Source organism: Mesobacillus sp. LC4 (genome assembly GCF_053543455.1).
The window spans coordinates 1-115,343 of record NZ_JBGCUB010000005.1; the positions used below are offsets into that span (position 1 = coordinate 1).

Here is a 115,343-nt window from a genome sequence, read left to right on the forward strand (position 1 = left end):
AGATTGCGTTGATTCTCGTTAAAGCTGTCCGAAGTAGCCCCAGGTTCGGACAAGATTGCACTAATTTTCCACAAAGCTGTCCGAAGTAACCCCAGGTTCGGACAAGATTGCACTGATTTTCCATAAAGCTGTCCGAAATAACTCCATGTTCGGACAAGAATGCGTTGATTCTCGTTAAAGCTGTCAGAAGTAACCCTGTGTTCGGACAAGATTGCACTGATTTCCCACAAAGCTGTCCGAAGTAACCTCAGGTTCGGACAAGATTGCACTAATTTCCAACAAAGTTATCCGAAGTAACCTCAGGTTCGGAAAAGATCGCGTTGATTTTCAACAAAGGTGTCTGAAACATCACCAGGTCCGGATAAAATGGCGACAAAGCCCCTCGCCTTGTCCAAGTTAGTCTCGGTTTCGTGAATCCCCACATGAAACATTCCTCAAACTAAATCACACCCTGATCCTCTCCCCTGAACAATCCTCAGCTTGTCTCTACTTCTTGTTATATTCGGATTCGTACAAGCATATATTTGAACGAGTGTCTAAGAGGATCTTAGTTTACTGTTGGAATGACAATAGGGGAGGTTTTTCTATATATGCGTGTTTCAAATGTGACGGTCAGAAAAAGGCTGGCTCTTGTTTTGGTAATTGGTATTTTGGTGTTTTTGATCATAGATGTCCGGCTCGGCTATGTGCAGTTTATGCTGGGAGATTTCTTGACAGGTAAAGCAAAGGATTCATGGAGCAGGAACGTTCCCTTTGAACCGCAGCGGGGGGAGATAACGGACAGGAATGGAGTGGCGCTGGCGACTAATATCAGTGCGCCTACTGTCTACGTCGTGCCGCGCCAAGTAAAGGATCCTGAAGCTGCTGCAGAAATATTGGCGAAAGCCTTGAATATGTCTAAAGAAAAGGCCTATCAACATATCACGAAAAGAGCAATGATTGAGAGAATTCCCGAGGGAAGGAAAATATCCCACGAGAAGGCTAAGGAAATAAGGGCATTAGATATCAAGGGTGTGTACATTGGTGAGGATTCAAAGCGACATTATCCTTATGGAAGCTATCTTTCCCATGTGTTAGGGTTTGCGGGAATCGATAATCAAGGTTTGATGGGGCTCGAACTCTATTATGATAAAGAATTGAAAGGGGAAAAGGGATCGGTCCAGTTTTATGCGGATGCTAAACAGCAGCGGATGAACAATATGGCGGATGACTATGAACCTCCTGTGGACGGGCTTGATTTAAAGCTGACAATCGACAGCAGGGTACAGACCATCGTTGAGAGGGAACTGGATATTGCCCAGGCCAAATACAATCCTGATGGTATCATTGCCATTGCCATGAATCCGAATAATGGGGAAATCCTGGCAATGTCAAGCAGGCCGGATTTCGACCCGGCTAACTTCCGTAATGTGGCACCTGAAGTGTATAACCGTAACTTGCCGATCTGGAGCACCTATGAGCCGGGGTCCACTTTTAAAATTGTGACCCTCGCAGCGGCACTCCAGGAGGGGAAGGTCGATCTTGAAAAAGATCATTTCCATGACTCTGGCTCTGTTGAAGTGGCCGGTGCGAGAATTCGCTGCTGGAAAAAGGGTGGACACGGAAGCCAGTCCTTCCTTGAAGTGGTCGAGAATTCCTGCAACCCAGGTTTCGTTGAACTCGGTGACAGACTAGGAAAAGAAAAACTTTTTAAATATGTGAAAGACTTCGGATTTGGTGAGAAGACAGGCATTGACCTTCAGGGAGAAGGAAAAGGAATCTTGTTCAATCTGGACAGAGTCGGTCCGATTGAACAAGCAACCACCGCTTTCGGTCAGGGTGTTTCTGTCACGCCGATCCAGCAGGTTGCTGCGGTTTCAGCAGCAGTGAATGGTGGAATACTTTATACACCATATATTGCTAAGGAATTGATAGACCCTGTTACTGGTGAAGTCGTGATGAAGAAATCACCACAAGCAAAAAGAAGGGTGATTTCTGAGGAAACTTCTAAAGAAATAAGGCATGCCCTTGAGAGTGTAGTAGCTAAAGGTTCAGGAAAAAATGCTTATGTTGACTCTTACAGGGTTGGCGGCAAGACCGGTACTGCCCAGAAGGCGAAGGATGGCCGCTACCTCGAGAATAACCATATCGTTTCCTTCATAGGTTTTGCCCCTGCAGATGACCCGCAAATTGTTATTTATGTGGCGGTAGATAACCCGAAAGGTACAGTACAGTTTGGTGGGGTTGTGGCAGCACCTATTGTTGGGGATATCATGGAAGACAGCCTGCGTGCGATGGAGGTTCCCCCTCGGAAAGATCAGATTGAAAAAGAATTGACATGGCTTGATACACCAATGGTGGAAGTCCCTGACCTGATTGGCTTATCCAAACAGGAACTCCGGGAGCAATTGATCAACTTCAAATTAGATATTGCCGGCGATGGAGAGAAAGTTGTGAAACAGCTTCCTTCACCAGGAGTGAAAATCAAGGAAGGTTCAACCATCAGGGTTTATATGAACGATTAACGAAGATGCTTAAAAAAGAAAGCTTAGGTGTTCAGGCGGCGGCAGGATAATATCCGCCGCCTGTTTTAGGCTGTTGGCCGATGCTTTTACTATGTATGTAAAAAGGGCTTGTTCTTTTTATCTCCACAATGGCTAATTTCAGCCTAATCATGTAAAATAAGAGTCGCCATGTTGTTTGAGAGGATTTGATATTTATGAAATTACACGAATTGATTGGTTACTTGCACCCATTCGTGGATTACAAGGGAGAAAATCCCGAAATTACTTCAATTGAAAATGATAACCGCAGAGTGACTCCCGGGAGTTTATTCATATGCATAAAAGGTTATACAGTTGATGGTCATGATTTCGCAGGCTCAGCTGTGAAAAATGGAGCAGCAGCCGTTTTGGCCGAAAGGGAACTGCCTGTGAATGTCCCTGTAATAGTTGTTAAGGATACGGTAAGGGCTATGGCAGTACTTGCTGATGCATTTTACGGTCAGCCTAGCCAGAAGCTCCATATGGTTGGAATTACAGGTACAAACGGAAAAACCACGACCAGCCTTATTATTGAACAGATTTTCAAGGATGCAGGGCAAAAGACCGGACTGATTGGAACAATGTACACAAAGATCGGTGAGCAAATCTTTGAAGTGAAGAATACAACGCCCGAGAGCCTGACCCTTCAAAAAACGTTCAAGAGAATGGTTGATGAACAGGTTGATACAGCTGTGATGGAGGTATCCTCGCATGCGTTGGTATATGGCCGTGTCCATGGGACAGATTACAATGTTGCAGTTTTCACGAACCTGACGCAGGACCACTTGGATTACCACAAGACAATGGAAGAATACAGGAAAGCGAAAGGGCTTCTGTTTTCGCAGCTCGGAAATGCATTCGACCATGGAAATCCGAAATTTGCCGTACTGAATTCAGATGATCCGGCGAGTGAGGAATACGCCATGCTGACAACTGCCCATATCTTAACTTACGGCATTGATAACCATGCTGATTTGCAGGCAATCAACATTGCGATGACAGCTAGCGGGACATCATTTGATTTGGTCAGTCCTTTTGGCGTAAAAAAGGTAAACATCCAGTTGATCGGCAAGTTCAGCATCTATAATGTACTTGCCAGCATAGGTGCAGCCCTTGTTTCTGGCTTGCCTTTAGATGATATCATCGCCTCTGTAGAAAGCGTTAAAGGTGTTTCTGGAAGGTTTGAATTAGTCGATGCAGGCCAGGATTTCTCAGTCATTGTTGACTACGCCCATACTCCGGACAGCCTCGAGAATGTCCTGAAGACAGTACAGCAGTTTGCCCAGAATAGGATTTTTTGTGTAGTTGGCTGCGGTGGCGACCGTGACCGTACAAAACGTCCGCTGATGGCTAAAATCGCTTGTGAATATTCTACTGATGCTATCTTTACCTCAGATAACCCAAGAAGTGAGGATCCGGCAGAAATCATCAAGGATATGGAAGATGGGGTAAAAGGAGAAGTTTATTCTTCGATTATCGACAGGAAGGAAGCAATCCAGCATGCCGTGAAAATGGCGAAGTCGGGAGATGTCATCCTGATTGCTGGAAAGGGTCATGAAACATACCAGCAAATTGGTGACAGGACCTTTGACTTTGATGACCGGATTGTGGCACGCGAGGCGATAGAGGAGAGGTAATATGCTGACATACCAGGATGTTTCAAGTCTGTTTTCAAGAGCAACTGGAATAAGGGATGAGAATATACGCTTTCACGCTGTAAGCAGTCTAGCTGGCGAGAAACAGTCTAAAGGGCTTTTTGTCCCGCTATCGACTGATTCCGGTACTTTGCAGGAAGCGATATCGAATGGTGCAGTGGCAGCTGTCTGGCCTGAGGGCGAGAAGGTGCCTGCCTACGCACCAAACCACTTCCCGATTTTTTACACACTAGATAATTTGAAAGGCTTAGAGATAATCATGAACTTATACTATAACTACTTAACACAGAACGAAGACATAAAGGAAAGAACTAAATTCATTTTCCATAACAAAGCACTTCTTAATGAAGTTGATGAAACATATGATATAGCTGTGATGGCTGAAAACATCAATAGTCTTGGCGGCAATCTGAATAAGGCAGGTGAGGAATAGAATGCTGGAGCAAGTTATCTTTTTCACAATATTAATGGGTTTCCTAATCACAGTCCTGCTTTCTCCAGTGTTTATTCCTTTTTTGAGAAGGCTTAAATTCGGTCAGAGCATCAGAGAAGAAGGGCCGAAATCGCATCAGAAAAAAACAGGCACGCCAACGATGGGCGGAGTCATGATCTTGATTTCAATCACAATCACGACACTTGTGATGACAGGAAAGTTCTCACAGCCATCAGTGGAAACATATCTATTGTTATTTGTTACTTTGGGATTTGGCTTGCTTGGCTTTATGGATGACTTCATCAAGGTTGTCATGAAGCGGAACCTTGGCTTGACCTCAAAACAAAAGCTTATGGGCCAGATTATTATTTCCGTCATTTTTTATTTCATATTCAAGCAGAGTGAATTCTCAACAGAAATCAGCATTCCTTTAACGGATATCTCTTTTGATCTAGGGTGGGGTTATGCCCTTTTCATTATTTTCTGGATGGTCGGGTTTTCAAATGCTGTTAACCTGACGGACGGGCTTGACGGGCTGGTTTCCGGTACGGCTGCCATTGCATTTGGTGCATTTGCTGTACTTGCCTGGAGCCAATCTCAATATGAATTATCGATTTTTTCGGTCGCAGTCGTGGGGGCTGTTTTAGGATTCCTTGTATTTAATGCCCATCCAGCGAAAGTGTTCATGGGAGACACAGGTTCGCTCGCTCTTGGAGGTGCGATCGCAACTGTGGCTATCCTTGCGAAGCTTGAAATCATCCTGATTATCATTGGTGGTATTTTTGTAATTGAAACATTATCTGTGATCCTGCAGGTTATTTCATTCAAAACGACCGGCAAAAGGATTTTCAGGATGAGTCCTCTTCACCATCACTATGAGTTGATTGGCTGGTCAGAATGGCGAGTTGTCGTCACATTCTGGACTGTCGGCTTGCTGTTTGCGATCCTAGGAATTTATATTGAGGTGTGGATCTAATGAAAAATATCAAAACATATCAACATAAAAAAATACTTGTACTTGGCCTTGCCAAGAGTGGAGTCAGCGCCGCGGCTCTACTACATAAATTAGGTGCATTCGTGACGGTCAATGACAGCAAGCCTCTCGATGAAAACCCAGAAGCACAAGGATTGCTTGAGCAGGGAATCAAGGTTGTTTGTGGAAGCCACCCAATCGAATTGATGGACGAAGGTTTTGAACTGGTCGTTAAGAATCCGGGGATTCCGTACTTTAATCCTATGATTGAAAAAGCGATTGAAAAGGAAATCCCGATTATTACTGAGGTGGAATTGGCTTACCAGATTTCTGAAGCACCACTTGTAGGTATAACAGGTACTAACGGAAAAACGACAACGACCACTCTCATTTTCGAAATGCTCGAGGCAGGGGATAAGCATCCATTGATTGCAGGAAATATCGGTACGGTTGCATCAGGTGTAGCACAGGAAGCAACTTCAGAAAACACCATCGTGATTGAACTGTCTTCTTTTCAATTGATGGGGATCGACCAGTTTAAACCTCGGATTGCCATCATTACAAACCTGTATGATGCACACCTTGATTATCATGGGACGAGGAAAGAGTATATTGGAGCTAAGGCTCTTATCACAAAGAACCAGACAGAGGAAGACTTCCTGATTGTCAATGCGGATCAGGAAGAAGTCATGGAAATTGCCCGGAATTCAAGAGCGCAGATTGTTCCTTTTTCAACGAAAAAGGTCCTGGAAAGCGGTGCTTATGTGATGGATGGCTGGGTTTGCTTTAACGGGGAGAAGATTATAGAAACGAAGGACATCGTTTTGCCCGGCAAACATAATCTGGAGAATATTTTATCGGCCGTAGCCGCGACACTTCTTTCAGGCGCGGACAAAGATGCTATCCAGAAAGTGCTTACCACCTTTGCTGGTGTTCGTCATAGGCTCCAGTATGTCGATACGATCGATGAGCGAAAATTTTATAATGACTCAAAGGCAACCAATATTTTAGCGACTGAGAATGCGCTTGCGGCTTTCGAAGCTCCAATAGTTTTGCTGGCCGGCGGTCTTGACAGAGGCAATGCATTTGATGAGCTCATTCCAGCTCTGAAAAATGTGAAGACACTGATTACTTTTGGTGAAACAGCTGAAAAAGTTGGACAGGCTGGACGGGATGCAGGAATAAAAACGATTTTAAGGGCCGATAATGTGGAAAAGGCCGTGCCCGTTGCATTTGAACATTCAGAACCGGGTGATGTCATCCTGCTTTCTCCTGCTTGCGCAAGCTGGGATCAGTACAAAACTTTTGAGGTCAGAGGAGACATGTTTATCGAGGCCGTGCATAAGCTTAAGTAAGGGCTTGTCTTGAACAACATGACTCAGGTTGCTTGGCCTCATTGCAGGCTGGATGGGAAGCGGCATATGAGCCCTAAATCATACAGCCGAGGTGTATTGCTTTGCCAACGAAAAAAACGACTCCAGACATATTCCTGTTAATAGTAACTTTTACGCTTTTGGCAGTGGGTTTGATTATGGTCTACAGTGCCAGTGCTGTCTGGGCGGACTATAAGTTTAATGATTCTTTCTTTTTTGCCAAGCGGCAAATGCTGTTTGCTGGCGTTGGGATCATCGCTATGTTCTTTATCATGAATATAGATTACTGGACATGGAGGACTTGGGCAAAGGTCATATTGATTATTTGTTTTGTCCTTCTGATCCTTGTGTTGATTCCTGGAATTGGCAATGTGCGGAATGGGTCGAGGAGCTGGATTGGAGTCGGAGCCTTCTCTGTACAGCCATCAGAGTTCATGAAAATCGCGATGATTGCCTTCCTGGCGAAGTTTTTATCGGAGAACCAGAAGGCGATCACATCATTCAAGCAAGGACTTTTTCCTTCTTTAGGGCTTGTTTTTCTCGCGTTTGGATTGATCATGCTGCAGCCGGATTTAGGTACAGGAACAGTAATGGTGGGGACTTCCGTGGTCATGATTTTTATTTCAGGTGCCAGGATCAGTCATTTTGTCGGTCTTGGGCTGTTGGGGGTAGCGGGTTTTGTCGGACTGATCATTTCCGCTCCGTACCGGATGAAGCGGATTACTTCGTTCCTGGACCCATGGCAGGACCCGCTCGGAAGTGGCTTCCAAATGATTCAATCGCTTTATGCGATCGGACCAGGTGGATTGTTCGGCCTGGGTCTTGGACAGAGCAGGCAAAAATTCTTTTACCTGCCTGAGCCGCAAACGGATTTTATCTTTGCGATTCTTGCTGAGGAACTAGGGTTCATTGGCGGTTCATTGATTCTTTTATTATTCTCGCTCCTGCTTTGGAGGGGAATAAGGATTGCCCTGGGAGCTCCCGATTTATTCGGAACCTTTCTTGCGACAGGGATTATCGCAATGATTGCCATCCAGGTGATGATTAACATCGGAGTTGTAACCGGTCTTATGCCTGTTACTGGAATCACTCTCCCGTTCCTCAGTTACGGCGGTTCATCCCTGACTTTGATGCTAATGGCCGTCGGAGTGCTGCTGAATATAAGTCGCCATTCTAGATATTAAATATTACAAAAACAAAAGACCCTGCCAAACAGGGTCTTTTGTTTTTGATGACTTTTCCGTTTGTGAGTTTTGATTTGAAAAGGAGTCAGAAATTCAGACAGGTTCTATGAATATGTTAGGAATATGGCTGCCTTCATGCTATATTACATTTAAATAACAATATCCTTAAAAACTGTTCTTAAGTTTAGAATATAGTAGAATAGGGTAAAACCGGGGAGTGCCTTTTTTTATGGGCTCCTTACACAAACGTCGGGCCATCCAGGTGTGTGGGTTGGATAGGTGATAGACGTGATAAAAAAAAGAGATAAGTTGCTGAGGTGTGGAAAATGAAGATTGCAGTTAGCGGCGGCGGCACAGGTGGACATATTTATCCTGCGCTGGCACTAATAAGAGAAATTCAAAAAAGTGATGAAAATGTCGAGTTTCTTTACATAGGGACAGAAAAAGGCCTTGAAAGCAAACTTGTGCCGCGGGAGAACATCCCTTTTAAATCCATACATATCACAGGGTTCAAACGAAAGATTTCATTTGAGAATGTAAAAACGGTCCTTAGATTCCTAAAAGGAGTCCGAGACAGCAAAAAAATGCTCAAGGAATTCAAACCAGATGTGGTCATTGGTACTGGTGGCTATGTTTGCGGGCCAGTGGTCTATGCAGCTGCGAAAATGGGCATACCAACAATTGTCCATGAACAAAACAGCGTTCCTGGTTTGACGAATAAGTTCCTGAGCCGTTATGTTGATAAGATTGCGATTTGCTTCGAGGAAGCAAGGCAATTTTTCCCTGAGCAAAAAGTGGTGTTGACTGGTAACCCCAGGGCCTCCGAGGTATTGGGGCAGGATGGAGTGAAAGGAAGATTGTCTGCAGGCCTGAAACTCAAAATCCCAACTGTTCTCGTTTTTGGCGGAAGCAGGGGAGCAAGACCAATTAATGAAGCAGTCGTAAAAAGTCTGGCAGAATTAAGCGGCAAACCATACCAGGTTTTATATGTTACGGGAGATGTCCATTTTGAAGATGTCCGTAAGGAAGTTGAACTTGTCGGTAATCCTGACAATGTCATTATCAAACCATTTATTCACAATATGCCAGAGGTATTATCCGGCGTGGATTTAACCGTAGCTAGGGCAGGGGCGACTACACTGGCTGAACTGACTTCATTGGGTATTCCAAGCATATTGATTCCAAGCCCATATGTTACCGACAACCATCAAGAAAAAAACGCCCGGGCACTAAGTGAGAATGGAGCAGCTAAGCTGCTGCTCGAGAAAGATCTTACAGGACCTAAACTGGTGGAAAGCATTGATCAGATTTTGGGTCGTGATGAGAAGTTGGCAGAAATGAAGAAGGCCGCAAAAAAATTGGGTATCCCTGACGCTGCACAGAGGCTGTATCGTCTGATGGAGGAATTGGCGAATAAGTAGCCTATAGGCATGCACCTGCATAAAATGTTTAAAATGCTGTATCGTGAAAGGAAGGTAATTATGAAGGATCTAGCTAGCAAACTTAGAGAAATGAGCATCGGTTCCGTTAAAGAAAATGAACCGCTCGCAAACCACACATCGATGAAAATAGGCGGACCTGCTGACATACTTGTTGAACCTTCATCAATAGAAAATCTAAGAAAAGCGGTTGAGGTTGTTAAGGATTCGGATGTTAATTGGACCGTAATCGGCAGAGGATCGAATCTGCTCGTTTCAGATAAAGGCATTGAAGGTGTTGTGATTAAACTGGGTTCCGGTCTGGATGATTTGGAGATTGACGGAACAAGAGTGACGGCTGGCGGAGGCCTTTCACTGGTCAACTTTGCCATCACCATTAGCCGAAAAGGGCTTTCAGGACTGGAATTCGCAGGCGGAATTCCTGGGTCGATCGGTGGTGCAGTTTACATGAACGCAGGAGCTCATGGGTCGGATATTTCACAAATTCTTGAGAAAGCCTATGTGCTTTTTGAGGATGGCTCACTTCAATGGCTATCTAATGATGAAATGGAATTTTCATATCGCACATCGGTACTCCAGAAGGAGAGACCTGGGATTGTCGTAGGAGCTATATTCCAGCTTAAAGAAGGCAATAAGGATGAAATTGTCGCGGAGCTTCAAAAGAACAAGGATTACCGAAAAGAAACCCAGCCATATAATTTTCCAAGCTGTGGCAGCGTATTCCGAAATCCCCTGCCAAATTATGCTGGTAATTTAATTGAGAAGTCTGGCTTAAAGGGCCATCAAATCGGCGGAGCGCAAATATCTGAGCTTCATGCCAACTTCATTGTGAACAAAGGAAATGCAAAGGCAGAGGATGTACTCGGTCTGATCCAGCATGTAAAAGATACAGTCCTTGATTTACATGGTGTGAAAATGGAGACAGAGGTAGAAATTATCGGTCGGAAATAGCAGGAAAGAGGTTCAAGCTGTCAATTTCTGTGATATAATAATTCATTAGATTAGGATGCTTACCGAATAGATACGGCATGGCCAAAATTCTCATGCCGTTGACTGTTTTTTTATTACTGTGCTGCTGTACATACCAAAAATATTTTCATGGGCAGCTCCTGATCTGACAGAATTTTATTACCAGGGCTTTATCCTGCTAGAAGCAACAATTGGGAGTTTTCTTTAGGAAATGGGTTCAGCCGATAAAGAGGGGATTGAAATGGACAAGAGGAAAATCGTCTCAATTGAAGACCGGATTCCAAAGTTAAAACATCAAAGGCGCAAGAAAGCCAATCGTAGGCTTATCATGCTTCTCGCTATGTTTTTCGTGTTAATAGCTGGTGTTATTTATTTTCAATCACCGCTTAGCAAGGTGAAGGACATTACTGTTTCGGGAAATGAATCCTATTCATATGAATATATCGTTGAAAAAAGCGGGCTCAGCTTTGACTCAAATGTGTGGAAAATCAGCAAGGCTGAAATCAAGGAGAAACTCGAATCAATCCAGGAGATCAAGGAAGCTGATGTGAAAATCAAGCTGCCTAATACGGTTAACATCGAGCTTAAAGAGTATAGCAGATTAGCCTACATCTCAAAGGGGAAGAATTTTTATCCGGTCCTTGAAAATGGAAACATCCTTGGTGAGAAACAAATGGATGAAATCCCTGTCAACGCGCCCATTTTAATTGGGTTTAAGGAAGGGAAGGTCCTGGATGAGATGCTAGCTTCATTAGAGGAACTTCCTGATGTTGTCATGAATTCCATCTCTGAAATCCACTCACAGCCAATAAAAACGGACCAATATCTCATTAAGCTGTATATGAATGATGGTTTTGAAGTGAATGCTACGCTCAGGACTTTTTCTGATAAAATGTCACATTACCCATCAATTGTCAGCCAGCTTGACCCTTCTAAGAAGGGTGTAATCGACCTTGAGGTTGGATCTTATTTTAAAGCATATGAAGCAGAGGAAGCTGAGGAAGTTGAAATTGAAAAAGAAAGTGAACAGTAACCGTGTCATTCTTTCGATTGTTTTCCTGGTGCTAGGCTTCATGGTCGCTTTTTCATTTCGTGTCACGCAAGATGAGAGCGACAAAAGTCAAGGGCTAACGGACAGGCAGTGGGAGAAGCACTTAAGTCTGAGGAACGATTTAATTCAACAGGAAGAAAAAAATCGTGAGCTTCAGAAAGAGTTGAATGCCAAGCAGGAAAAGGTAAGGGAAATTGAAGCCAGTCTTTCCAAAGAAGCGCAGGTTTTCTTTAACATGGCTGAGGACGCAGAAAAATACCGTATGTATCTTGGAAAGGTAAAGGTCAGCGGCAAAGGTGTAAAAGTAACTCTAGCTGATGGAGAGTACGATCCTGATGAAAAGAATATCAATAATTATCTTGTCCACGAGCATCATGTATTCAAGGTGATCAATGAACTGTACATTTCAGGAGCAGCAGCTATTGCTGTGAATGGTCAGCGCATCTCACACAATTCTTATATATTGTGTACAGGCCCTGTTATTACGGTTGATGGCTACCAGCATCCTGCCCCCTTTGAAATTACTGCTATTGGCGACCCCGATGTTCTTTCCTCCGCTCTTAATATTACCGGTGGGGTAAAAGATCAGCTTGTGAATGACCAAATCGTCTTTTCCTTGGAGCAAAAGGAAGACATCAAGATCGATCCAATCTTGGGCAAATGATGATTATTTTTCATTTCCGAATGCATGATTGAAGGAAACGGAAAGTGAATGATCAGGCCATTATAATGGAATAAACAGTGTAGGATCTGCACTGGTTTTTTAGAAAGCAAGGTGAAGACATTGGGCCGACCTAAGAATTTCAGCTTCAGCATCATAGCTGCAATCATTGGTTTAATGGTCGCCATTCAGTTTCAAACCGTTAAGGAACCGGAAGTCAGGGATACCCGTGACACTTGGCAGCTTCGAGAAGATTTAATGAAGGAGAAGGAGTTACAGTCCAAGCTGCTTCTCGAAATCAGGTCGAATGAAGAAAAACTTGCTAAGTATGAAACTGAGAGGCAGCAAAGCAAGGAAGAAGTACTTCGTGAAACACTCGCTGAACTAAAGGAAGAAGCAGGACTTACAGAGGTCAAAGGCCCAGGGATCAAACTCTCGATTGAACCTGCTTTCAGCCTTATTGTCGAAGGGGACAACCCGCCATCCGTTTCACCGGACATGCTCAAAAGGCTGTTGAATGAATTGAACATTTACGGAGCCAAGCATGTATCAGTTGATGGCGAAAGGGTCATTAATACAACGGTCATCCGTGATATTAACAGGGTGACAAAAATCAATGGCCATTCCTTGAATCGTTTTCCGATAGAAGTGAATGTGATTACGGAAAATGGTGATGCAGCGGAAAAGCTATATAATCGAATGAAAGTATCCACGGTTGCCGAGGACTTCTTCATTGATAACCTGGAAGTCAAGGTTAACAGGCCTGTTGGCGATTTGGTTGTACCTGGATACCAGGATACAATCAGGATCCGATATATGGAATCCGCTAAAACTGAAAAAGGGGGAGGCAACGGGTAATGTGGCTTCCAATCATGGGTTTGGTCATCGGTGTCATCATAGGGCTGTTGACCGACATCCGAATTCCGGAAGAGTATTCCAATTATTTATCTATCGCGATCCTTGCTGCCCTCGATACTTTGTTTGGCGGGATCCGCGCCCAGCTGCAAAATATTTATGATGAAAAAGTTTTCGTTTCTGGTTTCTTTTTTAATATAGTATTAGCAGCAAGTTTAGCTTTTCTAGGTGTCCATCTTGGTGTAGACTTGTACTTAGCAGCAGTTTTTGCCTTTGGGGTAAGGCTGTTCCAGAACATAGCCGTCATCAGGAGAATAATATTGACAAAATGGTCAACGACAAGTGAAAAGTAGAAAAAAAAATGATATTTTAAAAGGGAAATATTTAATTGTGACGAATAAAGTAATGTAATTAAAAAATGAAACGCAATTAAGTAGGGCAAGGAATTGTTGTTCAAACATTAGGAATTGTTGAAGGAGGTGCCACAGAATGAACAGCAATGATATATATGTCAGTCTTGACATCGGTACATCCAGTGTGAAGGTAATCATTGGGGAAATGGTCAATGACACTTTAAATATAATTGGTGTTGGCAATGTAAAGTCCGAAGGGTTAAGAAAGGGCTCTATTGTTGATATAGATGAAACCGTTCATTCTATTAAAAGGGCAATTGAACAAGCTGAGAGAATGATAGGTTTAAAGATTAACCAGGTGATCGTAGGTGTCACTGGCAATCATGTTTCCCTATTGCCTTGTCATGGCGTGGTTGCAGTTTCCAGCGACAATCGCGAGATCACAAATGAGGACGTAGCGAGAGTCATTGATGCTGCACAGGTGGTATCGATCCCGCCTGAGCGAGAGATAATAGACGTGATTCCAAAGCAATTTATCGTGGACGGTCTTGATGAGATCAATGATCCAAGAGGCATGATCGGTGTTAGGCTTGAAATGGAAGGTACGATCATTACAGGGTCAAAGACTATCTTACATAATACTCTTCGTTGTGTTGAGCGTGCGGGACTTGAAATCGTGGATATCGGCCTTCAGCCTTTAGCCGCGGGTGCATTTGCACTCTCAAAGGATGAAAAGAATATGGGTGTCGCTATGATTGATATCGGAGGCGGTTCTTCTACAGTCGCTGTCTTTGAGAATGGACACTTAAGAGGTACATCTGTCATTCCGGTTGGAGGAGACCATATCACTAAGGACTTATCAATCGGTTTGCGAACCACAACTGAAGAAGCGGATAAATTGAAATTGAAGCATGGACATGCCTTTTATGACCATGCATCAGAAGAAGAATTATTCGAGGTTTCAATTATTGGCAGTGACCAGCAGCAGCAGTTCAATCAGCTGGAAGTAGCCGATATCATCGAGGCAAGAATGGAAGAGATCTTCTCCCTTGTCCAGGATGAGTTGAAACAGATGAACATAAGGGACTTGCCAGGCGGTTTTGTCCTAACAGGTGGAACAGCAAATATGCAAGGAGTTTTGGAACTTGCCCAGGATATTTTTCAAAGCCGGGTAAGAATTGCGATTCCGGATTATATTGGTGTAAGGGAACCCCAGTACACGACAGCGGTCGGATTAATCCAATTTGCATATAAGAACGCGAAATTAAAAGGAAAGAAAATGGAAGCAGCTTTTAGTGAAATCGAACCGAAGGAAAAGAGAGTTCAAAAACAGCCGCATCCAAAATCGAAGCCTGAGAAACAGCCTGAAGAAAAAGTCACCTCAAGAATGAAGAAATTTCTTGGCTACTTTTTTGAATAATCAGAGCTAACAGGAAATCGGCGAATTAGGAGGATTTGTCATGTTGGAATTTGATACGAATTTAGATTCACTTGCTACTATAAAAGTTATCGGTGTTGGCGGCGGCGGAAATAATGCGGTTAACCGAATGATCGAACACGGCGTACAAGGTGTGGAATTCATCGCGGTCAACACAGACGCACAGGCGCTTAACCTGTCCAAAGCTGAAATCAGAATGCAAATCGGCGCGAAATTGACGCGTGGACTTGGTGCAGGAGCTAATCCTGAAGTAGGGAAGAAGGCTGCAGAAGAAAGCAAAGAGCAGATTGAAGAAGTGCTGAAAGGTGCGGATATGGTATTCGTGACTGCCGGCATGGGCGGAGGAACTGGTACAGGTGCAGCTCCTGTAATCGCTCAAATTGCTAAAGACCTTGGTGCTTTGACTGTGGGTGTTGTTACACGTCCATTCACTTTCGAAGGCCGCAAGCGTGCTGGACAAGCCGGCGGCGGAATTTCGTCAATGAAGGAAGCAGTAGATACGCTGATCGTCATTCCGAATGATCGTTTGCTTGAGATCGTTGATAAGAGCACTCCGATGCTTGAAGCCTTCCGTGAAGCGGATAACGTTCTTCGCCAGGGTGTTCAGGGGATTTCTGACTTGATCGCTACACCAGGACTGATCAACCTAGACTTTGCTGATGTGAAGACAATCATGTCAAACAAAGGATCCGCTTTGATGGGTATTGGTGTTGCATCAGGTGAAAATCGTGCTACTGAAGCAGCCAAAAAGGCGATTTCATCTCCATTGCTTGAAACATCTCTTGACGGAGCACAGGGTGTCCTTATGAACATAACAGGCGGAACGAATTTGAGCCTTTATGAAGTTCAGGAAGCTGCTGATATTGTCGCTTCTGCTTCAGATCAGGATGTGAACATGATCTTTGGTTCCGTTATCAACGAAAACCTGAAAGATGAAATCATTGTTACGGTCATTGCGACTGGCTTCAATGAGGAAGTCATCCAGCCTAAGCCAACAAGACCTGGTTTTGGGGGGCAGCAAAAACCAGGAATGGGTGCAATCAAGCGTGAACAGCCAAAACGTGAAGAAATTCAGCAGGAAGCACCAAGAAGCAATCAGGCACCACAGGGTGACGATGCTCTTGATATTCCTACATTCCTGCGCAATCGCAACAGAAGACGATAAATTTTACTTTATAGGGCATAGCCGAACCGGCTATGCCCTTTTTATGTTGTCCAATAAACTATTAAACAAAATTCTTCGTGGCTGTCTGAGAAAAACATTGGCCTCCTATTAAACCAGCTTCATTTTTATCTTTGGAAGAAAAATCTGAAAATTGACAAAATCCGAAGGTAAAAGTGAAAATCTCTGTTGTTTTGTTGCCAGAATGTGACACACTTCATAGGCCAATGACGATATACTTTTCCGTAACGGAATGATAGAGCAAAAGCAAACCGTATAGGAAGTGCGCTTGTGCGGTGATCGCTTGGACCCAGTTTGTTTTTTTGTTACCATCAGCAGTTTAAAAGGGTCAGCACTTTAAAAATCGAATGTTTGCACCCTTTGCAGTGAACGGAATATTGGAATCTCGCTCAGCGCACCGGGCTTTTCTTAGGAGGATGAGAGGTGAAGGTCTATCTGGATGTCATCTGGGCTTTGAATCTATTATTTGATGCATTCCTTCTATACCTGACCGCCATTATCCTGAAAAGACAGGTTAAGATTTGGCGATTGGCTTTGGGAGGGGCTATTGGTTCATTGCTCATTATATTAAGTATTACTCCGTTTCATGCTGCTGCGGGTCACCCGGTAGGTAAGCTGATCTTTTCAATCATGATGGTCCTGGCAGTCTTTGGATATAAAAGATTCCGTTTCTTCATTAAGTCGCTCATGACCTTTTATGTAACGACCTTTCTGTTGGGGGGAACTTTGACAGGGGTGCATTACTTTATCCAATTTGATATGGACCTGGCATCGAATGTAGCCATGAATCATATTAAAGGGTTTGGCGATCCAATCAGCTGGTTGTTTGTATTGCTCGGCTTCCCGCTCGCCTGGCATTTTTCGAAGAGAAATATTGAACAATTCGAAATGACCAAGATTCAGTATGAATCACTGGCAGATGTGGAGGTGAGGTTCATGGAGATGGATTTCAGCGTAAAAGGGCTAATCGACAGTGGCAACCAACTTTATGATCCTATTTCCAAAATGCCGGTCATGATTTTATCCATTGCAAATTGTTTGGATCATATGCCGAGTGAAATCAAAAGGATTGCGGAAAATCCCGACAGCGTGTTAACAGGAGATGGAAATTTTTCGCCTCAGCTGGAAAATCGAATGAGAATTATACCATGTAAGGTTGTCGGACAAGAACATCAATTAATCATTGCCTTTCAACCAGACAACATTAAGATCACGACAAACGAAAGTACTTTTATTGCTAAGAAGGGATTGATATCTTTTAGTGCTCAAGAATTATCGGCTGATGGCAGTTTCCAATGCATTATTCACCCTAAGATGCTGGCAGGAATGTCAAAGACAGAGCAGGGTGTGAAGGTAAGTTAATATTACTATACTCAGAAATACATAATTTAGAAGGAGGACAATCAATGAAAAATTTGCGGCTTCGGATATCCTATTACTGGTATAAATTATTAATGAAACTAGGCTTGAAAACAGATGAAATATATTATATCGGCGGTAGCGAAGCGTTGCCACCTCCTTTAACGAAAGAAGAAGAAGAAGTGCTGTTGAATAAACTTCCAAATGGGGATAAAGCAGCGAGGTCGATCTTGATTGAAAGGAATCTGAGACTAGTAGTCTACATCGCGCGCAAATTCGAAAACACAGGCATCAATATTGAAGATTTAATCAGTATTGGAACCATCGGTTTGATTAAAGCGGTGAATACCTTTAACCCTGAGAAGAAAATCAAGCTGGCAACCTATGCTTCCAGATGTATTGAAAATGAGATCCTCATGTATCTGCGAAGGAATAATAAACTTCGCTCAGAAGTTTCCTTTGATGAGCCCCTGAATATTGACTGGGATGGAAATGAACTTCTTTTGTCCGATGTTCTTGGAACAGATGATGATATAATCACAAAGGACCTTGAGTCCAATGTAGATAAAAAACTGCTGGTTAAAGCGCTGCAACAGCTTTCCGACCGTGAAAAGCAAATCATGGAATTGCGTTTTGGACTTGGCAGCGGCGAGGAGAAGACACAGAAGGATGTGGCGGATATGCTGGGTATTTCACAGTCCTATATTTCACGTCTTGAAAAGAGAATCATCAAACGTTTACGTAAAGAATTCAATAAAATGGTATAGCAGAAAAATTTTCAAGAAAATATTTTTCTTCTTGATAACCGTGATAAATCAGCGGTTAACTGGAGTATTCTTCCTGAATCCAATCCAGGCTTCCGGTAAATAGTGCATATTTTTCCTTCTTGCGGAGATACTGATTTTTGACAGCAGCTCCTGTGAGGAGGGAAAAGATTGACACGAAACAAAGTTGAAATTTGCGGTGTTGATACATCAAAGCTTCCCGTTCTAAAAAACGAGGAAATGAGAAAATTGTTCAGAGAAATGCAAAGCGGTGACATCACAGCAAGAGAGAAACTTGTGAATGGGAACCTGAGGCTTGTTTTAAGTGTAATCCAGCGTTTTAATAACCGGGGCGAGTTTGTTGACGACCTATTCCAGGTCGGATGTATTGGCCTTATGAAATCCATCGATAATTTCGATCTCGGACAAAATGTTAAGTTTTCCACCTATGCCGTCCCGATGATCATTGGCGAAATTAGACGCTATTTAAGAGACAATAATCCAATAAGAGTTTCCCGTTCATTAAGGGATATAGCTTACAAGGCTCTCCAAGTACGAGAAAAGCTGATGAGTGAAGCATCAAGGGAGCCGACTGCAGAGGAAATTGCCAAGGTACTTGAAGTGCCACACGAAGAAATCGTTTTCGCCCTCGATGCCATCCAGGATCCCGTCTCCTTGTTCGAGCCGATTTATAATGACGGCGGTGATCCAATCTATGTGATGGACCAGCTAAGTGATGAACGAAATAAGGATACGAACTGGATAGAGGAAATTGCCCTGAAAGAAGGGATGAGACGCTTGAATGAGCGTGAAAAATTGATCTTAAGGAAGAGGTTCTTCCAAGGTAAGACGCAAATGGAGGTTGCTGATGAGATCGGCATCTCACAAGCCCAGGTGTCCCGCCTCGAAAAAGCGGCGATCAAACAAATGAATAAGAATATTCAAAGTTAAGCTGCCTATTTGGGCAGCTTTTTCATTTTTACGGGGTACAATCCTAACCATGGCACTTACGTTGAAAGAGGGAATGACTGAAGAAATCATACATCTGTTTCCCCATCATATAATTTATAAAAGGGCTAACACCTACCAAAGTGAAATCCGGAGGGATCTGTATGGTTAAGGTAACAGAATTTCAAGTTAAAGATGTCGTGAATGTTTCGGATGGCAAAAGGCTTGGCAATATAGAGGATTTTGAGATCAATTTGAATACGGGTAAAATTGAAGCGGTTGTCATTGGAAGTTCCGGTAAGGTGCTTGGATTCTTCGGTAAGGAAGATGAAGTTGTCATTCCCTGGAGGAATATCCTGAAAATAGGTGAGGACGTCATCTTGGTCCGGTACAAAGACAGCGGGGAGTATCTGCAGCATAATGAAAGTGATGAGTAAGGCCGTCATACTGTTGTACTGCGGCTTGTATATGATAAACTAGACAAAAAACAGGTGAGGTATAAAGCCATGGAGCCATTCAGCTTAAAAAGTCAGGAATACTTTGTGATAAAAGAATGGATGGAATTTTTTCCTGGACTTGAAGTGGGGTTCACAACAAAAAATGGCGGTGTAAGTAATCAGGATGCTTTCACCGGTCTGAATTTCGGTTTTCATGTTGGAGACGAACAGAATGCGGTTTGCGAAAATCGTCGCCTGCTGGCCGATCAAATCGCATTCCCTCTCTCCGGCTGGGTTGGAGCAGAACAAACTCATGACATCCATATTGCCAGGGTCGAAAAATTGGATCAAGGAAGAGGTTCAACGAACTATGATTCTTCTTTTGCAGAAACGGATGGTTTTTTGACAAACGAGCAAGGAATCCTCTTGACACTTTGTTACGCAGACTGCGTACCTCTTTATTTTATTGAACCAGAGACCAGGCTGATTGGAGTCGCTCATGCTGGATGGAAGGGTACGGTGCATGGCATCGCAGCCGAGATGATCAGCAAATTTCAGCAAAATGGAGCAAAAACGGAAAATATTTCTGCCGTAATTGGCCCATCAATATGCAAAAAATGTTATATTGTTGATGAGAGAGTCATCAATTTAGTGAAAAATATACTAGATGGTGTCGATAAATTACCATATAATCAAGTTAGTGAAGGTCAATATTCTCTCGATTTAAAGGAATTGAACCGACAGGTCCTGTTAAAAGCAGGCGTAGCAGACGGGAATATACAGGTTACCGATTATTGCACAAGCTGCCATAGCGAGCATTTCTATTCGCATAGACGGGACAAGGGAAATGCTGGCCGCATGTTGGCGTATATCGGCTGGAAGGAGGATAGCCATCCATAATGAACGTAAAAGGAAATCTGGAGGTTATCCAGAGTCAAATAGCAGATGCCTGTAAGGGTGTGGGCCGCAGCCCTGACGAGGTGAAAATCATCGCCGTGACGAAATATGTTTCTCCTGAAAGGGCACAAGAAGCGATCAACGCCGGTGTAATCCATCTCGGTGAAAACAGGGATGAGGGATTGCTCCAAAAAATCAGCCAATTGCAGGACAAGCCTGTTTGGCATTTTATCGGGTCATTGCAAACAAGAAAAGTAAAGAACATCGTCGAACATGTTACATATATTCACTCGCTGGACAGGCTCTCGCTGGCAAAGGAAATCAATAAGCGTGCCCATTCAAGGGTGAAATGCCTGATTCAGGTCAATGCCTCTGGAGAAGAGAGCAAGCATGGATTGAGGCCGGATGATGTTACTGGTTTTGTTCAAGAATTAGAACAGTATCAAAATATTGAAGTAAGCGGATTGATGACAATGGCTCCATACACTGAAGACGAGCAGGTCATCAGGGATTGCTTTAGGACGTTGAAAAAGCTCCAAGTTGAAATACAAGCGCTGCAGCTGGAAAATGCACCATGTAATGAGTTGTCAATGGGGATGTCAAATGATTTTAAAATAGCGGTTGGAGAAGGTTCCACTATGGTGCGAATTGGCACAGCCTTAGTAGGCAATGAATCGGAGGTGCAATAATATGAGCTTAAAATCAAAAATCAAGACATTTTTTTTCCTGGAAGATGAATATGACTATAATGATGAGGAAATGCTCGAGGAAGAAGCTGAACCCTTCAAGCCCAATAAACAGCCTGTCCAGCAAAAGCAGAATGTGGTAAGCCTGCAGAGTGTGCAAAAATCATCCAAGGTAATCCTGATGGAGCCTAGGATGTATGCGGAAGCACAGGATATTGCCGATCATTTGAAAAATCGGCGGGCAGTCGTTGTGAACCTTCAACGTATTGAACAGGATCAGGCAAGGCGAATCGTTGATTTCCTCAGTGGAACAGTTTATGCGATCAGCGGTGATATCCAGCGGATCGGCATGAATATCTTTTTATGTACCCCGGATAATGTGGAAGTAACAGGGAATATTTCTGAACTGATGCAGGAGCGGGATTACCAAGAGTCGAGGTGGTAGATTAGATGGATTTAGTAATAGGCATAATAGCACAATTAGTCAGTCTTTATCAGTGGGCCCTGATTATTTATATTTTCATGTCATGGTTCCCTAATGCAAGGGAAACGGCAATCGGACAATTTTTAGCACGTATTTGCGAACCATTCCTGGAGCCTTTCCGCAGGATTGTTCCCTCAATCGGTATGATTGATATTTCGCCAATCGTTGCGTTCCTTGTATTGCGCTTTGCTGTCTCAGGCTTATATCAGCTGGCTGCATGGTTTTAATTAGGATAATTCTTATCTTGCAGGGTCTGAATCAGACCCTGTTTGTTTTTATAACAAAGCAACAAAAAGGAGTACTGTAATGAGTATCTACCAGCATTTCCGTCCAGAGGAACGGGAATTTATTGACCAGGTGATTAACTGGAAAGAATATGTTGAGCAAAATTATGCTCCGAAACTGACTGATTTTCTTGATCCGCGTGAACAGCAGATCCTGGCCACAGTCATTGGGAAGCATCATGATGTAAAATGGGAGCTGTTCGGCGGCGCTCCGGGGACCGAAAGAAAGCGGGCATTTCTTTTTCCAGAGTACCTGGAAGCTAAAGATGAGGATTTCCAGGTGAAGCTATTTGGGATCAATTATGCAAAGAAGTTTGTGAATATTGAACACCGTCAAGTCTTAGGCAGCCTGATGTCACTCGGTTTGAAACGTGGAAAATTTGGAGATATCCTCATTGAAGGAGACGATGTGCAGTTCTTCGCAGCTGAGGAAGTCGCCGATTATATCCGCTTACAGTTAGAATCGATTGGCAGAGCCTCGATTGCCTTGTCCGAGCTCCCGCTTGAAAAGGCAGTGGGAATTGCTGAGGAATGGAGTGAAATGACCACCACTGTATCCTCGATGAGACTTGATACTGTCATGTCCGCTCTATTTAATCTATCAAGGCAAAAATCTCAGCTGCTCATCCAGCACGGCCAGGTAAAGGTCAATTGGACAGGTATTGAAAATACGGCATTTGAATGCGGTGAAGGGGATGTCATCTCCGCACGAGGATATGGGCGTGCAAAAATTATCACAATTGAAGGAAAAACAAAAAAAGATAAATACCGAGTTATTGCCGGGAGAAAAAAATAATTATATAGTATAGAAGAAGGATTTTTAGTTTATTTGTCGAATCATAGCTTTAAGTACATAAAGGATTATAACTTAATGGGAGGTGGCGTCATGCCTTTAACGCCGTTAGATATACACAACAAAGAATTTAATAAGGGATTTCGCGGGTATGATGAAGATGAAGTAAATGAGTTTCTTGACAATGTGATCAAGGACTATGAACTACTTATCCGAGAGAAAAAAGAGCTTGAAGAAAAGCTGAATGAAATGAATTCAAGGCTTGGCCATTTTACAAATATAGAAGAAACATTGAATAAATCAATTGTGATCGCACAGGAAGCTGGCGAAGAAGTCCGCCGCAACGCACAAAAGGAAGCTAAGCTGATCATCAAAGAAGCAGAAAAGAACGCTGACAGGATCATTAACGAATCGTTATCCAAAGCACGTAAAATCGCTTTGGAAATCGAAGAGTTAAAGAAGCAATCTAAAGTATTCAGGACAAGATTCAAAATGCTGATCGAAGCACAGCTTGATATGCTGAATACAGATGATTGGGATCACCTTCTTGAATATGAATTGGATTCAACAGAATTAAAAGCGACAGCCAGAGAAGAAGAAGACTCACTGGCTTGACGCAGGCACGCTGTTTCGCATATAATTTCATAACAAAGTGCAATAGATGAAAGAAACGATGACAGGGACAGTATGGCGTTCCAGATGCTTGTTTTAGCGAAATGGGGAAGGTGGAAGCCCATTACAAGAGGATTGCCAGAAAATCACCCGATAGTTCCGAACTGAACATCCAGGAAGGATCAGTAAGTGCAGGCGTGACATTCGCGTTAAGAATGCTAAGAGGACAGGATGATCATGTCATGTCTATTTAGGGTGGTACCGCGGGAATATAAACCTTCTCGTCCCTTTTCAGGGATGAGGAGGTTTTTTTATTTTCCCAAATCGTTTTCTTTCTTGGTTGCAATGGTAAAAATAGGAGGATCAATAGAATGGAGTACAAAGACACTTTGCTCATGCCGAAGACCGAGTTTCCAATGCGCGGAAACCTTCCGAACAGGGAACCTGAAATCCAGGCAAAATGGGAAGAAATGAATATTTATCAAAAGGTTCAAAAACACACGGCAGATCGTCCGCTGTTCATCCTACATGATGGACCTCCGTACGCAAACGGTGATATCCATATGGGTCACGCTCTGAATAAAATCCTCAAAGATTTTATCGTTCGTTATAAATCAATGAGCGGTTTTTGCTCGCCATATGTACCTGGCTGGGACACTCATGGATTGCCGATCGAGCAAGCTTTGACGAACAAAGGTGTAAAACGCAAGGAAATGACAGTCGCAGAGTTCAGGAAGCTATGTGAAGAGTATGCTTACCAGCAAATCGACAATCAGCGTGAGCAGTTCAAACGTTTGGGTGTTCGCGGTGACTGGGAAAACCCTTATATCACTTTGAAGCCAGAATATGAAGCACAACAAATCAAGGTATTCGGCGATATGGCGAAAAAGGGATACATCTATAAAGGCAAAAAGCCTGTTTACTGGTCGCCATCAAGTGAATCTGCCCTTGCTGAAGCTGAAATCGAGTATCAGGATAAGCGTTCTGCTTCCATCTACGTTGGCTTCCCTGTAAAAGACGGCAAGGGAGTTCTCGACCAGGATGTTGAAATCGTCATCTGGACGACGACTCCATGGACGATCCCAGCAAATCTTGGCATCTCCGTACATCCTGAATTGACATATGTTGTAGTAGAAGCTGACGGAAGGAAATTCCTTGTAGCTGAAGAATTGCTTGAGGCTGTTACGAATGAAATCGGCTGGGAAAATTCTTCGATCGTTAAGAAAGTTGCTGGTAAGGAGCTTGAAGGAGTTCTCGCGAAGCATCCATTGTACGGTCGCGATTCCCTTGTCATGCTAGGTGACCATGTAACGACCGATGCTGGTACAGGGTGTGTCCATACTGCCCCTGGACACGGTGAAGATGACTTCCATGTTGGCCAGAGGTATGGACTTGAAGTTTTATGCCCTGTCGATGACAAAGGAGTTATGACAGCTGAAGGTTTTGAAGGTTTATTCTATGATCAGGCAAACAAGCCAATCACAGAAAAGCTAGAAGAAGCCGGTGCCTTGCTAAAGCTAAGCTTTATCACTCACTCCTATCCGCATGACTGGAGAACAAAGAAACCTGTTATCTTCCGTGCAACAGCACAGTGGTTCGCGTCCATCAAGGATTTCCGCGGTGAATTGCTAAAAGCGGTTGAAGAAACAAAATGGGTTCCAGCATGGGGCGAAACTAGACTATTCAATATGGTCCGTGACCGTGGTGACTGGTGTATTTCCCGTCAGCGTGCATGGGGCGTTCCAATTCCTGTATTCTACGCTGAGAACGGCCAGGAAATCATCACGGATGAAACAATCGAACATGTTTCTAACCTTTTCCGTGAGCATGGATCAAATATCTGGTTTGAAAAGGAAGCGAAGGAATTGCTTCCTGAAGGCTTCAGTCATCCTGGCAGCCCTAATGGCCAGTTTACAAAAGAAACAGACATCATGGACGTTTGGTTCGACTCAGGTTCATCTCACCAGGCAGTGCTTGTAGAGCGTGATGATCTTCAGCGCCCGGCAGACCTTTATTTGGAAGGATCTGACCAATATCGAGGCTGGTTCAACTCTTCATTATCAACAGGAGTTGCTGTAACAGGGAAAGCTCCTTACAAAGGCGTACTGAGTCATGGTTTCGCACTTGATGGCGAAGGCCGCAAGATGAGTAAATCAATCGGTAACGTTGTCGTCCCTGCAAAGGTCATGAACCAGTTGGGTGCAGATATCCTCCGTCTATGGGTTGCTTCCGTCGATTATCAATCAGATGTACGTGTTTCTGATGCGATCCTTAAGCAGGTTGCTGAAGTTTACCGTAAAATCCGCAACACGTTCAGGTTCTTGCTTGGTAATCTTTCTGATTTCAATCCTGAAACAGATGCAGTTCCATTCGAACAGCTGCGTGAAGTTGACCAGTTCATGCTTGTGAAGCTGAACAAATTGATCAAATATGTTCGCAATGCATATGACAATTACGAATTTGCAGGTGTCTACCATGCGGTCAACAACTTCTGTACGCTTGACTTAAGTGCGTTCTATCTTGATTTTGCAAAGGATGTCCTTTACATCGAAGCAGCCAATCATTCTGATCGCCGCGCAATCCAGACCGTATTGCACGAGAGCCTGCTTGCGCTGGTTAAGCTCACTGCACCGATCCTTTCTCACACAGCTGATGAGGTGTGGGGATTCATTCCTTCAGCTAAAGGAGACAGCGTCCAGCTGACAGATATGCCTGAAGCGAAAGAAATTGAAAATGCAGAAGCGCTTGAAAATAAATGGAATGCGTTCATGAAGCTCCGTGATGATGTCCTTAAGGCACTTGAAGAAGCGAGAAACTCAAAAGTTATCGGCAAATCGCTGACAGCAAAGGTATCTCTATATGTCAATGACAGCACAAAAGAGCTTCTGGATTCTATCTCTGAAAACTTAAGCCAGCTATTCATTGTATCAGGCTTCGAAGTGGCTGGAAGCTACGACCAGGCTCCTGACAACGCAATCAAGCTTGAAAATACTGCGATTGTAGTTACAAAGGCTGAAGGTGAAACGTGTGAAAGATGTTGGGTCGTTACACCAGAGGTCGGAAAAGTCGAAGAGCATCCAACACTTTGTGAGCGATGTGCAACTGTAGTCAAAGAGAATTACTAATACGCTAAAATGAGACTCCGGGTTTATGCCCGGAGTTTTTTCTATGCTTGGGAAATCCTGCAGTACATGTAAAAAGTTTAACTGAGTCAGTAAAATGTTACGGGAAATAATAGCTGTAAACAGGAACGGGGGCAGATATATGCAAAGTAATCTCGATTACATTTACAATGAGCTCCGCGAAACAAGAACAGAATTGTTAACGTACCTGAATTACGGACAGAGAGACGAAAGAATTTTACATTATATCAAAGATGAGCTTCGCGATATCGAAGCAGCACTGGAAAAGATGGAAAATGGTGAGTATGGAAAATGTGAAATATCCGGTGAGTATTTGCCATATGAATTTTTACAGTCAATTCCTACCGCAAAATCTGCTGTCGAATTGGACGATATGGAGCAATACTACCGAAAACCGATTTATTCATAAGTTTTGAACAGTTCTTTCGGAAGAATTATTCTGATGCTGCAGTAGCTGGAAAAAATCAATAAAAATTTCCAAGTCGCCAATAAAAATGTAAAATCGCCAATAAAAAATATTTTACCCCAATAAACCAATTGGACAGATCGTTTTCATGATCCAAATCAGCCAATATGAATAGAAATTTCTTTGTTCATGGGGTTTTACCACTTTCAATGTCAGTAAATCTGTCGTTTTGATCTTTTATGTGCTAAAATGCAAAGGTAATGAATTGCTGTGGATGTGGAGGTTACCTTTGTGTTTTATTACATAATTGCACTGTTTGTTATCTTGCTTGACCAGGTTACAAAATGGCTGATTGTCAAAAACATGGAGCTTGGGGAGAGCATAAAGGTCATAGAGAATATCTTTTATATCACTTCGCACCGTAACCGTGGTGCTGCGTGGGGAATCCTGCAAGGTCAAATGTGGTTCTTCTATGTCATCACTGTGATAGTTATTATTGGCCTTGTCATTTATATTCAAAAAGCAGCTAAAGGCAAGCTGCTGCTTGGTGTTTCGCTTGGTTTTATGCTGGGCGGGGCGATTGGGAATTTTATCGACAGGGTATACCGAAAAGAAGTGGTGGATTTCATCAACACCTATATTTTTGGATACGATTTCCCGATCTTCAATATCGCGGATTCTGCGCTGGTAGTTGGTGTAGGATTATTGATGATTGACATGATCAGGGAAGAGAGAGAGGCGAAAAGAAAAGCTTATGGAGAAAATGGAACACATCATCAGTGAGGAACAGGCTGGTGACAGAATAGATAAAGTTATTTCGACACTCGACGCAGATTGGTCGAGGAGTCAGGTCCAGCAATGGATCAAGGATGGGAACGTTCTTGTTAATGGTGCACAAATCAAAACGAATTATAAATGCGGTTTGAATGACAAGCTTGAAATCAGCATCCCGGATCCTGAAGTATTGGATGTCATTCCTGAGGAAATGGATCTTGAGATTTTTTATGAGGATGCAGATGTCCTTGTTGTGAACAAGCCTAAGGGTATGGTCGTCCATCCCGCACCTGGACATATGTCTGGGACACTAGTTAACGGGCTTATGGCTCATTGCAAAGACTTATCAGGCATAAATGGCATACTTCGCCCTGGAATCGTCCATAGGATTGATAAGGATACTTCCGGACTCCTGATGGTGGCAAAGAATGATATGGCTCATGAAAGCCTGGTAAACCAGCTTGTAGCCAAAAGTGTTACTCGAAAATACAAGGCGCTCGTCCATGGAAATATCCAGCACGACCATGGTACGATCGATGCTCCGCTTGGGCGCGATCAAAAAGACCGCCAGAGCATGACAGTAGTCGATAATGGCAAGCATGCCGTCACACATTTTAATGTTCTTGAAAGGTTCAAGGACTTTACCTTTGTTGAGTGCCAGCTTGAAACTGGCAGGACGCACCAAATTCGTGTTCATATGAAATACATTGGTTATCCTTTGGCAGGAGATCCCAAATATGGCCCGAAAAAGACGCTCGATCTTGGTGGACAGGCTTTGCATGCCGGACTGCTTGGTTTCGATCATCCAAGGACAGGTGAGTATCTGGAGTTTGAAGCTCCGCTGCCTGAGTACTTTGTCATGCTTTTAAACGATTTAAGAGAAAACCGTTGACAAAGTTCAACATCTATTTTAAGATGACTATAGTTTAATAAGTCCTTTAAAGACAGTCCCGTGAGGCTGAGAAGGAAACGGATTTGCAACAGGCATTCAATGTGTCCTGCTGCATGCTAACACCACACGTTTACCCTCTTGCCTAATAACAGACAAGAGGGTTTTTTGCGAGTATTATTCCGTTTTCAATCGTAAATAGAGAAGGAGTGAAAACAAATGGCAGAAAAAGCAGTTGTGCTTGACAACCAGGGAATCCGCAGGGCCCTGACGAGGATTGCCCATGAAATCATTGAAAGAAACAAGGGAATCGAAGACAGCGTGCTTGTTGGAATCCGCACCAGAGGGATTTATATCGCGAAAAGGCTGGCCGAAAGAATCCGTGAGATTGAAGGTGCGGAAATCGCGGTAGGTGAGCTCGACATCACATTATATCGCGACGATTTGACGAAGAAGACGAATGACCAGGAGCCTGAAGTAAAAGGTTCGGATATACCGGTCGACATTTCAAATAAAAAAGTGATCCTGGTGGATGATGTTCTGTATACTGGCAGGACAGTCCGCGCAGGTATGGATGCTTTGATTGATATCGGCCGCCCAGCGACCATACAGCTTGCTGTGCTGGTCGACAGGGGACACAGGGAGCTGCCGATCAGAGCAGATTTTGTAGGCAAGAACATCCCGACATCAAGCTCGGAAAGAATCGTCGTCGAACTCCAGGAAGTAGATGAAGAAGAACGCGTAAGCATTTTTGAAAAATAAATAGAGCCCTTTTAAATGCAGTCCAGAGAGGCTGAAAAGGGGGAACGCATGGCTGATGGCTTTGTGCGGGTTTTTTTAACCCATACCCTCTTTGTATCTACTGGCAAAGAGGGTTTTTTTGTACAAAAAAGAAAGGGGAATAAACATGAACAAACCAATCCTAGATATTAAAGACGTACCATCACCATTCCAATGGTTCACACTTAGCATTCAGCACTTATTCGCCATGTTTGGCGCTACAATCCTTGTACCGTATCTGGTGGGCTTAAGCCCGGCAATCGCTTTGATTTCCAGCGGCCTTGGAACGATCGCCTTCCTGATCATCACAAAATTCCAGGTTCCAGCTTATCTTGGTTCATCCTTCGCTTTCATCGCACCAGTCATCGCCGCTAAAGCAGGCGGGGGGCCAGGTGCGGCCATGGTTGGAACCTTCCTGGCAGGACTTGTATATGGAATTGTCGCCCTGATCATTAAAAAGGCAGGCTACCGCTGGATCATGCGCTTGCTGCCACCAGTCGTAGTCGGTCCAGTCATCATTGTCATCGGCCTCTCACTAGCTGGCACAGCGGTCAGCATGGCAATGAATGTCCCAGGCACTACTGAGTACAGCTTGATTCACTTCTCGGCAGCTTTAGTAACGCTGGCAGCTACAATCGTCTTCTCGATTTACGGAAAGGGCATGCTCAGCATGGTCCCAATCCTAGCTGGAATCATTGTGGGGTATTTATACTCAATGGCAATAGGCATCGTGGATTTCAGCGGGGTAAAAGAGGCAGATTTATTCGAAATGCCAGACTTCATCTTCCCATTCGTACATTACAATGTAAGTATCAACTTGGAAATCGTCATGCTGATGGTTCCGGTAGCAATCGTTACATTATCAGAGCATATTGGCCACCAGCTTGTACTGAGTAAGGTTGTTGGAAGGGATTATATTAAAGAACCAGGTCTTCACCGCTCCATCCTTGGTGATGGAATGGCAACAATGATTTCAGGCTTGATCGGCGGACCGCCAAAGACAACCTATGGTGAAAATATCGGTGTCCTTGCGATCACTAGAGTATACAGCGTGTATGTCCTGCTTGGAGCAGCCATCATCGCAACAGTATTTGGATTCATCGGTAAAATCACAGCCCTGATCAGCTCAATCCCAACTCCGGTCATGGGTGGAGTATCCATCCTGCTCTTCGGGATCATCGCTTCATCAGGTTTGAGAATGCTGGTGGACAGCAAAATCGATTTTGGCAACACGCGCAACCTGGTCGTCTCATCGGTCATCCTTGTAATCGGGATTGGCGGAGCATTCATTAAGCTGAATGAGAACTTCGAAATTCATGGAATGGCTTTAGCCGCATTAATTGGTGTCATCCTTAACCTTGTACTTCCTGGTCGTCCAGAACCAGAAGAAGACATGTTTGAAACAGAAACTGAAAAAAAAACTGAGCAAAAGAACGATGTAGCATAGTACCACCTTTTAATAAAGTCCTGAGAGGCTTAAAAGGGTGTTATGAGCGAACCGGCTTATTTAAGATGCATGCAAACCCTATCAAACAGGGTTTATGCCGGCTCGCTCATGATTAAGCACCCTGTTGATCAGAAAACAGGGTGCTTTTTTTCTTGAAAAAAAGGAGGGGAAATGGACATGAAATGGGATTTACTGACAACATCTCAGCTTAGTACAAAAGAGATACAGGATATCATTCTGTCAGCTAGTGAATTTTCCAGCGGGAAAACCTGGCAGCCTGTTAAAAAGGTGTTCATCAGCAATTTATTTTATGAACCAAGCACAAGGACAAAATCCAGCTTTGAGGTGGCTGAACGTAAGCTGGGACTCGAGGTGATTCCCTTTGAGGTCCAGACATCAAGCGTCTTAAAAGGCGAAACCTTGTATGACACCGTTAAAACACTTGAAGCAATCGGCACCGACGCAGTCGTGATCAGACATAATGCAGATAATTACTTCTCTGAACTCGAAAATGGGATTTCGATTCCCATCATCAATGCCGGCGATGGCAGAGGCCATCATCCAACACAATCCTTGCTAGATTTGATGACAATCCAGCAAGAGTACGGAAGCTTTACAGGGCTTACAGTCACAATTATCGGAGATATCCTACATAGCCGTGTTGCAAGGTCTAATGCAGACGCCCTTGTAAGGCTGGGGGCAAAGGTGGTTTTTTCAGGACCTGAAGAGTGGGTGGACCAAAACAAGCTTCCCCACGGCTGTTCTTATTTGTCAGTAGACGAGGCGATCCAGTTGGCGGATGTGGTGATGTTGCTGAGAGTCCAGCATGAACGGCATGACGGCAAGCTGATATTTGATAAGAATGAATATCACCGAAACTATGGTTTGACAATTGAAAGAGAAAAGATGATGAAAAAAGGCAGCATCATTCTTCATCCGGCACCAGTCAATCGCGGAGTCGAAATCGCAGATGAATTAGTTGAAAGTCCGAAATCACGGATTTTTAAACAAATGGAAAATGGCGTGTACATCAGGATGGCAGTGTTAAAAAGGGCACTTGAAAATAGGAATGGGGGAATGAAGAATGACAATGTTGATCAAAAATGGCAGATTGCTTACTGAAGCAGGATTTGAAGTGAAAGATATTTTAATAGAGGACGGAAAAATTACGAAGATACAAACTGGTTTATCGACTGAAGCCGATCAAATCATTGATGCTGAAGGCAAGCTTATTGCACCGGGATTTGTAGACCTGCATGTCCACCTTCGTGAACCAGGTGGTGAAAAGAAAGAAACGATTGCAACTGGTACACTGGCGGCTGCAAGAGGAGGATTCACAACTGTTGCTGCCATGCCGAATACGAGACCAGTTCCTGATTCAAAAGAACAGATGGAATGGCTACAGGAAAAAATAAAACAAACAGCTTCCACAAGAGTTTTGCCTTATGCATCGATCACAGTCAGGGAGCTTGGCCAGGAGCTGACGGATTTCGCTGGATTAAAAGAAGCTGGAGCTTTCGCGCTGACAGATGACGGTGTGGGTGTCCAATCTGCAGGAATGATGCTCGAGGCAATGAAAAGGGCGGCAAAGCTTGATATGGCAATAGTTGCACATTGCGAAGAGAATACATTGATCAATAAGGGCTCACTCCATGAAGGAAAAAAAGCCGCTGAACTGGGAATCAACGGAATCCCGTCAGTTTGCGAATCTGTACATATAGCAAGGGATATTTTACTCGCCGAAGAGGCAGGCTGCCACTACCACGTCTGCCATATCAGCACGAAAGAATCGGTCAGGGCAGTCCGGGATGCAAAGAGATATGGCATAAAGGTTACGGCAGAGGTAACACCGCATCATCTGCTTTTAAATGAAGATGACATTACCGGGAATGATGCCAACTATAAAATGAATCCTCCGCTCCGTAGCAAGGCTGACCAGGAGGCCTTGATCCAAGGGCTGCTGGACGGGACGATCGATTTTATCGCCACCGACCACGCCCCGCATACAATCGAGGAGAAAGCAGAAGGAATTCAACTTGCTCCTTTTGGGATTGTCGGACTAGAAACAGCATTTCCTCTCCTGTATACACATATGGTCAAAACAAATGTCATTACCTTAGAACAGTTGATTGAATTTTTGACTGTCAAACCCGCGAAAGCATTCGGATTGCCTTATGGTGAGCTGAAGGCTGGGGCACCAGCGGATATTGTATTGATTGATCTTGATGAAGAAAAAGAAATCAATGCAGATGAATTCTTATCAAAAGGGAAAAATACACCATTCGCAGGCTGGAGCTGCCAAGGGTGGCCTGTACTTACGATTGCTGAAGGAAAAATAGTCTGGGAAAAGGGAGTTGTGACCGCATGAAAAAGCAGTTGATTTTGGAAGATGGCACGGTATTTGTTGGAGAAGGCTTTGGCAGTGAAACAGCGACGGCAGGAGAAGTGGTATTCAATACAGGAATGACTGGCTACCAGGAAATTTTGTCAGATCCATCATACTGCGGACAAATTGTGACACTGACATACCCGCTAATCGGTAACTACGGCATCAATCGAGATGATTTTGAATCAATCAACCCTGCAGTCCAGGGTCTCGTCGTAAGGGAGAATGCTGACTTTCCATCAAATTGGCGCTCTGAACTTCCTCTGGATGCTTACCTAAAAATGAAAAACATACCTGGCATAGCCGGGATTGATACTAGAAAGTTGACGAAGATCATTCGCCAGCATGGGACATTGAAAGGTTCCATCTGCGGAATGGATCATGACCCTGATGAAGTCATTGCCACATTAAAGAGCAGAAGCCTGCCGAATGATCAGGTAAAGCAAGTATCAACGAAAACAGCTTATCCGAGTCCTGGCCGCGGACACAGGGTGGTCCTGGTTGACTTCGGCCTGAAGCATGGGATATTGCGAGAGCTGAATGATCGTAATTGTGATGTGGTTGTCGTCCCTTATAATACGACTGCCGACGAAATACTCAGCCTTAGCCCTGATGGCATCATGCTGTCAAATGGACCTGGGGACCCGAAGGATGTTCCAGAAGCAATACAAATGATCAAAAGCTTGCTGGGGAAGGTTCCAATGTTCGGAATTTGTCTCGGACATCAGTTGTTTGCACTAGCATGCGGAGCAGATACAGAAAAGATGAAATTCGGTCATCGCGGTTCGAACCATCCTGTAAAGGATTTACGAACAGGGAAGGTAGCACTGACGTCCCAAAACCATGGATATACCGTTAAAGAAGACTCTGTAACAGGAACAGAGCTTGAGGTTACACATATAGCTTTGAATGACGGGACGATCGAGGGGCTTGCCCATAAGACAGCGGCAGCATTCACAGTCCAATATCACCCTGAAGCATCACCAGGACCGGAGGATGCGAACGGATTATTCAACCAATTCATCGAGCTAGTTGAAGCAGAAAAAAAGGAGGCTGTCACATATGCCAAAGCGTAAAGATGTTAACAGTATTTTAGTTATAGGATCTGGCCCGATTATCATCGGCCAGGCGGCAGAATTCGATTATGCAGGAACGCAGGCATGCATCGCATTGCGTGAAGAAGGTTATAAGGTAATCCTCGTCAACTCGAATCCCGCTACAATCATGACGGACACGGAAATCGCAGATGTTGTATACATAGAGCCTCTTACTCTTGAATTTGTGGCAAGGATCATTCGCAAAGAGCGCCCGGATGCCATCCTGCCGACACTTGGAGGTCAAACAGGATTAAACCTGGCTGTGGAACTAGCGAAAGCAGGAGTGTTGGAAGAATGCAATGTGGAAATTCTCGGGACGAAACTTGATGCAATCAACCAGGCAGAAGACAGGGAACTTTTCAGAAGCCTGATGAACGAGCTCGGACAGCCCGTCCCTGACAGCGACATCATCCACAACCTTGATGAAGCCTACACCTTTGTGGAGAGAGTCGGATATCCAGTGATCGTCCGCCCTGCTTTTACGATGGGAGGAACTGGCGGCGGAATTTGCAGCAATGAAAAAGAATTGATTGAAATCGTGACAAGTGGTATTAAAAACAGCCCAGTAGGACAATGCCTGCTTGAAAAAAGCATTGCCGGTTTCAAGGAAATCGAATATGAAGTCATGCGTGACAGCAATGACAATGCCATTGTTGTCTGCAATATGGAAAATTTCGATCCAGTCGGTGTCCATACAGGAGATTCCATTGTCGTCGCACCAAGTCAGACATTGAGTGACCGCGAGTATCAGCTTCTGAGGAATGCCAGCTTGAAAATCATCAGGGCCCTTAAAATCGAAGGCGGCTGCAATGTCCAGCTGGCACTTGATCCAGACAGCTTTAACTATTATGTCATCGAAGTGAATCCGCGGGTCAGCCGATCCTCTGCCCTTGCATCGAAGGCAACGGGCTATCCAATTGCCAAGCTTGCAGCGAAAATTGCGGTAGGATTGACACTTGATGAAATGCTGAACCCAGTTACGGGGAAAACTTATGCCTGCTTTGAGCCTGCGCTTGATTATGTGGTAACCAAAATCCCGCGCTGGCCCTTTGATAAATTCGAATCTGCGAACCGCACACTTGGAACTCAGATGAAAGCAACTGGTGAAGTAATGGCAATAGGGCGCACTTTCGAAGAGTCATTGTTAAAAGCCATCCGATCTCTAGAAGCCGATGTGATCCACCTTTCTCTGAATAATAAAAATGAAATCACGGATGAATTACTTGAAAAGAGAATTCGCAAGGCTGGAGACGAAAGACTTTTCTACATTGCAGAGGCAATCAGAAGAAGCGTTTCGATTGAAACGATCCACAACTGGAGCAAAATAGATTTATTCTTCCTTCATAAATTAGAGAGATTGATAGCTTTTGAGCAAGAGATCGCTGAGAAGAAGTTTGACCTGGAAACAGCCAAATCAGCAAAGCGCAAAGGATTTGCCGACAAAGTCATCGCCGATCTGTGGAATGTGGAAGAAAAGGAAGTATACCAGTGGCGGCTTGAGAATAGCCTGACTCCGGTATTTAAAATGGTCGATACATGTGCCGCTGAGTTCGAATCAGAAACTCCATACTTTTATAGCACATATGAAGAAGAAAATGAATCAGTAGTGACAGAAAGAAAAAGCGTCATCGTACTTGGGTCCGGACCAATCAGGATTGGGCAGGGAATCGAATTCGATTACGCAACCGTCCATTCCGTCAAAGCCATCAAGGAAGCGGGTTACGAGGCCATCATCGTCAATAACAATCCTGAAACGGTCTCTACCGATTTCAGCATCTCGGATAAACTGTACTTTGAACCATTAACCATCGAGGATGTCATGAACATTATCAATCTTGAAAAACCGGTTGGAGCGGTCGTTCAATTCGGCGGGCAAACTGCGATAAACCTAGCTTCAAAGCTTGTTGACAGGGGAGTTGAAATTCTCGGAACAAGCCTAGAGGACCTGGATCGAGCAGAGGACCGCGACAAGTTTGAGCATGCACTATCCGACCTACAAATCCCTCTTCCAAAGGGAAGCACAGCGAAATCAGTGGAAGAAGCAGCGTTGATTGCATCGGAAATTGGCTACCCAGTCCTTGTAAGACCATCCTATGTACTCGGCGGCAGGGCAATGGAGATTGTCTATAAGGAAGAAGAGCTCTTGCACTATATGAAGAACGCAGTGAAAGTCAATCCGGAATATCCTGTGCTGATCGATCGTTATCTGACTGGAAAAGAAGTGGAGGTCGATGCAATTTCCGATGGTGAGAACGTATTGATACCGGGAATCATGGAGCATATCGAAAGAGCAGGTGTCCACTCGGGTGATTCAATCGGTGTGTATCCGCCTCAAAGCCTAAGTGAGGAAGTAAAACAAAAGCTTGTAAACTATACGATTGATCTGGCTAGAGGATTGAACATTGTCGGGCTGCTGAATATACAATATGTCATTGCGAATGAGGAAGTCTATGTGCTTGAAGTCAACCCTCGCTCCAGCCGTACGGTACCATTCCTGAGCAAAATCACGAATGTTCCGATGGCGAAGATTGCTACCAAGGTCATTCTTGGCCAGAGCCTGCCAGAACAAGGCTACGAAACAGGACTTGTTCCAGAGCAGCATGGAGTTTTTGTGAAGGTACCAGTATTCTCGTTTGAAAAATTACGCAGGGTGGACATCACCCTCGGACCGGAAATGAAGTCTACCGGGGAAGTTATGGGCAAAGATACAACTCTGGAGAAAGCTCTGTACAAAGGAATGGTTGCAGCTGGGATGAAGTTCAAGGAGTTTGGCACAGTACTCCTCACAGTAGCAGATAAGGATAAAGAAGAAGCTCTGGCACTGGCGAAGAGATTCTCGAACATTGGCTATCAACTGATGGCGACAGAAGGGACAGCCAAACATCTTGAGAATGCCGGCATTAAGGTAAAGACAGTCGGAAAAATCGGTGCTGACGGACCGAACTTGATTGATGTGATCCGCAAGGGTGAGGCACAGATGGTCATCAATACGCTGACAAAAGGCAAGCAGCCAGAACGTGATGGATTCAGGATCCGCCGCGAATCTGTAGAAAATGGTGTACCATGCCTGACATCACTGGATACAGCAAAAGCGATTTTAAGAGTCATTGAATCTATGACATTTTCAGCAGATGCCCTAAAGCCGATGGAGCCAGCCGGAGAAGGTGTTCTCATATGATCAGGCAGGAAAACTGCAAAATAGTGAGCAATAGGCAGATTGCCAAAGACATCTTTGAACTGGTTCTTGAAGGTGAGCTTTCTGCTGAAATGAAACAGGCCGGACAATTCGTCCATGTAAAGGTGGCAGATGGATTTGACCCGCTTTTGCGCAGGCCGATCAGTATCGCTTCAATCAATGAGGGTTCATACACGATAATTTACCGCAGGCAGGGAAAAGGAACTTCCCTGCTAGCCGGTAAGACAAAAGGAGCGACAGTTGATGTACTAGGACCCTTAGGCAATGGTTTCCCAGTAGAGGAAGCGAAACAGGGACAGACAGCTATCCTCGTCGGCGGTGGTGTTGGTGTTCCTCCGATGTATGAGCTGGCTAAGCAGCTGGCCCGAAGAGGAGTGAACGTTGTAACCATTATCGGATTCCAATCAGCTCAAGATGTTTTTTATGAAAAAGAGCTGGCTGAATTCGGGGAAGTCTATGTGGCCACTGTAGATGGATCATATGGCAGGAAAGGGTTTGTTACGAATGTTCTTGATGTACTATGTCTCGAGGCAGACTTTCTCTTTGCATGCGGTCCAACACCAATGTTGAGGGCACTTGAAAATAGAAATGATGCACGAAAAACCTATCTGTCACTTGAAGAGCGAATGGGATGCGGTATCGGTGCTTGCTTTGCATGTGTTTGCCATACAAAGGATGATCCACATGGATTTTCCTATAAAAAGGTCTGCAGTGATGGGCCAGTTTTTCAAGCAGGGGAGGTTGTCATATGAGTTCGCTATCAATCCAGCTGCCAGGGTTAAACCTGAAAAATCCAGTTATGCCAGCTTCAGGCTGCTTTGGCTTCGGCAGAGAGTTCGGCCAACTGTACGACTTGAGTCTCTTAGGGGCAATCATGGTAAAAGCTACGACCCCGGAACCGAGATTTGGAAATCCGACTCCGAGGGTTGCCGAGACACCAGGTGGAATGCTTAACGCCATCGGCTTGCAGAATCCGGGTCTCGAGAAGGTCTTCAATGAAGAATTGCCTTGGCTCGAGCAGTTTGATGTGCCGATCATTGCGAACATCGCTGGTTCAACAGAGGATGATTATGTAAAGGTAGCAGAACAATTATCCAAAGCTCCGAATGTCCATGCACTTGAATTGAACATTTCCTGTCCAAATGTCAAGACTGGCGGGATCGCATTCGGTACGGATCCTGATATGGCGAAGGCGCTGACCAGAAAGGTAAAAGAAGTGTCTGAAGTGCCTGTATATGTGAAGCTTTCTCCGAATGTATCCGATATTGTCAAGATCGCTAGGGCTGTTGAGGATGGAGGAGCGGACGGGATCACCATGATCAACACTTTGCTGGGCATGAGAATTGACCTGGCAACAGCTCAGCCAATCCTTGCGAATAAGACCGGTGGCTTGTCAGGGCCTTCCGTGAAGCCAGTTGCCATCAGGATGATCTATGAAGTCAGCCAGCACGTCTCCATACCGATCATCGGAATGGGAGGAATACAGTCAGCGGAAGATGTCATTGAGTTTTTCCTTGCCGGTGCCAGTGCGACAGCGGTCGGAACCCATAATTTCGTCGATCCTTTTGTATGCCCCAAAATCATTGAAGAATTGCCTGAATGGCTTGCCAAGCTTGGGGCAGACCACATTACAGAACTTACGGGAAGGAGCTGGAAGAAGAATGAAAGACTCGCTTATTATCGCCCTTGATTTCCCGAACAAGTCAAAGGTGCTTGAGTTCCTTGAACCATTTGAAAATGAACAGCTTTTTGTGAAGGTTGGAATGGAGCTTTTTTATGGTGAGGGGCCGTCAATCATTGAGGAGTTAAAGAAGCAGAATCATAAAATCTTCCTTGACCTGAAACTCCACGACATCCCTAATACTGTAAAAAGTGCTATGAAGGTGCTCGCAGGTTTGGGGTGCGACTTAGTCAATGTCCATGCCGCAGGGGGTTCGGAAATGATGGCAGCAGCAATCGAAGGACTTGATGCAGGCACTCATCCAGGCCTTAAGCGTCCAGCTTGCATTGCAGTCACTCAACTGACAAGTACTTCAGAAATCCAGGTCAATTCCGAACAGCTCATCAGGGTGTCGTTACAAGAGTCGGTTATGAATTATGCGACATTAGCTAAAAAGTCCGGTCTAGATGGAGTTGTCTGTTCCCCTCATGAAGCAAGGCTCATTCACAGCCAATTGGGTACAGAATTCTTGACCGTCACACCGGGTATCCGCCCGGTGGACAGCAGCTCGCAGGACCAGAAGCGTACAGCAACTCCTGAGTTTGCAAGAGAACAAGGTATCTCGGCGATCGTTGTTGGCAGACCGATTACCCGTGCTGCAAATACACTTGAAAGCTATCTGAAGATTAAAAATGAATGGAAGGGTGTTTACCAATGAAAAGAGAAATAGCAGAAGCATTGCTGGAAATCGAAGCCGTTAGCCTTCAGCCTGACAATCCATTCACATGGTCTTCGGGAATGAAGTCACCGATCTACTGTGATAACAGACTCACGCTCTCTTATCCAGCTATCCGCAGAAAGGTAGCTGAAGGATTGAAAAGCTTGATTGTTGAGTATTTTCCGGATGCTGAGATGATCGCGGGAACGGCTACAGCCGGAATACCTCATGCTGCCTGGGTCAGCGAACTTCTTGATTTGCCGATGAGCTATGTTCGCTCTAAAGCAAAAGGGCACGGAAAAGGGAATCAAATCGAAGGTAAGGTGACGCAAGGACAAAAGGTCGTGGTTGTTGAAGATTTAATTTCAACCGGAGGCAGTGTTATTGAAGCAGTTGAGGCATTGCGAGAAGCAGGCTGTGAAGTACTTGGTGTTGTTTCGATTTTTACATATGGATTGGAAAAAGGTGCTCAACAGCTTAAGAGCGCGAAAATTACCGCTTATTCTTTAACTGATTTTACTACACTGGCAACTATAGCGGAGGAAAAAGGGTTGATCACCAGAGAAAACCAAAAAAGTTTGGTTCAGTGGCAGAAGAACCCTCTAGAATGGCTATCAGTAAAAAGCTAAACTTAAACGCGGAAAACTAAAATAATGTTTTTGTTTGCGTACCTTTTTAAGAGGGTACGCTTTTTGCATGGCGATGAATAGATTATAAGATCTTATTCTTTTGTTTCAGCAATCAGTTGGCACAATAACCAATTAATGTGTTTCAATAGAAGTAGATGAGCAGTTGTAACAGTACGACCAGTAGAGGGGATGGTATAAGAATGGACGAAATCTTTCAATTACTGAAAAACATTGATACTAGTCTCCACTATTATATCGATGAGTTCGGAGCGGCGATTTACATTATGCTGTTCTTAATCGTTTATTGTAAAACTGGTTTTGTGATCCTGACATTTTTGCCAGGCGATTCAATGGTCTTCGCCAGCGGTACCCTTGCTGCTACGGGAGACTTGAATTTCCAAACCTTGTTCATGCTCTTTGCAGCCGCAACTTTTTTAGGTGACAGCCAGAATTTTTTCATCGGCAAAAAGCTAGGGAAGTTAAACTCCGAAAATCATTATCTAAACCGCTTAACCTCAGATAAATCGATCGGCAAGGCGAGAGATTTCCTTTCTGATTATGGAAGGGTGGCCATTACCGCCTCAAGATTTGTTCCGCTTATGAGAACCTCTGTCCCATTTGTTTCAGGATATACTGGATATGAATATAGAACATTCTTAAGCTATAACATTATAGGGGGATTCATCTGGACAGCACTCTGGCTGACGGCAGGATTCATCCTTGGGAATATCTCATGGGTAGTGGAAAATTTATTCCTTACGTTAATGATTGTCTCTTCAACTGCATTCATTCCAGCTATCATAGGCTTTGTAAAACAATATAAAAAGAAAAAAGAGGCTATTGCCTGAGCATTGCCAGCAAAAACAAAACCCGCCGGTTGGTAAAATTCCAGGCGGGTTACTTATGCTTACTTTTTCAATTGTAGAATCAGGTCTTCATCGGGAGTGACGTAAACAGTCTGTTGCTGTTCGTAAATGACAAATCCAGGCTTTGCTCCCGCTGGTTTCTTCACATGGCGCACTTTGGTGAAATCGACTGGGACAGAGCTTGAATTTCGTGCTTTGCTGAAATACGCTGCAATCTGCGCTGCCTCGAGAATGGCTTCTTCTGATGGCTCTTTGCTTCGGATAACCACATGTGACCCAGGAATGTCCTTTGTGTGAAGCCATATTTCATCCCGGCCAGCCACCTTGTTTGTTAAATAATCATTCTGCTTATTATTTTTTCCGACGAGTATTTCTGTATCATCAGAGGATTGGTATTTTTCAAGCAGCGGCTTTACGTTTTGCTTATTTTTATTGCCTTTTTTCTGCCGGGCACGGATATATCCACCCTCAATCAATTCTTCCCTGATCTCTTCAATATCCTTTGGCGAAGCCGCCTCCACCTGCTGCAGTAGAGAATCGAAATAGGAGACCTCAGCTTTTGCTATTTCGATTTGTTCTTTGACTATATTCACAGAGTTCTTTGCCTTTTGATATTTAGTGAAGTATCTTTGGGCATTTTCCGACGGTGTTTTCCGCGGCTCAAGCGGTATAGTGATTGAAGCTCCGTTTTCATCATAATAATTTACAACGGTTATTTCTTTCATGCCTTTTTTGGCCATAAAGATGTTGGCGGTCAGCAGCTCTCCATATAATTGATACTCCTCAGCCTTTTTCGCATCCTCAAGTGTCATCTCGAGCTTTTTAATCTTCTTTTCATTTTTCTCTTTTTCATTAGCAATCAGCCGCTCAAGGTCATTACCCTGCTGCTTGACCCGGTCTCGTTCTGCCTTGCCAAAATAAAAGCGATCGAGCAGGCTGCTCAGAGAATCAAAGGATTTTGCTTCTCCCTTCAAGTGCTCAAGCGGAATCAGGTAAAAAGCCTCTTTATTGCTGCCATTGGTAATGGAAGGCTTGTAATGATGTTCCTTTAGCTCATTCATCACTGAAAGGAAGGCACTTGGAATCGTCGTTCGGTTGGCAAGGCCTGCTTTAAAGACGATTTCCCTCGCCAGTACAGGCGACACTCCAGCAAAATGAGCAACTAGCTGCTTATCGATTTTGCCTGCATTAAAATCAATCATCCTTAAAACATCTTCTTCCTCTGCCTCGAAAGGATTCATTTTCTCTTGTTGAGGAGGCAAGACATACTCTTGCCCTGGCATGATGGCCCTGTGCGTATTTACAGCAAATGAAACGTGCTTGATGCTGTCGAGAATCATGTTCCGGTTTTTATCGATGAGGATGATGTTGCTGTGGCGTCCCATGATTTCAACAATCAATTGTTTATAGGATATATCACCGATCTCATTTCGGCCTTTTACTTCAAAAATGATCATCCGGTCAAGACCGGCTTGTTTGATATCCTCAATATAGAAGCCTTCAAGATGTTTGCGCAGGAGCATGCAGAACATTGGCGGTTCATTAGGGTTATCATATTGCTCGTTAGTAATTTGGACTCGTGCGTAGCTTGGGTGAGCAGACAGCAAAAGCTTATGGTTAACTCCGTTTGCCCTCACAGCCAGGATGATCTCATTCTTATAAGGTTGGTGAATTTTATTGATACGTCCCCCTTTTAGAAGAGAGGAAAGTTCGTTAGTGATGGCTCTTGTAAACAATCCGTCAAATGACATAAGTAATACATCCTTTACTATTTATCTGAAACCTTGTCGGGGCTGACCAAGGCGCTTCCGCTTTTATATTGTCCAGCTGCGGCTCCTAACTCCTCGAGACGTTTCGGTCCTGCCAATGAAGTCAAAGAGCGACTTCACTGTCAGGCCCTCCAACGCTTGTCGGAGTTGGGCAGTCGCCTCCGCTTTTCTATTCTATTAAACATCTTATCATTTTTTTGGACAGGGCTGAATAAGCTTTCTTTAGAGTAGGACAAACAAGGAGGAAGTGTGATGGCCCCATGAAGTTCCATGAGATGAATGAAAATGAAATAGCTAGTGCCTTAAGAACAGATTTTACAGAAGGATTGGAAGAAAAGGAAGTAAAACGCAGACGTGAACAGCATGGATATAATGCATTGGCCGAGGGGGAGAAACAATCGGCCCTGTTATTATTCTTCAGCCAGTTCAAGGATTTCATGGTCCTGGTGCTTCTTGCAGCGACGTTGATTTCAGGCTTGCTCGGTGAAATTGTCGATGCGATTGCCATCATAGCCATTGTTCTTGTAAATGGTATCCTGGGATTTTTCCAGGAAAGGAAGGCAGAAAAATCACTTGATGCCCTCAAAGAGCTTTCTGCTCCTCAAGTCCATGCTTTGCGGGATGGTGAGTGGACAAAGATTCCTTCAAAGGAAGTCGTGCCTGGCGACATCCTTAAATTCACAAGTGGGGACAGGATTGGTGCGGATATCCGCTTGATCGAGTCCAGAAGTCTGGAAATTGAAGAATCAGCCTTAACTGGCGAGTCTGTACCGGTGCAAAAAAACACAAGTCCTTTGAGGATTCCAAATCCGGGACTGGGTGATATGGAAAATATGGCGTTCATGGGCACAATGATCACTAGGGGAAGTGGGACTGGTGTGGTTGTGGCTACAGGAATGAAGACCGCAATGGGCCAGATTGCTGACCTGCTGCAAACAGCTGAAGCCCAGGAAACACCACTTCAGCGCAGGCTAGAACAATTAGGGAAAATCCTGATTACGGCCGCACTATTCTTGACCTTATTGGTTGTAGGAATTGGTGTGCTCCAAGGGCATGACCTTTATACGATGTTCCTGGCTGGTGTCAGTTTGGCAGTTGCTGCCATTCCTGAAGGACTGCCGGCAATCGTTACTGTTGCGCTTTCACTTGGTGTCCAGAGAATGATCAGGAAGAATGCCATCGTCAGGAAGCTTCCTGCAGTGGAGACACTGGGATGCGCCTCTGTCATATGTTCTGACAAAACGGGTACGATGACACAAAACAAAATGACCGTGACCCATCTGTGGAGCGGGAATAAAACCTGGACTGTCGATGGAGTCGGGTACTCGCCGACAGGATTGTTCTTCCACAGAGAAAAAAGCATTGACCCGCACAGTGAAAAATCACTGCAGCAGCTGCTGACATTTGGCATGCTCTGTAATCACGCGGAAATGGTGGATAAAGATGGTGAGTACACAATTGACGGTGACCCTACTGAAGGAGCGCTCCTGGTTGCCGCAATGAAAGCAGGTTACAGGAGGGAAAGCCTGCTGGAACAGTTTGAAATTGTGAATGAGTTCCCTTTCGATTCTCAGCGTAAAATGATGAGTATGATCGTGAAGGATAAAATGGGCCGGAAATTTGCCGTTGTAAAAGGTGCTCCGGATGTCCTGATTGGATTAAGTGATTCGATTCTTTGGGATGAAAGACAACAGGTTCTGACAAAGGACTTGACTGCTAAAGTCCAGGGAGCTATTGATGAGCTGGCCGGCAATGCATTAAGGACAATTGCAATTGCCTTCAAGCCAATTCCACAAAACAATGTAGTCCTTCATGAAAATGAAGCAGAAAAGGACCTTGTTTTCATAGGATTACAGGGGATGATCGACCCACCGCGGCCTGAAGTGAAAACAGCTGTAAAAGAATGCCGCGATGCAGGGATAAAAACAGTGATGATTACTGGTGACCATGTCATCACCGCGAAGGCGATTGCTAGACAGTTAGGTATATTGACCAAAGATAGCAAAGTTCTCGAAGGCAAGGCATTATCAGAGATGTCTGTATCCGAACTCGAGGATATCGTCGATGATGTCTCGGTTTTTGCGAGGGTTTCGCCTGAGCATAAGCTTAAAATCGTCAAGGCATTGCAAAATAGAGGTCACATCGTAGCCATGACAGGTGATGGCGTTAATGATGCGCCAGCCATAAAAGCTGCGGATATAGGAGTCGCGATGGGGATAACGGGTACAGATGTAGCCAAAGAAGCCTCTTCACTCGTACTCCTGGATGATAACTTCGCCACTATTAAAGCAGCCATTAAAGAAGGCCGGAATATCTATGAAAATATCAGGAAATTCATCAGGTACCTTTTGGCTTCCAATGTGGGAGAGATCTTGGTCATGCTGTTCGCGATGATCCTTGGCTTGCCGCTCCCGTTAGTGCCGATTCAAATTCTCTGGGTGAACCTTGTAACGGATGGACTGCCGGCGATGGCATTGGGGCTCGATCAGCCGGAGGAGAATGTGATGAAACGTGCACCGCGCCATCCAAAGGAAGGCGTATTTGCCCGCGGATTAGGCTGGAAAGTGGTCTCAAGAGGTTTCCTGATCGGGTTAGTGACATTATTTGCGTTCATGATTGTGTATAACAGAGATCCAGATAACCTGGTATATGCTCAGACGATTGCGTTTACTACACTCGTTATGGCACAGCTGATCCACGTATTCGACTGTCGGAGCGAAAAATCGATCTTCGCACGCAACCCATTTGAAAACAAATATTTAGTTTGGGCTGTCATTTCATCATTGGTCATGGTCCTTGCAGTAATCTATTCACCAGTATTACAGCCTATATTCCATACTGTCCCAATACTGGCGATTGATTGGTTATTAATCATTGGCTTATCGGCAGTTCCTACATTTTTGCTTGCAGGAACATTTTTTGCAAGAAAAACAAAGAGAAATATGATATAATCCGTTAGGTAATAGAGAAGGCTCTATTGCCTTTCTTTTTTTTACCTAGACTCTTTCAAAGTTTTTCTCATCCAATGCGGAGTTAATTTTATGAATTTTGATATGTTCCTGGAATCCGATAATATAAGGAAAAGGAGCAGAGTCGATCATCATGGATTTAGAGATTACATAAACAACAAGCCTGTTCCACGGGTTTACAGGAAAACTCGACTTTTTTTGAAAGAATGGATGTGTCTGAAAATGGTCGTCAGTATGACTGGTTTTGGAAGGAGCAGGGCTGAATCAGAGCGGTTCAGTGTCACAGTCGAGGTAAAAACGGTCAATCATCGTTTCTGTGAATTTCATATTCGCATGCCAAGGCAGCTCCTGAAAACAGAAGAAAAAATAAAAAAGAAACTCGGCGAACACATAAAAAGAGGGAGAGTCGAAGTATTTGTAACTTTGGAGGGCGAAGGCATAGTAAGTCGAAGAGTACATATTGACTGGGAAGCCCTGGACGACTTAGTCCATCACATAACTGAAATCAAGAACAGGTACAGCATAACTGGGGATATTGAGCTCAGGGATATTGTCAGCAGGGAAGAAATTCTCCGAATTGAGGATACAGAAGCTGAAAACGAAGAACTTGAACTTCTCGTCCTTTCTGCCGTCGAGGATGCAGGCAAACAGCTGCTTCAAATGCGCAAGCTTGAAGGGGCAGCTCTTGAAAAGGATATATTGCAGCATATCCTGCAGCTAAAAGAAAACATTTCAAGCGTAAGCAAGCTTGCACCGGATGTCATCTTGCAGTACCGGGACAGACTTCGTAAGAAAATGGCTGAATTGATGGAAAACCAGGCAGATGAGGACAGGATTCTTACTGAGGTTGCCTTTTTTGCCGATAAAGCTGATATCAGTGAAGAAATTGCCAGGCTAGAAAGCCATGTCAGTCAATTCAAGGAAATATTGAAGGGTGAAGAGCCTCTAGGCCGGAAACTTGACTTCCTGCTTCAGGAAATGAATCGAGAGGTCAACACGATCGGCTCCAAAGCAAACGATTCTCGAATCGCCAGGGAAGTTGTCGAGATGAAAAGTCTCCTTGAAAAGGTTAAGGAACAAGTACAAAATATAGAGTAGCGTTTAGAAAGGGTCTTGAAAGGCCAAAATAAATAACTGATGATTGGGGGACCATCATGGCAATTAAGCTTATAAATATAGGCTTCGGCAACATTGTTTCAGCTAACAGGATCATATCGATCGTAAGTCCTGAATCAGCTCCTATAAAACGGATCATCCAGGACGCTCGTGACCGTGGATCATTAATAGATGCGACATATGGAAGAAGGACGAGGGCTGTCATCGTCATGGACAGCGACCATGTCATTCTCTCCGCGGTTCAGCCAGAAACGGTGGCACACCGCCTGAATGACCGTGATGATATTATCGATGAAGGGTAGGACTTTTTAATGCAGGAAAAAGGATTGTTAATTGTTCTTTCAGGTCCATCAGGAGTTGGCAAAGGAACGGTCCGGAAAGAATTATTCTCCCAGCACGATACAGCATTTGAATATTCTGTGTCTGCAACAACAAGGCTGCCGCGTGAAGGGGAGCAAAACGGAGTGGATTATTTCTTCAAGACAAGGGAAGAGTTTGAAGAGATGATCAGACAGGATCAGTTGCTGGAGTATGCTGAGTTTGTTGGCAATTACTATGGAACACCTGTGGAGTACGTTCGCCAAACCCTCGATGCGGGAAGGGATGTTTTCCTGGAAATTGAAGTTCAGGGAGCAAGCCAGGTAAGGAGGAAGTTTCCTGAGGGGCTATTCATCTTCCTTGCACCGCCAAGCCTTTCAGAGCTTGAAAACCGGATCGTGACACGAGGCACAGAAACGGAAGAAATCATCAAAGGCCGAATGAAAGCTGCAAGAGAAGAGCTGGAAATGATGGAATTATATGATTATGTTGTTGAAAACGACCATGTTGAAAACGCAGCAGGCCGAGTTAAGTCAATCGTCGTTGCGGAGCACTGCCGCAGGGAACGAGTTCAACATCGCTATAAAAAAATGCTGGAGGTAGAATAAATGCTTAATCCTTCTATTGACTCTTTAATGACAAAAATTGATTCAAAATATTCATTGGTATCGGTTGCTGCTAAGCGCGCACGCAGCATGCAGGTCCATATGGATGCTAAATTAGATAAGTATGTTTCCCACAAGTTTGTTGGCAAGGCGCTCGAAGAAATCAACGCAGAAAAGCTTCATTTCAAGACAGCCGGAAGCCATGAAGAGTTAAATATCAACGAATAATACCGCGATAACAACCTATTTATTGGGTTGTTATTTTTTTGTTTAAGTCTTTAAAGGGCTAGCTATCTTGTCTATTTCATGCTTAATCTGTGAAAAAATGTTATAGTTCAATCATAATGATAGTTTGTTGTAAAATGGGGGTTCTCTGACATGCTGAACGGTAAAAAAATTCTATTGTGCGTGACCGGTGGGATCGCTGTGTATAAGGGTGCTGCGCTGACGAGCAAGTTGACTCAGGCAGGCGCTGAAGTGAAGGTGATTATAAGTGATTCTGCAGCAAAATTCGTTACTCCGCTCACTTTTCAGGCATTGTCCAGAAGTGAAGTTTATACAGATACATTCGATGAGAAAAATCCGGAAAATATAGCTCATATTCATTTAGCTGATTGGGCTGACTTGATTATCGTTGCCCCGGCAACGGCCAATATCATCGGCAAGCTTGCAAATGGGATTGCTGACAATATGATTTCCACTACACTTCTGGCCGCTACCGCACCAGTTTGGGTGGCTCCAGCGATGAATGTACATATGTACCAGCATCCTGCAGTCCAGAAAAACATGGAGATTTTAAAGAGCTTTGGTTATGAATTCATCGAACCTGGAGAAGGGTATTTGGCATGTGGATACACAGGTAAGGGCCGTCTTGAAGAACCTGAGACCATCGTTGAACTGGCCAGCCAATTTTTCACCCAAAAGGCCGGCGAGCTAGCTGGTAAAACGGTCTTGATTACTGCAGGCCCTACAAGAGAAAAAATCGATCCTGTCCGATTCCTCACGAACCATTCCACTGGCAAGATGGGGTACGCACTCGCAGGGGAAGCTGTGAAGATGGGGGCACGAGTGATCCTTGTTTCGGGACCGGTCAATCTGGAACCTCCAAAGGGAGCACAATTGTTCAAAGTAGAAAGTGCAGAGGAAATGTACCAGTCCGCCCTTGAACATTTTGATGAAGCAGATGTCATGATTGGTACAGCAGCGGTCGCAGATTACCGTCCGAAATATATATTTGAAGAGAAAATGAAGAAAAAAGAAGGCGATCAGGCTCTCGAACTTGAAAGGACGAAGGATATCCTGTTCGAGCTTGGACAAAGGAAAACGGGTCAGGTGATTGTAGGCTTCGCAGCCGAAACCAATGATGTTGATAATCATGCTAAGGGCAAGCTTTCCAGGAAAAATGCAGATATGATTGTGGCGAATAACGTCAAGCAGGAAGGGGCCGGCTTTGGCGCTGATACGAATATTGTTACTATTTTTAAAAAAGATGGCACAAATATCAATTTGCCTTTGATGTCCAAGTCGGAGGTAGCCCGCAATATCCTTGCTGAAGTTGTCCAGTGTTTTAATAAGGATGAAAGCTTATGAACATAGCAAGCGTCATTGTCGATGTGCCTGCAAAGCAAACGGACAAAACCTTTGACTATAAAATACCTGAAAAGTTCCAGGATGTGATCAAGCCAGGGACAAGGGTCATCGTACCGTTTGGTCCAAGAAAAATCCAGGGGTTTGTCAGGGAACTGAAGGACGAGTCCAGCTTTTCAAAACTACGGTCAATAATTGAACCACTTGATTTGACACCAGTACTGAATGAAGAACTTCTCGAGCTGGGGGACTGGCTGACTGAACATACATTAAGCTATAAAATCTCCTCTTACCAGGCAATGCTTCCGGCTGCATTGAAGGCTAAATATGAAAAGAAGATCGTCCTTGCAAAAGGTGCTGAAGTCACCGACCTTCCTTGGGATTTAAAAGAGTTATTCGCAGGGAATAGTGAAGTCAAATGGGAGGATGCTGTTTCCAGAGGGCTAGTCCAGCAACTGCAAAAGGAAGCAGCATCTGGCAGAGTTGATGTAGTATATCAGGTGAAGGACAGAGTGAGAAAAAAAAAGCTCAAGCATGTTGCCCCGAAAGTTGATCCAGACCAGCTGGCAGAGGCAAGGGATAAACTTTCCCCTCAAGCCTCGGGACAGCAAGCTGTCCTTGATTTCTTCCTGGAACACCCGGAGCCTGTCGAACAAAGGCTGATTCTTTCCACTCTAGGAGTCTCACAGGCATCAATAAATTCACTCGTTAAGAAAGACATACTGAAGGTTGAAGAGCTAGAGGTATATAGAGATCCTTATTCAGAGCGGGAATTTGAACGGAAAATGGCTCTCGAACTGACAACTGAGCAGGAACAAGCCATTGCTCCAATCCTCTCATCCATTGAGAATGAACGGCACGAAGTCTTTCTTTTATATGGTGTCACAGGCAGCGGCAAGACTGAAATCTACCTGCAGTCTATCCAGGAAGTACTTGGAAAAGGGAAAGAAGCGATTGTGCTCGTACCGGAAATCTCATTGACACCGCAAATGGTCACCCGCTTCAAGGAACGGTTCGGTGATCTAGTGGCGGTCATGCATAGCGGCCTGTCTGCAGGAGAGAAATATGATGAATGGCGGAAAATTCAGCGCAAGGAAGTAAAAGTGGTGGTAGGAGCCAGGTCAGCGATTTTTGCTCCATTTGAAAATATCGGCATCATCATTATCGATGAAGAACATGAAACGAGCTACAAGCAGGAAGAGAACCCAAGATACCATGCAAGGGACGTGGCGATCCAGCGTGCTAAAACGAATGCTTGTCCGGTTGTCCTCGGCAGTGCTACACCTTCGCTTGAATCATTTGCCAGGGCACAAAAAGGACGTTATACTTTGCTCTCATTGCCAAAGCGGATGAACAATCAGGCGCTGCCAACGGTTGAAATTGTCGATATGCGAGAGGAACTGCGAACAGGAAACCGTTCGATGTTTTCGGTTAACCTTTTTGAAAAGATAAAAGACAGGCTTGAAAAAAAAGAGCAGACTGTTCTGTTTTTAAATAAACGCGGTCACTCCTCGTTTGTAATGTGCCGTGATTGCGGATATGTGATGAACTGTCCGCATTGCGATATCACCCTGACATACCACCGTTATAATGAACAGATGAAATGCCATTATTGCGGATATGAAGACAGGGTGCCGACCATTTGTCCCGAATGCAATAGTGAGCATATACGTTATTTCGGGACAGGGACGCAGAAGGTTGAGGAAGAATTGTTAAAACTGATTCCTGAAGCAAGGATCATAAGAATGGATGTCGATACAACGGGCAGGAAAGGGGCGCATGAAAAGCTGTTGACTGCTTTCCAGGAAGGTCAGGCGGACATTTTACTAGGAACGCAAATGATCGCGAAAGGGCTGGATTTCCCAAATATCACGCTAGTAGGGGTCCTGTCAGCTGACACCATGTTGAATCTGCCAGATTTCCGTTCTTCGGAAAAAACTTTCCAGCTTTTGACGCAGGTCAGTGGTAGGGCAGGAAGGCACAAGCTTCCTGGAGAGGTTGTGATCCAGACCTATACTCCGGAACATTATAGTGTCGAGCTTGCCGGCACGCAGGACTATGACCGCTTTTATCAGCAGGAGATGCTGATCCGCAAGGTCCACCAGTACCCGCCATTTTACTACCTTTCCCTGGTAACAGTAAGCCATGAAGAATTGATGAAGGTTGTATCGGTTACTGAGAAGATAGCGAAGTACATTTCATCCAGGCTGACAAAGGAAGCAGTCGTATTGGGGCCTGTAGCGTCTCCAATCCCGCGGATCAACGATAGATATCGATACCAATGTCTGATAAAATACAAAAAGGAACCAGAACTTAAAAATGCTCTCAAATCAATACTCGATCATTATCAGCAGGAAATGGGAACAGGGAAGTTGCAGATTTCCGTTGACCTTAACCCTTATATTCTGATGTAATGATCATTTTCAGGAATCATGGTTTGAGGAAGCCTTGTGAAATTTTGCTAAACTAGCCATCAGGAAAGTTTACGAAAAAAGATGATTGAACAAGCTAATACTACTATTTAAATGGATTTATTGGAGGATTTATTTTGGCAGTAAGAAAAATAGTAACTTACCCAGCGGACATCTTGGAGAAAGAATGCGACCAGGTCACCGTTTTCGATAAAAAACTGGCGAAGCTGCTGGATGACATGTATGATACAATGATTGAATTTGATGGCGTCGGTTTGGCCGCCCCTCAAATAGACTTAAAGATGCAAATTGCCATCGTCGATATCGATGATGAGCACGGAACGATCGAATTGATCAATCCAGAAATTCTCGAAACTAAAGGGGAACAGACTGGTCCAGAAGGATGTTTAAGCTTCCCGGGATTATATGGAGAGGTCACACGCCCGAATTATGTGAAGGTCAAGGCTCAAAATCGCAAAGGAAAGAGCTTTGAATTAGAAGCAGAGGAGTTCTTGGCAAGAGCGATCCTTCATGAAGTAGATCATTTGCACGGAGTGTTATTTACCACAAAGGTTTCAAAATATATTGACGAAGCCGAGTTAGAGGAGTTGAACCAGGAATGACAAGAATCGTATTTATGGGAACTCCGGACTTTTCTGTACCGGTTTTAAGAAGATTGGTTGATGAGGGCTATGATGTCATCGGAGTAGTCACCCAGCCTGATCGTCCGGTTGGCAGAAAACGGGTACTGACTCCGCCGCCTGTAAAAGCAGAAGCGATCAAGCATAATATCCCGGTTTATCAGCCGGAAAAGATCCGCCAGCAGGATGAGCTGGATAAAATCCTGGCTCTCGAACCAGATTTAATCGTTACCGCTGCTTTTGGTCAAATTTTACCAAATCAGCTTCTAGAGGCACCGAAGTATGGCTGTATCAATGTCCATGCTTCCCTTCTTCCAGAGCTGCGCGGTGGGGCACCAATCCACTATGCAATCATTGAAGGAAAAGAGAAGACGGGAATCACGATTATGTATATGGTTGAAAAATTGGACGCTGGTGATATCCTGACACAAGTCGAAGTGCCAATTACCGAAACGGATACCGTTGGGACATTGCATTATAAAATGAGCTCAGCTGGTGCGGACCTTTTATCAGAAACGATTCCTAAGCTGTTAAAAGGGGAAATCACTCCTGTTCCACAAAACGATGAAGATGCTACATTCGCATGGAATATCAAGCGCGAACAGGAAAAAATCGACTGGAACAGAAGCGGAGTGGAAATTTATGACCATATCCGCGGTATGAATCCGTGGCCGGTAGCCTATACGACAATGGATGGAACAGTAATGAAGGTATGGGGTGCCAGTAAGGCAAACTATACGGGTAGTGAGCCGCCTGGTACAATGGTCAAGATTGAGGAAGATGGTTTTGTTGTCGCGACTGCTGATGATACGGCAATAAAAATTACAGAGCTTCAGCCAGCAGGCAAGAAAAAGATGGATGCCAAGCAATTCTTGCTGGGTGCAGGGGCTAACTTACAGCCAGGCGTAAAGTTAGGAGACATCCATGAGTAAAAAGAAGAATGTCAGGGATACTGCATTGCAGCTTCTCGAAACAATAGAAAAGAACCAGGCATACAGCAATCTGCTCTTAAATAATGCGATTGAAAAAAATGAAATCAACCCAATTGACGTGGGCTTGCTCACAGAATTGGTCTATGGTACGCTCCAGCGGAAAATGACCATCGATTTTTACCTTAAGCCATTTATTGAGAAAAACAAGAAGCTTCAAAGCTGGGTTGTCAATCTGCTGCGCATGACACTGTACCAGATGGTGTATTTGGATAAGATACCTGAAAGAGCGGCTATTTATGAAGCAGTTGAAATTGCGAAGCGCAGGGGGCATAAAGGTATTGCGAGTCTTGTGAATGGTGTGCTGAGAAGCATACAAAGAAACGGATTGCCTTCACTAGATGCAATCGCGGATCCTGCCGAAAGAATATCGATTGAGACGAGCCACCCTTTATGGCTTGTAAGAAGATGGGTAAATCAATTTGGTTTGGAAAAGACCAGGGAAATGTGTGAAGTGAACTTAACAGCACCTCTACAGACTGGCAGGGTCAATTTGACGAGGATTTCACGGGATGAGTGCCTTGACCTTCTTGATGAAGAAGGGTTTGAAGTAGAACCAAGCCCGATTCTCCCAGAAGCGATCAAATGCCTGAGAGGCAATCTGGCTTCATCCAAAGCGTTCAAATATGGTTTGTTAACCATTCAGGATGAGAGTTCCATGCTGGTTGCCCACGCGCTGGGCATTAAAGAAGAAGAAGTGATTCTTGATGCATGTGCAGCACCAGGAGGGAAAACTACTCATATCGCTGAGAAGCTGGCCAATAGCGGCAAAGTGATCTCACTCGATCTCCATGAGCACAAGGTCAAGTTAATCTCGGAAAATGCTGAGCGTCTTGGTCTTAAAAATATCGAAGCTCAAAAAATGGACAGCCGTCAGGCTGCGGCTCAATTTGAAAAAGAATCGATTGACCGGGTATTGCTGGATGCTCCATGCTCTGGCTTAGGTGTTATGAGACGAAAGCCGGATATGAAGTATACTAAGCAAGAACAGGATCTATCACAGCTGCAAACCATTCAGCTAAGCCTGCTCGAATCTGTTGCCCCGCTTTTAAAAGCGGGAGGGACACTTGTATATAGTACGTGCACGGTTGACACTGCAGAAAACCAGGAAGTTGTGCAAGAATTTTTACGCGCGCATCCCGAATTCGAAGGAGATACAACTTTTTCAGAAAGAATGCCTGAGACAATCAAACCATTGATCGATGGGTTTGATGTGCAGATTCTTCCGCAGGACTTTGGTTCTGATGGGTTTTATATTGCTTGTTTAAGAAAGAAGGTGGAATAACATGGAACAAGAAAAAACAACCAGAAATGCAACAACAGAAGATACAGCGAAAAAGTCCATTTATTCACTTCAGCTTGATGAATTGAAGGATTGGCTGAAGGAACAAGGAGAAAAGCCATTCAGGGCAGAACAGGTCTTTGACTGGCTCTACAAAAAGAGAGTGGTTTCATTCGAAGATATGTCCAATCTCTCCAAGGGTCTAAGGGACAAGCTGGAGGAGCATTTCGTATTGACAACACTCGATACAATTATTCAGCAGACCTCACAAGATGGAACGATCAAGTTCTTATTTGAAATGCATGATGGCAAGTCCATTGAAACCGTACTTATGAGACATGAGTATGGAAACTCTGTTTGTGTAACTACACAGGTAGGCTGCAGGATTGGCTGTACTTTTTGTGCTTCAACACTTGGCGGTCTAAAAAGGAACCTGGAAGCAGGAGAAATTGTCGCTCAGGTCGTAAAAGTACAACAGGCACTTGATGAGACGGATGAGAGAGTAAGTTCAATCGTCATCATGGGAATCGGCGAACCTTTCGATAATTATGACAATATGCTTTCATTCCTTAAAATCATGAACCATGATAAAGCCATGAATATTGGTGCACGTCATATTACCGTTTCCACAAGCGGGATCATTCCCAAGATCTATCAATTCGCAGATGAAAATATGCAAATCAACTTTGCGATTTCTCTGCACGCTCCGAATAGCGAACTGCGCAGCAGGCTGATGCCGATCAACCGTGCATATAAGCTTCCTGACTTGATGGATTCAGTCCGCTATTATGTGAACAAAACAGGACGGCGAATCAGCTTTGAGTATGGTCTTTTTGGCGGTGTGAATGACCAGGTTGAGCACGCTGAAGAGCTCGCACAGCTGGTTAAAGGATTGAAGTGCCATATCAATTTGATTCCGGTCAACTATGTACCTGAACGTGATTACGTAAGGACACCAAAGAGCCAGATCTTCAAGTTTGAACGTACTCTTCGCGACCGTGGAGTGAATGTGACAATCAGAAGAGAACAAGGGCATGACATTGAAGCAGCTTGCGGACAACTTCGGGCGAAAGAAAGAAAAGAAGAGACGAGGTGACAAGATGAAGGCTGTTTTCATGACAGACAGGGGAAAAGTCCGCCTGCATAATGAAGACAATGGCGGCATATTTGTTAACTCTCACGGTCAGCGCCTTGCCATCGTAGCAGATGGCATGGGCGGCCACCGTGCGGGTGATGTTGCCAGTGACATGACAACCAAGCATCTGAGGGATTTATGGGAAAGCTCAACAAAGATACATACAGCAGAAGAAGCAGAAAAATGGATGGAAGAAGCAGTTTTACAAGTCAATAAAGATATTTTCGAGCATTCCATGAAAAACACAGAATGTGAAGGTATGGGAACAACCATCGTGGCGGCAATTTGTACAAATCTTTTCGCGACCATTGTAAATATAGGTGACAGCCGTTGTTACTTGTTGAACGAAACAGGTTTCAAGCAGTTGACGGAGGATCATTCTCTTGTAAACGAGCTGGTTCGATCCGGACAGATTTCAAGGGAAGATGCAGAGCATCATCCAAGGAAAAATGTTCTTTTAAGGGCGCTCGGTACTGAAGAGTCAGTCGAGATGGATGTGAAAACAATTATCTTTGAAGAGGAAGATGCCTTGCTGCTTTGCTCGGATGGCCTTTCCAATAAAGTAGGGCAGGAAGAAATGGAGAGCATCGTTACAAACAAAGAAATGACACTTGAAGATAAAGCGGCTGAATTTATCAAAAGGGCAAACGAGTACGGCGGCGAAGATAATATAACTCTTGCTATCGTCGAATATCAGGAATTCAACGAGGGCAGGTGAAGAATATGATTATCGGAAAAAGAATCAGCGGGCGTTATAAAATCAAGGACATGATTGGCGGCGGAGGCATGGCGAATGTCTACCTTGCTCATGACATGATTCTCGATAGGGATGTAGCGGTCAAGATGCTTCGTCTCGATTTTGCCAATGATGATGAGTTCATCCGCAGGTTCCATAGAGAAGCACAATCTGCAACCAGTCTTGCACACCCTAATATCGTCAGTATATATGATGTCGGGGAAGAGGACGGGCTATACTATATTGTGATGGAATATGTCGATGGTCAGACTTTGAAGCAGTACATACAGCAGCATGCGCCAGTGCCGGTTGAAGAAGCCCTGGACATCATGAAGCAGCTTACTTCAGCAATCTCACATGCCCATCAAAATCATATTGTCCACCGGGATATCAAGCCGCATAATATCCTGATCGACAGCAACGGTACCGTGAAAATTACCGATTTCGGTATAGCGATGGCTTTGAGCGCGACCAGTATCACGCAAACGAATTCGGTACTCGGGTCTGTTCATTATCTATCTCCTGAACAAGCAAGAGGTGGCATGGCAAATAAGAAATCAGATATCTATTCGATTGGGATTGTCATGTTCGAATTGCTTACAGGAAGACTTCCGTTTTCGGGTGAATCAGCCGTATCAATTGCCTTGAAGCATTTACAGTCCGAGACTCCATCTTTAAAGAGATGGAATCCACAAATTCCTCAAAGCGTTGAAAATGTGGTTCTTAAGGCAACTGCGAAGGACCCTTTCCATCGATATGATACTGTGGATGAAATGGAAGAGGACTTGCGTACGGCACTTGATGCCAAACGTTTGAATGAAGGGAAGTTCGCCATACCAGAAGATGATGAAGCAACAAAGGCAATACCAATTATCACAAATGATCGTCCTTATCATCATCTTGACGAGACGATTGTACGTAAAGATGCTCCGGGTTCGATCGATGCTCAACAGGCAAAGCCGGAGAAAAAGAAGAAAAAGAAATGGCCAATTATACTGACGGTATTATTCTTATTGATTTTGACTGCGGGAACCTTGATGGTAACGATAGGACCCGATATATTTGGTCCTAAGGAAAAGGAAGTACCAGATGTAAGTGGCATGGAAGTAGAAGACGCTGTCGCTGAACTGATGTCTGAAGGCTTTGTCGTTGGAGATCGCAAGGAAATCAGCGATGATGAAGTAGAAGAGGGAAATGTAATCCGCACCAATCCGAAAGCCGGAAAGATGATCAAAGAAGGCAATAAAATCGACTTGTACATCAGTACAGGAAAAGAAACAATGGAGTTGTCGGATTATAGGGGCAGGAATTACGATGATGTCTACAGGCTGCTGGAAGGTAAGGGCTTCAAGGATATTAAAAAAACCGAAGAGCATGACGATAGTGAACCGGGTACCATCCTTGATCAAAATCCATCTGGTGGTGAATCCGTCATTCCTGAGGATACAACTTTGGAATTCAAAGTCAGCAAGGGACCAGAATTGGTCACATTGCGTGATTTAAAAGGATACAACCAAAGCAACCTCGACGTATATGCTGAAAACACTGGCCTTGTCATTGAAAGTACTGAGGAGGCTTATCATGATACAATTCAAGCAGGATCGGTCATTTCCCAAAAACCTGAACCAGGTACTGAGTTGAAACCAGGCAGTAAGGTAAGTGTTGTCATTTCTAAGGGACCTGAGCCATTACCTCCTAAAGAAAAAACAATTGAAATTACCATACCATATCAGCCGGAAGAAGAAGGAGTATCTCAGGAAGTAAAGATCTATATTAGTGACATGAATCGTGAAGAATCTGTTCCTGCAGAGACCTTTAAAATAACTGAGGATACAACCCGTAAACTCACTTTTATGATAGCACCAGGCCAAGAGGCTTATTATCGAGTGACGGTTGACGATGTACCTTATACAGAGGATGGAGTTCCTTATCCAGAAGACTAACAGACAGGGAGTGTTGCTATGCCTGAGGGCAAAATTATAAAGGCGCTGAGCGGTTTTTATTATGTTGCAAATGAAGATGGGGTTGTCCAATGTCGCGGCCGCGGCGTTTTTCGCAAAAACAAGGTAACACCGCTGGTAGGTGACGAAGTCGTTTTTCAGGCTGAGAATGATACGGAAGGGTATATCCTTGAAGTCAAAAGCCGCAAGAATGAATTGGTACGCCCGCCGATTGCGAATGTAGACCAAGCCATCCTTGTTTTTTCAGCTGTAGAACCCGATTTCAGTACAGCTCTGCTCGACAGGTTTTTGGTACTTGTTGAATATAACCAAATCGAGCCACTCATCTGCATCACAAAAATGGATTTAACAAATGAAGAGCAAAAGTCCCGGTTGGAGGAATACGCTAAGGACTATCGGAATGCAGGATATGAGGTTATTTTTACTTCCTCTGAAACTTCAGAGGGCCTGGAAAAACTAAAACCCCATATCGAGGGCAAGATATCTGTTTTTGCCGGGCAATCCGGAGTGGGAAAATCATCTCTGCTAAATGCAATCCGTCCGGACCTGGAGTTGAAAACCGATGATATATCCTCCCATCTGGGCAGGGGGAAGCATACGACAAGGCATGTTGAGCTTATTACCATCAATAATGGACTAGTAGCGGACACTCCCGGTTTCAGTTCTCTGGAATTCACAGAGATTGAAGCGGAGGAACTGAATTCATGCTTCCCGGACATCGCTGAGATCAGTGAGGATTGCAAATTCCGGGGTTGCCTTCATATGGCTGAGCCTAAATGTGCTGTCAAAGCAGCAGTAGAGTCAGGTTCATTGCCAGAATACAGGTATTCGCATTACAAGGACTTCTTGTTAGAAATCAAAGATAGAAAGCCGAGGTACTGAAACATGGTGAAAATTGCACCTTCAATTTTATCAGCCGACTTTGCCCGCCTGGGGGAAGAAATCAAGGATGTCGAACGAGGTGGAGCTGATTATATTCATGTGGATGTAATGGATGGGCATTTCGTGCCGAATATAACGATAGGTCCTCTGATTGTTGAAGCAATCAGGCCTGTAACAAAGCTGCCGCTTGATGTCCACCTGATGATCGAGAATCCGGACCAGTATATCGAAGCTTTCGCAAAGGCAGGAGCGGATTATATTACTGTTCATGTGGAAGCCAGCAGGCATCTTCACAGGACGGTTCAACTGATTAAATCTACAGGTGTTAAAGCGGGAGTTGTCCTGAATCCGGCAACGCCCGTGGACAGCCTGAAGCATATCATCGAGGATGTAGACATGGTGCTGCTTATGTCCGTGAACCCTGGATTTGGCGGCCAGAAATTCATTTCCTCCGTACTGCCGAAAATCAAGCAGGTGAAAGAACTTGCAGACGCACTGAATCCTGATCTCGAGATTGAAGTCGATGGCGGCGTGAACGAAGAAACAGCCAAGCTTTGTGTAGAAGCAGGAGCAAATGTACTTGTAGCCGGTTCAGCAGTCTTTAATAAGGAAGACAGAGGAGCTGCTATCGCAAGCTTAAGATAGTATTAAAGCCAGCCGTCACATGCGGCTGGCTTTATTTAGCTTATTGTTTTAAAAGAGAATGTTTTTAACTGGAAAAAAGGAGCTTGTTTTCATGATTATAAACTTAGTAGCAGGAGGACCGGCAAACCTGATACCAGACTTTCATTCATATGACGAAAGAAATGTAATCTGGATTGGGATTGATCGGGGTGTATCCTATTTATTGAAGGCGGGCATCAAACCATCAGCCGCTTTTGGCGATTTTGACTCCGTGTCAGAAGCCGAATTGTCAGAGATTGAAGAAGCAGTTATGGACGTGAATAAATTCAAGCCTGAAAAAGATGAGACAGATATGGAACTAGCTTTAAACTGGGCTCTTGAGCAGAAACCAGAAACTATAAAGGTATTTGGCGCAACCGGTGGAAGGTTGGATCATTTGATGGCAAACATCCAGCTTCTGGTCAAGCCTCTTCAAGATGGTTCTTCTATTCATATCGAAATGATTGATACAAAAAATATTTTATATGTTAAAGGGCCAGGCACCTACTCCGTGAGCAAGATGGATGAATTTAAATATATTTCCTTCCTCCCTGTAACACCAGCAGTCTCTGGACTGACGCTAGAAAATTTTAAATACCCATTAAATGACTGTCATATTCCAATGGGGTCGACACTATGTATTAGTAATGAACTTATTAGAGGTCATGGTAATTTTTCATTTTCTGAAGGCATATTATTAGTTGTAAGGAGCAAGGATTGAAAGGTCTTCTAGAAGCTCTATTCATGAATTGAATTCACGTACTTCCATGAAAGGAGCAATTTTTGCATACCGGCGAATATACTGTACGGATGCAGAAAGAAGACTGGTTTTCGAGAGATGGTGAGGAGGGACGGTATGAGATTCTATACAATCAAACTGCCTAAATTTTTAGGGGGCCTCGTACGGGCGATGTTAGGTGCATTTAAAAAGGAATAGAAGCGATAAAAGAGTAAAATAAGAGAGAATACGAAAACTCCCTTGGCACCCTGAAAATGGGGTGCTATTATTTTTGCCCCCATTGGGAAGAATGAGAATGGAGACGGACCAAATAGTCACACAAAAATAAAAAAGGCACCCTCATGGATGCCGTGCAGCTTCCTGCCGGCTGCAGGAGCCAGGCAGAACATCTGCGACTTTTTTAATTAAACGCGCTCAACTTTACCTGATCTTAGAGCTCTTGCAGATACCCAAACACGCTTAGGCTTACCGTCTACAAGAATACGTACTTTTTGAAGGTTAGCACCCCATGTACGCTTGTTAGCGTTCATTGCGTGAGAGCGTGCGTTACCAGAACGAGTTGATTTACCAGTTACTACACATTTACGTGGCATATGATTTCCCTCCTAACTGACAAAAGCTGATACTATTGTTTTGCTGCAATTATTTGCATATCGTCAGAATTGCGAATAAATAGGATAACCTTTTCTCTGACATACTTTAATAATTTATCATAGAAGTTTCCCATTTGCAATAGTTCTGGCGAAAGCTATAAAGAAAAAAACCTTGACATATAGTTGAGATTCTTGCTGAATAATAAAGGGAAGCGCAGAATAACTTTAAAAATTGATTGGCTTATAGTAAAATAACTGTAGCATAATGCTATTTTTCCAAAGGGGGAACGAATCATGTCCATCGAGCTAAAAACGAAGTACGGACAAATTGATATATCAAATGACGTCATTGCAACGATCGCGGGCGGCGCAGCAGTCGATTGCTATGGTATTGTCGGGATGGCTTCAAAGAACCAGATCAAGGACGGATTGACAGATATTTTGCGCAGGGAGAATTTCACTCGCGGAGTAATCGTTCGCCAGGAAAACGAAGAAGTACATATTGATATGTATATTATTGTGAGCTATGGGACGAAAATTTCCGAGGTTGCCCACAATGTCCAGTCAAAGGTAAAGTACACTCTTGATAAAACTGTAGGGCTGGCAGTTGACTCGGTCAATATTTACGTTCAGGGAGTTCGTGTAACGAACCCGTAAGAGGAGGAAAGATTTGTGTCTATTAATGTTCTAGACGGAAAACGTTTTGCGGAGATGGTGATTCAGGGTGCCAATCATTTGGCGGCCAATGCTAAGTATGTCGATGCACTGAACGTCTTCCCTGTTCCTGATGGTGATACGGGAACGAATATGAATTTATCCATGACTTCCGGTGCTAAGGAAGTAAAGAACAATGTACAGGAACATATCGGAAAGGTTGGTTCTGCGCTTGCCAAAGGCTTGCTTATGGGAGCGAGAGGTAACTCTGGGGTTATCCTTTCCCAACTATTCCGTGGTTTTGCAAAAGCGATCGAAAACAAGCCGACTGTGAACTCTGTAGAGTTTGCCGCTGCGTTGAACGCAGGTGTTGAAACAGCTTATAAGGCTGTCATGAAACCTGTGGAAGGCACGATTTTAACGGTGGCCAAGGATGCTGCAAGGCATGCTGTGGCTGTTGCCAATAACCATGATAGCCTTATTGGCTTGATGGAAGAAGTGCTGAAAGAAGCGAAGGCATCATTAAACCGCACACCAGACTTACTGCCTGTCCTGAAGGAAGTAGGAGTAGTGGACAGTGGCGGCCAGGGTCTTGTATTCGTTTATGAAGGCTTCCTTGCAGAATTGAAGGGTGAAAAGCTTCCTGATTCCCCATCTGCAATGCCGAACATGAATGAGCTTGTCAGCGCTGAGCATCATAAGAGCGTCCAGAGCCACATGAATACAGAGGATATCGAATTCGGCTATTGTACTGAATTCATGGTCAGGCTTGAAGGAAAAGAAGCATTCTTAGAGGAAAATTTCCGCCAGGACTTGAGTAAATACGGCGATTCTCTTCTTGTCATTTCCGATGACGAGGTTGTAAAGGTACATATCCACTCAGAGCAGCCTGGTGAGGTTCTGTCTTATGGACAAAAATATGGAAACCTCATTAATATGAAAATTGAAAACATGCGCCAGCAGCACACGGATATTGTCGGTGAACCATCTACTCCGCTTCGAACACAGGCAAATGAGCCGAAAAAGGAAAAGCGTGAGTACGGAATCGTCGCTGTCTCAATGGGTTCCGGAATTGCTGAGCTATTCCGCAGCATCGGTGCTAACGCCGTGATCGAAGGCGGACAGACGATGAATCCAAGCACAGAGGATATCATTAAAGCAATCAAAGAAGTGAACGCTCGCAAGGTCATCATCCTGCCGAACAATAAAAATATCATCATGGCGGCAGAGCAGGCTGCTGAGGTAGCGGAGGAAGAAGTGGTAGTCATCCCTTCAAAAACTGTTCCTCAGGGAATGACGGCATTGCTTTCATTTAACCCATCAGCAGAACCTGGTGAAAATAAAGAAGCGATGACAGAAGCTATGCAGCATGTGAAAACAGGCCAGCTGACATATGCAGTCCGCGACACAAGTATTGACGGACTTGAAATTTCAACTGGAGATTTCATGGGCATATCCGATGGCAAGATTGTCCTGAAGGATCAGGATAAAGTCAAGGCAGCGAAGGACCTATTGGAACAGATGCTTGACGAAGATTCAGAAATCCTGACAATCCTGAAGGGTGAAGACGCTTCTGATGAGGATGTCGAATCCATTGTTGAGTTTGTTGAAAGCAATTATGGCGATGTAGAAGTTGAAGTGCATAATGGAGAACAGCCATTATACGCCTTCATCTTTGCGATCGAATAAAGAAACCAAAGCATAAGATTCTCCGGCTGGACAAATAAAATTGTGATATGGTACTAAGAAATAGAAGGGGACTCCCCTTCTATTTCGTTTTGTTTTAAAGGTATTTTTATTTGAGTCCGCTATATTATGTGAGAAAATAAACATAGTGAAAACTGCATTGCCCGAAATGTCTTGCGCAGTCGAAAACGGTAAAAGCAGAGGTTCTGCATTGCCCGAAAACAGTTTGCACAAGCAAAAACGGTAAAAGCAGAGCCCCTGTATTGCCCGAAAAAGAGCTGGGCAGGCAAAAAGGGGTGTAGAAGAACTTCAGAAACAGCGTGAGGAGGGGGAGCGGCAACACCGGTTGGCCGGGAGCTGGAGGCCAGAATATTTCGGTATACCGCTTGATATTCATGAATGTACAATTAAAACAACCAGTAACAGCAGTTAAAGGAATCGGTAATGAAATGGCGGATACCCTGGCAGACATGCGCATCAGGACTGTCGGTGACTTGCTGGAATACTTCCCATACCGTTATGAGGATTATCGCCTTAAGGATCTTGCAGAAGTTAAACATGACGAGAGAGTCACGGTAGAAGGAGTGGTTCACAGCGAACCTTCCGTTGTGTATTATGGCCGTAAAAAGAACCGTTTGACAGTGAGGCTTTTAGTTGGCCGTTATTTGATCATTGCAACATTCTTTAACCAGCCCTATCTAAAACAGAAAATAAATGTCGGGGAAACCATCTCAGTTACCGGGAAGTGGGATCAGCACAGACAGACGATCACCGCCACTCAAATGGCAGTAGGGGAGCATGCAAAGAGCCAGGATTTCGAACCTGTCTATGCTGTAAAAGGGAAAATGACCGTGAAAACGATCAGAAGGCTGATCAAGCAGGCATTCTCCCAATTCGGACACGAAATCGAAGAAATCTTGCCGTTGGAGCTTCTTCAGAAGTATAAGCTGCTGAACCGAAGGGATGCTCTAAGGATCATGCATCTCCCGTCAGGTTCTGAAGAGATGAAGCAGGCAAGAAGAAGATTTGTTTATGAGGAATTTCTTTTATTCCAGCTTAAAATGCAATCCTTGAGAAAACTTGAACGGGAACAGAGCCCAGGAATTGCGATTTCATATGAATTGGACAAGCTAAAAGCATTCATCTCAGGCCTGCCCTTTCCGCTAACAGGGGCGCAGAAACGGGTGGTAAATGAAATTCTTGGGGACATGAAGTCGCCTTATCGCATGAATCGCCTCCTTCAGGGAGATGTAGGCTCGGGTAAAACAGTCGTTGCAGCGATTGCACTTTATGCCTCTAAGACTGCCGGTTATCAAGGGGCATTAATGGTTCCGACCGAAATTTTGGCCGAACAGCACTCGCAGTCATTGGCGCAAATGCTTGAACCTTTCGGGATTTCAGTTGCCCTTCTGACAAGCTCTGTCAAAGGCAAGCGGCGAAGAGAAATGCTTGATCAGCTAAAGCTCGGTGAAATTGATGTTTTGATAGGGACACATGCTTTGATCCAGGATGAAGTGGATTTTCACAACCTGGGACTGGTGATTACAGATGAACAGCATCGTTTCGGTGTTGAGCAGAGACGAGTGCTGAGGGAAAAAGGGGAAAATCCTGATGTCCTGTTCATGACTGCGACTCCAATACCACGGACTCTTGCCATTACCGTTTTTGGTGAAATGGATGTCTCTGTCATCGATGAAATGCCAGCAGGCCGAAAAACGATTGAAACGTATTGGGCGAAACATGAAATGCTTGAGCGAGTGCTTGCCTTCATGGAAAAAGAGCTGGCGAAAGGAAGACAGGCCTATGTGATTTGCCCTCTTATCGAAGAGTCTGATAAGTTGGACGTCCAGAACGCAATTGATGTGCACAGCACATTGAGCTTTTATTTTAAGGACCGTTACAAAGTCGGACTGATGCATGGACGCCTTCATTCTGATGAGAAAGACCAAGTCATGAAATCATTCAGTGAAAATGAGGTCCAGGTCCTTGTTTCGACCACAGTAGTCGAGGTTGGGGTGAATGTACCGAATGCGACGGTCATGCTGATTTATGACGCCGAGCGATTTGGTCTGGCACAGCTCCACCAATTAAGAGGCAGGGTTGGGCGTGGCAGTGACCAATCGTACTGTATTTTGCTTGCGGACCCTAAAAGTGAAGTCGGGAAAGAGCGTATGAAAATAATGTCCGAAACAAATGACGGATTTGTTCTTAGTGAAAAAGATTTAGAGCTGCGGGGACCAGGAGACTTCTTTGGAAAAAAACAAAGCGGCCTGCCGGAATTCAAGGTGGCAGATATGGTCCATGATTACCGTGCGTTAGAAACAGCGAGGAATGATGCTGCTTTGCTTGTTCAATCAGAAGCTTTCTGGCAAGGCGGAAAATATAGATTATTACGGGAGTATCTGGAGGAAACAGGTGCTCTTGCCAATGAGAAACTGGATTGACCCTTAGTGAATCTATTGACTATTGAAAGATTCATAGAATGGACGAAAGCAGATTCAGTTGTGAGTCTGCTTTTGTTTTGCGGTGAATGCGAACGAGCTAGCTATATAATGGAGCTCAATATGGTGGACGCCGCTCTAATATTTTCTTCTTGCAATCTTTTTTTATTATATATATACTACTATTAGTACCTAGTCTTAATAGCTCGGGCGGTGTTAAGTAATGAAACGCAACAAAAGAGAACGTCAGTCCATGTTGACTGTGACGATAAAAGAAAATCCATTCATTACGGATGAGGAATTGGCCGAAAAGTTTTCCGTAAGTATCCAGACAATTAGGCTGGATAGATTGGAATTATCAATTCCTGAATTAAGGGAAAGAATTAAAAACGTGGCAGAAAAACGTTTTGAAGATGAAGTCCGTTCACTGCCGCTGGAAGAAGTAATTGGAGAAATTATCGATATCGAACTTGACCAGAGTGCTATATCAATTCTCGATATAAAAAGAGAACATGTATTCAAACGGAATAAAATCGCCAGGGGGCATCATTTATTTGCCCAGGCTAACTCACTGGCCGTTGCTGTTATAAATGATGAGCTTGCTTTAACAGCTAAAGCGAATATCCAATTCACAAGGTCGGTAAAAGAAGGTGAACGGGTAATCGCCAAAGCAAGAGTTAAGAAGATCGATAGTGAAAATGGACGGACACTTGTAGAAGTGGTCAGTTTTGTGAACAGTGAAAGTGTTTTCAAAGGTGACTTTGAGATGTATCGTTCTAAAAATGATAAGTAAGGGATGAAAAGCGATGAGGCTAGCAGTAGATGCGATGGGCGGAGACAATGCACCAAGAGAAATCGTCCTCGGAGCAATGAAAGCAATCGAAAAATATAATGACATACATATCGTCCTTGTAGGCGACGAAAAAAAAATCAGGGAGCACCTTACAAATGAAGAGAGAATTGAAATTCTTCATACTGAAGAAGTGATTCTTGCTACGGATGAGCCAGTCAGGGCAGTGCGCCGTAAGAAAACAGCTTCCATGGTCCTTGCAGCCCAGCAAGTTGCTGACGGCAAGGTGGATGCCTGTATTTCCGCTGGCAACACAGGAGCTTTGATGGCTGCCGGGTTGTTCGTGGTTGGAAGAATTGAAGGGATTGAAAGACCTGCGCTTGCGCCGACTCTACCTACAATTGGCGGAGAAGGCTTCGTGCTTCTGGATGTCGGAGCCAATGCTGATGCGAAGCCTGAACACCTTGTCCAATATGCAATCATGGGCTCGATCTACAGCGAGAAGGCAAGAGGAATCGCGAATCCGCGTGTGGGCTTGCTGAATATCGGAACAGAGGAAAAAAAAGGCAACGAGCTTGTCAGGAACACTTTTGAATTATTGAAGGACGCAGATATTAACTTCATCGGTAATGTTGAATCCAGGGACCTTCTCGAAGGAGCAGCAGATGTTGTTGTCGCAGACGGTTTTACAGGTAATATGGTCCTGAAAACCATTGAAGGAACTGCAATGTCGGTGTTTAAAATGCTTAAATCTGCTTTGACTTCAAGCTTTAAAAGTAAGATGGCTGCAGCTGTTCTGAAGCCGGATCTGACAGTGCTGAAGAATAAAATGGATTACACGGAATATGGCGGTGCTGGACTTTTTGGCCTCAAGGCTCCGGTAATCAAAGCTCATGGCTCTTCTGATGCGAATGCAGTTTTTAATTCGATCCGTCAGGCGAGGGAAATGGTCGAGAAGGATGTATCGGGAACGATCAAATCAGCCATTGAATAAATTAAAAGTATAGGCAATGTTATAAAAAACGAGTTAAAGGGGAATCTTTCATGGGGAAAATCGCGTTTTTGTTTCCTGGACAGGGATCGCAGACAGTAGGGATGGGACAGGCCCTTGCAAATGCAGAACAATCAGTCTCAGAAACTTTTAAAAAAGCGGACGAGGTCCTGGGGGAAAGCTTAAGCACCCTGATTTTTGAAGGGCCGCAAGAAAAGCTTACGCTTACGACGAATGCTCAGCCTGCTCTTTTGACAACTAGTATTGCGATCTTGAATTATTTCAGCCAGTTTGGGATCAAGCCGGACTATACTGCCGGCCATAGTCTGGGTGAATATTCTGCATTAGTCGCTTCAGAAGCTATTTCGTTTGAAGATGCTGTGTATGCAGTCCGGAAACGTGGTGAGCTCATGGAGGAAGCTGTGCCAAATGGAGAAGGAACAATGGCGGCTGTTCTGGGCATGGATCGCCAAAAGCTCATCGATGTGACCGAAACTGTAACCGCTGGCGGAAATCCTGTTCAGTTGGCCAACTTGAATTGTCCTGGCCAAATCGTGATTTCTGGTTCGAAGCTTGGAGTGGAAGAAGCCTCTGTAAAAGCAAAGGAAGCTGGAGCCAAACGGGTCATACCTCTGGATGTCAGTGGTCCATTCCACTCATCACTGATGAAGCCGGCTGCTGAAAAATTTGAATCGATACTGGAAAACATAGAAATAAAAAATGCGGTTGTCCCGGTAATCGGAAATGTTACTGCCGAACCGATGACACATGCTTCTGAATTCAAGAAAAGGCTGGTGGAACAGCTCTACTCACCGGTACTATGGGAGGATTCAGTCGCTAAAATGCTTGAACTAGGTGTCGATACTTTTATAGAAATCGGTCCTGGAAAGGTCTTGTCTGGGCTTGTTAAGAAAGTAGACCGCTCTGCAAAGACGTTCGCAATCAATGATGCAGAAACTTGTGCAGCAGTTGTTGCTGCCCTGAAGGAGGAGAAGGAATGAGTCTGGAAGGTAAAGTGGCTCTTGTAACTGGGGCTTCACGTGGAATTGGAAGAGAAATTGCATTAGAACTTGCCAGGGAAGGCGCGTCCGTTGCTGTCAATTATGCAGGCAGTGAAGCAAAGGCCCTTGAAGTGGTTGATGAAATCAAGGCGATGGGACGAGATGCATTTGCCATCCAGGCAGATGTCTCCAACTCAGAATCTGTAAATGATATGGCCAAGGAAACGATCGAGCGCTTCGGCAAGATTGATATTCTTGTTAACAATGCAGGTATAACTAAAGACAACCTGTTGATGAGGATGAAAGAGTCTGAATGGGATGATGTCATCAACATTAACTTAAAAGGTGTCTTTCTGTGTACGAAAGCAGTCACAAGACAAATGATGAAACAGAGAAGCGGAAGGATAATTAATATCTCCTCCATCGTCGGTGTAAGCGGAAATCCTGGGCAGGCTAACTATGTTGCTGCAAAATCAGGTGTGATCGGGCTTACAAAAACATCTGCGAAGGAACTATCCTCAAGGGGCATCACCGTGAACGCAGTGGCTCCAGGCTTCATCACGACAGACATGACGGATAAGCTAAATGAGGAAGTTAAAACGGAAATGCTGAAGCAGATTCCGCTAGCGCGGTTCGGGGAGCCAAAAGACATTGCAAGAACAGTCGTCTTCCTGGCCTCCGAAGACAGCGCCTATATGACAGGTCAAACCCTGCACATAGACGGCGGCATGGTGATGTAGAAATTAAAAAATCATTACAACCATTTATTATTTAAATAAAATCAACTATAATGGCTTGAGGGGAGGTGAACAAGCATGGCAGACGTTTTAGAACGCGTAACAAAAATTATTGTTGACCGTTTGGGAGTAGATGAATCTCAAGTAACTTTAGAAGCATCTTTTAAAGATGATCTTGGTGCTGATTCCCTTGATGTTGTTGAATTGGTAATGGAATTAGAAGACGAGTTCGACATGGAAATTTCTGATGATGATGCTGAAAAAATCGGTACAGTTGGTGACGCTGTTAACTACATAAATAGCCAAAAGTAATTGTTCGATTTACTGAGAAGCTCCGTTTTTATAAACGGGGCTTTCTTCTGTAAAAAAGTCCTAAAATCTATGCTCCTAATGTTATTTGGGATGTAACTCAGCGACGAAAAAAGTAATCTGCTGGAATAGACCAAGTTTTTTTGCTTTATTGGCGTTATTTTTTGTAAACTGTTAGTAGTCTGTTTTGTTTTGCAATGACACGATCAACGAAATCTGCAAATCATTTAATAACAGCTTTAAATTATGAGCAAGGTGGAATAAATCATGCGCAACAATGGAAGAGAAAGAGAAAAAAAGAATACTCGCGCAAAGGAGCAGAAATTCAAAGAATTCCAGGACAAAATTGGTATTCATTTTGATAGTGAGAAGCTTTTAAAACAGGCATTTACACATTCATCCTATGTGAATGAGCATCGGAGAAAGCCTCATGAAGATAATGAGAGGCTGGAGTTTCTTGGTGACGCTGTTTTGGAACTGACTGTATCCCGATTCTTATATAAGAAATACCCGATGATGAGTGAAGGAGAACTTACAAAGCTGCGCGCGGCTGTCGTTTGTGAACCATCACTTGTAGCTTTTGCCAACGAACTTTCCTTTGGTGAACTTGTTTTGCTTGGCAAGGGAGAAGAAATGACTGGTGGAAGAACAAGGCCTGCCCTGTTGGCAGATGTATTCGAGGCGTTCATCGGTGCCTTATACCTGGATAAAGGAATTGAAACAGTCACTACATTCCTAGAGGAAATCGTGTTTCCGAAAATCAATGACGGTGCTTTTTCTCATGTGATGGATTTTAAGAGCCAGCTTCAGGAACTTGTACAGCGGGACGGTGCGGGCTCGCTTGAATATCGGATCATGAAGGAAATTGGCCCAGCGCACAGCCGTGAATTCGAATCCAGAGTTTTCTTGAATGGGCAAGAATTAGGGACAGGCACTGGACGCTCGAAAAAGGAAGCCGAGCAACATGCTGCCCAGATGGCCCTTGAAAAATTGAAGTCCCATATGGAAGCGAATATGGAAATGGGCGATAAATAGAACAATTCATACAAAAGAAGATGCATCTAAAACTCAAAATTGTCCAGCCCAGCGCCTAGTCCCTCGAGTCGCTTGTCTAGCTGCGGCTCCTAACTCCTCGAGACGTTTCGGTCCTGCCAATGAAGTCAAAGAGCGACTTCACTGTCAAGCCCTCCAACGCTTGTCGGAGTTGGGCAGTCGCCTCCGCTTTTCGAATTGTCTAGTTTCGCCTCCTAGAAACTCCGAAACTTCAACTCCGCCGGCAGAAGCAAAAAGCGCTTCTTTGTCGGAGTTTCCAGTTTCTGCGTTTCTGGGCAGTCGGCTATACTTTTCGATTTCGGTCAGCCCAATGAAGTCAAAGAACGACTTCACTGGTCGGCCCTCCAGCGCTTGTCGGGGCTGGACAAGGCGCTTGCGCTTTTCGAATGTCAACTTAGAGAAATAGTTTAACTGGAAAGGGAGAGCCATATTGTTTTTAAAACGATTAGATGTGGTCGGCTTTAAATCGTTTGCGGAAAGGATTTCAGTAGAATTCGTTCCAGGTGTGACTGCTGTCGTGGGTCCAAATGGTAGCGGGAAAAGCAATATTACTGACTCCATCCGCTGGGTTCTGGGGGAACAATCAGCCAAGTCGCTCCGTGGTGCAAAAATGGAAGATATCATTTTTGCCGGAAGTGATTCGCGGAAGCCGCTGAATTTCGCAGAAGTAACGTTGACCCTTGATAACGAAGATCAATCACTGCCGCTGGATTACAATGAAGTGAGTGTAACCCGACGTGTCTACCGTTCAGGAGACAGTGAATATTTGATCAACAAACAGAATTGCCGACTTAAGGATATTGTTGATTTGTTCATGGATTCAGGACTGGGCCGTGAAGCTTTCTCAATAATTAGCCAGGGCAGGGTTGAGGAAATCCTCAACAGCAAACCTGAGGACCGCAGAACGATTTTTGAAGAGGCTGCTGGTGTCCTGAAATACAAATCCCGAAAGAAAAAAGCAGAAAGCAAGCTTTTTGAAACGCAAGAGAATTTAAATCGGGTAACGGACATCATCCATGAATTAGAAGGCCAGGTAGAGCCGTTAAAAATCCAGGCTGCAATTGCAAAGGATTACCTGCAGCAAAAGGAAGAACTAGAACAGATTGAAGTAGCGTTGACTGCCTATGAAATCGAAGAACTGCATGGGCGATGGGAACAGCTTTCCAGGCAGCTTGAACAGCATAAGGAAAATGAAATCAAACAGTCTGCTGGCCTTCAGAAGAAAGAAGCTGAAATTGAAAAAATGAGGGACCAGCTTGCCGCGCTGGACGAATCAGTCAGTGATTTGCAGAATGTGCTTTTGTATGCAAGTGAGGAGCTAGAAAAGCTTGAAGGCAGAAGAGAAGTACTCAAGGAAAGAAAGAAGAATGCATCACAAAACAAAGGGCAGCTAGAAAAGAATATTGAGGAGCTGACATCTTCGATTGAGCAGCTGGAAAACCAGAAGGCTGAGTACGAACAATCTGTTTCTGTATTAGCTGGCGAAGCTGCCGCATTCCAGAAAGAGCTTCAGCAGAAGCAGGAGCAGTTAAAGTTATACAGTGAAGATGTCGAGCATAAAATCGATTCTATCAAAAGCGATTACATCGAGGTGCTGAACGAACAGGCTGGTGCCAAAAATGAAAAAATCTATATTGAACAACAGCTGCAACAGCAAGCAGCCAAAGGATTCAGGCTGGATAATGACAACGATCGTTTTGTCTCAGTTCGGGATGAAATCAATGAGAGGAAAGCGGAAATAGAGAAAAAGGTCGCCTCTACCCAGCAGGAATTGGAGGAGCAGGCTAGAATCTTTTTTGAAGAACAGAAGAAGCTTGAATCCTTACGGAATAATTACGAGAAGCAAGAGAAAACATTGTATCAGGCCTATCAGTACTTGCAGCAAGCTAAATCAAAGAAAGAAATGCTCGAAGAAATGGAAGAGGATTATTCAGGCTTTTTCCAAGGTGTAAAAGAAGTACTGAAGGCGAGGGACACCCGTCTGCAAGGAATAGAGGGTGCGATAGCTGAACTCATCCAAGTTCCTAAGCAATATGAAACGGCAGTGGAAACCGCTCTCGGCGGTGCGATGCAGCATATTGTTGTCCAAAATGAAGAGAATGCGAGAGCAGCAATCCAGTTCCTGAAGCAAAAATCATTTGGCCGAGCTACCTTCCTGCCAATGAGCATCATTAAAGGGAAATATCTGGCTTCCTCACAGCTTGCGCTTCTTTCAGGCAACAGTGCGTATATCGGCACTGCTGCTGAATTGATTCAATTCGATCAAAAGTATGCTGAAGTCGTAAAGAACTTGCTTGGCAATGTAGTAATCGCTCGAGATTTAAAGGGTGCCAATGAAATTGCCAAAATGCTGCAATACCGCAGCAGGATCGTTACACTTGATGGCGATGTGGTCAATCCAGGCGGGTCGATGACTGGGGGAGCAGTGAAGCAAAAATCGAGTTCTCTCCTTAGCCGGAAGGGAGAACTAGAGGACTTAACGAACAAGCTTGCTGATATGGAAGAAAAGACCAGCTCTCTTGAATCGAAGGTCAGATCATTAAAGGCAGAAACACAAGCAAGTGAAGCAAGGCTTGAAGAACTGCGGAAAGCAGGGGAAGAGCTTCGCTTCAAACAGCAGGGCTTAAAAGGTGACCTGCGGGAAGTAGAATTGGAACAGAAAAATATAAATGAACGGTTATCTGTATACGATTCTGAGAAGACACAGCTTGATACCGATAAAGTAAAGCTAGAATCTAGATTGGTTGAACTCGACGGCCTACTGGCTAAGTATCGTGAAAATCTTTTGCAATTCGATAAAGAAATAGAACGCCTGACCGAGCTGAAGAACTCGAATTCTACCTCCAAAGATACACTAGTATCTGAGATCAGTGATTTAAAGATCAGCTTGGCTTCCAAGAAAGAACAGCTTTCCCATGTGAAGGAAAAGCTTGATTCTGCCGTTAACCAGGCAGAGGACCAATCACGGAAATTGGATATTTTAAAAGAGGATCTATCTCTTCTTTCGTCTGAAATGACCGATAGTTCTTCTGGTGAAACGCAATTGGAAGAAGCGGCAAGAAGAAAGCTGCAGGACAAGAATGAAACGCTTAAGCTGATTTCTTCACGCAGGAATGAGCGTATGGAGCTTCAAAATAAGCTCGAGGACCAGGAGCTGGAATCGAAGGAGTTAAGGCGTATTCTAAAGGGCATCAATGAAGTTCTCAGGGACGAAGAAGTGAAGCTGAACAGACTTGACGTTGAACTGGATAATAAGCTTGCCCACCTTCGCGAGGAATATTTGCTTTCATATGAAGCGGCAAAGGAACAATATCCTTTGACCATCCCGGCAGATGAGGCGAGAAGAAAAGTTAAGCTGATCAAAATGTCGATTGAGGAACTGGGAACGGTGAACCTTGGTTCTATTGAAGAATACGAGCGTGTCTCAGAGCGCTATGAATTTCTTTTGGAGCAGAAAAATGATCTGCAGGAAGCCAAGGATACTTTATTCCTTGTTATCGAGGAAATGGACCATGAGATGAAAAAGCGGTTTGAACAGACATTCACCGCGATCCGTTCACACTTCGAGTCCGTGTTCCAGGCATTGTTTGGTGGCGGCAGAGCGGACCTGAGGCTTACTCAGCCTGATGATCTCCTGAATACTGGGGTTGAAATTGTCGCTCAGCCACCTGGAAAGAAACTGCAAAACCTTGGTCTATTATCTGGCGGTGAGCGCGCGTTGACGGCGATTGCACTATTGTTCTCCATCCTGAAAGTCCGTCCAGTACCATTCTGTATCCTGGATGAAGTGGAAGCTGCATTGGATGAAGCCAATGTTTACCGTTTCGCTCAATACCTGAAGAAATACCGTGAAGAAACACAGTTTATTGTGATCACTCACCGCAAAGGTACAATGGAAGAAGCGGACGTCCTTTATGGTGTGACCATGCAGGAATCTGGAGTCTCCAAGCTGGTATCCGTCCGGCTAGAAGATTCAAATGAACTGGTGAAAGCATAATAAAAACGTTCCCGCTCTAGAGAGATGGGCTGCACCTGTTCATTTCCTAAAGCGGAACGGGGACTTATTGAATTAATGTAGGAAGGCGATGGAACCATGAGTTTTTTTAAGAAACTAAAAGAAAAGTTTACGACACAAACTGAAAGTGTCACAGAGAAATTCAAAGATGGTTTGACGAAAACAAGGGATAATTTTTCCAATAAAGTGAATGACCTTGTATCGCGCTATCGTAAAGTTGATGAAGAATTTTTCGAAGAGCTGGAAGAAATTTTGATCCAGGCAGACGTTGGCTTCGAAACGGTAATGGAATTAATCGAAGAGCTGAAAAAAGAGGTCAAACGCCGCAATATCCAGGATACAAAAGAAGTCCAGTCTGTCATCTCCGAGAAGCTCGTTGATATTTATGAGGCCGGATCTGATGATGACTCTTTCGAGCTGAACATCCAGCAAGACGAGTTGACCGTCATTTTGTTCGTTGGAGTCAATGGTGTCGGCAAGACAACAACTATCGGCAAACTGGCCCATAAGTTCAAGTCAGAAGGGAAAAATGTCTTGCTTGCTGCAGGAGATACCTTCCGTGCAGGTGCAATCGAACAACTAGAAGTCTGGGGAGAGCGCGTTGGTGTCGACGTCATCAAGCAGGCTGAAGGTTCTGATCCGGCAGCTGTCATGTATGATGCCGTCCAGTCGGCGAAGTCAAGAAAAGCGGATATCCTGATTTGTGATACTGCCGGCAGATTGCAAAATAAGGTAAACCTTATGAAAGAACTTGAAAAGGTCAAGCGTGTCATTGAACGGGAAGTGCCGGGAGCTCCTCATGAAGTATTGCTAGTGCTTGATGCCACTACTGGCCAGAACGCCTTGATCCAGGCTAAAACTTTTAAAGAAGCGACTGACGTAAGCGGCATCGTCCTTACTAAGCTAGATGGAACAGCAAAGGGCGGTATTGTTCTTGCCATCCGCAATGAGCTGAACATTCCGGTTAAATTTGTGGGCCTTGGTGAAAAAATGGATGACCTGCAGGAATTTGATGCTGAAAGGTATGTATATGGCCTTTTCGCAGACGTGGTCGATAAAGAGGAAACTGAAGAGGAATCGTGATTTACCAACAAATCGCTGTAAAGAACTTTTCTTGACAGGGAAGATGATCGTGTGTAAACTCTTAATGTAAAGGTATTTCACTTAACATGGGGGAATCGAAATGCTTGAGAAAACGAACCGGATGAACTATTTGTATGACTTTTATCAGGCATTGCTGACTCCAAAACAAAGCAGTTATATGGCTCTGTACTATCTTGATGACTATTCGCTCGGAGAGATTGCTGAAGAGTATGATGTTAGCCGGCAGGCTGTATACGACAACATCAAACGCACGGAAGCGATGCTCGAGGAGTATGAAGAAAAGTTGTTGTTGTTCGGAAAATTCCAGAAAAGAAGTGAGCTTATTTCAAAGTTGAAAGAGCGTATCGGGGATGGAGAGAACGATCACGATTTGCATGAAATGATAGCCGAGCTTGAGAAATTAGACTAGGGAGGCGCATGATATGGCATTTGAAGGATTGGCCGACCGACTGCAAAATACGATGCAAAAGATCCGTGGAAAAGGCAAGGTCTCCGAAGCGGATGTAAAAGAAATGATGCGAGAGGTCCGTCTGGCGCTTCTAGAGGCTGACGTTAACTTTAAAGTTGTTAAAGACTTCGTCAAGAAAGTCACTGAAAGGGCAGTTGGCCAGGAGGTTGTAAAAAGCCTGACACCGGGCCAGCAGGTCATTAAAGTCGTTAAAGAAGAACTTACCGAGCTGATGGGCGGAGAGCAAAGCAAGATCGCTGCCGCAAATCGTCCTCCGACTGTCATCATGATGGTCGGTCTTCAAGGTGCTGGTAAAACGACCACCACCGGTAAGCTTGCAAATCTCCTTCGCAAAAAATACAATCGAAAACCGTTGCTTGTAGCGGCGGATATCTATCGTCCAGCTGCCATCAAGCAGCTCGAGACACTCGGCAAGCAATTGAGCATGCCAGTATTCTCGCTGGGAGACCAGGTAAGCCCTGTTGAAATTGCTAAGCAGGCGATTGCCAAGGCGAAGGAAGACCATAATGACTATGTCCTCATCGATACTGCAGGTCGTCTCCATGTGGATGAAAACCTGATGGACGAGCTGAAGCAGATCAAAGAGCTTTCCAAGCCAGACGAGATTTTCCTTGTTGTCGATGCGATGACAGGTCAGGATGCCGTGAATGTCGCACAAAGCTTCAATGAACAGCTTGGCTTGACTGGTGTTGTCCTGACAAAGCTTGACGGTGATACACGTGGCGGTGCAGCCCTATCCATCCGTGCTGTTACCAATACTCCGATCAAATTCGTCGGTCTTGGTGAAAAGCTTGATGCCCTGGAAGCATTCCACCCTGAAAGGATGGCGTCCAGGATCCTGGGTATGGGAGACGTTCTTACCCTGATCGAGAAGGCGCAGGCAAACGTCGATGAAGAAAAGGCGAAAGAGCTTGAGAAAAAAATGCGTACTGCATCCTTTACTCTCGATGACTTCCTGGATCAGCTTGGCCAGGTGAAAAAGATGGGGCCATTGGATGAAATCCTGAAAATGATGCCTGGCGCGAACAAAATCAAGGGCATGAACAATCTTCAAATCGACGAAAAGCAAATCTCGCATGTCGAGGCGATCATCCAGTCAATGACCGCCCATGAAAAAACTCATCCTGAAGTCATCAACGCCAACAGGCGGAAACGGATCGCAAAGGGTAGCGGTACCTCCATCCAGGAAGTAAACCGCCTGCTCAAGCAGTTCGAAGATATGAAAAAGATGATGAAACAGATGACGAACATGCAGCAAAAAGGCAAGAAAAAAGGCGGTTTCAAACTGCCATTCAATCCGTTTTAACTTGTAAATTAAGGTATTTTCAGTCTGTAAAGAAAAAACACTTTACAAGCTGTTTTCTATTTGGTATTATTCTATCTTGTGTGAAACTATTCGGAGGTGCTTATTTAAAATGGCAGTAAAAATTCGTTTAAAGCGTATGGGAGCTAAAAAGTCTCCTTTCTATCGTATTGTAGTAGCTGATTCTCGTTCACCACGTGACGGCCGTTTCATCGAGTCTGTAGGAACTTACAACCCAGTTGCTCAACCAGCAAAGGTTGAACTTAACGAAGAGTTAGTTCTTAAGTGGTTGAATGACGGTGCAAAACCATCTGATACAGTGCGTAACTTGTTCTCTAAGCAAGGTATCATGGAAAAATTCCACAACTCAAAGCTTAGCAAGTAATTGTGGACACGCCCATGAAAGAATTAATTGAGACGATCGTGAAGCCACTTGTTGATTTTCCTGAAGATGTCCATGTAAATGAACATGAAGAGGATCAGCGCGTTACCTATAAGCTTTCCGTCAACAAAAGTGATATGGGCAAAGTTATTGGTAAGCAGGGACGCGTTGCAAAGGCGATTCGAACAGTAGTCTATGCAGCAGGTTCATCACAGCAAAAGAAGATTTTCTTGGAAATCGTCGAATGACAATCATCTGCTCAAGCAGAAGATAGATAACTCTATAAATGATTGTTCTGAATGGGAGGGGTAACCCTCCTTTTTTCTATTTGTAGAAATTAAGGTATAATAGGTACTTGATATATATTTATGATCAATAGTTTAATTATTATTTTTCATCAGCTTGGCTTTAAGGGGGAAATGCTTTGAAGGTACTGCAAACAATCATAGTCAAACAGGTACTGACGGAAGAGAGCAAGGAGAAAATCCACCAAAAATACCACTCCAGAAAGCTTCAGCTGCAGAAGGAATGCGATCAACTGAGATTTGAACTGAAGAAGCTAGAAAAATCAAAGAAGTTTTCGCCTGAAACATTGAAAAAGCATTTTGAACAAGAAATAAAAGTTCATAAAGAAAAAATCAAGCTTCTGGATTTTCAAATAGAACAACTACATATTCTTCCGCTTGGGAGTGAAATTAAAGAAACGGAGCTGCAAGGAATTGTCGACGTTAGTGTTGGCGATCAATGGGATGAGTTTCTTTCAGGAAAGACTATTATTGTGAAAGATGGCATCGTGGCCGAAATACGCGAGAGGTGATTGAGAAATGGAAAAGTATTTTAATGTCGGAAAGATAGTAAATACGCATGGCATCCGCGGCGAAGTTAGAGTGATTTCAAGGACCGACTTTCCAGAGGAACGCTATAAGATAGGGAATACATTATTTTTATTCATGCCAGGTTCAAAGGAACCGGAGGAATTGATAGTGAAAAGCCACAGAGTCCATAAGAATTTTAACCTATTGACATTTGAAGGGTTCGACAATGTCAATCAGGTAGAAAGAATGAGGGATGGCATCCTTAAGGTTCCAGAAACTCAGCGCGGGCATCTAGAGGAAGGCGAGTTTTATTTCCAGGATATCATCGGCTGCAGCATGTTTACAACAGAAGGTGAGGAACTCGGCAAGGTCATCGAAATCTTGACTCCGGGTGCCAATGATGTCTGGGTTGTAAAGGGAAGCAATGGCAAGGAACTCCTGATCCCATATATTGAGGACATCGTGAAAAAAGTGGACGTCAAGGAGAAGGTTATTGAAATTGAGCCGATGGAAGGGCTTCTTTCATGATGAATATCGATGTCCTTTCTATTTTTCCAGAAATGTTTCAGGGCGTATTTGGTCATTCCATCCTGAAAAAAGCTGCTGAAAAAGGAGCGGCACAGTACAATGTTGTCAATTTCAGGGACTTTGCTGATAACAAACATCAGACAGTCGACGACTATCCATATGGCGGCGGTGCTGGCATGGTGTTGAAACCTCAGCCGATTTTCGATGCTGTGACGGATTTGAAAGAGCGAGCAAAAAGCACTTCCCCGAGGGTGATCCTCATGTGCCCTCAGGGTGAACGATATACACAGAAGAAAGCGGAAGAGCTGGCAAAGGAAGAGCATTTGATTTTTATCTGCGGCCATTATGAAGGATATGATGAGCGAATACGGGAGCATGTCATCACCGATGAGATATCCATCGGAGATTATGTCCTGACCGGAGGAGAGCTTGGAGCGATGGTTGTCATCGACAGTGTCGTGCGTCTGCTTCCGGGAGTCCTTGGCAGTGAAGAGTCCCATATCCAGGATTCCTTCAGCACTGGTCTGCTGGAGCACCCTCATTATACAAGACCGGCAGACTTCCGTGGATTGAAGGTCCCGGACGTTCTGGTCTCTGGCAACCATAAGCTGATTGATGAGTGGCGAATGAAAGAAAGCTTAAGAAGAACACTCCAGAGAAGGCCAGACCTTCTTGACGAGGCAGAGCTGACAGAGCAGCAAAAAAAGTGGATTGATGAACTAAGAAAAATGAATGAATAATATTGCAGACAGGTCCGGTTTATGTTAAGATACTTCTTGTGGCTAAAAGCAAACGTGCTATATGCCACTTATAACAATGTTCCGCTGCAATGAAAGTGTGCAAGAGCATTCGTGGGAGGAGTTGAATACGATGCAACAATTAATCGAAGAAATCACAAAAGCACAACTTCGCACTGATCTTCCATCTTTCCGTCCTGGTGACACAGTACGTGTACACGTTAAGGTTGTTGAAGGAACTCGCGAACGTATCCAGTTGTTTGAAGGTGTAGTGATTAAGCGTCGTGGCGGTGGAATCAGCGAAACTTTTACAGTACGTAAAGTTTCTTACGGAGTAGGCGTTGAGCGTACTTTCCCTGTTCACACACCAAAAATTGCGAAGCTTGAAGTTATCCGCCGCGGTAAAGTCCGCCGTGCGAAACTTTACTACCTACGTAACCTGCGTGGTAAGAAAGCTCGTATTAAAGAAATTCGATAAGAATGAATGTCAAAAAGGAGCTTGCCTAGCCAAGCTCCTTTTTCATTCAGATTCTTTTCCAAATATGAGTGTGTAACTATTATTAAATTTATTTAAAAAATCATCGCCCATCGTGTTTATCTTGTCTGACTTATGTAAAATAAAGTTATGTACTCAAACAACATTTATTTTGGAATGGTGGGAAAAGAATGGCCGAGAAAAAGAAGAATGAACTATGGGAATGGACGAAGGCACTTCTGATTGCTGTCGTGCTGGCAGCAGTGATTCGATACTTTTTATTTGCTCCGATCGTGGTGGACGGTTTATCCATGATGCCCACACTCCATGATCAGGACAGGATGATCGTGAATAAGCTTAGCTATAAGGCTGGGGAGCCAAAGAGATTCGATATCATTGTCTTTCATGCACCCGAGAACAAAGATTACATAAAAAGAGTAATCGGCCTTCCAGGCGATAAGATAGAATATAAAAATGATACGCTATATGTCAATGGAAAAGCATATGAAGAACCGTACTTGGAAGAATATAAAAAACAGGTAATTGATGGGCCGCTGACGGATCCATTCACACTGGAAGAGAAGATTGGCAGGGAAACTGTTCCTGAAGGCCATCTTTTCGTTATGGGCGATAATCGCCGTTTCAGCAAGGATAGCCGACACATTGGCACTGTGCCATTTGATGAGGTGCTCGGCAAGACGAGCATCATCTATTGGCCAATTGAGGATATTCGCACAATAGACTAGGAAAGCACTCCAACACGCATACGGGAGATTGCATAACAGATAGGAGGTGGCTGCTTTGACGATCCAATGGTTTCCAGGCCATATGGCAAAGGCTCGCAGAGAGGTCACGGAAAAATTAAAGCTTGTGGATGTCATCTATGAATTGGTGGACGCACGGATACCCTATTCGTCCAGGAACCCAATGATTGACGAAATCATCCAGCACAAACCGAGAATTGTATTGCTGAATAAAGCTGATATGGCAGATAAATCCGTGACCGAACAATGGCTTCGCTACTACCGTGAAAAAGGGATCACTGCGCTGGCGATCAATTCTCAAGCTGGTACCGGCTTAAAGCAAATAGTCCAGGAATCAAAGGTTCTTTTAAAAGACAAATTTGACCGCCTTAAATCAAAAGGAGTCAAGCCGAGAGCAATCAGGGCAATGATTGTCGGAATCCCGAACGCTGGGAAATCGACTTTGATCAACAGGCTTGCCGGCAAGAATATCGCCCAGACCGGGAACAGGCCTGGTGTGACTAAGTCGCAGCAATGGATCAAAGTTGGCAAAGAATTAGAACTCCTCGATACACCGGGAATCCTTTGGCCGAAGTTTGAGGACCAGCAAGTAGGAACAAAGCTTGCAGTTACAGGGGCAATCAAAGATACGATCCTCAATCTTCAAGATCTGGCTGTATATGCTTTGAGATTCTTGGAAAAGCATTATCCAGAACGGCTGCAGGAGAGATACAAGCTTTCCGAACTCCCAGAGGAGATTGTAGAGCTATTTGATCAAATCGGCGATTTCCGCGGCTGCAGAATGCATGGTGGATACGTAGACTATGATAAAGTCGCAGAGCTTGTAATTAGGGAGATTCGGACTGAAAAGCTAGGTCCGCTATCTTTTGAACGTCCAGAGGATTTAGCATCCCTGGATGAAATAGAAGGCGACACACAAAAATAAAGGTCCTGAGCTCAGGGCCTTTATTTTTGATTTCAAATGCCGATACATAATAAAGAAGTATTTTAGGAGAAAATCGATGGAAAAATACACAATTAGTGAAATTGAACAGCAGCTTTTCGGGAAAGAGGAAGTAGACAAAGAAATTTTGAAAGTCTTTAAAAAAGACATCCGCAAAGGCGTGCAAAAACTCGTTTTGAAATGGGAAAGGAAGGAAGCACAAAAAAAACTAGTCCATGAGCAATTCGTGAACATGACTTCCTTTGAAAAGAAATGCCGGTCTGAAGGTTTCCAGAATATAGCGGGGATAGATGAAGCTGGCCGAGGTCCGCTTGCTGGTCCGGTTGTGGCAGCAGCCGTCATTCTGCCGGAGAACTTTTATCTTCCAGGTCTAAATGATTCTAAAAAACTGACAGAATCAAAAAGGGATGAATATTTTGAGATTATCATGGCAGAAGCCGTTGGTGTTGGAGTCGGAATAATCAGTGCTGCGGAAATAGATGAAATAAATATTCTTCAGGCCAGCAAAAAAGCGATGCTTACTGCTGTTAACGAATTAGGAATCACACCCGACTATCTTCTGATAGATGCCGTCAAGCTGGACACACCTTATCCGTTTGAAGCGCTGATCAAAGGGGATTCCAGAAGCATCTCCATCGCGGCAGCTTCCATTATTGCCAAGGTGACGAGGGATAGGCTGATGAAAGAACATAGTTTGGAATATCCCCAATATGGATTCGGGGCAAATATGGGGTATGGAACTCCTGAACACTTGAAGGCCCTTAGAGAGCAGGGTGTGACAGAGCATCACAGGAAGACTTTCGCTCCGGTAAGAGAGAGTATTGAGTAGAACTGGTAAAGCAGGTGAACCATGGAAACAGGAGCGTTGCAGGGTTTATTTAACCAAAAAACCACACAGCAAATAAAAACAGCTGAATTTAGGCCAGGACAAATCATCAACGGCAAGATCATAAAGCTGTACCCTGAGCAAGTAGCTGAAGTGCAAATCGGCAATCAGAAAATGATTGCTCAATTAGAGGCGCCGTTGTCAGCAAATGAGCGCTATTGGTTCCAGGTGCAGCCTGGAGAAGGAAAAGTCCATTTAAAGGTGGTTGGCAAAGGTGCTGAGGATAAAGGGCAGCCGGCGAGCCTCGCCAAAATACTTGGGGAATTTTCTATGCAGCCTACAAAGGAAAACATGGATCTGGTTCGCTTTTTTATCAAAGAGCAGCTTCCGGTCAACCGTGAACTGCTAAAGCTTGCATCAGAGTGGTTAAGTATGGTAGATTCCCGCAGCGCTGGTCAGGATGCTTTAAAAATGATATTGACTAGAGGCATTCCGGTTACACAGGCAGCGTTTGAGGCACTCTATACTGCCACAAAAGAACCATCTTTGCTCCTGTTGATGGAAAAGCTTGAAAAGGCATTAGATCCGGTATCAGATTCCGCTGTAGGGATAAGCCTTAAAAAACTATTGAATGAGATGATCCCAGCCAATAAAACAGCTGCTTCTGAAACCGCGCTGAATCATCTGGCATCGATGTGGCTTAAGAGGGACGGAAAGGAAAGTCAGGCGGCATTGGAGCTGCTTAAACAGTTTGGCGCAATACCACCAAAAAACAGCGAGAGCATCCTTTTGCAACAGATGTTTGCTAGGCTGTTGCACTACAGTACAACCGGAGAAGAAATGCCTGAAGGGCTGAATTCTGTCAAAAATATCATAACACTTGTAGATAATGGTGATTTTGCTGCGGCCAGGCAGATGATCACAAGCTTGATTCCTGCAAAGCCACTAGCTGCTAATGAGCTGATAGAGTCACTTAAATTTCTAGTCAACCGACCACCAGCCAAAGAAGCGGACGTGCAGCAGGGACTGCATGCATTCAAACAGTTAATGTCAGTGACGGGTGATGGCGAGTCCCTTTCCGGCCTTCTCGCGGGGAAGGAAACGTGGCGACAGGCTGGTATGGACCTTTTAAAAGCTGTGAGTCAGCATCAGTTATCAGGCCTGCAGGCGCAGCTTTTATCAGAAGCAGTGGTAAAGGCAGAACAGCCGGCTCCGCTGCAAGAAACCGGTGCTACATTGCTCACTGATGCAAAAATAAAAAGATTCCTATCAGCTCTTGGACTGTCTTACGAACACCAGCTAGGCGAAGTATTAAAAGATGGTGAGATTGGCAAGGCACCAGTTACGGAGTCAGTGAAATCTATGGTGCTGCGCCTATTGAACGAGAATCCGCCTCCAGCTGTCAAAGAAGCTTCGGAGCTGCTTTTGAACAAACTCACCGGGTTCCAGCTCCTCTCGCAGGAAGCAGGCCCGATTCAGCAGCTTGTTGTGCAGATTCCATTTGTACTAGGTGGAAAAACGAATGAACTTACGATGCAATGGAGCGGGAAGAAAACCGAGGATGGAAAGATTGACGCTGATTTTTGCCGAGTACTCTTTTACCTTAAACTTGAACATCTAAATGATCTAATCGTTGATATGCAAGTTCAGAATCGTATTCTGAGCGTCCAGATTTTCAACGAAAATACGGTTCTGAAAAAAATGGCTGAGCAATTGACGCCAGTGTTGAAATCAAAATTAGCTGAAATCAATTATCAGCTGTCTTCCGTTCACTTCCATCTCCCCGGACAATCCCAGTCTGGGAAGAACCAGCGCGTCCTGTCAGATCTATATAGCCAAAAAGAATATAGCGGAGTGGATATCAAAATATGAAACCACCAAAGCATACAAGGAAATCAGCAGTTGCCCTGGGGTATAATGCGGGAAGTATGGACGCTCCTAAAGTGATGGCAAAGGGAAAAGGTCTTTTGGCTGAACAAATCATTGAAAAAGCCAAGGATCATGATATTCCCATCCAGGAAGACCCATCACTTGTTGAAGTGTTGAGCCAGCTTGAACTGAATGAACGGATACCAGAGGAACTATATCAAGCAGTAGCCGAAGTATTTTCCTTTGTCTACCATTTGGATCAACAAGCAGGAAGACAAAAATAATATTTTCACAAACCCAATTTGATATAGTTTTTTTTAGTGTAACTTTCATAGAAAAAGCCGGGGAATGCAGTCGTCCCGGCTTTTTGTGTGGGTGGGTATTTATATCGATATTTTTTTGCAATATTTAAAATGGGGAAATATTTAAATCATAATGGTAGACAATCAATATTTCATTATATAAAATGAAAGCGCAGTCTATTTTTTAAAAATTTAAATGAATTATATTTTCTACTTAGGAAAGTGTATTTTCAGGGTTCTGGAGATACGGGTTTTCCTAATAGATAGGAGGATGGGAAATGAATGTCCATGAGTATCAAGGAAAAGAAATCCTCAGAAAATATGGGGTAAAAGTACCGAATGGGAAGGTTGCTTTTACAGTTGATGAAGCTGTTGAAGCAGCTAAAGAGCTTGGGTCATCGGTAGTTGTTGTAAAAGCTCAAATCCATGCTGGCGGAAGGGGTAAAGCCGGCGGTGTCAAGGTTGCTAAGAACCTTGATGAAGTACGTACATATGCTTCTGAGATCTTAGGCAAGACACTGGTCACTCACCAGACTGGTCCAGAAGGCAAGGAAGTAAAACGCCTGTTGATTGAGGAAGGCTGTGACATCAAGAAGGAGTACTATGTAGGCCTTGTGCTTGACCGTGCTACTTCACGCGTTGTTCTTATGGCTTCTGAAGAAGGCGGAACGGAAATTGAAGAAGTTGCGGAAGCGACTCCTGAAAAAATCTTCAAAGAAGAAATCGATCCTGTAGTTGGTCTTATGCCATACCAGGCTCGCCGTATCGCATTCAATATCAACATCCCTAAGGAACTGGTCAACCAGGCTGTAAAGTTCATGATGGGCTTATATAACGCTTATGTCGAAAAGGATTGTTCAATCGCTGAAATCAACCCATTGGTTGTGACTGGTGACGGACAGGTAATGGCACTTGACGCTAAATTGAACTTCGATTCAAACGCGCTATACCGCCAGAAGGATATCCTTGAGTACCGCGACCTTGAAGAAGAAGATCCAAAGGAAATCGAAGCATCGAAGTATGACCTCAGCTATATTTCTCTAGATGGAAACATCGGCTGCATGGTTAACGGTGCAGGTCTTGCGATGGCAACTATGGACATCGTTAAGCATTACGGCGGAGACCCTGCAAACTTCCTTGATGTTGGGGGCGGCGCAACTGCTGAGAAAGTAACGGAAGCATTCAAAATCATCCTTTCAGATCCAAACGTAAAAGGAATCTTTGTTAATATCTTCGGCGGCATCATGAAGTGTGATGTAATCGCTACTGGTGTAGTGGAAGCTGCCAAGCAGGTTGGACTTGAAGTTCCGCTTGTTGTTCGCCTTGAAGGTACGAACGTTGATCTTGGAAAACAGATTCTTAATGAGTCTGGCTTGAATATCATTGCTGCTGAATCAATGGCAGACGGCGCTGAAAAAATCGTTTCATTAGTTAAGTAGGATCGAAAGGAGAGAATTTGACGTGAGCGTATTCATTAATAAAGATACAAAGGTCATTGTTCAAGGGATTACGGGTTCTACTGCCCTTTTCCACACAAAACAAATGCTTGAATATGGTACAAAAATTGTTGGAGGAACATCTCCAGGCAAAGGCGGTACAGAAGTTGAAGGCGTGCCTGTATTCAATACTGTACAAGAAGCTGTTGAAGCAACAGGTGCTAATGCGTCTGTAATCTACGTGCCGGCTCCATTCGCGGCAGATGCGATTGTGGAAGCTGTTGATGCAGAGCTTGATTTGGCAATCTGTATCACTGAGCATATCCCTGTGTTGGATATGGTAAAGGTGAAGCGTTACATGGAAGGCAGGAAGACTCGCCTTGTAGGACCTAACTGCCCGGGTGTCATCACTCCTGAAGAGTGCAAGATTGGAATCATGCCTGGATATATCCATACAAAAGGCCATGTCGGCGTTGTATCACGTTCTGGAACGTTGACTTATGAAGCAGTACACCAATTAACACAAGCTGGAATCGGCCAGTCTACTGCTGTAGGGATTGGCGGAGACCCAGTTAACGGAACAAACTTCATCGATGTCCTGAAGGCATTCAATGAAGATCCGGAAACGTATGCGGTCATCATGATCGGTGAAATCGGCGGAACGGCTGAGGAAGAAGCAGCTGAGTGGGTTAAGGCAAACATGACGAAACCTGTTGTCGGCTTCATCGGCGGAAGAACTGCACCTCCTGGAAAGCGCATGGGCCACGCTGGTGCGATCATTTCAGGCGGTAAGGGTACAGCAGATGAAAAGATCCGCGTAATGAACGAGTGCGGCATCCAGGTTGCTGAAACTCCATCCGTAATGGGTGAAACGCTAATCAAGGTTTTGAAGGAACAAGACCTGTACGATCAGTGCAAAACACACTAAAATATTCAATCAGACAGTCCCTCTTGAAAGAGGGGCTGTTTATTAATCCCAGGGGGAAGTATATGGATGGATTGAAAAAGAAACTAATCCAGCTTGTCCATAGCAAAAATGCGAGTTGGAAAGCTATTTATACTGCACTTAAAGCAAGTACGGCATTAACTGAACCAGAAACTGCATTGTATTCCTCTATTAATCCTCGGGTGCAGCAACTCATCAGAGACCATCAATTTATTCCCATCGACAAACTTCTCAACGACTATGCCTCTAAGAATATTCATTTGATCACTTTTTTTGATGACAATTATCCAATCGAGCTTAAGACAATCTATCAGCCTCCCTGGATTCTCTTTGCCAAAGGAGATATATCTCTGTTAAGGAACACAAAGAACCTTGCAGTTGTTGGTTCCAGGAATGCCTCATCATACGGCATAAAGGCGATTGACTATTTATTTCCTTCATTAATAGAGAAGAATGTACAAATTGTAAGTGGGCTAGCAAAAGGCATCGATGCCCATGCCCATAAAGCAGCCATCAAGTTGGGCGGGAAAACAATTGGTGTCATTGCTGGCGGGTTTAACAATCTCTATCCTAAGGAAAATATGAAATTGGCAGAGTACATGATGGAAAAACATCTCGTATTATCAGAGTATCCACCAGCGACTATGCCGGCAAAGTGGCAATTTCCGATGCGAAACAGGATTATCAGCGGTCTTTCACAGGGTACACTCGTCATAGAAGCGAAAAAAAAGAGCGGTTCATTGATCACGGCAGATTTTGCATTGAATGAAGGCAGGGATGTATTTGCCGTCCCCGGCAGTATATTGACTCCTGATTCCGATGGAGTCCATTATTTAATCCAGCAAGGAGCGAAACTAATCAAAAGTTCCGAGGATATTTTAGAGGAACTTGGTATGTAATGTGAAATAATCGTATAAAATGCTTAGAAAAAGTTAAAAAAGTTTCGGAAATATACTTTTTTACTAAGATATTTTTATATCTGAATGAAAAATACATCAAAAAGGTTGAAATAATTTTCAATCTGTTATACATTTTGCATCAGGTATTTTAAAATTTATTAATGACTTGAAATCGTTTACTTTAAAGGTTAATTTGACAATATTAAGGTATGTTGATAATAATGAATGTAATTTTATACCTCTAAGGAGGACAATTGGATGTCAGATTTTTTAGTCATCGTTGAATCGCCTGCAAAGGCTAAAACGATTGAGCGTTACCTTGGAAAAAAATATAAAGTGAAAGCCTCTATGGGGCATTTGATAGATTTGCCTAAGAGTCAGATGGGAATTGATACGAAGAATAATTTTAACCCTAAGTACATCACCATCAGGGGTAAAGGGCCTGTACTTAAGGAATTGAAAACGGCTGCTAAAAAGGCAAAGAAAGTCTATCTCGCGGCTGACCCCGACAGAGAAGGGGAAGCGATTGCCTGGCATCTTGCGAAAAGTCTTGATGTGGATGTCCATTCAGATTGCAGGGTTGTATTCAATGAGATAACAAAGGATGCTATCAAGGAATCTTTCAAACACCCCCGCGCGATCAATATGGATCTCGTAGATGCCCAGCAGGCACGCCGTGCTCTGGACAGACTAGTAGGTTACAATATCAGTCCGCTACTGTGGAAGAAGGTCAAGAAGGGGCTGAGTGCAGGGCGAGTACAATCAGTTGCTTTAAGGATGATCATTGATCGTGAAAAGGAAATCGCTGCATTTGTTCCAGAAGAATATTGGACAATCGGTGCTGAATTCTTGAAAGGAAAAAGTGCATTTGAAGCTTCTTTTTACGGAATTGGCAAAGAAAAAGCTGAGTTGAAGTCTGAAGAAGATGTTAAAAACATCCTTAAGCAGGTGAAGGGAAATAAATTCACTGTTGCGTCAGTGACGAAGAAAGAACGCAGGCGCAACCCTGCACCGCCTTTCATTACTTCTTCCTTGCAACAGGAAGCAGCCCGAAAGCTCAACTTCAGAGCCAAAAAAACGATGATGCTTGCCCAACAGCTTTATGAAGGGATCGATCTTGGGAAAGAAGGCACAGTCGGTTTAATTACGTATATGAGAACCGACTCTACCAGAATCTCTGAAGTGGCACAAGGGGAAGCAAAAGAATACATCACAAATGAGTATGGAGAAAAATTCATCCAGACAGAGGCCAGGAAAGAGAAGAAACAGTCCAATGCTCAAGATGCTCATGAAGCAATCCGGCCTACCAGTACAATGAAGGTTCCTGAAACGATAAAGGAATTTCTCTCAAGGGATCAATACAGGCTATATAAACTCATTTGGGAACGCTTCGTCGCTAGCCAGATGGCTCCAGCAATCATGGATACAATGAGTGTGGATTTGAAAAACGGAGAGGTTACTTTCCGGGCAACAGGTTCAAAGGTCAAGTTCCCAGGGTTCATGAAGGTTTATGTAGAAGGTTCGGATGACCAGGTGGAAGAAAAGGATAAGTTCCTTCCTGACTTGAAGGAAGGTGACGAGGTCACGAAGAAAGACATCGAACCGAAGCAGCACTTTACACAGCCCCCTCCAAGATATACAGAAGCGAGGCTTGTCAGGACGCTGGAGGAGATGGGGATTGGCCGCCCATCAACATATGCGCCAACCTTGGATACAATCCAAAAGAGAGGATATGTATCTCTTGATAATAAGCGTTTTGTGCCTACAGAGCTGGGAGAAGTAATCCATGAGCTGATGATCGAATTCTTCCCGGAAATCCTTGACCTCGAGTTCACTGCGAAGATGGAGCAGAACCTAGATAATATTGAGGACGGAAAAATTAATTGGGTCAAAGTCATTGACGAATTTTACCGAGACTTTGAGAAGAATCTTGAAGTAGCGGAAAAGGAAATGCAAGAAATCGAAATCAAGGACGAACCTGCCGGAGAAGATTGTGATCAATGCGGTTCACCTATGGTCTTTAAGATGGGCCGGTACGGCAAATTCATGGCCTGCAGCAATTTTCCTGAATGCCGAAACACGAAGGCGATCGTTAAGGAAATTGGTGTCAAATGTCCTAAGTGTGAAGAAGGCAATATCATTGAGCGCAAAAGTAAGAAACGCCGGATATTCTACGGATGCGACCGTTTCCCTGAGTGTGACTTCTTATCATGGGATAAACCGCTTGCACGTAAATGCCCTAAATGCGAAAATATGCTAGTAGAAAAGAAGCTCAAAAAGGGTGTTCAGGTTCAGTGTACGGAATGCGACTATAAAGAGGAACCACAAAGCTAGAGTGAGCCCTTGGCTCACTCTTTATGTTTGTAAAGTTGTTGACGGGCTGACCAAGGCGCTTCCGCTTTTCTTTGTCCAGCTCCAGCGCCTAGCCCCTCGAGTCGCTTGTCCAGTGTCGCCTCCTAGAAACTCCGAAACTTCAACTCCGTCGGCAGAAGCAAAAAGCGCTTCTTTGTCGGAGTCTCCAGTTTCTGCGTTTCTTGGCAGTCGGCTATACTTTTCAATTTCGGTCCGGCCAATGAAGTCAAAGAACGACTTCACTGGTCGGCCCTCCAGCGCTTGTCGGGGCTGATCAAGGCGCTTCCGCTTTTCTTTTTTGAAACTTTTTTCTTTCTTTTTCGTAAAGGAAAGTGCAAAATGATACAGGAATCAGGGTAAAGTAAGTAAGGTTGAGTATATAATAGAAGCTTTATGTCAAGGCAGATGTTATAATTATTCTTTTGAAAAGGTCACCTGCTTAAATTTTCCTTGTTAAACAGGCGGAAATTAGTTTAGGAAAAGCATACAATTAATTTTTAATAACTACTGGAGGAAATAGATATGTCTGAAGCTACTGTAAATGTCATTGGTGCCGGTTTGGCCGGAAGCGAGGCTGCTTGGCAGCTTGCTGAAAGAGGCATCAAAGTGAACTTATACGAGATGAGGCCGGTTAAACAGACCCCTGCACATCATACTGATAAATTTGCTGAGCTGGTTTGCAGCAATTCATTGCGAGCTAATACATTAACTAATGCAGTTGGAGTCTTAAAGGAAGAAATGAGAAACTTGAATTCTGTCATCATTGGGGCAGCAGACGCATGTGCTGTACCGGCAGGCGGAGCTTTGGCAGTAGACCGACACGAGTTTGCGGCACAAGTTACCAGCCGGGTGAAGGAACATCCAAATGTGACAGTATTTAACGAAGAAATGACAGAGATTCCACAGGGACCGACCATCATTGCTACTGGGCCTTTGACAAGCCAGGCTCTATCGCAGCAATTAAAAGACCTGACAGGGGAAGAGTATCTTTATTTTTATGATGCCGCTGCACCGATCATCGAGAAGGATAGTATCGACATGGAAAAGGTTTACCTGAAATCCCGATACGACAAAGGGGAAGCAGCATACCTGAATTGCCCGATGACGGAGGAAGAATTTGATCGCTTTTATGAAGCGTTGATTTCTGCAGAAACTGTTCCGCTTAAGGAATTTGAAAAAGAAATCTTTTTTGAAGGCTGCATGCCAATTGAGGTCATGGGCCAAAGAGGAAGGAAGACGATGCTTTTTGGACCGATGAAGCCCGTTGGACTTGAGGATCCGAGAACAGGAAAGCGCCCTTATGCTGTAGTCCAACTTCGTCAGGATGATGCTGCTGGGACACTTTATAATATTGTAGGCTTCCAGACTCACCTTAAATGGGGCCCGCAGAAGGAAGTCATTCAACTGATTCCTGGTCTGGAAAACGCTGAAATCGTCCGATATGGTGTTATGCATCGTAATACTTTCATCAACTCGCCTAAGGTATTAAAGGCAACATATCAATTCAAGAATAGAGAAGACTTATTCTTCGCAGGACAAATGACTGGGGTAGAAGGCTATGTAGAGTCAGCAGCAAGCGGTCTTATTGCAGGCATCAATGCTGCGCGTTTAGTAAAAGGCGAAGAGCCGGTTGAGTTTCCACATGAAACTGCAATGGGCAGCATGGCCAGATATATTACAACAACTAATGCGAAGAACTTCCAGCCGATGAATGCAAACTTCGGGCTTTTCCCTGATCTTCCAGAGAAAATAAAAGCTAAGCAAGAACGCAATGAGAAGCATGCTTCCAGAGCATTGGAAACAATTCAGAAATTTGTGAAAAATTTGTAATTTCTATTGCTAGGGCTATATAAATATGATACTATTTAGTAGCCCTTGTGAGGTGACAGGATGGAAGCAAATGTGAACAATTCTTTAAACTTATTTATAGAATATTTACAAATTGAGAAAAATTACTCACAATATACAATTGAACATTATCAACATGATATTAGGGAATTTTTTTTGTTCATGTCTGAACAAGGCCTGAATAGTCTGGATGAAGTTGAGTATGCTGACACAAGAATATACCTCACGAAATTATTCGACCATCAGCTTTCCAGAAAGTCAGTCGCCCGCAGGATTTCATGTATGCGCAGCTTTTACAAATTCCTGCTCCGTGAAAAAATGGTAGGTGATAATCCGTTTTCCCTCGTATCCATCCCGAAACTGGAAAAGCGGCTGCCAGATTTTTTTTATGAAGAGGAGCTTTCTCAGCTGTTTAAAGCATGTGAAACCGAAAGTCCAATCGGAAAGAGGAACAAAGCCCTTTTAGAATTGCTTTATGCTACAGGAATCCGTGTTGGTGAGTGCTGTAAAATCACGCTGAAGGATATAGATTTATCTCTATCGACAGTTTTAATCCATGGAAAAAGGAAAAAGGATCGATATGTGCCCTTCGGAAGTTTTGCACAGGATGCAATTGAAGACTACATAAAAAATGGAAGACCAGATCTTCTGAAGACGAAAGAAGATCATGGCCATTTATTCTTAAATTTCCGTGGCGGTCCACTCACTGACAGAGGGATCAGGGAAATCCTGAATAAATTAATCGAAAAGTCTGCCCTGACTGGAAAGATCCATCCTCATAAACTGCGCCATACCTTTGCCACGCATATGATGAGCAATGGAGCTGATATGAGGACTGTCCAGGAGCTCATGGGGCATGCTTTCCTGTCTTCAACTCAAGTATATACTCACGTTACGAAAGAGCACTTGCGCAATATTTATATGTCACATCATCCGAGGGCTTAAGCCAAAAGGAGGACGAAGGAATGTCAGAATTCCATGCCACAACGATATTTGCTGTTCAACATAAAGGCCAGTGCGCTATGTCAGGTGATGGCCAGGTAACTTTTGGGAATGCTGTAGTGATGAAACACACAGCTAAGAAGGTACGAAAGTTGTTTAATGGTAAAGTAATCGCAGGATTCGCTGGTTCTGTCGCAGATGCTTTCACGTTATTTGAGATGTTTGAAGGCAAGCTTGAAGAATATAACGGGAATCTCCAAAGAGCGGCGGTCGAACTTGCAAAGCAATGGAGAAGTGATAAAGTTCTTAGAAAGCTTGAAGCGATGCTGATTGTGCTGAATGAGACTGATATGCTTCTTGTTTCCGGAACAGGTGAAGTGATTGAGCCAGATGATGGCATTCTTGCGATAGGTTCTGGAGGGAATTATGCTTTGTCTGCAGGCCGCGCATTGAAGCAATATGCTGGAGAACATCTAACAGCAAAGGAAATTGCAAAGTCTTCATTGGAAATTGCTGCTGACATTTGTGTTTACACAAACCACAATATTATCGTGGAAGAACTGTAACGGAAAAGGAGTGTTGAGTGTGAAACAAACGACAAATTTAACTCCAAGGCAGATCGTGGAAAAGCTGGATCAGTATATAATCGGTCAAAAGGATGCTAAAAAAGCTGTGGCAGTTGCTCTTAGGAATAGATACCGCCGCGGATTGCTGGCTGAAAATATCCGTGATGAAATCATCCCAAAGAATATCCTGATGATCGGACCTACTGGCGTAGGTAAAACTGAGATTGCCAGAAGAATGGCTAAATTAGTAGGGGCCCCTTTCGTCAAGGTCGAGGCGACCAAGTTCACTGAAGTGGGTTATGTTGGCCGTGATGTCGAGTCAATGGTGCGGGATCTTGTTGAAACCTCAATCAGGCTTGTAAAAGAGGAAAAAATGGAGCGTGTTAAAGAACCGGCAGAGGAAAATGCAAACCGCCGACTTGTCGAACTCCTGGTTCCTTCAGCTAAAAAATCCGTCAATTACAAAAATCCTTTGGAAATGTTGTTCGGCGGAAGTCAACAGCAACCCGAACAAGAAAATAACAACTCAGAAGATTTAGGGTTATTCGAAAAGCGAAAAAAGATCAAGCAAAAGCTTGATCAAGGAGAGCTTGAGGATGAGCTGGTAACCGTGGAAGTCGAGGAGCAAGCCCCATCCATGTTTGATATGCTCCAGGGCTCCGGAATGGAACAGATGGGAATGAATATGCAGGATGCTTTGAGTGGCTTGGTGCCTAAGAAGCGAAAGAAACGAAAGCTTCCTGTTCGTGAGGCAAGGAAGGTATTAATCAATGAAGAGGCCCAAAAGCTGATTGATATGGATGAGGTAACTCAGGAAGCTACCTATCGTGCTGAGCAGGCAGGCATCATTTTCATTGATGAAATCGATAAGATTGCCAGCAAGAACTCCGGAGGATCAAGCGCGGATGTGTCGCGTGAGGGTGTTCAAAGAGACATACTCCCAGTGGTAGAAGGATCAACAGTAAACACGAAATACGGCCCTGTAAAAACAGACCATATTTTATTCGTCGCTGCTGGGGCATTCCATATGGCGAAGCCTTCAGATCTGATACCTGAATTGCAAGGGCGGTTCCCTATCAGGGTAGAGCTTACTAAGCTGACCGTTGAGGACTTTTACAGGATCCTTGTTGAACCTTATAATGCACTAACAAAGCAATATGAAGCTTTATTGGAAACAGAAGGTATACAAATTGAATTTTCTGACGATGCTATTCGTAAGATAGCTGAAGTCGCTTATGACGTGAATCAGAATACAGATAATATTGGTGCTAGAAGGCTGCAGACGATTCTTGAGAAGCTTCTGGAAGACCTAAGCTTCGAAGCTCCAGATATCAACCTGGAGAAGGTAGCGATCACACCGCAGTATGTAGAAGAAAAGCTTGGCGCTATCTCAAGAAACAAAGATTTAAGCCAGTTCATATTATAATGGTTTGTCGTTTTAATGCATACTCAATAGGGTAGACAAATAAAGGCTGCCAATTGTGCAGAAGTATTGAAACTAGCCAGAAATTAAAATAAATGTAATTGTGTTTGAAGCAAATAGGAGGAAGAAACAATGGACTTACTATCAAAAACTAGAAAAATTAATGCCCTGCTCCAAAAAGCTGCCGGTAAACCGGTAAACTTCAAAGAAATGTCAGAGACTCTAAGTGAAGTAATCGAAGCGAACATCTTTGTTGTCAGCCGCAGAGGAAAGTTATTAGGCGTAGGAATCAATCAGCAAATTGAAAACGAGCGTATGGTAAAAATGCTCGAAGATCGCCAATTCCCTGAAGAGTATACAAAAAATCTTTTCAATATCCAGGAGACATCACCGAATCTGGATGTTGATAGTGAATACACAGCATTCCCTGTTGAAAACAAAGAACTATTCAAAAATGGATTAACAACAATCGTGCCGATCATCGGTGGCGGTGAGCGTCTAGGAACATTGATCCTAGCCCGTCTTGAGGAACAATTCCATGACGATGACCTCATTCTTGCAGAATATGGTGCAACCGTTGTAGGTATGGAAATCCTTCGTGAGAAGGCAGAAGAGATTGAAGATGAAGCACGCAGCAAAGCAGTAGTGCAAATGGCAATCAGTTCCCTTTCATATAGTGAGCTTGAAGCAATCGAGCACATCTTTGAAGAACTTAATGGAAAAGAAGGTTTGCTTGTTGCTTCTAAAATAGCTGACAGAGTCGGAATCACTCGTTCCGTTATCGTTAACGCACTGCGCAAGCTCGAAAGCGCTGGCGTAATCGAGTCCCGTTCCCTAGGAATGAAAGGAACATATATCAAAGTATTAAACGACAAGTTCCTATTTGAACTTGAAAAACTTAAAAGTAACTAATGAAGAAAAAATCCGCTGGTCTTCAGCGGATTTTTTTATTGGTTTCTACCAAGTGAATTGTCGGAAATGGACGTAAAATGTAATGCCCGAATAATAAGTTTTCAATCCCGCAATGTTACAAATACATTGCGGGATTTTTACACCACTCTATAAAAACCTATTTTAAAAACAAATTTTAGAAAGTAAATTATGGAAGTAGAATCTCAAAGAGTAGGTAATTTGACCTTATTGCCATTCAAAAGCTGTTGGATTTGTCTATCGTAATTCCTATCTTTTTTAAAGTACTTTACAAAAAAATGGAGCCATTTATAAAAAATATAAATAAAAGTAAACCAGTAGGTCTTTTATACCATTTTAAAAAATGAGCACTATGCATGATAAAAATTAACCGAAAGTACATAGACAGATTATTTCAGATTCTTTACAATTAGGAATATAATGACGAAATTCAGCAAGGAATTACAAAATTCAGCAAAATAATTGAGAGTGGCAATTGCGAGGTGCATAAATTGAAGTTGTTTTCAAACACAGTATCAACGCTTGAGAATGCATTGAACTATTCTTCTGCGAAGCAAAAAGTCATTTCGCAGAATATCGCGAATGTTGATACGCCGAATTATAAAGCAAAGGATGTTTCCTTTAAGGCAGTGTTCCAGGAAGTGACGGGACAATCCTTTCAAGCGAAAAGATCAGATGCCCGTCATTACGATTTCAGCAGCAGGGCAAGCTCCTTTCCTGGAGTTGTTAATAAGCCGAACGTGAATTATAACGAAAATGGGAACAGTGTTGATATGGATAAAGAGATGGCCGACCTGGCCACTAACCAAATTTACTATAATGCGCTGACTGAGAGGATTAATGGGAAATTCAACTCTCTCCAAACAGTCATTAGGGGAGGTAAGTAAGAATGACTATGTTTCATAGCATGAACACCACAGCCTCAGCATTGACTGCTCAGCGCCTTAGGATGGATGTCATCTCTTCCAATATGGCTAATGTAGATTCGACAAGAGGAGTGAATGGCGAGCCATACCGCAGGAAAATGGTCGTCCTTGAACCTAAGGAAGGAAATTTTTCTTCATTCCTGAATAAAGCAATGGGCAAAACGGAAGCAGCAGGGGCAGGAAATGGAGTTAAAGTAACAAGGATAATAGAAGATAGAGAAAATCCGCTTAAGATGGTTTATGACCCTGAGCATCCCGATGCGAATCAGGAGGGATATGTTGCTTACCCAAATGTTGATCCTCTAAGGGAAATGGTGGATCTGATAAGCGCAACTCGTTCTTATGAAGCTAATGTCACAGTTTTTAACGCTTCCAAGGGCATGATGATGAAGGCTCTTGAGATCGGAAAATAAGGAGATAACTAAATGAATTCAGCTGGGATTAATTCTGTTAGCCAAATGGTCAGACCATTTGAAACAAAAGTGTCTACTCCCACACCTACACCATACGAAGCACAAAAAAGTTTTTCGTCCGTACTTAAGCAATCTATTGAAAATTTAAATAAAGCACAGCTTCAGTCAGATGCAATGACAGAAAAACTGGCTCGTGGGGAAAATGTCGACCTCCATCAGGTAATGATTGCAAGCCAAAAGGCGAGCATCACATTGCAAGCTACAATGGAAGTCAGGAATAAAGTGGTTGAAGCTTACCAGGAAATGATGAGAATGCAAGTTTAATAAATTGGCTAAAAACTAAGATTAGATCGGTTATTAGCTGTATAAAAAGAAGAGACTTAATAACCGGGGGATTGAAATGAAAGAAACCGTTCAAAAGTATATACATACAATGAAGGATTTCTGGCAAGGGCGTACCAGAAAGCAAAAAATCAGTCTTGGTGCGTCTATTTTCTTTGTATTAACAGTTGCCATCCTTACAGCGTTTTTTACAACGAGGACATCCCTTGTGCCGCTTTACAGCAATCTTTCACCTGCCGAAACAGGGAGTATTAAAGAAAGCCTTGATGCCAGGGGCATAAAATCTGAGATCTCCGATGGGGGCAAAACAATCCTCGTTCCTGAAGAACAGGTTGATAGCTTGAAAGTAGAACTGGCAGCCGAGGGAATCCCGAAGTCAGGGAGTATTGATTATTCTTTTTTTAGTCAGAATGCCGGCATGGGCATGACAGATAATGAGTTCCTAGTTCTGAAACTCGAAGCGATGCAGTCGGAATTAGCGAATCTAATGAAAGGCATCGACGGAGTCAATGATGCCAATGTCATGATTAACCTGCCTGAAAAGGGCATCTTTGTAAGCGATAATCAGCAGCCAGCATCGGCTTCCATTGTGCTTAATACAAGTCCAGGATATCAATTCAAGGAAGAACAGATTACTGCACTTTACCACCTTGTATCAAAAAGCGTTCCGAACCTCCCTACAGATAATATCGTCATCATGAATCAGTTTTTTGAGTATTTTGATTTAAAAAATGAAAAAAATTCCAGTGGCGCCTCTTTCGCTTCGCAGCATGAGATTAAACAGGAGATTGAAAGAGATGTCCAAAGGCAAGTTCAAAATATGCTTGGCACCCTTATGGGCCATGATAAAGTAGTCGTTTCAGTAACCGCCGATATAGACTTTACCCAGGAAAACAGAGAAGAAAACATCGTTGAGCCTGTAGATCAGGAAAATATGGAAGGAATCGCAATCAGCGCCCAACGAATTACAGAGACTTTCACAGGCAACGCAGATCAGGCTGGAGGGATTCCGGAAGGAGGAAATCCGGGTGAGACGACCGGGTCTCAATACCTGGAAGGTGCAACTGGGAATGGCGATTATGAAAGAGTCGAAGAAACGATAAACAATGAGGTAAGCAGAATCCGCAAGGAAATTACCGAAAGCCCATATAAGGTGCGCGACCTCGGAATCCAGGTGATGGTGGAACCACCGACACCAGATGACGAAAATTCGCTCCCTCAAGAAAGGGTAGAAGACATTACAAGAATTCTGAGTACAATTGTCAGGACTACCATTGATAAGGATGCTCTAGGTACGGAGCTGACAGATGAGTTAATTGAAGATAAGGTCGTTGTTTCAGTTCAGCCATTCAATGGCAAGGTCACTTTCGATAACCAGGTTGAAGAAAAGCTGCCATGGTGGGTATACCTTGTTGGAGGATTATTGCTCGCGGCCATTATCGTCCTGCTGCTTCTGTTTATGAGATCGAAAAAGAATGTTGTGGAAGAAGAGTATGTTATGGAAGAAAAGTTTGAGCAAGTTCGTGTTCCTGATGTGAACAAAGAATTTGAGACAGAGGGCACGATGAAGAAAAAGCAACTGGAAAAAATGGCGAAAGAAAAGCCTGAGGATTTCGCGAAATTATTGCGAACTTGGATTTCTGAGGATTAGGAGGAGGATCAATGGTGAGGAAAGACCAAAAAGAATTGACTGGAAAACAGAAGGCTGCAATCCTCCTGATCTCACTTGGACCAGATGTTTCTGCTTCGGTTTACAAGCATTTAAGTGAAGAAGAAATCGAGAAACTCACACTTGAGATTTCTGGTGTGAAGAAGGTTGACTCGATGGCTAAGGAAGAAATTCTCGAAGAGTTCCACAGTATTGCATTGGCGCAGGATTATATCACGCAAGGCGGAATCGGATACGCGAAAACCGTTTTGGAAAAAGCTCTGGGAATTGACCAGGCTGCGGTGATCATTAATAGATTGACCTCTTCGCTTCAAGTAAGGCCATTTGATTTTGCGCGAAAAGCGGATGCAGGACAAATACTCAATTTCATACAAAATGAGCATCCGCAAACGATTGCTCTTATTCTTTCTTATTTAGACTCGGCACAAGCCGGCCAGATTCTGTCTGAACTGCCGCAGGAAGTCCAGGCTGATATTGCCCGCCGTATTGCGGTGATGGACAGTACGTCACCGGAAATAATCAATGAGGTGGAACAGATTCTTGAAAGAAAGCTGTCAGCCACTGTTACACAAGACTATACGCAAACTGGCGGAATTGAGGCTGTTGTTGATGTATTGAACGGGGTAGACCGGGCAACCGAGCGGACAATTCTCGATGCACTGGAAATCCAGGACCCTGAACTTGCCGAGGAAATCAAAAAGCGTATGTTCGTGTTCGAAGATATCGTAACACTGGATAACCGTGCAATCCAGCGAGTAATCAGAGATTGTGAAAACGAAGATCTCATGCTTGCTCTTAAAGTATCAAGTGATGAAGTGAAAGAGATTGTCTTTAAGAATATGTCTAAGCGTATGGTAGAAACCTTCCAGGATGAAATGGAATTCATGGGTCCTGTAAGGCTGCGGGATGTTGAAGAAGCACAATCCAGGATCGTCGCGATCATCAGACGTCTGGAAGAAGCTGGTGAAATCGTCATCGCCCGTGGCGGAGGAGATGATATTATTGTCTAGACTTATCAAATCTCAAAATACCAGTACAGTGTCTGCAGAGAAAAAGGTCATCTCCATCCGGGTGCTGGAAGCAACGAATCAACAAGATGTTCCACAAGTCTTCACTCATACAGAAGATGAGAGAAGGAGAATCCTTGATGGTGCTGCATTAGAATCAGACCGTATTGTCTCCAAGGCCATGGAAGAAGCGGAGCAGATCCGTCAACAAATTCATCAGAAAATGCAAGAATGGGAGCAGCAAAGATCTCTATTAGCCGAGGAATCCAGGCAAATTGGTTATGAGCAAGGCTATCAAGAAGGGAAAAACCAGGGTTATGCAGACTACCGTCAAACAATCCTGTTTGCTCAGGAAACGGTGCAAGCAGCCAAACGGGATTATCAGAATCATATAGACTCATCCGAAAAGGTCATTCTTGATCTGGGTGTGAAAATTGCTGGGAAAATACTTGGGGAGAAGCTGGCTGCAGAAGAAGGTTTCTTCCCACTTGTGAAACGTGCCTTGAAAAACTCGAGAGATTATAAGGATATTCAGCTGCATGTACATCCAAAACACTACCAGGAACTGATTGCTCAAAAAGAAGAACTGATTGCCATCTTTCCAAAGGATATTGCTTTCTATATCTACCCGGATGATGAACTGGAGGAGACCGCTTGTATCATCGAGTCGGAAAATGGCAGGATTGATGCAAGTGTAGACAGCCAATTGGAGGAAATCAAAATTAAGCTGTTTGAATTGTTGGAGAGTGAACAATCGTGAAGGCCAAGGATTTAATGGAGCATGTCGATTTTTTGGATAGTTTTAAACGTTACGGACGTGTTAAAAGAGTTGTTGGCTTGATGATTGAATCCCAGGGTCCCGAAAGTTCAATCGGTGATGTGTGCTTCATCCATGTAGGAACGAAGAAAAAACGCAGGATCCAGGCGGAGGTTGTCGGTTTTAAAGATGAAAATGTCATCTTGATGCCGTATACATCCATTCATGATATATCACCAGGCAGTCTAGTGGAAACGACGATGAAGCCGCTTGAAATCAAAGCGGGACCAGGTCTCATCGGGAAAGTTGTTGATTCTCTGGGGGTTCCGCTCGACCAATCCAGTTTGCCGAAAGGACTGGCAGCTGTTCCTACAGAACAAGATCCCCCCAACCCTTTGAGCAGGCCGCCAATCTCAGAACCAATCGAAGTTGGAGTCAGGATGATTGACAGCCTGCTCACAGTTGGCAGCGGACAGCGTGTTGGGATCTTTGCTGGAAGTGGTGTCGGGAAGAGTACCTTGCTGGGAATGATTGCACGGAATACTACAGCAGACCTGAATGTCATCGGACTGATTGGTGAACGAGGCAGGGAGGTCAGGGAATTCATTGAACGTGATTTAGGGCCAGAAGGGTTGAAGCGCTCCATAGTGGTTGTCGCAACTTCTGATCAGCCTGCGTTGATGCGAATCAAAGGGGCCTATACAGCAACAGCCATTGCCGAGTACTTTCGGGATAAAGGGTTGAATGTGATGCTGATGATGGATTCTGTTACACGGGTAGCGATGGCCCAGCGTGAAGTGGGACTGGCAGTTGGTGAACCTCCAACCACGAAAGGCTACACTCCTTCCGTGTTCGCCATTCTTTCAAGGCTTCTCGAAAGGACAGGGACCAATGAGTTTGGTTCGATAACAGGCTTTTACACCGTGCTGGTGGATGGAGATGACATGAATGAGCCAATTGCCGACACGGTGCGGGGAATCCTTGATGGACACTTTGTATTGGACAGGGACTTAGCGAATAAAGGCCAATACCCAGCAGTGAACGTTTTAAAAAGCATCAGCCGAATCATGAACAATATCGTCTCCGATGAACATGTGAAAGCAGCAGAAAGATTGAGGGAGTTATTAAGTACTTATATCAATGCTGAGGATTTAATTAATATCGGTGCTTATAAAAAAGGCACATCAGCAGAAATAGATGAAGCGATTTTGCGATACCCTCAAATCCAGAACTTTTTAAAACAAGGGACCAATGAAAGAGTCTCAATCAATGAAAGTGTCCAGGCTTTATTGCAGTTAGTAAGGAAAGGTTGATGGTTCAATGCGTTATCAATATAAGTTTGATAAAATCCTTTCACTCAAGACGAGGGAAGTAGATGAAGCTCAAGTCGTTTACCAGGATTCAGTCAAAAAATTCGAAGAAGCTGCTGACAGGCTCTATCATCTGCTGAAGAAAAAAGAGGATCTTGAGAGTTTCCAATCAGTCCGGCTGCTGGATGGGCTGCCAGTCCAGGAAATACGACACCATCAACAATTTATCGGAAATCTTGAAAAATCGATTGATCACTATCAAAAAGTCGTTATGAACGCGAGAAACATCATGAATTTTCAGCAAGTGAAGCTGATGGAAAAAAATCAGGAAGTAAAGAAGTACGAAAAAATTAAAGAGAAAGACCATCTTCAATTTCTTGCAGCTGAAAAATATGCTGAAAACAGGATGATGGACGAAGTCTCAATTCAGCAATATATGAACCGGGAAATTAGGTGATGAAATGGCACAGAAAGTGGAGGAAAAGGAAAGTCAGGAAGGTAATAAGTTTCATGCGTTTTTGATGGTTGTGGCAATACCAAGCTTGTTTGCTGTCGTTATTGCACTGGTTGCCCTTTCAATCCTGGGAATCAATATTTTTGAAACAGCGAAGGACCTAGGTGGTAAAGTACCTTTCATCTCTCAGTATGTGCAGGAAGAAAACAAGCCATCCACTGAGGAATTTGAAAAGAATATCATCAGCCTTGAAGCGGAAATCAAAGACCGGGAAGCAAAAATGGAACAACTGCAGTCGAAAATCGACAGCAAGGATACGCAGTTAAAACGAGTGGAACTGGAAAAAGCACAGCTGCAGGCACAAATCGAAGAGTTGACCGCAATCCAGGAAGAAAATAAGCGAGCGTTCCGGGAAATTGTCAAGACCTATGAAACTATGTCAGCTAAAAGCGCTGCACCGATCATTTCCAATATGGAAACGGGGGAAGCGGTAAAGATTCTAACCAATATCAAGCCAGAATCACTCGCTGCCATCATGGAAAAGCTCCCAGCTGATGAAGCGGCGAAGTATACAGAATTGTTGACAAACGAAACGAGCGGAAACTAGCTTCAAAGGACTTGGGAGGAGGTGAGAAAATGGAAATAGGAGCACTTGGATCTGTTAATGCCTTCACACAGGGAAAGCAGAAAGTGTCCGGAAACTCAGGATCTGAAGGGGATTTTGCCGGATTTATGTCGACAGCTTTATCTGGTAAAACGAATCCAGCACTTGCAGCTGAAACTGGTAAAGATGGAGAAAAGCTAGAGGGTCTTAAAGAGCTAACGGAAATGATTAACGTAACAGACCTCGTAGAATTGGAAGAAGGAATGAAGCTTCTGGATTTATTGACTTCTGACTCTGGGAATCTATTAAGTAAGGCGCTATCACAATTAGGGATCAATGAAGAAGATTTGAGGCTTTTTATCCAAAAGTGGTCCACTAATGAAGAGGGAATGAACATTGCATCTGACGAAGAGCTGCTTACATCTTTATCGCTGATTCTATCAGGGATCGCCAGTCAGACTGCGGATGAATTATTGGGGAAGTTAGATAAGAGTGATGTACAAGCCTTAAAGGCATTAAAGCTATTTGAATTAATGAGCAGATATGCTGATGGCCAGTCATCTACAACCCCCGATTCTTTGAAGGAATCGCTGAAAAATCTTGGTGAGTCTCTAAAGGGCCTTTTAGAACCAAATCATAACAATGCCCATACCGATTATTTACACAAACGTTTTACCCAGTTAGCAAGGGAACTAAACCTTGTTTCGAAAAATATGTTTACTGAAGTTACTAGTTTCGTAGACCAAAACTCCGGTTTAAAGACGGAGGGGGCAGCAGGTACACTTGGTTTTCTGCCACAAATGACAAAGGCTGAACAGCTGGTATTAACGATGAGCAGCCCAGAAAGGCCAGTTTCAGCAGAGCAACTTATGAAGCAATTTGAGTCGATTCTGTCTAAATCGCAGTTCATGAATAACGGTGGAACACAAAAATTATTCATTAAATTATTCCCTGAGCATCTTGGCAGCATCAGAATTGAGCTTTTACAACGGGATCAAACGATGATGGCGAGAATCATTACTTCCACTGGTACAGCCAAAGAAACACTAGAATCACAAATCAATGGACTCAAGCAGGCATTTGCAGCGCAGAACCTTTCGGTGGATAGAATTGAGGTGACTCAGCAGCAGCAAGAACGATTCCTTAGTAAGGATTCAGAGCAGCAGCAGAGACAGCCAGACAGAGGTCAGCAAGAAAAGAAGGAAGAAAAGAGGGATTTTAATCTCTCCTTTGAAGAGGCACTGCTAAATACTGAAGTTTAGGAGATAGACAATGGTGAATTCGATAAATTCTACTTATCTGCTGTCCAATCTTCAAAAGGACAGGAAAGCTGGTTCGGATATTCTTGGCAAAGATGATTTTTTAAAGATCCTGATGACCCAGCTGCAGAACCAGGATCCTTTGAACCCAATGCAGGATAAAGATTTTATAGCTCAAATGGCCACGTTTTCAACTCTAGAGCAAATCACGAATATGGGAAAGTCAATTGACCGATTTGTTCAGGCTGAACAGCAGAATAAAATGATATCCTACAGCCAGTTCGTGGGCAAGGATGTAACCTGGCACAAGATCGAAAGTGCCAATGGTGAGGAGACGGTTAAACAAGGAAATGGAAAAGTAGCTTCAGTCCAGTTCAAGGAAGATACTGTTTCCTTTGTACTAGAGGACGGCACGATTCTGGAACCAGCCAATATTTCTCAGATCAATGAGTTATCAAGCGAGAATCACATGCTGCAGGCGAGCATGTTAATTGGGAAGACGGTTACCTATCTAGATGGAAATCAGCAAGAGAGATCAGCAAATGTCCTTTCAGTTTCATTCAAGAACGGGAAAACATCCTATTTGCTGGATGATGAGAATGGCACAAGCATCATTTCTTCACAGATCACCAAAATTCAATAACACAAGGAAGTGATGTAATGGATAAAACAAATTTTCGTCCAATTCATTCACTGCCTGTTAACAGGAATCACCCAAAACCTGTGAAAGCCAATCCATTAACACAAACACCTTTTTCTATTCAATTGCAGGATGCAATACAATCAAAGAATGGACTGACAATAAGCAAGCATGCAACTGAACGGCTCGAGCAGAGGGGAATCAATATATCCCAGGAACGCTGGAACAGGATTGAGGAAAAAGTTAGTCAGGCGAAGGCCAAGGGCGTGAGTGATTCGCTCGTTCTGCTGAATGACGCAGCGCTGATTGTCAGTGCGAAAAATAACACAGTCATTACAGCGATGGGCAGGCAGGAAGCAGCGGAACAAATATTCACCAATATCAACGGAACGATTGTAATGGAAAATTAAAATGAAAAGGCTGGACCTTCACGGAGGCCTGGGCTGTGGACCGATTGAAGCAGCCCCCAAATCGAAAGGAGTTTTTAAATAATGCTTCGTTCAATGTACTCAGGAATCAGTGGAATGAAAAACTTCCAAACAAAACTTGATGTAATCGGCAACAATATTGCCAATGTAAATACTTACGGTTTCAAAAAGGGCCGTGTTACTTTTAAAGACACAATGAATCAAACCATTTCCGGCGCAAGTGCTGCAACAGAGAACAAGGGCGGAAAAAACCCAATGCAGGTAGGGCTCGGCTCAACGATCGCCAGCATCGACTTGATCGATACACAATCCAGCTTACAGACTACTGGACGCGCACTTGACCTTGCGATTTCAGGAGATGGCTATTTCGTTGTAAAACAAGGCCAATCGCAAATGTATACGCGTGCCGGAAACTTCTATTTGGATGATAACGGGACACTCGTTAATGGTGAGGGGTTGAAAGTGCAATCCTATAATGAAATTGGTCAGTTGGAAGATATCACTGTCAATGTAAATGCAATGTTGCCTGCTAAACAGACAACTGAGCTAGTGATGAAGGGGAACCTCCCGAAGGATGCTAAGGGCAATTCAGAATTACTTCAGCAAATCAAGGTAGTGGACGATTTAGGAATTGAGCACGTAATTGATTTAAAAATCTCTCCTGTTGACGCATCTGCAGGATCTTGGAATTTATCTTTTATAGATAGGTCGATCACTGTGGACCCTAACAATCCAAATGCCAATGTTGTTAATCAACCAATTACAATTCCAGACTATAATCCTGCCAACCCACCTGCAGATCTGTCCATCACATTAAAGGTGAATGACGGCAATAATGGAGTCAGGAACCTGACTGTACAAATGCCAGTTAAGGATTTGACAAAAGAAGGCGGCAGTATGGACGCCAACGCTTACCCTGATGGCAATACCCAAGGCGCACTTGAAAGCTTCAACATTGGCTCGACTGGTGAAATCAACGGTGTCTTCTCAAACGGATTAGTCTTGACTCTTGGTCAATTGGCACTTGCTAAATTCAGCAATCCATCGGGACTTTCCAAGGTGGGGAATAACACATTCCAGGAATCAGTCAACTCTGGAACCGCAAATATCAATGTTGCTGGAGAAGGAAGGGGATCGATTGCGGCAGGAGCCCTTGAAATGTCCAATGTAGACCTTTCAGAGGAGTTTACCGAAATGATCACGGCTCAGCGTGGTTTCCAGGCTAATACCAGAATCATTACAACATCTGATGAAATCCTCCAAGAGCTCGTAAACTTAAAACGATAGACTAGGAGAGGAGCAGGGCTGAAAGGGTCATCCTTTTAGCCCCTGTGAATGAATGTGATTAAAGTAACGAAATTAAACGGCAAAACATTTAGGATTAATTCATTATTTATCGAAGTAGTGGAAGCTTTTCCGGATACAACGATTACTTTAACCAATGGACGAAAGTATGTCGTAAGGGAAAGCGAAGATGAAGTGAGCAAATTAATCCAGGAATTTTATCAGAGTGTCGGCCTTCTTGGAGGGCGAATGGTGGAGGAACTGAATCATGAAGAATAATAAGCTAGTAATGATTATGTCGGTCATGCTGGTAGCCATTTTACTCGTAGGGACTATAGCAGTTGTAGCAGTTATGCAACTTACGGCAAAAGATGGTGAAAAAGAGCCAAGCATCGATGAGGTGCTCGAGGCTTCCGTAGACATTCCCGAGGTCACGACGAATCTTGCATCAAATGATTTTATTAAAATATCTTTTAAAATTGAAACAGATGGCAAAAAAGCTAAAGAAGAGTTGGAAAAGAGAGATTTCCAGGTGAAAAACCTGATTATTTATGAACTATCCGAGAAAAAGGCAGAAGAGCTGCAAGGCAAGGAAGGCAAGATGAACCTTGAAGAAACCCTGAAAGCGAAGATAAATGGCCTGATGCTTGACGGAAAGGTCGAAAAGGTCTACATAACAGGTTCTCTCCTCCAATAACAGATGACTGAAACGAACGCAACCATATGGAGGTGAGGAGCATGTCGGGAGAGGTACTATCGCAAAGCGAAATTGATGCTTTGTTATCAGCATTATCAACAGGTGAAATGGATGCGGATGAATTAAAAAAGGAACAAGTAGAGAAAAGGGTGAAAGTTTATGATTTTAGAAGAGCTTTGCGTTTCTCAAAAGATCAAATCCGCAGCCTTACCCGGATTCATGAGAACTTTGCCAGGTTATTGACTACTTTTTTCTCCGCCCAGCTAAGGACATATGTCAATATTACTGTCGCATCAGCAGATCAAATCCCTTATGAGGAATTCATCCGGTCCATTCCGAAGATGACAATCTTGAATGTCTTTGATGTAGAGCCACTTGAGGGAAGGATCCTGATGGAGGTAAACCCCAACATTGCGTATGCGATGATGGACAGGCTGCTTGGCGGAAAAGGAGCAAGCCATAATAAAGTCGATAGCTTGACTGAAATCGAAACCAGGATCATGTCCAATATGTTTGAGAAAGCTTTTGAGAATTTCAGGGAGGCATGGAGTTCGATTTCGGATATCGATCCTCAGCTATCAGAGTTTGAGATCAATCCACAATTTTTGCAGATGGTTTCGCCGAATGAAACCGTCGTGGTGATTTCATTGAACACAACGATCGGGGAAGCAAGCGGAATGATCAATATATGCATACCGCATGTCGTACTGGAACCGATCATCCCTAAATTGTCAGTGAAATATTGGATGCAGTCCGATAAGAAACAAAGCTTGCCAATTGAAAATTCAGTACTGCAGAGTGAGATTCAAAAGGCTGATGTTTCAATTACAGCCGAAATAGGGTCGTCTGAAATCTCGATTCAGGACTTCCTGATGCTCGATATCGGTGATGTAATTGAATTGAACCAGCAAATTGATCAACCTTTACTGATAAAAGTCGGAGAGATCCCTAAATTTGTAGGACAGCCAGGGAAAATGAACAAAAAATTTGCCATTCAAGTGTTTGATACATTTAAGGGGGGAGACGATGATGGTGAGCGATGACATGTTATCTCAAGATGAAATTGATGCGCTTCTCAGAGGAACACCAGATGAAGCAGAAGAAACAGGAAGTACGATTGACGTAGATGACTATTTTTCTTTTATGGAAAGGGATGCCCTTGGCGAAATCGGAAATATTTCGTTCGGCAGTTCAGCAACAGCACTATCAACTTTGTTGAACCAGAAGGTGGAAATAAATACTCCTACTGTTACCGTTGTGCATAAGACCAAACTGGAAGACGAATTCCCGGATCCTTATGTGGCCGTTCAGGTGCATTATACTGAAGGGTTCATCGGCAGCAATATGCTTGTCATCCAGCAAAACGATGCAGCGATTATCGCTGATTTAATGCTGGGGGGAGATGGATTGAACCCTAGAGAATTACTTGATGAGATTCAACTGAGTGCTGTACAGGAGGCTATGAACCAGATGATGGGTTCAGCGGCCACCTCGATGTCGACTGTTTTTAGCAAGAGGGTCGATATTTCTCCTCCTAATATCAATTTGCTGAATGTAGCTGAGGGAGAAGGAACAGAGTCGATACCTGAAGATGATATTTTAGTAAAAGTATCATTCTCATTAAAAATTGGCAGTTTAATTGATTCCAATATCATGCAGCTCCTGCCTGTAACTTTCGCGAAAAGTCTGGTAGATGAATTATTGAATCCTGGAGGTTCTGAAGCAGCCCAGCCTTCTATGGAAATGCCGCAGACTCCACCAGCAAGTCAAGCAAAAGTAGAGCATAGCAATGGATTCGATCAGGTACAGCAGCAAAATGCGGCTCAACATCAGTCGTTTCAACAGCCAGAATACCAGCACCAGCAGGAAGCGGCTTACTATCAGCCTCCAACACCACAACACCAGGGGTATGGCTATCAGCCTCAGCCTGTACCATCAGCACCTCAGCATCTGGGCAATGTGATGGCAGGCAGCACTCAGCCTACGGTTCAGCCAGCTGTGTTTTCCAGTTTTGAAACAGCTCAGCCACAGCAGGCAGAAACAAAGAACCTGAATATGCTTCTTGATATCCCGCTGCAGGTGACGGTGGAACTCGGCAGGACGAAACGTTCAGTGAAAGATATCCTTGAACTGGGATCTGGTTCTATCATCGAACTGGACAAACTCGCTGGAGAACCAGTCGATATCCTGGTTAACAACCGACTGATTGCTCAGGGAGAAGTTGTAGTTATTGATGAGAATTTTGGTGTCCGTGTTACGGATATCATCAGCCAGAGCGACCGTATTAAAAAATTAAAATAATCTTCAGGGGGAATTCCAATGGCGAACAAGATTTTAGTCGTAGACGATGCGGCTTTCATGAGAATGATGATTAAGGATATTTTGACAAAGAACGGCTTTGAGGTCGTCGCAGAAGCAGCAGATGGTGCACAGGCACTTGAAAAATACAAAGAATTCCAGCCTGACCTTGTCACAATGGATATTACCATGCCAGAAATGGATGGGATTACATCATTAAAGGAAATTAAAAAAATCAATCCAAACGCAAAGGTCATCATGTGTTCAGCGATGGGCCAGCAAGCGATGGTCATCGATGCAATCCAGGCAGGCGCTAAAGATTTCATCGTAAAACCGTTCCAGGCAGACCGCGTTATTGAAGCGATTTCCAAGACACTAGGTTAGTGAACTTTATCATTTAGAGGGTGCGGCAATTGTTAAGAATAATCCGAACTGCCTCGACAATTCTTTTCTTATTAGCTGCTCTGTTAAGTCCAATTGGCTTGGCGAGCGCAGAGCAGCTAAATAAAAGCGTGCAGGATTGTATGAAAAAACCTGAATCGTGTGATGATGGACAGGCAGATAAGACAACAAAGCAATCAGACGATACAAAATCCCAGGTAGGGGTCGGTTTTCTTGATTTTCTCAGAATGATCCTTGCTACAGCCTTTGTGGCTGCGTTAATATACTTTCTCCTAAAATTCATCAATAAGAAGAGCATCATGTATAAAAGCTCGCAGCTTGTTGAGAATCTCGGAGGCACCAGCCTTGGCGCCAACAGATCAGTCCAGATCGTCAAAGCAGGCAATAAACTGCTCATAGTAGGTGTGGGAGAAAATATACAGCTATTAAAAGAAATTGATGACCCAGAAGAGTACAGCCAAGTCATCCAGGAATATAACAATAAAATGGAACAGCTTGTGCAGCCAAGCGATATTGTGACAAGGTTGCTTAAAAGAGCGAAAAAAGATGGCGGCAATCAGCGTTCAGAGTTTTCCGCATTGCTGAAGAATCAGTTGAATGATATGGCGAGCGGAAGAAAGAAAATGCTTGAGGAGATACAAAAGAAAGGGTCAGAAAAAGATGAATGAGTTTATGGAGTTTTTCAACAGCAGTGCTCCTGAGAGTGTTTCGACATCCGTGAAGCTGATGCTCCTGCTGACTGTACTTTCTATTGCGCCAGGCATCTTGATTTTAATGACAAGTTTTACAAGGATCATCATCGTTCTTTCCTTTGTCAGAACGGCGCTTGCAACACAGCAGATGCCACCTAACCAGGTGTTGGTCGGGCTTGCGATGTTCCTATCATTCTTCATCATGGCACCAACTTTCCATGAAGTGAATGAACAAGCTCTGACGCCTTTATTTAATGAAGAAATCAATTTGGAGCAAGCGTATGACAGGGCATCAATCCCTTTCAAGGAATTCATGAGTGCGCATACGAGGCAGAAGGATTTAGCGTTATTTCTTGAATATTCCAAGGCTGACACACCTGAATCTGTTCAGGATATTCCTTTGACAGCTCTTGTTCCGGCATTTGCAATCAGTGAAATCAAAACTGCATTCCAAATCGGGTTCATGATTTTCATTCCCTTTCTGGTCATCGATATGGTCGTGGCTAGTGTCCTGATGTCGATGGGGATGATGATGCTTCCGCCAGTCATGATTTCACTGCCATTTAAGATCTTGCTTTTTGTCATGGTCGATGGATGGTATTTAGTCGTGAAATCCTTATTACAAAGTTTTTAAGCAGGTGAATGAAAATGACATCAGAAGGTGTTATCTCGATAGCAGAACGAGGAATTTATACAGTTTTAATGATTTCTGGGCCTTTGTTGATTCTAGCGCTGGTCGTTGGTTTGATTGTCAGTATTTTTCAGGCTACTACACAAATCCAGGAACAGACACTGGCATTCGTTCCGAAGATTGTGGCCGTCCTGGTTGGAGTGATTTTCTTCGGTCCATGGATGCTAAGTTATATGCTGAGCTATGCAACGGAGATTTTTTCGAATCTTACAAGGTTTGTAGGCTGATGGGATGCTAGATTTCATTCCTTCGTTTCCGGCTTTCCTGCTGATTTTTGTAAGGGTGACGTCCTTTTTCTTGATGATGCCTTTATTTTCATATCGGACGATTCCCGCCACACATAAAGTAGGGCTTGGATTCATGCTTTCCATCATCATGTTTACCGCAATAGGAGCGCCTGAAATCGATATAGACAATACGTATTTCCTGCTCATCATCAAGGAAGCAATGGTTGGTTTGTTCATAGGCTTCATTGCAGCATTGATGATGGCAGCCATACAGATTGCCGGGGGATTCATCGATTTCCAGATGGGATTTGCGATTGCGAATGTCATCGATCCACAGACAGGGGCACAGAGTCCGTTGATGGGACAGTATTTATATACGATTGCCCTTTTGTTTCTACTGACAGTCAATGGCCATCATCTGTTGATGGACGGAATATTTTACAGTTATAATTTCATCCCGATCGATCAGGTGGCGATTCCGTTTGGAAATGAAAATATCGCCGAATTCATCATCCTGTCTTTCAATAAAATGTTCATTATCGCCTTCCAGATGTCCCTGCCTGTGGTCGGCAGTTTGTTCCTGGTTGATGTTGCGCTCGGGATAGTAGCAAGGACCGTTCCGCAATTGAATATATTCGTGGTCGGGCTGCCGGTTAAAATCGCTGTCAGCTTTCTCGTACTTATTGCGGTAATGGGCGTGCTGATCATGGTCATATCGGATCTTTTTTCCACGACTCTTGCAACGATGAGAGGTTTGATGGAATTGATCGGAGGAGCTTAAATGGAATTTTTGAGGTTAGATCTGCAGTTTTTTGCAGGTGAGAAAACAGAAAAAGCGACTCCAAAGAAGAGACAGGACGCGCGGAGAAAAGGACAGGTTGCCAAAAGCCAGGATGTCAACACCGCCATTGTCCTGCTCTCTGTGTTTTTGTTTTTGATGTTCTTTGGCCAAGTGATGTTGGAGAGGCTGATTGGAGTCCTGCGCCATTCCTTGCAAAATTATATGTTTATGGAATTGACTGCCAATAATATTGAATCCATTGTGATTGAAATATTGGCAGAATTGGTCATCTTCCTGGGTCCGGTCATGCTCGTCGCGTTGATTGCAGGAGTGGCTGCCAACTACATTCAAGTTGGCTTTATGTTCTCAACCGAAGCGATACAAATGAAGCTTGAGAAAATTAATCCGATCAGCGGTTTCAAGAGGATTTTCTCCATGAGGGCAATCGTTGAACTGCTAAAATCAATCCTCAAAATCACATTTGTAGGCTTGATCGCTTTTTCAGTCCTGTGGTTGAGATTAGACGAGGTTCTTCTGCTCGCTAATAAGAGTGTTGGTGCAGCATTGGCAACGATTGCCGGCCTAACACTGCAAATGGGCCTTTTTGCTTCCGGAGCATTGCTATTTTTATCATTATTGGACTATCTGTACCAAAAATATGATTATGAAAAAAGTATCCGTATGTCAAAGCAAGACTTGAAGGATGAGTATAAAAATATTGAAGGTGACCCTCTTATCAAGTCTAAGATCAAGCAGAAGCAAAGAGAGATGGCAATGCGGCGGATGATGCAAGAAGTTCCAAAAGCGGATGTGGTCATTACGAACCCTACCCACTTCGCGATCGCGTTAAAGTATGACGAACAGAAAGCTGATGCTCCAATCGTTGTGGCGAAAGGTGTTGACTTTGTCGCACAGAAGATCAAATTGATTGCTAAGGAAAATGATATTATGAGTGTCGAGAATCGACCATTGGCCAGGGCTTTATACAGCCAGGCTGAAATCGGTGATGCTATCCCTGAGGAATTTTTCAAAGCGGTGGCAGAAATCCTGGCCTTTGTGTATCAAACAAAAAATAAAGTGCTGTAATTCTTCAGGTATGCAGTGTTTAGGAGAGAAATAGTATGTCAGCAAGAGACCTGTCCGTCCTGCTTAGTGTCATCTTAATCGTAGCCATGTTGATCATTCC

117 protein-coding genes and 1 other annotated feature (1 of these 118 running past the window's edge) are annotated in these 115,343 nt (G+C 43.9%); of the genes, 113 read left to right on the forward strand and 4 right to left on the reverse strand.

What is annotated here, in order from left to right; genetic code table 11:
• Positions 1-590: 590 nt before the first annotated feature.
• The 39 genes from AB5I83_RS15515 to AB5I83_RS15705 all read left to right on the forward strand — a co-directional run bounded on the left by AB5I83_RS15515 (position 591) and on the right by AB5I83_RS15705 (position 41,326).
• Positions 591-2,504 (forward strand): stage V sporulation protein D, encoded by a 1,914-nt coding sequence (locus tag AB5I83_RS15515; RefSeq protein WP_448976486.1) that lies wholly within the window; start codon positions 591-593, stop codon positions 2,502-2,504.
• Positions 2,505-2,698: 194 nt separating this feature from the next.
• Positions 2,699-4,159 (forward strand): UDP-N-acetylmuramoyl-L-alanyl-D-glutamate--2,6-diaminopimelate ligase, encoded by a 1,461-nt coding sequence (locus tag AB5I83_RS15520; protein ID WP_448976488.1) that lies wholly within the window; start codon positions 2,699-2,701, stop codon positions 4,157-4,159.
• 1 nt (position 4,160) lies between these two features.
• Positions 4,161-4,610: a hypothetical protein gene (locus tag AB5I83_RS15525; protein ID WP_448976490.1), complete on the forward strand. Its 450-nt coding sequence runs from the start codon at positions 4,161-4,163 to the stop codon at positions 4,608-4,610.
• Position 4,611: 1 nt separating this feature from the next.
• Positions 4,612-5,586: a phospho-N-acetylmuramoyl-pentapeptide-transferase gene (gene mraY / locus AB5I83_RS15530; protein ID WP_167831827.1), complete on the forward strand. Its 975-nt coding sequence runs from the start codon at positions 4,612-4,614 to the stop codon at positions 5,584-5,586.
• Complete coding sequence (murD, locus tag AB5I83_RS15535) at positions 5,586-6,938, forward strand: UDP-N-acetylmuramoyl-L-alanine--D-glutamate ligase (protein ID WP_448976492.1); 1,353 nt, start codon at positions 5,586-5,588, stop codon at positions 6,936-6,938. Before mraY ends, murD begins: the two co-directional genes overlap by 1 nt.
• 101 nt (positions 6,939-7,039) lie before the next feature.
• Positions 7,040-8,140 (forward strand): stage V sporulation protein E, encoded by a 1,101-nt coding sequence (gene spoVE, locus AB5I83_RS15540; protein ID WP_167831825.1) that lies wholly within the window; start codon positions 7,040-7,042, stop codon positions 8,138-8,140.
• Between the two features lie 326 nt (positions 8,141-8,466).
• Positions 8,467-9,561 (forward strand): undecaprenyldiphospho-muramoylpentapeptide beta-N-acetylglucosaminyltransferase, encoded by a 1,095-nt coding sequence (gene murG / locus AB5I83_RS15545; RefSeq protein WP_448976494.1) that lies wholly within the window; start codon positions 8,467-8,469, stop codon positions 9,559-9,561.
• A 60-nt stretch (positions 9,562-9,621) separates the two neighbouring features.
• Positions 9,622-10,530: a UDP-N-acetylmuramate dehydrogenase gene (gene murB, locus AB5I83_RS15550; protein ID WP_448976496.1), complete on the forward strand. Its 909-nt coding sequence runs from the start codon at positions 9,622-9,624 to the stop codon at positions 10,528-10,530.
• Positions 10,531-10,789: 259 nt separating this feature from the next.
• Complete coding sequence (locus AB5I83_RS15555) at positions 10,790-11,581, forward strand: cell division protein FtsQ/DivIB (RefSeq protein WP_448976498.1); 792 nt, start codon at positions 10,790-10,792, stop codon at positions 11,579-11,581.
• On the forward strand, positions 11,529-12,263 hold the full coding sequence (locus tag AB5I83_RS15560) for a DUF881 domain-containing protein (RefSeq protein ID WP_167831971.1): 735 nt from the start codon (positions 11,529-11,531) through the stop codon (positions 12,261-12,263). Before AB5I83_RS15555 ends, AB5I83_RS15560 begins: the two co-directional genes overlap by 53 nt.
• Before the next feature lie 120 nt (positions 12,264-12,383).
• Positions 12,384-13,118, forward strand: coding sequence for a DUF881 domain-containing protein (locus AB5I83_RS15565; protein WP_448976500.1), 735 nt, complete (start codon positions 12,384-12,386; stop codon positions 13,116-13,118).
• Positions 13,118-13,468 (forward strand): small basic family protein, encoded by a 351-nt coding sequence (locus AB5I83_RS15570; RefSeq protein WP_023614986.1) that lies wholly within the window; start codon positions 13,118-13,120, stop codon positions 13,466-13,468. The genes AB5I83_RS15565 and AB5I83_RS15570 overlap by 1 nt, the downstream gene beginning before the upstream one ends.
• A 136-nt stretch (positions 13,469-13,604) precedes the next feature.
• Entirely contained in the window at positions 13,605-14,888 is a 1,284-nt protein-coding gene (gene ftsA, locus AB5I83_RS15575; RefSeq protein WP_448976502.1) for a cell division protein FtsA, read from the forward strand.
• A gap of 40 nt (positions 14,889-14,928) precedes the next feature.
• Entirely contained in the window at positions 14,929-16,071 is a 1,143-nt protein-coding gene (gene ftsZ, locus AB5I83_RS15580) for a cell division protein FtsZ (RefSeq protein ID WP_448976504.1), read from the forward strand.
• Between the two features lie 441 nt (positions 16,072-16,512).
• Positions 16,513-17,451, forward strand: coding sequence for a sigma-E processing peptidase SpoIIGA (gene spoIIGA, locus AB5I83_RS15585; protein ID WP_448976506.1), 939 nt, complete (start codon positions 16,513-16,515; stop codon positions 17,449-17,451).
• A gap of 44 nt (positions 17,452-17,495) precedes the next feature.
• The gene (gene sigE / locus AB5I83_RS15590; protein ID WP_041966016.1) at positions 17,496-18,215 is read left to right on the forward strand and encodes an RNA polymerase sporulation sigma factor SigE; all 720 of its coding nucleotides are present in this window, start codon (positions 17,496-17,498) and stop codon (positions 18,213-18,215) included.
• A 168-nt stretch (positions 18,216-18,383) separates the two neighbouring features.
• Positions 18,384-19,163, forward strand: a complete 780-nt coding sequence (sigG, locus tag AB5I83_RS15595; protein ID WP_144474803.1) for an RNA polymerase sporulation sigma factor SigG — start codon at positions 18,384-18,386, stop codon at positions 19,161-19,163.
• Positions 19,164-19,324: 161 nt separating this feature from the next.
• Positions 19,325-19,597, forward strand: a complete 273-nt coding sequence (locus AB5I83_RS15600) for a YlmC/YmxH family sporulation protein (RefSeq protein WP_167831818.1) — start codon at positions 19,325-19,327, stop codon at positions 19,595-19,597.
• A 69-nt stretch (positions 19,598-19,666) separates the two neighbouring features.
• Complete coding sequence (gene pgeF, locus AB5I83_RS15605) at positions 19,667-20,497, forward strand: peptidoglycan editing factor PgeF (protein ID WP_448976509.1); 831 nt, start codon at positions 19,667-19,669, stop codon at positions 20,495-20,497.
• On the forward strand, positions 20,497-21,183 hold the full coding sequence (locus AB5I83_RS15610; RefSeq protein WP_448976511.1) for a YggS family pyridoxal phosphate-dependent enzyme: 687 nt from the start codon (positions 20,497-20,499) through the stop codon (positions 21,181-21,183). Before pgeF ends, AB5I83_RS15610 begins: the two co-directional genes overlap by 1 nt.
• Before the next feature lies 1 nt (position 21,184).
• Positions 21,185-21,625: a cell division protein SepF gene (locus AB5I83_RS15615; protein ID WP_041966012.1), complete on the forward strand. Its 441-nt coding sequence runs from the start codon at positions 21,185-21,187 to the stop codon at positions 21,623-21,625.
• A gap of 5 nt (positions 21,626-21,630) precedes the next feature.
• Positions 21,631-21,891 (forward strand): YggT family protein, encoded by a 261-nt coding sequence (locus AB5I83_RS15620; protein ID WP_167831815.1) that lies wholly within the window; start codon positions 21,631-21,633, stop codon positions 21,889-21,891.
• 79 nt (positions 21,892-21,970) lie between these two features.
• Positions 21,971-22,744, forward strand: coding sequence for a YlmH family RNA-binding protein (locus AB5I83_RS15625; RefSeq protein WP_448976514.1), 774 nt, complete (start codon positions 21,971-21,973; stop codon positions 22,742-22,744).
• A 90-nt stretch (positions 22,745-22,834) separates the two neighbouring features.
• Positions 22,835-23,356: a DivIVA domain-containing protein gene (locus AB5I83_RS15630; protein WP_167831813.1), complete on the forward strand. Its 522-nt coding sequence runs from the start codon at positions 22,835-22,837 to the stop codon at positions 23,354-23,356.
• Positions 23,357-23,405: 49 nt separating this feature from the next.
• Positions 23,406-23,645, forward strand: a binding site (T-box leader).
• 79 nt (positions 23,646-23,724) lie between these two features.
• On the forward strand, positions 23,725-26,478 hold the full coding sequence (gene ileS, locus AB5I83_RS15635; RefSeq protein ID WP_448976516.1) for an isoleucine--tRNA ligase: 2,754 nt from the start codon (positions 23,725-23,727) through the stop codon (positions 26,476-26,478).
• 139 nt (positions 26,479-26,617) lie between these two features.
• Positions 26,618-26,905, forward strand: a complete 288-nt coding sequence (locus AB5I83_RS15640; RefSeq protein ID WP_448976518.1) for a hypothetical protein — start codon at positions 26,618-26,620, stop codon at positions 26,903-26,905.
• 288 nt (positions 26,906-27,193) lie between these two features.
• Complete coding sequence (lspA, locus tag AB5I83_RS15645) at positions 27,194-27,685, forward strand: signal peptidase II (RefSeq protein ID WP_167831810.1); 492 nt, start codon at positions 27,194-27,196, stop codon at positions 27,683-27,685.
• The gene (locus tag AB5I83_RS15650) at positions 27,657-28,568 is read left to right on the forward strand and encodes an RluA family pseudouridine synthase (RefSeq protein WP_448976520.1); all 912 of its coding nucleotides are present in this window, start codon (positions 27,657-27,659) and stop codon (positions 28,566-28,568) included. Before lspA ends, AB5I83_RS15650 begins: the two co-directional genes overlap by 29 nt.
• Positions 28,569-28,784: 216 nt before the next feature.
• Positions 28,785-29,327 (forward strand): bifunctional pyr operon transcriptional regulator/uracil phosphoribosyltransferase PyrR, encoded by a 543-nt coding sequence (gene pyrR / locus AB5I83_RS15655; RefSeq protein WP_448976522.1) that lies wholly within the window; start codon positions 28,785-28,787, stop codon positions 29,325-29,327.
• Between the two features lie 145 nt (positions 29,328-29,472).
• On the forward strand, positions 29,473-30,792 hold the full coding sequence (locus tag AB5I83_RS15660) for a solute carrier family 23 protein (protein ID WP_226087331.1): 1,320 nt from the start codon (positions 29,473-29,475) through the stop codon (positions 30,790-30,792).
• A gap of 177 nt (positions 30,793-30,969) precedes the next feature.
• Positions 30,970-31,914 carry an aspartate carbamoyltransferase catalytic subunit gene (locus AB5I83_RS15665; protein WP_448977139.1) on the forward strand — a complete coding sequence of 315 codons (945 nt, stop codon included), beginning with the start codon at positions 30,970-30,972 and terminating at the stop codon, positions 31,912-31,914.
• Positions 31,877-33,160 carry a dihydroorotase gene (locus AB5I83_RS15670; RefSeq protein WP_448976524.1) on the forward strand — a complete coding sequence of 428 codons (1,284 nt, stop codon included), beginning with the start codon at positions 31,877-31,879 and terminating at the stop codon, positions 33,158-33,160. The genes AB5I83_RS15665 and AB5I83_RS15670 overlap by 38 nt, the downstream gene beginning before the upstream one ends.
• On the forward strand, positions 33,157-34,254 hold the full coding sequence (locus tag AB5I83_RS15675; RefSeq protein ID WP_448976526.1) for a carbamoyl phosphate synthase small subunit: 1,098 nt from the start codon (positions 33,157-33,159) through the stop codon (positions 34,252-34,254). Before AB5I83_RS15670 ends, AB5I83_RS15675 begins: the two co-directional genes overlap by 4 nt.
• Positions 34,241-37,453: a carbamoyl-phosphate synthase large subunit gene (gene carB, locus AB5I83_RS15680; RefSeq protein WP_448976528.1), complete on the forward strand. Its 3,213-nt coding sequence runs from the start codon at positions 34,241-34,243 to the stop codon at positions 37,451-37,453. The genes AB5I83_RS15675 and carB overlap by 14 nt, the downstream gene beginning before the upstream one ends.
• Positions 37,450-38,223 carry a dihydroorotate dehydrogenase electron transfer subunit gene (locus tag AB5I83_RS15685; protein ID WP_448976530.1) on the forward strand — a complete coding sequence of 258 codons (774 nt, stop codon included), beginning with the start codon at positions 37,450-37,452 and terminating at the stop codon, positions 38,221-38,223. The genes carB and AB5I83_RS15685 overlap by 4 nt, the downstream gene beginning before the upstream one ends.
• On the forward strand, positions 38,220-39,161 hold the full coding sequence (locus tag AB5I83_RS15690) for a dihydroorotate dehydrogenase (protein WP_448976532.1): 942 nt from the start codon (positions 38,220-38,222) through the stop codon (positions 39,159-39,161). The genes AB5I83_RS15685 and AB5I83_RS15690 overlap by 4 nt, the downstream gene beginning before the upstream one ends.
• Positions 39,133-39,849: an orotidine-5'-phosphate decarboxylase gene (pyrF, locus tag AB5I83_RS15695; protein WP_448976534.1), complete on the forward strand. Its 717-nt coding sequence runs from the start codon at positions 39,133-39,135 to the stop codon at positions 39,847-39,849. Before AB5I83_RS15690 ends, pyrF begins: the two co-directional genes overlap by 29 nt.
• Positions 39,846-40,478, forward strand: coding sequence for an orotate phosphoribosyltransferase (gene pyrE / locus AB5I83_RS15700; protein ID WP_448976536.1), 633 nt, complete (start codon positions 39,846-39,848; stop codon positions 40,476-40,478). Before pyrF ends, pyrE begins: the two co-directional genes overlap by 4 nt.
• Before the next feature lie 200 nt (positions 40,479-40,678).
• Positions 40,679-41,326, forward strand: a complete 648-nt coding sequence (locus AB5I83_RS15705; protein ID WP_448976538.1) for a VTT domain-containing protein — start codon at positions 40,679-40,681, stop codon at positions 41,324-41,326.
• A gap of 59 nt (positions 41,327-41,385) precedes the next feature.
• Here AB5I83_RS15705 and AB5I83_RS15710 read toward each other — a convergent pair whose 3' ends face one another.
• A complete protein-coding gene (locus AB5I83_RS15710) occupies positions 41,386-43,095 on the reverse strand; it encodes an Rqc2 family fibronectin-binding protein (protein ID WP_448976540.1) in 1,710 nt (569 codons plus the stop codon).
• Positions 43,096-43,373: 278 nt separating this feature from the next.
• On the opposite strand from AB5I83_RS15710, the gene AB5I83_RS15715 reads away from it, so the two are divergent.
• The 17 genes from AB5I83_RS15715 to spoVM all read left to right on the forward strand — a co-directional run bounded on the left by AB5I83_RS15715 (position 43,374) and on the right by spoVM (position 61,345).
• Positions 43,374-46,064 carry a calcium-translocating P-type ATPase, SERCA-type gene (locus AB5I83_RS15715; RefSeq protein WP_448976542.1) on the forward strand — a complete coding sequence of 897 codons (2,691 nt, stop codon included), beginning with the start codon at positions 43,374-43,376 and terminating at the stop codon, positions 46,062-46,064.
• 240 nt (positions 46,065-46,304) lie between these two features.
• The gene (locus AB5I83_RS15720; protein ID WP_448976544.1) at positions 46,305-47,180 is read left to right on the forward strand and encodes a YicC/YloC family endoribonuclease; all 876 of its coding nucleotides are present in this window, start codon (positions 46,305-46,307) and stop codon (positions 47,178-47,180) included.
• A 56-nt stretch (positions 47,181-47,236) separates the two neighbouring features.
• Entirely contained in the window at positions 47,237-47,500 is a 264-nt protein-coding gene (gene remA, locus AB5I83_RS15725) for an extracellular matrix/biofilm regulator RemA (RefSeq protein WP_023614949.1), read from the forward strand.
• A 9-nt stretch (positions 47,501-47,509) separates the two neighbouring features.
• Positions 47,510-48,124, forward strand: a complete 615-nt coding sequence (gmk, locus tag AB5I83_RS15730; RefSeq protein WP_448976546.1) for a guanylate kinase — start codon at positions 47,510-47,512, stop codon at positions 48,122-48,124.
• Entirely contained in the window at positions 48,125-48,349 is a 225-nt protein-coding gene (gene rpoZ, locus AB5I83_RS15735) for a DNA-directed RNA polymerase subunit omega (protein ID WP_041965989.1), read from the forward strand.
• A gap of 150 nt (positions 48,350-48,499) precedes the next feature.
• Complete coding sequence (gene coaBC / locus AB5I83_RS15740) at positions 48,500-49,711, forward strand: bifunctional phosphopantothenoylcysteine decarboxylase/phosphopantothenate--cysteine ligase CoaBC (RefSeq protein WP_448976549.1); 1,212 nt, start codon at positions 48,500-48,502, stop codon at positions 49,709-49,711.
• Positions 49,708-52,122, forward strand: a complete 2,415-nt coding sequence (priA, locus tag AB5I83_RS15745; RefSeq protein WP_448976550.1) for a primosomal protein N' — start codon at positions 49,708-49,710, stop codon at positions 52,120-52,122. The genes coaBC and priA overlap by 4 nt, the downstream gene beginning before the upstream one ends.
• Positions 52,123-52,256: 134 nt before the next feature.
• On the forward strand, positions 52,257-52,742 hold the full coding sequence (gene def / locus AB5I83_RS15750) for a peptide deformylase (protein WP_448976552.1): 486 nt from the start codon (positions 52,257-52,259) through the stop codon (positions 52,740-52,742).
• Positions 52,739-53,692 carry a methionyl-tRNA formyltransferase gene (fmt, locus tag AB5I83_RS15755; RefSeq protein ID WP_448976554.1) on the forward strand — a complete coding sequence of 318 codons (954 nt, stop codon included), beginning with the start codon at positions 52,739-52,741 and terminating at the stop codon, positions 53,690-53,692. Before def ends, fmt begins: the two co-directional genes overlap by 4 nt.
• On the forward strand, positions 53,685-55,034 hold the full coding sequence (gene rsmB / locus AB5I83_RS15760) for a 16S rRNA (cytosine(967)-C(5))-methyltransferase RsmB (protein ID WP_448976556.1): 1,350 nt from the start codon (positions 53,685-53,687) through the stop codon (positions 55,032-55,034). The genes fmt and rsmB overlap by 8 nt, the downstream gene beginning before the upstream one ends.
• A gap of 1 nt (position 55,035) precedes the next feature.
• A complete protein-coding gene (gene rlmN / locus AB5I83_RS15765; RefSeq protein ID WP_448976558.1) occupies positions 55,036-56,127 on the forward strand; it encodes a 23S rRNA (adenine(2503)-C(2))-methyltransferase RlmN in 1,092 nt (363 codons plus the stop codon).
• A gap of 4 nt (positions 56,128-56,131) precedes the next feature.
• Positions 56,132-56,884 carry a Stp1/IreP family PP2C-type Ser/Thr phosphatase gene (locus AB5I83_RS15770; protein WP_226644522.1) on the forward strand — a complete coding sequence of 251 codons (753 nt, stop codon included), beginning with the start codon at positions 56,132-56,134 and terminating at the stop codon, positions 56,882-56,884.
• Positions 56,885-56,889: 5 nt separating this feature from the next.
• Positions 56,890-58,845 (forward strand): Stk1 family PASTA domain-containing Ser/Thr kinase, encoded by a 1,956-nt coding sequence (pknB, locus tag AB5I83_RS15775; RefSeq protein WP_448976560.1) that lies wholly within the window; start codon positions 56,890-56,892, stop codon positions 58,843-58,845.
• A gap of 18 nt (positions 58,846-58,863) precedes the next feature.
• Positions 58,864-59,745 (forward strand): ribosome small subunit-dependent GTPase A, encoded by an 882-nt coding sequence (rsgA, locus tag AB5I83_RS15780; RefSeq protein ID WP_448976562.1) that lies wholly within the window; start codon positions 58,864-58,866, stop codon positions 59,743-59,745.
• 3 nt (positions 59,746-59,748) lie between these two features.
• Positions 59,749-60,390 (forward strand): ribulose-phosphate 3-epimerase, encoded by a 642-nt coding sequence (rpe, locus tag AB5I83_RS15785; protein WP_448976564.1) that lies wholly within the window; start codon positions 59,749-59,751, stop codon positions 60,388-60,390.
• Positions 60,391-60,481: 91 nt separating this feature from the next.
• Positions 60,482-61,129 carry a thiamine diphosphokinase gene (locus AB5I83_RS15790; RefSeq protein WP_448976566.1) on the forward strand — a complete coding sequence of 216 codons (648 nt, stop codon included), beginning with the start codon at positions 60,482-60,484 and terminating at the stop codon, positions 61,127-61,129.
• Between the two features lie 135 nt (positions 61,130-61,264).
• Positions 61,265-61,345 carry a stage V sporulation protein SpoVM gene (gene spoVM / locus AB5I83_RS15795; RefSeq protein WP_167831967.1) on the forward strand — a complete coding sequence of 27 codons (81 nt, stop codon included), beginning with the start codon at positions 61,265-61,267 and terminating at the stop codon, positions 61,343-61,345.
• 206 nt (positions 61,346-61,551) lie between these two features.
• On the opposite strand, the gene rpmB is transcribed toward spoVM, so the two are convergent.
• A complete protein-coding gene (rpmB, locus tag AB5I83_RS15800; RefSeq protein ID WP_023614934.1) occupies positions 61,552-61,740 on the reverse strand; it encodes a 50S ribosomal protein L28 in 189 nt (62 codons plus the stop codon).
• Between the two features lie 294 nt (positions 61,741-62,034).
• Here rpmB and AB5I83_RS15805 point away from each other — a divergent pair, with 294 nt between their 5' ends.
• The 9 genes from AB5I83_RS15805 to rnc all read left to right on the forward strand — a co-directional run bounded on the left by AB5I83_RS15805 (position 62,035) and on the right by rnc (position 71,384).
• The gene (locus tag AB5I83_RS15805; RefSeq protein ID WP_041965977.1) at positions 62,035-62,397 is read left to right on the forward strand and encodes an Asp23/Gls24 family envelope stress response protein; all 363 of its coding nucleotides are present in this window, start codon (positions 62,035-62,037) and stop codon (positions 62,395-62,397) included.
• Positions 62,398-62,412: 15 nt separating this feature from the next.
• Entirely contained in the window at positions 62,413-64,083 is a 1,671-nt protein-coding gene (locus AB5I83_RS15810) for a DAK2 domain-containing protein (RefSeq protein ID WP_448976569.1), read from the forward strand.
• 392 nt (positions 64,084-64,475) lie between these two features.
• Complete coding sequence (recG, locus tag AB5I83_RS15815) at positions 64,476-66,524, forward strand: ATP-dependent DNA helicase RecG (protein WP_448976571.1); 2,049 nt, start codon at positions 64,476-64,478, stop codon at positions 66,522-66,524.
• A gap of 220 nt (positions 66,525-66,744) precedes the next feature.
• Positions 66,745-67,314, forward strand: coding sequence for a transcription factor FapR (gene fapR, locus AB5I83_RS15820; protein ID WP_167831782.1), 570 nt, complete (start codon positions 66,745-66,747; stop codon positions 67,312-67,314).
• A gap of 13 nt (positions 67,315-67,327) precedes the next feature.
• Positions 67,328-68,305, forward strand: a complete 978-nt coding sequence (gene plsX, locus AB5I83_RS15825) for a phosphate acyltransferase PlsX (RefSeq protein ID WP_448976573.1) — start codon at positions 67,328-67,330, stop codon at positions 68,303-68,305.
• Between the two features lie 50 nt (positions 68,306-68,355).
• On the forward strand, positions 68,356-69,303 hold the full coding sequence (gene fabD / locus AB5I83_RS15830) for an ACP S-malonyltransferase (protein WP_448976575.1): 948 nt from the start codon (positions 68,356-68,358) through the stop codon (positions 69,301-69,303).
• The gene (gene fabG, locus AB5I83_RS15835) at positions 69,300-70,043 is read left to right on the forward strand and encodes a 3-oxoacyl-[acyl-carrier-protein] reductase (RefSeq protein WP_448976577.1); all 744 of its coding nucleotides are present in this window, start codon (positions 69,300-69,302) and stop codon (positions 70,041-70,043) included. Before fabD ends, fabG begins: the two co-directional genes overlap by 4 nt.
• Positions 70,044-70,118: 75 nt before the next feature.
• The gene (locus AB5I83_RS15840; RefSeq protein WP_167831778.1) at positions 70,119-70,352 is read left to right on the forward strand and encodes an acyl carrier protein; all 234 of its coding nucleotides are present in this window, start codon (positions 70,119-70,121) and stop codon (positions 70,350-70,352) included.
• A gap of 264 nt (positions 70,353-70,616) precedes the next feature.
• On the forward strand, positions 70,617-71,384 hold the full coding sequence (gene rnc / locus AB5I83_RS15845; RefSeq protein WP_448976580.1) for a ribonuclease III: 768 nt from the start codon (positions 70,617-70,619) through the stop codon (positions 71,382-71,384).
• A 144-nt stretch (positions 71,385-71,528) separates the two neighbouring features.
• On the opposite strand, the gene AB5I83_RS15850 is transcribed toward rnc, so the two are convergent.
• Positions 71,529-71,735, reverse strand: coding sequence for a hypothetical protein (locus tag AB5I83_RS15850; RefSeq protein WP_448976582.1), 207 nt, complete (start codon positions 71,733-71,735; stop codon positions 71,529-71,531).
• A 97-nt stretch (positions 71,736-71,832) separates the two neighbouring features.
• Between AB5I83_RS15850 and smc the strand changes: the two genes are divergently transcribed.
• From smc to topA, 19 genes are all read left to right on the forward strand, one after another.
• Positions 71,833-75,399 carry a chromosome segregation protein SMC gene (gene smc / locus AB5I83_RS15855; RefSeq protein ID WP_448976584.1) on the forward strand — a complete coding sequence of 1,189 codons (3,567 nt, stop codon included), beginning with the start codon at positions 71,833-71,835 and terminating at the stop codon, positions 75,397-75,399.
• Between the two features lie 96 nt (positions 75,400-75,495).
• Complete coding sequence (ftsY, locus tag AB5I83_RS15860) at positions 75,496-76,500, forward strand: signal recognition particle-docking protein FtsY (RefSeq protein ID WP_448976586.1); 1,005 nt, start codon at positions 75,496-75,498, stop codon at positions 76,498-76,500.
• 100 nt (positions 76,501-76,600) lie between these two features.
• Positions 76,601-76,930, forward strand: a complete 330-nt coding sequence (locus AB5I83_RS15865) for a putative DNA-binding protein (RefSeq protein ID WP_448976588.1) — start codon at positions 76,601-76,603, stop codon at positions 76,928-76,930.
• A 13-nt stretch (positions 76,931-76,943) separates the two neighbouring features.
• Positions 76,944-78,296 carry a signal recognition particle protein gene (gene ffh, locus AB5I83_RS15870; RefSeq protein WP_167831773.1) on the forward strand — a complete coding sequence of 451 codons (1,353 nt, stop codon included), beginning with the start codon at positions 76,944-76,946 and terminating at the stop codon, positions 78,294-78,296.
• A 109-nt stretch (positions 78,297-78,405) separates the two neighbouring features.
• The gene (rpsP, locus tag AB5I83_RS15875; RefSeq protein ID WP_167831772.1) at positions 78,406-78,678 is read left to right on the forward strand and encodes a 30S ribosomal protein S16; all 273 of its coding nucleotides are present in this window, start codon (positions 78,406-78,408) and stop codon (positions 78,676-78,678) included.
• A 14-nt stretch (positions 78,679-78,692) separates the two neighbouring features.
• Positions 78,693-78,923, forward strand: a complete 231-nt coding sequence (locus AB5I83_RS15880; RefSeq protein ID WP_023614919.1) for a KH domain-containing protein — start codon at positions 78,693-78,695, stop codon at positions 78,921-78,923.
• 176 nt (positions 78,924-79,099) lie between these two features.
• Positions 79,100-79,492: a YlqD family protein gene (locus AB5I83_RS15885; RefSeq protein WP_448976591.1), complete on the forward strand. Its 393-nt coding sequence runs from the start codon at positions 79,100-79,102 to the stop codon at positions 79,490-79,492.
• 7 nt (positions 79,493-79,499) lie between these two features.
• Positions 79,500-80,018, forward strand: a complete 519-nt coding sequence (gene rimM, locus AB5I83_RS15890) for a ribosome maturation factor RimM (RefSeq protein ID WP_167831770.1) — start codon at positions 79,500-79,502, stop codon at positions 80,016-80,018.
• Entirely contained in the window at positions 80,018-80,758 is a 741-nt protein-coding gene (gene trmD / locus AB5I83_RS15895; RefSeq protein ID WP_448977142.1) for a tRNA (guanosine(37)-N1)-methyltransferase TrmD, read from the forward strand. The genes rimM and trmD overlap by 1 nt, the downstream gene beginning before the upstream one ends.
• A gap of 130 nt (positions 80,759-80,888) precedes the next feature.
• Positions 80,889-81,233, forward strand: coding sequence for a 50S ribosomal protein L19 (gene rplS, locus AB5I83_RS15900; protein WP_079508409.1), 345 nt, complete (start codon positions 80,889-80,891; stop codon positions 81,231-81,233).
• A gap of 188 nt (positions 81,234-81,421) precedes the next feature.
• Complete coding sequence (lepB, locus tag AB5I83_RS15905) at positions 81,422-81,976, forward strand: signal peptidase I (protein ID WP_448976594.1); 555 nt, start codon at positions 81,422-81,424, stop codon at positions 81,974-81,976.
• A gap of 55 nt (positions 81,977-82,031) precedes the next feature.
• A complete protein-coding gene (gene ylqF, locus AB5I83_RS15910; RefSeq protein ID WP_448976596.1) occupies positions 82,032-82,919 on the forward strand; it encodes a ribosome biogenesis GTPase YlqF in 888 nt (295 codons plus the stop codon).
• Positions 82,920-82,995: 76 nt separating this feature from the next.
• A complete protein-coding gene (locus AB5I83_RS15915; RefSeq protein ID WP_448976598.1) occupies positions 82,996-83,766 on the forward strand; it encodes a ribonuclease HII in 771 nt (256 codons plus the stop codon).
• Between the two features lie 21 nt (positions 83,767-83,787).
• A complete protein-coding gene (locus AB5I83_RS15920; protein WP_448976600.1) occupies positions 83,788-85,635 on the forward strand; it encodes a hypothetical protein in 1,848 nt (615 codons plus the stop codon).
• Positions 85,632-85,916: an EscU/YscU/HrcU family type III secretion system export apparatus switch protein gene (locus AB5I83_RS15925; protein WP_167831765.1), complete on the forward strand. Its 285-nt coding sequence runs from the start codon at positions 85,632-85,634 to the stop codon at positions 85,914-85,916. The genes AB5I83_RS15920 and AB5I83_RS15925 overlap by 4 nt, the downstream gene beginning before the upstream one ends.
• 296 nt (positions 85,917-86,212) lie before the next feature.
• Positions 86,213-87,373, forward strand: coding sequence for an ADP-forming succinate--CoA ligase subunit beta (gene sucC / locus AB5I83_RS15930; protein ID WP_167831764.1), 1,161 nt, complete (start codon positions 86,213-86,215; stop codon positions 87,371-87,373).
• Between the two features lie 22 nt (positions 87,374-87,395).
• A complete protein-coding gene (gene sucD, locus AB5I83_RS15935; RefSeq protein ID WP_448976602.1) occupies positions 87,396-88,298 on the forward strand; it encodes a succinate--CoA ligase subunit alpha in 903 nt (300 codons plus the stop codon).
• Between the two features lie 62 nt (positions 88,299-88,360).
• Positions 88,361-89,215 carry a DNA-processing protein DprA gene (dprA, locus tag AB5I83_RS15940; protein WP_448976604.1) on the forward strand — a complete coding sequence of 285 codons (855 nt, stop codon included), beginning with the start codon at positions 88,361-88,363 and terminating at the stop codon, positions 89,213-89,215.
• Positions 89,216-89,473: 258 nt separating this feature from the next.
• Positions 89,474-91,549, forward strand: a complete 2,076-nt coding sequence (gene topA / locus AB5I83_RS15945) for a type I DNA topoisomerase (RefSeq protein WP_167831761.1) — start codon at positions 89,474-89,476, stop codon at positions 91,547-91,549.
• 21 nt (positions 91,550-91,570) lie between these two features.
• On the opposite strand, the gene AB5I83_RS15950 is transcribed toward topA, so the two are convergent.
• On the reverse strand, positions 91,571-91,810 hold the full coding sequence (locus AB5I83_RS15950) for a hypothetical protein (RefSeq protein ID WP_448976606.1): 240 nt from the start codon (positions 91,808-91,810) through the stop codon (positions 91,571-91,573).
• A gap of 279 nt (positions 91,811-92,089) precedes the next feature.
• On the opposite strand from AB5I83_RS15950, the gene trmFO reads away from it, so the two are divergent.
• From trmFO to flhA, 29 genes are all read left to right on the forward strand, one after another.
• A complete protein-coding gene (trmFO, locus tag AB5I83_RS15955) occupies positions 92,090-93,397 on the forward strand; it encodes an FADH(2)-oxidizing methylenetetrahydrofolate--tRNA-(uracil(54)-C(5))-methyltransferase TrmFO (protein ID WP_448976607.1) in 1,308 nt (435 codons plus the stop codon).
• A gap of 60 nt (positions 93,398-93,457) precedes the next feature.
• Positions 93,458-94,360, forward strand: coding sequence for a tyrosine recombinase XerC (xerC, locus tag AB5I83_RS15960; RefSeq protein WP_167831759.1), 903 nt, complete (start codon positions 93,458-93,460; stop codon positions 94,358-94,360).
• A 20-nt stretch (positions 94,361-94,380) separates the two neighbouring features.
• Positions 94,381-94,923 (forward strand): ATP-dependent protease subunit HslV, encoded by a 543-nt coding sequence (gene hslV, locus AB5I83_RS15965; RefSeq protein ID WP_167831758.1) that lies wholly within the window; start codon positions 94,381-94,383, stop codon positions 94,921-94,923.
• A gap of 19 nt (positions 94,924-94,942) precedes the next feature.
• Entirely contained in the window at positions 94,943-96,349 is a 1,407-nt protein-coding gene (gene hslU, locus AB5I83_RS15970; RefSeq protein ID WP_448976610.1) for an HslU--HslV peptidase ATPase subunit, read from the forward strand.
• Between the two features lie 129 nt (positions 96,350-96,478).
• Positions 96,479-97,258 carry a GTP-sensing pleiotropic transcriptional regulator CodY gene (gene codY / locus AB5I83_RS15975; RefSeq protein ID WP_167831756.1) on the forward strand — a complete coding sequence of 260 codons (780 nt, stop codon included), beginning with the start codon at positions 96,479-96,481 and terminating at the stop codon, positions 97,256-97,258.
• Between the two features lie 509 nt (positions 97,259-97,767).
• On the forward strand, positions 97,768-98,163 hold the full coding sequence (flgB, locus tag AB5I83_RS15980; protein ID WP_448976613.1) for a flagellar basal body rod protein FlgB: 396 nt from the start codon (positions 97,768-97,770) through the stop codon (positions 98,161-98,163).
• A 2-nt stretch (positions 98,164-98,165) separates the two neighbouring features.
• Entirely contained in the window at positions 98,166-98,615 is a 450-nt protein-coding gene (flgC, locus tag AB5I83_RS15985) for a flagellar basal body rod protein FlgC (protein WP_448976615.1), read from the forward strand.
• 45 nt (positions 98,616-98,660) lie between these two features.
• Complete coding sequence (gene fliE, locus AB5I83_RS15990) at positions 98,661-98,939, forward strand: flagellar hook-basal body complex protein FliE (RefSeq protein WP_245243481.1); 279 nt, start codon at positions 98,661-98,663, stop codon at positions 98,937-98,939.
• Positions 98,940-99,015: 76 nt separating this feature from the next.
• Positions 99,016-100,608, forward strand: a complete 1,593-nt coding sequence (gene fliF / locus AB5I83_RS15995; RefSeq protein ID WP_448976617.1) for a flagellar basal-body MS-ring/collar protein FliF — start codon at positions 99,016-99,018, stop codon at positions 100,606-100,608.
• An 11-nt stretch (positions 100,609-100,619) separates the two neighbouring features.
• Positions 100,620-101,636, forward strand: a complete 1,017-nt coding sequence (fliG, locus tag AB5I83_RS16000; protein ID WP_448976619.1) for a flagellar motor switch protein FliG — start codon at positions 100,620-100,622, stop codon at positions 101,634-101,636.
• Positions 101,629-102,393 carry a flagellar assembly protein FliH gene (fliH, locus tag AB5I83_RS16005; protein WP_448976621.1) on the forward strand — a complete coding sequence of 255 codons (765 nt, stop codon included), beginning with the start codon at positions 101,629-101,631 and terminating at the stop codon, positions 102,391-102,393. The genes fliG and fliH overlap by 8 nt, the downstream gene beginning before the upstream one ends.
• 14 nt (positions 102,394-102,407) lie before the next feature.
• A complete protein-coding gene (gene fliI, locus AB5I83_RS16010) occupies positions 102,408-103,703 on the forward strand; it encodes a flagellar protein export ATPase FliI (RefSeq protein WP_448977144.1) in 1,296 nt (431 codons plus the stop codon).
• Between the two features lie 7 nt (positions 103,704-103,710).
• Entirely contained in the window at positions 103,711-104,157 is a 447-nt protein-coding gene (fliJ, locus tag AB5I83_RS16015) for a flagellar export protein FliJ (protein ID WP_448976622.1), read from the forward strand.
• 4 nt (positions 104,158-104,161) lie between these two features.
• Positions 104,162-104,761, forward strand: coding sequence for a MotE family protein (locus tag AB5I83_RS16020; RefSeq protein WP_448976624.1), 600 nt, complete (start codon positions 104,162-104,164; stop codon positions 104,759-104,761).
• Between the two features lie 29 nt (positions 104,762-104,790).
• Positions 104,791-106,020: a flagellar hook-length control protein FliK gene (locus AB5I83_RS16025; RefSeq protein ID WP_448976626.1), complete on the forward strand. Its 1,230-nt coding sequence runs from the start codon at positions 104,791-104,793 to the stop codon at positions 106,018-106,020.
• Between the two features lie 10 nt (positions 106,021-106,030).
• Entirely contained in the window at positions 106,031-106,660 is a 630-nt protein-coding gene (gene flgD / locus AB5I83_RS16030) for a flagellar hook assembly protein FlgD (protein ID WP_448976628.1), read from the forward strand.
• Between the two features lie 17 nt (positions 106,661-106,677).
• Positions 106,678-107,067, forward strand: coding sequence for a TIGR02530 family flagellar biosynthesis protein (locus AB5I83_RS16035; RefSeq protein WP_448976630.1), 390 nt, complete (start codon positions 106,678-106,680; stop codon positions 107,065-107,067).
• 81 nt (positions 107,068-107,148) lie between these two features.
• Positions 107,149-108,372 (forward strand): flagellar hook protein FlgE, encoded by a 1,224-nt coding sequence (locus tag AB5I83_RS16040; protein ID WP_448976632.1) that lies wholly within the window; start codon positions 107,149-107,151, stop codon positions 108,370-108,372.
• A gap of 54 nt (positions 108,373-108,426) precedes the next feature.
• Positions 108,427-108,648: a flagellar FlbD family protein gene (locus AB5I83_RS16045; protein WP_448976634.1), complete on the forward strand. Its 222-nt coding sequence runs from the start codon at positions 108,427-108,429 to the stop codon at positions 108,646-108,648.
• Positions 108,638-109,066, forward strand: a complete 429-nt coding sequence (fliL, locus tag AB5I83_RS16050) for a flagellar basal body-associated protein FliL (RefSeq protein ID WP_448976636.1) — start codon at positions 108,638-108,640, stop codon at positions 109,064-109,066. The genes AB5I83_RS16045 and fliL overlap by 11 nt, the downstream gene beginning before the upstream one ends.
• 41 nt (positions 109,067-109,107) lie before the next feature.
• Complete coding sequence (gene fliM / locus AB5I83_RS16055; RefSeq protein ID WP_448976637.1) at positions 109,108-110,109, forward strand: flagellar motor switch protein FliM; 1,002 nt, start codon at positions 109,108-109,110, stop codon at positions 110,107-110,109.
• The gene (fliY, locus tag AB5I83_RS16060; protein ID WP_448977146.1) at positions 110,096-111,367 is read left to right on the forward strand and encodes a flagellar motor switch phosphatase FliY; all 1,272 of its coding nucleotides are present in this window, start codon (positions 110,096-110,098) and stop codon (positions 111,365-111,367) included. The genes fliM and fliY overlap by 14 nt, the downstream gene beginning before the upstream one ends.
• A gap of 18 nt (positions 111,368-111,385) precedes the next feature.
• Positions 111,386-111,748 (forward strand): response regulator, encoded by a 363-nt coding sequence (locus AB5I83_RS16065; RefSeq protein ID WP_079508438.1) that lies wholly within the window; start codon positions 111,386-111,388, stop codon positions 111,746-111,748.
• A gap of 20 nt (positions 111,749-111,768) precedes the next feature.
• Entirely contained in the window at positions 111,769-112,434 is a 666-nt protein-coding gene (locus AB5I83_RS16070) for a flagellar biosynthetic protein FliO (protein WP_448976640.1), read from the forward strand.
• On the forward strand, positions 112,427-113,092 hold the full coding sequence (gene fliP, locus AB5I83_RS16075; protein ID WP_167831739.1) for a flagellar type III secretion system pore protein FliP: 666 nt from the start codon (positions 112,427-112,429) through the stop codon (positions 113,090-113,092). Before AB5I83_RS16070 ends, fliP begins: the two co-directional genes overlap by 8 nt.
• A 14-nt stretch (positions 113,093-113,106) precedes the next feature.
• Positions 113,107-113,376, forward strand: coding sequence for a flagellar biosynthesis protein FliQ (gene fliQ, locus AB5I83_RS16080; RefSeq protein ID WP_167831738.1), 270 nt, complete (start codon positions 113,107-113,109; stop codon positions 113,374-113,376).
• A 4-nt stretch (positions 113,377-113,380) separates the two neighbouring features.
• Entirely contained in the window at positions 113,381-114,157 is a 777-nt protein-coding gene (fliR, locus tag AB5I83_RS16085; protein WP_167831737.1) for a flagellar biosynthetic protein FliR, read from the forward strand.
• On the forward strand, positions 114,158-115,243 hold the full coding sequence (gene flhB / locus AB5I83_RS16090) for a flagellar biosynthesis protein FlhB (RefSeq protein ID WP_448976643.1): 1,086 nt from the start codon (positions 114,158-114,160) through the stop codon (positions 115,241-115,243).
• 35 nt (positions 115,244-115,278) lie between these two features.
• On the forward strand, positions 115,279-115,343 hold the start of the coding sequence (gene flhA / locus AB5I83_RS16095; RefSeq protein WP_448976644.1) for a flagellar biosynthesis protein FlhA. It continues 1,972 nt past the right edge of the window; the window shows 65 of its 2,037 coding nt (coding positions 1-65); it begins with the start codon at positions 115,279-115,281; its stop codon lies beyond the right edge, outside the window.

Coding starts and splice junctions, on each gene's coding strand:
- AB5I83_RS15515 (WP_448976486.1), top strand. CDS start 591: ATGCGTGTTTCAAATGTGACGGTCAGAAAAAGGCTGGCTCTTGTTTTG.
- AB5I83_RS15520 (WP_448976488.1), top strand. CDS start 2,699: ATGAAATTACACGAATTGATTGGTTACTTGCACCCATTCGTGGATTAC.
- AB5I83_RS15525 (WP_448976490.1), top strand. CDS start 4,161: ATGCTGACATACCAGGATGTTTCAAGTCTGTTTTCAAGAGCAACTGGA.
- mraY (WP_167831827.1), top strand. CDS start 4,612: ATGCTGGAGCAAGTTATCTTTTTCACAATATTAATGGGTTTCCTAATC.
- murD (WP_448976492.1), top strand. CDS start 5,586: ATGAAAAATATCAAAACATATCAACATAAAAAAATACTTGTACTTGGC.
- murG (WP_448976494.1), top strand. CDS start 8,467: ATGAAGATTGCAGTTAGCGGCGGCGGCACAGGTGGACATATTTATCCT.
- murB (WP_448976496.1), top strand. CDS start 9,622: ATGAAGGATCTAGCTAGCAAACTTAGAGAAATGAGCATCGGTTCCGTT.
- AB5I83_RS15555 (WP_448976498.1), top strand. CDS start 10,790: ATGGACAAGAGGAAAATCGTCTCAATTGAAGACCGGATTCCAAAGTTA.
- AB5I83_RS15560 (WP_167831971.1), top strand. CDS start 11,529: ATGAAGCAGAGGAAGCTGAGGAAGTTGAAATTGAAAAAGAAAGTGAAC.
- AB5I83_RS15570 (WP_023614986.1), top strand. CDS start 13,118: ATGTGGCTTCCAATCATGGGTTTGGTCATCGGTGTCATCATAGGGCTG.
- ftsA (WP_448976502.1), top strand. CDS start 13,605: ATGAACAGCAATGATATATATGTCAGTCTTGACATCGGTACATCCAGT.
- ftsZ (WP_448976504.1), top strand. CDS start 14,929: ATGTTGGAATTTGATACGAATTTAGATTCACTTGCTACTATAAAAGTT.
- sigE (WP_041966016.1), top strand. CDS start 17,496: ATGAAAAATTTGCGGCTTCGGATATCCTATTACTGGTATAAATTATTA.
- AB5I83_RS15600 (WP_167831818.1), top strand. CDS start 19,325: ATGGTTAAGGTAACAGAATTTCAAGTTAAAGATGTCGTGAATGTTTCG.
- pgeF (WP_448976509.1), top strand. CDS start 19,667: ATGGAGCCATTCAGCTTAAAAAGTCAGGAATACTTTGTGATAAAAGAA.
- AB5I83_RS15610 (WP_448976511.1), top strand. CDS start 20,497: ATGAACGTAAAAGGAAATCTGGAGGTTATCCAGAGTCAAATAGCAGAT.
- AB5I83_RS15615 (WP_041966012.1), top strand. CDS start 21,185: ATGAGCTTAAAATCAAAAATCAAGACATTTTTTTTCCTGGAAGATGAA.
- AB5I83_RS15620 (WP_167831815.1), top strand. CDS start 21,631: ATGGATTTAGTAATAGGCATAATAGCACAATTAGTCAGTCTTTATCAG.
- AB5I83_RS15625 (WP_448976514.1), top strand. CDS start 21,971: ATGAGTATCTACCAGCATTTCCGTCCAGAGGAACGGGAATTTATTGAC.
- AB5I83_RS15630 (WP_167831813.1), top strand. CDS start 22,835: ATGCCTTTAACGCCGTTAGATATACACAACAAAGAATTTAATAAGGGA.
- ileS (WP_448976516.1), top strand. CDS start 23,725: ATGGAGTACAAAGACACTTTGCTCATGCCGAAGACCGAGTTTCCAATG.
- AB5I83_RS15640 (WP_448976518.1), top strand. CDS start 26,618: ATGCAAAGTAATCTCGATTACATTTACAATGAGCTCCGCGAAACAAGA.
- AB5I83_RS15650 (WP_448976520.1), top strand. CDS start 27,657: ATGGAGAAAATGGAACACATCATCAGTGAGGAACAGGCTGGTGACAGA.
- pyrR (WP_448976522.1), top strand. CDS start 28,785: ATGGCAGAAAAAGCAGTTGTGCTTGACAACCAGGGAATCCGCAGGGCC.
- AB5I83_RS15660 (WP_226087331.1), top strand. CDS start 29,473: ATGAACAAACCAATCCTAGATATTAAAGACGTACCATCACCATTCCAA.
- AB5I83_RS15665 (WP_448977139.1), top strand. CDS start 30,970: ATGAAATGGGATTTACTGACAACATCTCAGCTTAGTACAAAAGAGATA.
- AB5I83_RS15670 (WP_448976524.1), top strand. CDS start 31,877: ATGACAATGTTGATCAAAAATGGCAGATTGCTTACTGAAGCAGGATTT.
- AB5I83_RS15675 (WP_448976526.1), top strand. CDS start 33,157: ATGAAAAAGCAGTTGATTTTGGAAGATGGCACGGTATTTGTTGGAGAA.
- carB (WP_448976528.1), top strand. CDS start 34,241: ATGCCAAAGCGTAAAGATGTTAACAGTATTTTAGTTATAGGATCTGGC.
- AB5I83_RS15685 (WP_448976530.1), top strand. CDS start 37,450: ATGATCAGGCAGGAAAACTGCAAAATAGTGAGCAATAGGCAGATTGCC.
- AB5I83_RS15690 (WP_448976532.1), top strand. CDS start 38,220: ATGAGTTCGCTATCAATCCAGCTGCCAGGGTTAAACCTGAAAAATCCA.
- pyrF (WP_448976534.1), top strand. CDS start 39,133: ATGAAAGACTCGCTTATTATCGCCCTTGATTTCCCGAACAAGTCAAAG.
- pyrE (WP_448976536.1), top strand. CDS start 39,846: ATGAAAAGAGAAATAGCAGAAGCATTGCTGGAAATCGAAGCCGTTAGC.
- AB5I83_RS15705 (WP_448976538.1), top strand. CDS start 40,679: ATGGACGAAATCTTTCAATTACTGAAAAACATTGATACTAGTCTCCAC.
- AB5I83_RS15710 (WP_448976540.1), bottom strand. CDS start 43,095: ATGTCATTTGACGGATTGTTTACAAGAGCCATCACTAACGAACTTTCC.
- AB5I83_RS15715 (WP_448976542.1), top strand. CDS start 43,374: ATGAAGTTCCATGAGATGAATGAAAATGAAATAGCTAGTGCCTTAAGA.
- AB5I83_RS15720 (WP_448976544.1), top strand. CDS start 46,305: ATGGTCGTCAGTATGACTGGTTTTGGAAGGAGCAGGGCTGAATCAGAG.
- remA (WP_023614949.1), top strand. CDS start 47,237: ATGGCAATTAAGCTTATAAATATAGGCTTCGGCAACATTGTTTCAGCT.
- gmk (WP_448976546.1), top strand. CDS start 47,510: ATGCAGGAAAAAGGATTGTTAATTGTTCTTTCAGGTCCATCAGGAGTT.
- rpoZ (WP_041965989.1), top strand. CDS start 48,125: ATGCTTAATCCTTCTATTGACTCTTTAATGACAAAAATTGATTCAAAA.
- coaBC (WP_448976549.1), top strand. CDS start 48,500: ATGCTGAACGGTAAAAAAATTCTATTGTGCGTGACCGGTGGGATCGCT.
- priA (WP_448976550.1), top strand. CDS start 49,708: ATGAACATAGCAAGCGTCATTGTCGATGTGCCTGCAAAGCAAACGGAC.
- fmt (WP_448976554.1), top strand. CDS start 52,739: ATGACAAGAATCGTATTTATGGGAACTCCGGACTTTTCTGTACCGGTT.
- rsmB (WP_448976556.1), top strand. CDS start 53,685: ATGAGTAAAAAGAAGAATGTCAGGGATACTGCATTGCAGCTTCTCGAA.
- rlmN (WP_448976558.1), top strand. CDS start 55,036: ATGGAACAAGAAAAAACAACCAGAAATGCAACAACAGAAGATACAGCG.
- AB5I83_RS15770 (WP_226644522.1), top strand. CDS start 56,132: ATGAAGGCTGTTTTCATGACAGACAGGGGAAAAGTCCGCCTGCATAAT.
- pknB (WP_448976560.1), top strand. CDS start 56,890: ATGATTATCGGAAAAAGAATCAGCGGGCGTTATAAAATCAAGGACATG.
- rsgA (WP_448976562.1), top strand. CDS start 58,864: ATGCCTGAGGGCAAAATTATAAAGGCGCTGAGCGGTTTTTATTATGTT.
- rpe (WP_448976564.1), top strand. CDS start 59,749: ATGGTGAAAATTGCACCTTCAATTTTATCAGCCGACTTTGCCCGCCTG.
- AB5I83_RS15790 (WP_448976566.1), top strand. CDS start 60,482: ATGATTATAAACTTAGTAGCAGGAGGACCGGCAAACCTGATACCAGAC.
- spoVM (WP_167831967.1), top strand. CDS start 61,265: ATGAGATTCTATACAATCAAACTGCCTAAATTTTTAGGGGGCCTCGTA.
- rpmB (WP_023614934.1), bottom strand. CDS start 61,740: ATGCCACGTAAATGTGTAGTAACTGGTAAATCAACTCGTTCTGGTAAC.
- AB5I83_RS15805 (WP_041965977.1), top strand. CDS start 62,035: ATGTCCATCGAGCTAAAAACGAAGTACGGACAAATTGATATATCAAAT.
- recG (WP_448976571.1), top strand. CDS start 64,476: ATGAATGTACAATTAAAACAACCAGTAACAGCAGTTAAAGGAATCGGT.
- fapR (WP_167831782.1), top strand. CDS start 66,745: ATGAAACGCAACAAAAGAGAACGTCAGTCCATGTTGACTGTGACGATA.
- plsX (WP_448976573.1), top strand. CDS start 67,328: ATGAGGCTAGCAGTAGATGCGATGGGCGGAGACAATGCACCAAGAGAA.
- fabD (WP_448976575.1), top strand. CDS start 68,356: ATGGGGAAAATCGCGTTTTTGTTTCCTGGACAGGGATCGCAGACAGTA.
- fabG (WP_448976577.1), top strand. CDS start 69,300: ATGAGTCTGGAAGGTAAAGTGGCTCTTGTAACTGGGGCTTCACGTGGA.
- AB5I83_RS15840 (WP_167831778.1), top strand. CDS start 70,119: ATGGCAGACGTTTTAGAACGCGTAACAAAAATTATTGTTGACCGTTTG.
- rnc (WP_448976580.1), top strand. CDS start 70,617: ATGCGCAACAATGGAAGAGAAAGAGAAAAAAAGAATACTCGCGCAAAG.
- ftsY (WP_448976586.1), top strand. CDS start 75,496: ATGAGTTTTTTTAAGAAACTAAAAGAAAAGTTTACGACACAAACTGAA.
- AB5I83_RS15865 (WP_448976588.1), top strand. CDS start 76,601: ATGCTTGAGAAAACGAACCGGATGAACTATTTGTATGACTTTTATCAG.
- ffh (WP_167831773.1), top strand. CDS start 76,944: ATGGCATTTGAAGGATTGGCCGACCGACTGCAAAATACGATGCAAAAG.
- rpsP (WP_167831772.1), top strand. CDS start 78,406: ATGGCAGTAAAAATTCGTTTAAAGCGTATGGGAGCTAAAAAGTCTCCT.
- AB5I83_RS15880 (WP_023614919.1), top strand. CDS start 78,693: ATGAAAGAATTAATTGAGACGATCGTGAAGCCACTTGTTGATTTTCCT.
- rimM (WP_167831770.1), top strand. CDS start 79,500: ATGGAAAAGTATTTTAATGTCGGAAAGATAGTAAATACGCATGGCATC.
- trmD (WP_448977142.1), top strand. CDS start 80,018: ATGAATATCGATGTCCTTTCTATTTTTCCAGAAATGTTTCAGGGCGTA.
- rplS (WP_079508409.1), top strand. CDS start 80,889: ATGCAACAATTAATCGAAGAAATCACAAAAGCACAACTTCGCACTGAT.
- lepB (WP_448976594.1), top strand. CDS start 81,422: ATGGCCGAGAAAAAGAAGAATGAACTATGGGAATGGACGAAGGCACTT.
- AB5I83_RS15915 (WP_448976598.1), top strand. CDS start 82,996: ATGGAAAAATACACAATTAGTGAAATTGAACAGCAGCTTTTCGGGAAA.
- AB5I83_RS15920 (WP_448976600.1), top strand. CDS start 83,788: ATGGAAACAGGAGCGTTGCAGGGTTTATTTAACCAAAAAACCACACAG.
- AB5I83_RS15925 (WP_167831765.1), top strand. CDS start 85,632: ATGAAACCACCAAAGCATACAAGGAAATCAGCAGTTGCCCTGGGGTAT.
- sucC (WP_167831764.1), top strand. CDS start 86,213: ATGAATGTCCATGAGTATCAAGGAAAAGAAATCCTCAGAAAATATGGG.
- dprA (WP_448976604.1), top strand. CDS start 88,361: ATGGATGGATTGAAAAAGAAACTAATCCAGCTTGTCCATAGCAAAAAT.
- topA (WP_167831761.1), top strand. CDS start 89,474: ATGTCAGATTTTTTAGTCATCGTTGAATCGCCTGCAAAGGCTAAAACG.
- trmFO (WP_448976607.1), top strand. CDS start 92,090: ATGTCTGAAGCTACTGTAAATGTCATTGGTGCCGGTTTGGCCGGAAGC.
- xerC (WP_167831759.1), top strand. CDS start 93,458: ATGGAAGCAAATGTGAACAATTCTTTAAACTTATTTATAGAATATTTA.
- hslV (WP_167831758.1), top strand. CDS start 94,381: ATGTCAGAATTCCATGCCACAACGATATTTGCTGTTCAACATAAAGGC.
- codY (WP_167831756.1), top strand. CDS start 96,479: ATGGACTTACTATCAAAAACTAGAAAAATTAATGCCCTGCTCCAAAAA.
- flgC (WP_448976615.1), top strand. CDS start 98,166: ATGACTATGTTTCATAGCATGAACACCACAGCCTCAGCATTGACTGCT.
- fliE (WP_245243481.1), top strand. CDS start 98,661: ATGGTCAGACCATTTGAAACAAAAGTGTCTACTCCCACACCTACACCA.
- fliF (WP_448976617.1), top strand. CDS start 99,016: ATGAAAGAAACCGTTCAAAAGTATATACATACAATGAAGGATTTCTGG.
- fliG (WP_448976619.1), top strand. CDS start 100,620: ATGGTGAGGAAAGACCAAAAAGAATTGACTGGAAAACAGAAGGCTGCA.
- fliI (WP_448977144.1), top strand. CDS start 102,408: ATGGAGCATGTCGATTTTTTGGATAGTTTTAAACGTTACGGACGTGTT.
- fliJ (WP_448976622.1), top strand. CDS start 103,711: ATGCGTTATCAATATAAGTTTGATAAAATCCTTTCACTCAAGACGAGG.
- AB5I83_RS16020 (WP_448976624.1), top strand. CDS start 104,162: ATGGCACAGAAAGTGGAGGAAAAGGAAAGTCAGGAAGGTAATAAGTTT.
- AB5I83_RS16025 (WP_448976626.1), top strand. CDS start 104,791: ATGGAAATAGGAGCACTTGGATCTGTTAATGCCTTCACACAGGGAAAG.
- flgD (WP_448976628.1), top strand. CDS start 106,031: ATGGTGAATTCGATAAATTCTACTTATCTGCTGTCCAATCTTCAAAAG.
- AB5I83_RS16035 (WP_448976630.1), top strand. CDS start 106,678: ATGGATAAAACAAATTTTCGTCCAATTCATTCACTGCCTGTTAACAGG.
- AB5I83_RS16040 (WP_448976632.1), top strand. CDS start 107,149: ATGCTTCGTTCAATGTACTCAGGAATCAGTGGAATGAAAAACTTCCAA.
- fliL (WP_448976636.1), top strand. CDS start 108,638: ATGAAGAATAATAAGCTAGTAATGATTATGTCGGTCATGCTGGTAGCC.
- fliM (WP_448976637.1), top strand. CDS start 109,108: ATGTCGGGAGAGGTACTATCGCAAAGCGAAATTGATGCTTTGTTATCA.
- fliY (WP_448977146.1), top strand. CDS start 110,096: ATGGTGAGCGATGACATGTTATCTCAAGATGAAATTGATGCGCTTCTC.
- AB5I83_RS16065 (WP_079508438.1), top strand. CDS start 111,386: ATGGCGAACAAGATTTTAGTCGTAGACGATGCGGCTTTCATGAGAATG.
- fliP (WP_167831739.1), top strand. CDS start 112,427: ATGAATGAGTTTATGGAGTTTTTCAACAGCAGTGCTCCTGAGAGTGTT.
- fliQ (WP_167831738.1), top strand. CDS start 113,107: ATGACATCAGAAGGTGTTATCTCGATAGCAGAACGAGGAATTTATACA.
- fliR (WP_167831737.1), top strand. CDS start 113,381: ATGCTAGATTTCATTCCTTCGTTTCCGGCTTTCCTGCTGATTTTTGTA.
- flhB (WP_448976643.1), top strand. CDS start 114,158: ATGGAATTTTTGAGGTTAGATCTGCAGTTTTTTGCAGGTGAGAAAACA.